This window comes from Flavobacterium psychrotrophum (genome assembly GCF_003403075.1).
In the GTDB taxonomy this organism is placed as follows: domain Bacteria; phylum Bacteroidota; class Bacteroidia; order Flavobacteriales; family Flavobacteriaceae; genus Flavobacterium; species Flavobacterium psychrotrophum.
In genome coordinates, this window is record NZ_CP031557.1 from 57672 (window position 1) to 173014 (window position 115343).

The following is a 115343-nucleotide window of genomic DNA, read 5'->3' on the forward strand; positions in this document are numbered from 1 at the left end:
CTGCCGAAACTAAAATCAAAAATACATTTTTTATGCTTAGTAAAAACCAAATTAAAACAATAACAGGACTGCAACAGAAAAAATACCGAAAGCAGTACAAATTGTTTTTTGCCGAAGGCATAAAAGTGGTCGAAGAACTATTGTCTTCAAGCTTTACACTGAGTCATTTATATACTGAGCCAGGTTATTTTACAGGAATACCACACAATAAATATACCGAAGTTAACGAAGCCGAATTAAAAAAAATAACGGCACTAACCACACCACAGCACTGCCTGGCACTTTTTGAAATTCCTGATGAAGTGGCAGTTAGTCAATCTGGGCTTGTTGTAGCGCTTGATGATGTTAGAGATCCCGGTAATCTTGGTACTATCATTCGCTTGTGCGATTGGTTTGGTATAGAAAACCTTGTGTGCTCTGACGAATGTGTAGATGTATATAACCCTAAAGTGGTACAGGCTACTATGGGCAGTATATCGCGTGTAAATGTTGTGTATACAAACCTTGAAGCTTTTCTTGCACAAACATCATTACCTGTATATGGTACATTTATGGATGGTGCTAATATCTATAAAGAAACGCTAAAGCCTGAAGGGATTATTGTTTTAGGTAATGAGGCTAACGGAATATCGGTAGGGGTAGAGGTGTTGTGTAATGAGCGTATTGCCATACCACGTTTTGGGAATACCCAACAAACCGAAAGTCTTAATGTGGCTACGGCAGGCGCTATTATATTAAGCGAGTTTTGCCGTAAATTGTAAAAATCTACTGGAACGTAAAGTTGATAAATACCCCTCGTGTCCTCATGGCAGAAATATTGCCTGTGTAAGGGCTGTTAGGGTCGTTATCGCGAACAAGTTCATCTTCAAGGCCAAATACACCACGAATAGAGGGCGAGAATTTAAAGTACTCAAGGTAGATATCTATACCGGCGCCAAACTCCCAGTTGCTGGTCCAGTTTTTCATCCTGAAACGGTTACCGGTTATGTTATCGTCTTTTACTTTTTCGTTAGCATCAAAATTTAACGTACGAGATACGCCACCTACTAAGAACGGACGAATATTTCCTGTTCTTACCGATGAAAACTTAAGCAATAGCGGGAAATTGATGTAAGTAGATTTTACCTCACGCAGTTTGTCATAAGATTCTATGAGGCGGGCATCCTGAAATGTAAGGTCACGCTGGGTGTACGACAATCCCGGTTCAAAGCGAAGGTCAAGGTATTCAAAAAGGCGCAGGTTGCCCACAAGCCCCACATTAAAGCCTGTAGTACCCTTTACAAAAATATCTACAGCCGGCGGAATTCTATAGTCGATTTTAAAATCATAACTGTTAAAGCCCAGGTAGTAGCCCCAGCTTACACGCTGTTTATCAAAGTTTTCTAAGTGAATAATGGGGTCTTTGCCAAAGATGCGCGTACCTATTTGCGCATTGCTGCAAAAGCCTGTAAACAGGAGTATATATAAAAGAAATCTCTTCATCTTATTGTTTTGAAGCCGAATAAATAGTGGCTACACCCATAGTTTGTGGCAGTGCCTTAACTTCTATAAACCCAATTTTGCGTAAAATATTGTTTAGTTTTTCGCCAAAAGGAAAAACCGATGCCGATTCGCCAAGGTAGGTATAAGCGCTATGTTCTTTGCTGAATAGCCTGCCCATAAATGGCAGTATGTATTTTGTGTATATTTTATAACCCTGTTTAAACGGAAATTTAACGGGCACTGAAGTTTCCAGTATTACAAAAACGCCTCCAGGCTTTAGTACACGCAGTATCTCGGCAAGGCCTTTCTCCAGTGTTTCAAAATTGCGTATGCCAAAGGCTACTGTAATGGCATCAAAATAATTATCTTCAAACGGCAAATTTTCGCTATCGCCATATTGTAGCGTAATGCGGTTGCTCAGGCCTTTGTCGGCTACTTTTTTGCGCCCCACTTCCATCATGCCTTCGCTAATGTCTGCGCCAATAATTTTAGGAGCGTTAGTTTCGGCCATCAGTATGGCGAGGTCGCCGGTGCCGGTAGCAATATCCAGTATGGTTTCCGGATTCCTGGCAGCTACCATTTTAAGCACTTTTTTACGCCATTTTATATCAATACCAAAGGTCATGATACGGTTAAGGCCATCATAGTTACCACTAATGTTATCAAACATCTGGGCTACCTGTTCTTTTTTTCCGAGGCCGGAATCTTTATAGGGGGTTACTTGTTGCGACATTACAGCTATTTACGGCGCAAAGATAAAAATAGTTTTGTTAACCCTGTTGTAATATAATGGGTAATGTATAGTAAGAACTTAAAGAGTGTATTTAGATGTACAGATTAGTAATGATACCATGTTTTTGTGTCTGAAATTTATAAGCACTGATTGTAAAGTACGCATTATCGGGCTTAATATACAGAATCTGCCCAAACTGTAATTAATTGCCATCTGGAAGCTGTTTTCTTATAAATATATTTACCGCTATATCCGCACATCATTCCACAGTCGTAAGATAGAGAGATGATGGCTGTTTTATGGTCTCTTGAGAATAATGGCATTGATATGGTAGTGAATGAACCAAATTGGTTATGAATATTTTCCCAATATTCTTTTTGGTCTTCTCCAAATACATCACAAAGTTCCGGGAGTATGATATTTTTTTTAATCTTAAGTTTTCTTTCATCAATTTTGAATAACGGACCATACCGGGCTTGCTCATAAATAAAATCTACATCTTCTTTTTTAAATATGCTGTCGGCTTTTGAAATTTTCTCTCTGCTTGAGAATATAGGTGAAAACTCAGTACCTATAATTATATCAGACATTTTAAAGTAGGATGTGTCTGTTGCCATGCAGCTATTTATCAGTTCATAAATCATTGCATCGTCAATCAGTTTTTTAGGCGGAGGGGTGCTTGACCAGATTACTTCGGGTTCTTCTTCTGTAATTATGGGGTTCTTATCGGGGATTAAGAAAACTTCGTTTTTAATTGCAATCTGCCTGTCGCATGAATAAAGAAATATACTAAAGAGAAGTAGTGGTGTGAAAAATCGTTTCATAGGACTGAGGTTGGGAGTACTAAGATAACGAAAAATTGCGAAAGAAATTTTGTATAGACTTTCGTGTGATGGTATGGGTTATCGATTTATCGATGGCGCAGATTTGTAATCCGTGTCCTATTTGTATCATGTATTATATGCACGGATTACAAATCCGCGCTATCGGAGCAGACTGTAAATACTCGCTACTACAGTTGTTAAACCTATATTTATTGAATTACTTCCTTACCCACGTCTCAAACACAAATTCATACGCATGCTTCTCGTCCTTCCCATGAAAAACGCTTTCGGTAAGTTTCCACTCGGCGGGATTTATTTCAGGGAAAAAAGCATCTGCTTCGGGGCTAATACCCAGTACTCGGGTTAGCTCTATTTTGTCGGCTTTTGCTAAGCTTTGTTTATAGATTTCTCCGCCGCCTATTATAAAAACTTCTTCGTTTTGCGGGCAGGCAGCTAAGGCAGCATCAAGGCTGTTTACAATACTGCAACCCTCATAAGTGTAATCTTGCTGGCGGGTAATAACAACATTAGTACGGTTAGGCAGCGGGCCGTTCATGCTTTCAAGGGTTTTGCGTCCCATAATAATGTAATGGCCGGTGGTAAGCTGCTTAAAACGCTTAAAATCATCTGGCAGGCGCCATATCATCTGGTTGTCTTTGCCCAGGGCATTGTTTTCTGCCGCAGCAGCTATAAGGGTAATGGTCATTTATAAAGAGGTAGTAGTGTTGTTGTCTTTTTCAAGCTTTTGTTGTAGCTGATCTATGCGACGTTCCTGGCGGGCCACAAGCTTTTCTATTTGCTCGCGCTCCCAGGTTTTGTTTATAAAGCTCTCGATAACAAAAATTTTTATAAAGTGTAATATGAATACGAAAGCCCATGCAGTAATAACCCAGAGGTACCAGTCATATTCTTCGTAAACTTTTAACCAGCGATTAATGATAAACAGGAAAACACTGCCTACAAAAAACAGGATAAAATGCAGGTAAACGCGCTTTTTCTGTTTGACGCGTTTTCGGGCATATTCATATAATTCTTGCTGTGGTTTTTCCATTTTTCTATTTTTTAGACTAAAGATAATAAAAAACATCATAGTTTTTTATCATTGTTCAATCTAATGGTTAATGGTAGCTTATAGCGGGCAGCAACAGGCAAGCCTCTTACAGAAGCCGGTTCAGGCCTGGGAAGTTTCTTTATCAATCGAGTTAATTCATTGTGAAAATAATTATCTTCATCTCCTTCAACATATTCTAAAGTTATTTCACCTGTTCTTGAAAAACTAAGGTCAAGAATAAGCCGGATTATTTTATTTTTTTCATTGCTGTGCGGATACCGCATTTTTTTAGTTAAGAGTTTACTAAAGGTTTTGTGGAAGCAAACTTCATTTTCAACACCTTCATGTTTGCAGTTCTCATAAGCGGGATAAGAGTCCATGGTTAACATTTCCTGCTTAATATGAGAAGTGCTAATTACACTTTGTGGTGCATTGATGTAGCAGTTTTTAGTGGTGCTATACAAAAAAACGTAGTTGATTATGAAAACGCTTCGTCTGTCTTTCATTTTGCTATCTTTTGGGTAAAGAGCAGGCAGGTTATGCAGGTAACGACGTATTTCATTCTTTAATGGGTCATAGTGACAAAGTATGTCTGTTTCTTCCTGAACGACTTTACCATTCTCATCTGTCAATAATATGATTGACAAAGAAAAGTAATCTATGAGTAACCTGTCTTTCAGTTCAGCCGTAAATTGAGGTGTTATCAATGCAGTAATGTCGCTTTCAAATTTTTCCAGTGTACATTTGTAGGGAGATATCTCCTTAACACAATCTGTAAAAACGGCCTGCTCACCTAACTGAATATTGCTGTTTTGCGCACATAGTTGTAGTCCCGTTAAAAGTAACAGGGAAAAAATAAATTTGTTCATGGTTGGTTATTAATAGATTACACCGCTACAGCACCTTTAATGTGTGGGTGTGCATTGTATTCGGTAAGGGTGAAATCTTCAAAGGTAAAGTCGAAGATGTTTTTAACATCCGGGTTTAGTATCATTTTTGGCAGTGGATGCGGCTCGCGGGTAAGTTGTAGTTCTAGCTGCTCCATGTGGTTGTTGTAAATATGGGCATCGCCAAAGGTGTGGATAAAATCGCCGGCTTCAAAACCGCAAACCTGTGCAATCATCATGGTAAGCAATGCATAAGATGCAATATTAAAAGGTACACCAAGAAATATATCAGCACTGCGCTGATATAGCTGACAGCTTAGCTTATTATCTGCTACATAAAACTGGAAGAATGCGTGGCAGGGTGGGAGCGCTACATTGCCTTCGGCTACGTTTTCTGCGAACGATTTACCACCTTCGGGCAATACGCGCGGATTCCAGGCGCTTACCAGCATACGGCGGCTGTTAGGGTTTGTTTTAAGTGTGTCTATAAGCTCTGTTATCTGGTCAATCTCGCGGCTGTCCCAGTTGCGCCACTGTGCGCCGTAAACGGGGCCAAGGTTACCATTTTCATCAGCCCATTCATCCCATATCTTTACGCCATTCTCGTTAAGATAGCTAATGTTTGTATCACCTTTTAAAAACCAAAGCAGTTCATATATAATAGACTTAAGGTGTAGTTTTTTTGTAGTAACAAGCGGGAAGCCTTCGCTAAGGTCAAAACGCATCTGGTAGCCAAAAACACTCTTGGTACCTGTGCCTGTGCGGTCGCCTTTTTGTGTACCGTTCTCTAAAACATGTTTCACTAAGTCTAAATACTGCTTCATGATCTTGATTTGAAAATTTGAAAATAAGACGATTTGAAAATTACTTTGGTAACATGCAAATCTCCCTATTGAATTACTGCTGCAAGGTAAAAAAGTAAGGTATACATTATGTAATATGGCCTGTTTTTTTATTATCAGAGTTATCCACATAAAAAAAGCTGCACATTAAGTACAGCTCTTTTTTCAAATTTTCAAATCGAAGAATTTTCAAATTATGATTCCCTCTTTGATATTTCATCGCGTATTTTGGCTGCTTTTTCGTAGTCTTCGTTTTGTACTGCAGTTTCAAGCTGCTCGTGCAGTTCCTGCAGGTTATATTGAGAATAGCCCTCGCCGGAAACAATATTTTCTGTACCAAAGGTTTCTGTAGGAGCAAGTACATCGTCATGCTGTTCATCTTCCTGATCCGGATTTATCTTAAGATAAATACCGGCCTTATCAAGTATGTTCTTGTAAGTAAAAATAGGGGCGTTGAAACGTAGTGCCAGTGCAATAGCATCGCTGGTGCGGGCATCGATAATTTCTTCAATGCGGTCGCGTTCGCAAATAATGCTGCTAAAAAACACACCATCTACAAGCTTATGTATTATAACCTGCTTAACAACAATGTCAAACCTGTCTGCAAAGTTTTTAAACAGATCGTGTGTTAGCGGCCTTGGCGGTTTTATTTCTTTTTCTAAAGCAATGGCTATAGATTGTGCTTCAAAAGCGCCTATAACAATAGGTAGTTTACGTTCTCCGTCTACTTCATTTAAAATCAGGGCATAGGCGCCATTCTGGGTCTGGCTGTATGAAATTCCCTTTATAGTAAGTTTTACTAAGCTCATGTTGGTTCTTTCCTGTATACAAAAAAAGGCTATCGGGCAAAGATAAAAACTATCCTGTACCTGATAGCCCAATTAGGGGCACAATTTATAATAAAATTATGAGTTTTGCGCCTTGAAAGCTTTTATTTTTTCTGTTAGCTTAGGAAGGATATCAAAGGCATCGCCCACCACGCCATAGTCTGCTACTTTAAAGAAAGGTGCTTCGGGGTCGCTGTTAATAACCACTTTTACCTTACTGCTGTTAATACCTGCAATGTGCTGAATAGCGCCCGAGATACCCACGGCAACATACAGGTTAGCGGCTACCGGCTTACCGGTTTGGCCCACGTGCTCGCTATGAGGCCTCCAGCCAAGGTCTGATACGGGTTTAGAACAGGCCGTTGCAGCGCCAAAGGCAGCGGCAAGGTCTTCTATTAATCCCCAGTTTTCAGGGCCCTTAAGTCCGCGTCCGCCAGACACTACCACTTCAGCATCAGCTATAGTTACCTTTCCGCTAACTTTTTCTGATGATTGTACGGTAACGCTAAAGTCGCCATCATTTAATGATGGGCTAAAATCCTCTTCAACAAGAGAAGCTGCGTTTTCTTTTAAACCATATGAGTTTTTGCCAATAGCAAGTACTTTTACATCTGTTGTTATCTCTGTAATGTTAAATGCCTTATTAGAGAAAGCATTTCTTTTTACCTGAAATGGTGCAAGGCTTTGTGGCAGGGCTACAACATTGCTGGCATAACCGGCCTCAAGTGCTACAGCTACAAGCGGTGCTACATAAAGGCTGTCTGTGTTGCTTGAAAACAATACAAATTTTGAGTCTTCTTTAGCTGCGGCCTGCTTTACTACATCGGCATATGCCTTTGCGTTAAAAGCTTTAAGCTTGTCGCTGTTTACCTTAAGTACTTTATCTACACCATAAGCAGCAAGTGCAGAAGCATCGCTAACGTTAATGGCAACAGCAGTAACGGTTGTTCCGGTTTGTCCGGCTATGTTCTTTGCGTAAGAAGCAAGCTCAAACGCGGTCTTTTTAAATTTTCCTTCGGCCGATTCGGCATATATAAGTATAGACATGTTTTTTAATTTGAAAATTGTACAATTTGAAAATTTGAAAATTCTTTAACGATGCTACTAATTTTCAAATTAGCACATCTTCAAATTTTCAAATTAGATTACTTTCGCCTCAGTGTGCAGTAAATTTACAAGCTCATCAAGGTTGTCCGGGCTTATCAGCTTCACAGCCGATTTTGGTGCAGGTTTTTCAAACTTCACGGCTTTTGTTTTAGCATCTGCGCTTACCGGCTCCAGTATGGTAAGGGCTTTTGTGCGTGCTGCCATAATGCCGCGCATGTTAGGTATACGCAGGTCTTTTTCTTCAACAAGGCCTTTTTGTCCGCCTATAACAAGAGGTAGTTTAGCGCTCAGAGTTTCTTTACCACCGTCTATCTCACGAATTGCGGTAGCGTCATTTCCGGTAACGTCTACTTTAATACAGCCGTTTACAAAATCAGCGCCTGTTAGTGCAGCAAGCATACCGGGTACCATACCACCGTTATAATCTAAAGATTCTTTACCGGCTATAACAAGGTCGTAACCACCATTTTTAACTACTTCGGCAAGTTGTTTTGCAACAAAAAAACCATCGGTAGGGACAGCGTTTACACGAATAGCTTCATCTGCGCCTATGGCCAGGGCTTTGCGAAGTGTAGCCTCGGCATCGGGGCCGCCTACATTTACTACTGTTACGGTAGCGCCTGCCTGTTCTTTAAACCAGATGGCGCGCGTAAGGCCAAATTCATCATTAGGATTTATAACAAACTGAACACCATTGGTATCAAACTCGCTGTCACCATTGGTAAAATTGATTTTTGCGGTAGTATCAGGCACGTGGCTGATGCAGACTAATATTTTCATTATATATAAATTATAACGTTTGATTATTGATATTACGAAGTTAATAAAATATTTCAAATAAAAAACTATGCATGCATATTAAATATGTTTTTAATGAAAAACTCATCAAAAAAATAATATACCCATAAAAATAAAGCCCTATAAAGGGCTTTTGGTGATTTATCGTGAAATAATTGGCTTGTTGCTAAAATATAGTCTTTTTGCAAGCCCACTATGTTTTAGTTGGAGATATTGTTAGTTTTTCTTATAGTCAATATAGGCCTTTACTAATGGTAGCAAGTCCTCGGCCTTAAATTCTTTTTTTTCTATACGTTCAATAAACTTTGTTTCCCCTGTAAAATATGCTGCTGCTGTTTTTCTGAAAAGGCTTTCTTCTCCTATTATTGTTGCACCATTTGTCATTGCAGAAATGCTGGTTGCAGCCTCTTCTCCCGGGCGTTTTAATAGCAGTGCAATTGATGCCCAGGTTCCGCCATTATCTGTTGTCTTAGTTATCATGTTGCCGTCTTTATCTATAATATAGCTTTGGCCTGCATAGTAATATGCAATTTCCGGAGTGGCGTAGCGTACCAGCATCCAGCTTTTATTTTTTGAAGTTTTTTCGCGCACTTTACCAAAAGACTTAATGACCTGGCGAATAGCAAGATTATCAAACATAAATGTATTTCCGTTGTCTGTAGATACTGTTACCTTACTAACGTCTTTAAATTTTAATGACTCAGGCCTGCCTTTTTCATCAGTTTTAAAATTAAATGATCCGTCGAGCAGCCTGTTTGATGGTAGTTCTGAAAATCCTGTGCGGGTTTCGCCATTAGCGAGTAAAATCTCTGCTTTGTAAAACTGGGCGTTTACACTTATAAAAAGTAATAGTGCCAAAAAAGTAAGCTGTTTTTTCATAATGTATTGGTTGGTTTAAAATTTGATTAAAAATAAAGATTATATTTTTAGTTTGAGTTGTACGGCACAAAAAAACAAGCTTAAATTAATTTTGAGGAGTATTATTTGCCTTTGAAAAATAGTTTTAAATAATATAAAATCTTTATTTTTGCCATTCATTTAACCACGCGAAATAATTTTACATGAGAACAATACAATTCAGGGAAGCGGTTTGCGAAGCAATGAGCGAAGAAATGCGTCGTGATGAAGCGATTTACCTAATGGGTGAAGAGGTAGCCGAATATAACGGTGCCTATAAAGCCTCTAAAGGAATGCTTGACGAATTTGGCCCAAAAAGGGTTATCGATACCCCAATTGCTGAGCTGGGCTTTGCCGGTATAGCAGTAGGTTCTGCCATGAACGGCAACAGGCCTATTGTAGAATTCATGACCTTTAACTTTGCCCTTGTGGGTATCGACCAGATAATAAACAACGCAGCTAAAATACGCCAGATGAGTGCCGGCCAGTTTAACTGCCCTATAGTATTCCGTGGGCCTACAGCATCTGCAGGCCAGCTGGGTGCTACACACAGCCAGGCTTTTGAAAACTGGTATGCTAACACACCGGGACTTAAAGTTGTTGTGCCATCTAACGTTTATGACTGTAAAGGTTTACTTAAAGCTGCTATTCGTGATAACGACCCTGTAATCTTTATGGAGTCTGAGCAAATGTATGGAGACAAAGGTGAAGTGCCTGAGGGAGATTACACAATTCCACTGGGTGTTGCCGATGTTAAGCGTGAAGGTACAGATGTTACTGTAGTGTCTTTTGGTAAAATAATCAAAGAAGCCTTTGCTGCTGCTGAAGAACTTCAGAAAGAAGGTATAAGCCTTGAAATTATCGACCTTAGGACTATTCGCCCTATGGATCATGAAACAATACTAACATCTGTTAAGAAAACAAACAGGCTAGTAATACTTGAAGAGGCATGGCCATTTGGCTCTATCGCTTCAGAAATTACTTATATTGTTCAGGAGCGTGCGTTTGATTATCTTGATGCACCTATCCAGAGGATAACAACTGCAGATACCCCTGCACCTTATTCTCCTGTACTGCTAAAAGAATGGTTACCTAATGCAGGCGACCTTATAAAAGCGGTTAAGAAAGTTATGTACAAATAAGATTTTTTGATGCGTTGATTTGTCAATTTTGAAAACTGTTGCATGGGCAGCTAATTTTCAAATCAGGACACTCAGCGTTTCTCAAATTATTACTATATATTTGAAACTTCATCATACTAAATGATGAAGTTTTTTGTTATATGCCTATATGAAAAGAAAGTTACTGTTTGCCTTTTGGGCCATATTTTTATTTGCAATAAATGCTTTGGCTCAAACCAAGGTTAGCGGTGTTGTATCTGACGATAAAAACCTCCCACTACCTTATGTTAATGTTTATTTTTTAGGAACAAATGAAGGTGTTATAACCGATGAGAATGGTAAGTTTTACCTGGAGTCTAAAAATACATATACTGATTTACAAATATCTTTTGTAGGGTTTGCTACAAAAGAATTTCACCTGGATAACCCGGTAAGCTACAATCTTAAGATAAAGCTTGCCGAAGGTAATGAACTTAAGGAGGTTGTGCTCTACAGCGGCAAGATGCCAAAGAAAGGCAACCCCGCGATAGATATACTGCGTAAAATATGGGAGCGCCGCCGCAAAAATGGCCTGCATATGTTTAAACAGTATGAGTACGATAAATATGAAAAGGTAGAATTTGACCTTAACAATATAGACAGTGCCATGACTAAGAGCAAACTCTTTAAAGGCATGGAGTTTATATTTGAAAAAGTAGATACCAGCAATATTACCGGAAAAAGCTACCTGCCTATATTTATAAATGAGCAGCTAAGCCAGGTGTATGGCGATAATACCACAAAAAAGAAGAAGGAAAAAGTATCTGCTAACAAAAATTCAGGTTTTAGTAACAACCAGCAAATAATTGCTTTTGTAAAAGACCTGTATGCTGATTATGACATCTATAACAACTACTTAAAGTTTTTTGATAAAGACTTTGTGAGTCCGCTATCGCGCACGGGTATCAATGTATACAACTATGTGCTTGCAGACAGCTCTTTTGTAGATAAAAAATGGTGCTACAATATAGTGTTTTACCCACGCCGTAAGGGCGAGCTTACCTTTAAGGGTAATTTTTGGGTAAATGATACTACATATGCTATTAAAAAAATAGCCATGAGTGCCAGCAAAAGTGCTAACATTAACTGGGTAAAAGATATTTACATTGAGCAGGAGTTTGATGTGTTAAACGACTCTGTATTTTTGCTGAAACGCGACCATATGATGAGCGATTTTGCCCTGCGCAAAAAAGAAGAATCTAAAGGCGTGTATGGCAAACGTACAACGCTATACCGTGATTATGTTTTTGACCGAAAGAAGCCGGATGATTTTTATGCTGCCGACGTGAATTTTAACGATGAAACCATACTCAATAAGAGTGATGAGTTTTGGGATGAAAACCGCTTCGAATCGCTCAATAAAGATGAGAAGGGCGTTTATAAAATGCTCGATACCCTAAAAACCGTACCAAGGTTTAAGCACATGTACGACCTTGTAGCCACATTGGGCAGCGGTTATTACCAGATGGGGAATTTTGATTACGGCCCTATTTTTTCTACGTTTGGGTTTAATGACGTAGAGGGTATAAGGCTGCGAACGGGTGGGCGTACCTATTTTGGGCAAAACGACCCGTGGCGAATTGAGGGCTATACAGCTTATGGGTTTAAAGATAACCAGTTTAAATATGGTATAAGCGGCAAGTGGATGATTAATAAGCGTAAGCGTATTATATTACAGGCCGGTAACCGCCGCGATATAGAACAAATAGGGGTAAGCCTAACGGCAACTAACGATGTGCTGGGGCGTAGTTTTGCCTCATCATCTTTATTCTCCAGCGGAAATAATAACAGGCTTACATCTATTAATTTTACAACCTTTAGCGCAGAGATAGAGCCGGTAAAAAACCTGGTATTGCGTACCAGTCTTAACTACCGCACATTAAAATCGGCAGACAGGGATGCCTTTAGCCTGGATTACTGGAAAGATGTTAACGACCATAGTAAAGGGACAGAAGGTTTTGTTAATCAATATGAATTTGGGTTCTTTATAGATTATACCCCTAAACGCCGCACTGTAGGCTATGGTGTAGAGCGTAGCGACGTAGATTATAACTACTCGCACCTGTTTCTTAACTTTAACCAGGGCGTGAAAGGAATACTAAACAGCGATTTTGAATACCAAAAGCTACAATTTTATTATCGCCAGCCTGTTCTTGTAGGTGGTTTTGGCCGCCTGTTTACTACGTTCGAAGCCGGTAAAATATTTGGTACTGTGCCGCTAAGCCTTATGGGGGTTATACCCGGTAACCAGAGCTGGTTTAGCATAGAAAATACATATAACCTGCTGGATTACTATGAATTTGTGGCAGATGAATATGTGTCGCTGCACCTGGAACACAATTTTAACGGGAGGCTGTTTAGCCGCATACCGGGACTTCGGGATCTTAACCTTCGCGAAATTATTGGTATTAAAGGTGTTTACGGAACGGTATCGGATAAAAATATTGCGCTTAATGCCAGTAATCTTACATATCGGGCTCCTGAAGACGTTTATTGGGAATACCATGCCGGGGTAGGAAATATCTTTAAGGTTTTTCGTATCGATTTTGCCTGGAGGGGTAGCTATCTTAGCATTCCCGATGCTAATAAATTTGCTGTAAAAGGATCTTTTGGGTTTTATTTTTAAATGCTAAAATCTGATAAAAAATTGTATTTTCGTGGCAATACAATTTCAGACCCCCAGCTATGAAAATTTTTTGTACATCCCTTGTACTGTTGCTTGTTTTTGTTTCCTGCAAAAAAGATGTGGCACCTTTAAGCGGGGTTTCATATCCTGCTATAAGTGTAGGTGTTGAAAAAAATGGTGCCCTTGAAGTGGTAAACCAAGATGTTATTAAGCAGGAGTGGGAAGCACAGCTCCTTGCTGAGGGAGCTACCCGTCAAATTTCAGGGTTTCAGATTATAAAAGGTATGTCTAAAGGAGGTAGTCCTATAAGTTATTATATGCTTATGGCTACCTGCACAGACCATAAAACAACTATGGCTGCCCTGCTGGAGCGTAAAGGTAATGACTTGTTTTTTATACCGGACATTGCTTCTGTCATCTGCTCTGGAGGTTGTGAACATGGTTGTGCGCCTGCCGTTTCGTCTAAAAACGATGCTCTGTATATTATTTGTTCTGAGTGTGCAGATTGTGTGAAAACCGATTTTTTTTTAAATTTCCCGTAATGTAGAATATTAACATTTTCTTGGCGAATCAGATTTAAGGAAAGTTCTACATTCGTAGCACATTCAACTAAACAATCAATCGACATGAAAAACACTTTACTAAAAATTACGGCAGTGCTGGCTATTATATTTTTGATAGGCGCCTGTAGTACAGATGAAACGTCTGTTAAAAATGATGCGCAGCAAAATGGTACATTACTTGCAAAAGGTAGCATTTGGGAAGGAGCTTTGGGAACTGTAAACAGCGTTGGACAAACAAAATTTGCGGTAAATAAGAATCTTCTTCTTGCAGATTTTGAATCGATACTGGCAGACCAGGGAGAGCCAACAGATCTTACCGACATTTTTTTTGAACTTAAAAAGAACGAAACAGATCCTGATGACCAGACTTATGTGCTTATAGGTACTAATGGTGGAGGTACAAGTATTGGAGTAATGTTAAAAGCAGTTGGCGCATCTAGCCTGTACCTTGATGATGCTAATTTTAGTAGTGTTAGCGAAGGTTTTACGAGTACTACCTGTCGTGGTTGTGCTACAGGCTGTAACATGGCATTTATAAGGCTACAGGGAAAAAAAGTATTTTACTGCAATGAGAACGGATGTGGTGAGTTTTGTACTAAAAACGAATCTAACTAAGTATTCATTTTGCACATATATAAAGGTTAAGAAGGTTCCCGATTGGGAACCTTTTTTTGTATATCGTTTAAAATGTTGGTTTTTATATTATTGAATTGTAAAATTGCTAACTGCAATGGCAGTTTTTTAGGCGGTGGCGGTTGTTACTTTGATTTTTATGCTATTTTTGCGCAGCGTTAACAAAAATCCAAAATTTAAAATGTCAGCAACAAAAACATTTGATGTACTTATAGAGATACCAAGGGGTAGCAGGAACAAATATGAATATGATTTTGATATCAAAAGAATCCGTTTTGACAGGATGCTTTACTCATCAATGATGTACCCTGCAGATTATGGTTTTATACCTGAAACCCTTGCGCTTGACAACGATCCTCTTGACGTGCTTGTATGGTTTACAGAGCCTTCGTTTCCTGGATGTGTTGTAGAGGTTAAGCCTATAGGTGTATTTTATATGTCTGATGATAAAGGCGACGACGAAAAAATAATCTGTGTGCCGGTTTCAGACCCTATTGCATGCAAAATGAACGACCTGTCTGACCTTAACGAACACTTTACGAAAGAGGTTGAGCACTTCTTTAAAGTGTACAAAGATCTTGAGAACAAAACTGTAGATGTAAGAGGCTGGGGCGACCGCGCTGCTGCTGAAACGCTTATAGCAGAATGCACAGAGCGTTTTAATAATATCGAAAACAAGCCGGAAGGCCTTTTCAGCATAAAATAATTTTAGGATTATCTCTAAAGCAAAAAGCAGCACTAAATTTAGTGCTGCTTTTTTATTTTATATGGTTCATATCATTAAACTGCGAACAAAAAACTATAAACAATTAAAATAGTCCGTTTAGTTCGGCATTAATACGGTTAATAATGTCGCCCAGATCTTCGGGGTTATCTACAAAATTAGTTTTGTCTACGTCTATAATTAACAGCTTGCCCTTATCATAGCCCTGTATCCAGGCTTCGTAGCGCTCATTTAGCCGGCTAAGGTATTCTATGCTAATAGAGTTTTCATAATCGCGGCCACGCTTGTGTATGTGGCTAACCAGGTTGGGTATGCTGCTGCGCAGGTATATTAACAGGTCTGGTGCTCCTACAAAGCCTTCCATAAGCTCAAACAGCGATTTGTAGTTACCAAAGTCGCGGTTGCTCATAAGGCCCATGGCATGAAGGTTTGGCGCAAATATGTGCGAGTCTTCATAAATGGTACGATCCTGTATAATGTTTTTGCCGCTTTCCCTAAACTGGAGGATTTGGCTAAAACGTGAGTTTAAGAAATAGATCTGTAAATTAAACGACCAGCGTTCCATCTGGTGGTAAAAATCGTCGAGATATGGGTTGTCTACAACATCTTCATAATGGGGTTCCCATTTAAAGTGTTTGGCCAATAGGCCTGTAAGTGTGGTTTTTCCGGCGCCGATGTTGCCTGCTACAGCTATATGCATTATCTGGGTAAACTAATTTTGTACTGTATAAATTCGATTGGGGTAAAAATACTTAAAATTCCGTCCTTATAATAGAAAGCGGTAAACGTTTTTTCAGTTATTGTTAAAGGTGTTTGCTTTTGAGACGCTAAATCATACTGGTATAGGTTGTTGTCTTTTTTTAATAATAACATAGATGGCGATAATAGCTGTGCATCATCAAATGCGGGAGCAGTACCTAAAGCAGTAACGGTGCCAAACAGGTTGAGGGCAAAACATTTGCCACTATGGTCTGCCCAGTAAAAATAATTGTAATCGCTCTGGTACCAGGCTATGCCATCGTTAAAGGGAGGTGTAAGTGTGCGAAACGCATTGCGCACAGGGTCATACAAACCCAGTTGCTGTGTGGTAATATCAAACAGCCATAGCCGGTTTTGGCTCGCAAGTCCTGCTGCTTCGGCTATAATAGGTTTCGGAATTTCATTAAAACTTATTACGCTTGTGGCATTAAGCTGGTTGTCCAGCAATACTACGGTATTGAATTTTCGGTAAAAGAGTACAATTTTCAGAGGATTTTGAAGGTCGGCTTTGTAAATGTCACCCAATGCAAGGTTTTTGTATTTTAGCACACGTCCATCTTTCTGTTTACGAAATTCGTTATCTGCAATAACATACTCCCATCCAAAGGCATCAGTGCCCACAAAACGCTCGGGGCGTTCTTTAGCGGTTGCCATTATGCGCACAGGCAGCAAGGCTTCCTGAGAGAAAGTGGTTACTGTAAAACAAAGTACAAACAGCGTGAGCAGTTTTTTCATAGAGGTAGGCTAAAGCTGTAAATGTAATGAAATAAATGAGCGGTATATTGTAAGATTTATTAAGGTAGTACAGAGAAAAATTCATTTACTAAGGTTTTTTGGCCTTCTTTAAAGATGTTGTTGCAGTTGAAATTTATTAATATGCCTTTCGGACATTTTAAAAGCTTCATATAAGTAAGTAGCTGGGCATCAAATACACTTGTCATTTCATTAACTGATTTTAATTCTACAACAATACATTGCTCAATTAAAAGGTCACATCTAAAATCAATATTTAGCAATTTTCCCTTGTAGACGACCGGAATTTGCATTTCGGTCATAAAGTTGATATTACGTTGTAACAACTCCTCTTTTAAGCATTGATGATAAACATTTTCAAGTAAACCTTTTCCCATTATTTTATGAACTTCAATGGCGGCTCCAACGATTTGATAGGTAAGTTCGTCAAGATATTTTTTATTGATCATCTGTTGTTCTTTGTAGGCTAAACATGCAAATTAAACAATAATAATTTAACCACATAGAAACATAGCCAACAGACGTTTGAAAGAGTATCTAGGCAATATTTTTACACATAGGGACTGACCGCAGGCATTACTATGTGAATTATACTTTAAGTATAACTTATGCCCACTAGATATTGTAAATTTCTATGTTTCTATGTGGTTAAATTCTAGTGGGTAATGAATTTTGAAAATTCATTACAGTCCCAGCCTTTCAAAAAAAGATTTCTTATAAGATTCGCTTACGGGTATGCGCAGTGTATCTATAACAATGCGGTTGCGCTGTACAGAGTCTACATAGCTAAGATTTACAATATAAGAGTTGTGCACGCGAATAAACATTTTTTCCGGTAGTTTATCCATAAGGCCTTTAAAATTGCTCAGGGTAAGTACATACTTGCCGTTGTTCAGGTTTATCTTCAGGTAATCTTTAAGTCCTTGAATATATGTTATTTCAGATACAAATATTTTTACGCTGCCATATTCTGCTTTTACAAACACAAAGTTATCTTCTGCAGGTAGCTGTACAACCGCGGGCGCGGGCACAGGAGCAAATTCTTCTTTTACGGGATTTACCTTATTAAAGGCTTTAAGAAAACGCTTATATGATATGGGTTTTACAAGATAGTCTATGGCCTCCAGCTCAAAGCCCTCTACAGCATACTGTGGGTAAGCTGTTGTAAAAATAACCATAGGCTTATAGGCCAGGGTATCTATAAACTCCAGTCCTGTAAGTTGTGGCATCTGTATATCAAGAAATACAAGGTCTACGCTATTTTTATGTATAAAACCCAGTGCTTCCACCGGGTTGTTAAAACATTTAAGCACGCTAATTTCAGGCAGGGTACTACAGTAGTTTTGTATTACCTCTATGGCCAGCGGTTCGTCATCTATTATAACGGTTTTAATTTCCATTAAGGTCTATTGCCAGGTCTGCATAAAATTTGTTATTCTTACTAAAGGTTTCCAGTTTATAACTTTCAGGATAATATAACTTTATCCTTCTGAGGGTATTATCTATCCCAAGGCCGGATTTATCATCCTTTGTGGCCTGTGGGTTTATATCATTAACGGCAAGCATCCGTACCTGATTGTTTGTAATGGTAAATTTTATTGATATTTCGCTGCCGCGAGACGTGGTAACGCCATGTTTAAAAGCATTTTCTATAAAACAGATAAATAAAAGCGGGGGCAGGCTTATGCCGTGAGGATTACCTTCTACCTCATAATACACCTTATTGTTTTCGGTAAGGCGTAGCTTTTGCAGTTCTATATAACTTTCTATGTACGAAAGTTCATCGGTAAGGCGCACCATTTCTTTATTGGTTTCATAAAGCATATATCGCATCAGGTCGGCCAGGTTAAGCACTGCAACGGGTGTAGTATCAGACTTTTTTATTGAAAGCGAATAAATGGTATTAAGGGAGTTAAAAAAGAAATGTGGATTTAGCTGTGCCTTTAAAAAATTAAGTTCAGATGTTTTCTGCTCCGTTTCTGTCTCTTTTTGTTTTTTGTAGCTGGCATTCCATTCTACATACATTTTTAGTACGCTACTTAGCAGTATGTGCAGGCTAAACATTATAATATTAGGAAATACGTGCATACCCTTTTTAAACTGCATGGGGGGCTTGGGTATACCTTGCTGGTTATGGCGAAAAGGCGCTGGCCCCTCAAACTTAGAAAAGATATAAGAAAATGTGCCAATGAGTAAAACAATGGCCAGGGCATAGAGTAGCGGTTTGTTTTTTAGCAACAGTTGAGGTACCACTACAAAATAGTTAAAATAAAATATGGCAATACAAAATAGTATCTTTATGAAAAAAGAGATGGGCACGGTATCGTGCATGCGCATAAAATCGCCTACAGGCAAAAACAGGAACAGCGCCCAGAACACCAGGTGTATGGTAAAAAACCGGAGCCTGAAGGGTAGGCCATTATATGTTTTGTCTAGCATTTTGTTTTTATTTTTAGTGCGGTAAGTTCTTCTTTAGAAACGTATGGCGATTTATGTGCCTGAAGTTTTTGCAGCACCAAGTCGCATATTTTTTGTGCATCTGCTGTATCGCAAAATACATGGTTGCCATTAATGGCCGGTATTACGGTTTGCTTAATGAGCAGTTTTTTCCCTGCTGATATGGTATAGCCAAAGCCGGCGCCTACAGGGTAAACGTTACCCTGCAGGTGTGGCTCTGTACCAGTACCGCAGCCGGAGAAAAAAGCCGCGGCCAAAAAGCATATGAAATACAATTTAAAAAAACGCTTAGTCATCTTCGTCTAATTTTTCAAACGGTTCAAATTCAAACATGTCATCGTAGTAAGTATTGCCATATTTACCTAAAAGTATGAATGCTTTAGAACCGTTGTACAAAGAAAGTGCATCCTGGCGTGTAGATCCTTCAAAATCGGTCTTCCGCTTCCATTTGTCGGTAGACGGGTCATATTCCCATACCGAATTGATGTCGCCACCACATACATAGCCGTAATTTCCTACAGAAAAACCGGTTGCATTGGTGCGTTTTACATTATAGTCGCTATCATCATCAAGATCAGTAAGGCGTTTCCAGGTTTCACTTGTGGTATCAAATTCCCAAAAGTCATCCTGATTAGTACCATTAGATGATCCTGTGCCAAAATATACTTTTGTGCCTATTGTAAAAGTAAGTCCTTCGCGCCTTTTATTTCCGCCAAAGCCAAACTGCTCTTCCCAGGCATCAATAGCAGGGTTATAACGCCAAAAATCTTTTTTATCATTATCTCCGTCAAAGCCAGAACCTACATAGCCATAAGTATCAGAGCTAAATGCTACGGCAGCCCTGCGCGCGGTGCCTGTAAAACTGGCTACAGCTGTCCATGTATCAGTATTTGTGTCATACTTATAAAAATCGCCAAGTTCATCAGTACCGTCATAGCCGGTGCCTATATATCCGTTGCTGCCTATGGCAAAAGCTACTGCAGAACTGCGTGCCTTACCCGGAAGGTCAGCTTTCTGCTCCCAGTAGCCACCATCAATATTATATCTCCAAAAATCTTTCAGGTAGTTGTCGCCATCATAACCGGTGCCTGCATAGCCATAATTGCCAATGGTAAAGCCCGATACGCTGCTGCGTGGCGATCCGTCAAAAACAGTACTGGTTACCCAGTTGCCTATAGTACTATCGCCATCATCGCTGCCGCATGATACAGCCAGGGCACCCGCAAGTAGGAGCATCGCGATCCTGCCATTTAGGGTAAAAAAAGGTTTTCTCATCATTATTTAAAATTTAAATTGTATTTAAAGCCTGCAGATATGTAAATGTTTTTATTAAACCCCAGGTCGTATCCGCCCGATCCGGGTATGGTAAGTTTGTTGTAAACGCTGGAGCCTGTGCGAAATGTGCCCACCCATTCTTTACCTGCATTGTAATTATACTCCAGCCCGGTATTAATGGTAACCATTTCAAGCCCACTTATTTTTATAGTCGTAGGCGTTTCATATTGTGTAGCACTGCCTGTTTCTATACGGCTATAAAAACTATCGGCATAAGCAACAGCTTTAAGTACATGCGCATCATTAAATTTATAGGCCAGCCATGTAGCCGGTATGCCCACGTTAAAGGCCAGTTTTGTACTAAGCTGCCCGCTATAGTTAATGATGGGCATAAACCTGAATTTGCCAAAATATCCCTGGTAGCCCACACCCATGGTTAGTGCTGTAGTTCCGGTTTCATTCTTATATTTTATACCTGCAAAAAAGCCAGGGTATATATCTTTTATTTCGGTGTTTTTAAGGGTAGCGGTAAGCTGTGGTGTAAAGTTTGCAACCGCACTCCATCTTGTGTTAATGGCATTAGTGTAAGCCACTCCCAGTTTTATAGTAGTAATGTCTTTTATCCTATTGGTACTAAAATTGGTATCTGCCATATCATAATCAAAAGTGTATGCTGCTATGCCGGCGGTATATGTAAAGCTACCTGCTTGTAGGTTGTAGCCTGCCTCATGCCGAGTGAGCGATGTAGCACCGGCATTGTAGAGTGATGTGTAATCATAATTAAGGCTGTTTACTGTTTCCTGCGCAAAGCCGTTAAGGGCAACAAGAAGCAGGCTAAGTGTATATCGCAGCATAGGGCTAAAAAGTTTTGGGCAAACATATCCTGATTTTAATCCCGCAAAAACATTAATATATAGCCCGGGCACTTTAACCTATGGATGCTGCTTTTTTATCTATAGTAGCAGGCAGGGGTAAAGCGTCGTAAAATAGTTGTAATGTGTAGTTAAAATGAGCTGTGTTATCTATATGTTTTTTTTAAAGTGGAGACGTGGCTTTATTTAGCCGTATAATTAAAAAAACATGCAAAGGCTTTATAGTATTGTTCTTATTGTAGCCGTGGTAAGCACGGCGCTTTTTACATCTTGTACACATGATGGTTTGTACGACAGTTTTGAAACCGGCGGTAATTTTACCCAGAGCAATGTTAAAATTGTGCAGATAGATACCTTTGCGGTAAACATGTCTAGCTTTAGGTACGACAGCATAAGCAGTACCGGTAGCCGGCTACTTGTAGGACGCTATGATGATCCTGTTTTTGGCGAAATAAAATCTAGCGCTTTTATAGATTTTGTTCCGGCTTCATATTATTTTGATAGTAATGCCGTGTTTGACAGTATTGTACTTAACCTGCCTTACGACGGTTATTATTATAATGATACACTGGCACAGAAGACTATTAATGTACAGCAGCTTACTAAAGAGATACGCCTGCGTAATAACCAGACAGATTTTTATAATACGGGCAATGTTGCCACCGCTTCAGAAATTATAGGCAGCAAAACATTTTATCCGCGTATCAGTAAAGACTCTCTTACCATAAAGCTGGCTAACAACTTTGGTCAGAACCTGTTCGACAAGATACAGCACAACCAGATAAATGACGTAGATCAGCTTACTGATTATTTTAAAGGACTTAAAATATCTGCTGCTGATACTGAAGATGCTTCAATAATAGGTTTTGAAAGATCTGGCGCTTATATGCGCGTTTATTATTCTATTCCGGACGATGTAAGTACCGAAAGCGAATACCAGGATTTTACTTACTACAGCACTTCAGATCCTAAAGCGTTTAATAAGATAGAGGGTAACCGCAGCAATACATTACTGCGTAACCTGAACGGTCAGGAGAATGAAGGCACTTCATCATCTCTTAATAATCTTGCATTTATACAATCTGGCATTGGTATAACCACGCGTGTCGATTTTCCGTCGATACGAAACATCTATCAGGTAAATAATAACAATGGGCAGATATTTAAGGCAAACCTTAAGATTAGGCTTAACAATGCCTATTACAGCAAAAAACTGGCTACACCAGATTCTGTAGCAGTTTACGTAGCAGACCAGAATAACGACCTTGTGGGTCCGCTTACTACATCTGGCGGAGATGCTGTAATGGGGCATATAGATAAGAGCGATAACGAGAATAACGAGGTATACCTCATTATACCGGTAGATCCATTTTTAGATAAAATACTTAATAGCGCCACATATCTTAAATACGGGCTTGTGTTTTTTCCGCTAAACTATACCCAGTCAGTAAACAGGCTTGTACTTAACGGAGAAAACAACAGCCAGTATAAAACACGTTTAGAACTTACCTACACTATTTATGATAAATAAAACAGCACTGGCATTATTATTTCTTACAGTTACAGGCGCAATATTTGGGCAAAGCAATAACCAGACAAGCTCGCCTTATTCGTTATTTGGTATTGGCCGTTTTAATGAGGTAAATACCGGTATTACAAATGCACTGGGAAAAAGCGGCATTGCCCTCTCGGGAGAAAACAGCATTAATAACCTTAACCCGGCAGCATATGCAGACCTGCCTAAAAATTCATTTATGTTTGACATTGGTATAAAAGGAGAGCAAAACAGCTATACTAATAACCAGGACAATAATGTAAACATTAATACAAACTTTAGTAATATAAGCCTTGCGCTGGCCTTTTCAGAAAAATCTGGTCTGGGTATTTCGCTGTCGCCATACTCAGATGTAGGATATGTGTTACAAGGCGTAACCAGTACCATTGAAGGCTCGCAGGATACCTATAGTTCCTATATTACAGGGTCTGGTGGTTTAAATAATATAGCTGCTAATTACGGTTATAAGCTAACCCCAAAGCTTAATTTGGGCATTTTAGGTAACTATTTTTTTGGAAAGATAGCAGAGCAGGAAGAGCTTGCCCTGGAGTATGACTACCTTTCGGTAACAGAGAATAGTTACTATTCAGGCGTGCGCTTTGGGATAGGTATGCAGTATAAGTTTGATAAAGATTTTACAGTAGGGTCTGTAATAAACCTGCCTACTACACTTAGTGGTACCCAGGATAGGGATATTAAAAAAATAGTAAATAGTGTAACTACTAACGAAACCCAGGCATCCCGGGATATTGCCGGGTTTAAACTGCCGCTTGAGGTGGGTGCCGGCATTAAGTACAGTTATAAGTCATTTACTTTTAATGCCGATTATAAGCACCTTTTTTGGAATGCCACGGGTATGGAAGACAACATAGGTAAATTTACCGATTCTGACTTTTTTGGCATAGGGGCACAGTACGTAAACAATAAACTGCGTACATCCTATTTCGAAAAATTTCAGTACCGCATAGGCTGTAATATGGATAATGGCTATCTGGATGTAGACGGCGTGCGCATAAAAAATCTTGCGTTAACCAGTGGTATTGGTATTCCGCTGGGCGGGCGAAAATCGTTTCTTAATATATCCTATAGCTATGGGCAGCGCGGTGTTGTTTCTACCCGCTTGCTACAGGAAAAATACCATGCCTTTACCATTAACATCTGCCTGGAAGACCTATGGTTCCTAAAACGTAAGTATGAGTAGGCCTAACAGGCTATTGCTAAAGTTTGGGCTGCCAAAGATAACAGTTCATTCACACCATAAAACTACAGGTTAGCCTATATTTTGTAAGCGATTCTTATAAAATACACACATTTGCAAAATATTAGCGGTATCGTTGTAACCATTTGGGGTTTCAATAGTCTAACAAACAACAAAAGCAATCAATAGCAATGAAAAAATTTAGTGTGTTTCTAATAAGCCTGTTAGGTTTTGTGGCTACGGCGCAGGATTTTCAGGGTGTAGCTACATATGAATCTAAAACGGCCCTGCCGGATATGAGTGGCATGCGCCGCCCAAATGATATTACTCCCGAGATGGAAAAACAGATGCAGGAGCGTATGAAAAAAGCACTGGAAAAAACCTTTATCCTTACCTTTAACCGTACCGAGAGCACGTATCTTGAAGAAGAAAAACTGGATGCGCCGGGCGAAAATGGTGGCTTTAGGATGATGGCTAATTTTATGGGCGGTGGCGGAAAACATTATAAAAATGTAAAGGACAAACGTTTTTTAATGGAGAAGGAAGTGTTTGGTAAAGAGTTCCTGATTGATGATACCCTGCCGAAGATAAAATGGAAGATGGAGGCCGAAACCAGGAAGATAGGCCAGTACACCTGCTATAAAGCTACGGCAACTGTACCTACAGATAAAACTGATTTCAGGAATATGCGCCCTAAAAAACAGGAAGCTGCTGCCAAGACTGATGAGGCTAAAAAAGCAGAGGCCAAACCTACCAATTTTATGGACAGCATGGAGATGGCTAAAGAGGTAAATATCGTAGCGTGGTATACGCCCGATATACCTGTAAGCACAGGCCCGTCTAACTACTGGGGGCTACCCGGCCTGATACTGGAAGTTAGCGATGGCAAAACTACGCTGCTGTGCAGTAAAGTGGTTATGAACCCTAAAGAAAAAGCAGAGATCAAAAAACCTTCTAAAGGAAAAAAGGTTACCCAGGCCGAATATGAAGACACGGTAACTAAAAAAATGGAAGAGATGCGCCAGATGGGCGGTCCCGGTGGCCCTGGTGGCGGCAGGCCTCCACGCATGAACTAATCTGTTACCCTTACATACATCACCACACATTCCCTTTATCCCATGAACAAAATAGTACTGGGGCTTATGCTGCTATGCACGGCAGTGGGCTTTTCGCAAAATATAAAAATAGAAGGTACCATAAAAGATTCTACAGGCGTAGCATTGGAGATGGCAAATATTATGGCAGTTAATAAAACTACCAATGCCATGGAATCTTATGCCATTACTGATGAGAAAGGCCATTACCAGCTAAACCTTACCGCTAATACTGCCTATGGCATTAAGGCCAGTTATATAGGTTACACCACTTTTGAAGAGAATCTTACCACAGGTAGCGGCACTATAACAAAAAACATAGTGCTTAAAGCCGGGGTAGAGCTTCAGGAACTGGAAATTGTACATGAGATGCCGGTTACCATAAAGGGAGATACCATTGTATATAACTCTGATTCGTTTACGAATGGTACCGAACGTAAGCTGGGCGATGTGCTTAAAAAACTACCGGGTGTTGAGGTAGATAGCGATGGTAATGTAACCGTAGAGGGGAAAACCGTTACTAAACTAATGGTGGAGGGTAAAGATTTTTTTGATGGTGATACCAAGCTGGGCGTAAAAAACATTCCTGCAGATGCTCTAGATAAAGTTGAGGTATTGCGCAATTACAATGAAGTGGGCCAGCTTAAGGGACTTGAAAATAATGAGGAGAATGTAGCCATGAACATTAAGCTGAAAGAGGGTAAAAAGAACTTTTGGTTTGGCGATATTACCGCAGGGGCAGGTACCGGAGATGGCGCACGTTATGTAGTGAATCCGAAACTGTTTTTTTATAGCCCATTGTACAGCATAAACCTGATTGCTAATTTTAATAATAATGGCGAGATGCCGCTTACCATGCAGGATTATTTTAAAATGACCGGCGGTTTCAGGAACATGATGAAAAAAGGCGGCACTACTTTTAACGTAGGCAGTAACGACCTGGGTATTTCTACCCTGCGCAATAACAGGGCAAAAAATATCGAAACAAAATTTGGTGCGGCAAACTTTAGCTATAACCCTACAAAGGCGTGGAGCCTGAGTGGTTTTGCTATTATTAATTCTGGCCGTACAGAGATGCAAACGCACAGCCGCAATACGGTACTTGATCCGCAAACCGGTGAAGCGCAAACTGTACAGACTACAGATGAAAAATCATTACAGCGTACTGATTTCAGCCTTATAAAAGTGAGTTCGAGCTATAAGCCCAGTAGCCGTTTTCAGTTTGATTATGATGCTTTTGTAAAAACATCAAAACAAGGCGAGGATACTGATTTAATGAGTGTAGTAACACCTGAAACAGAGCAGAGCCAGAATATTTATACCAATAAAAAGCAACATCCTTTCTCGTTCAACCAAAATGCAAACCTGTATTATACCATGGATGATAAAAATGTATTTGCTTTTGAAGCGCAACACCTTTATCAGGAGGAAGATCCGTTTTACAACGCAACGCTCGATAATAACCCGTTTCCTGATGCCACCACCGGAGATGGTGCACTAAACCTTGGCCTTGCCGATGCCATTCAGTATAACATCAACCAAAAGCGTTTTGTAACAACGAATAAGATAGATGCCAAAGCAGACTGGTATTATATGCTTACGCCAAAGGCTAACATCAATATTACGCTGGGTAACACATACAGCTACCAGAATTTTGATTCTAATGTCTTCCAGATACTAGATACCGGAGAGGTTGATAACCTGAGCAGCAATACCCGCAATGATGTAAACTATATTTTTAACGATGCATTTTTAGGGTTGCACTATAAGTTTATACTGGGTAAGTTTACTTTTAACCCGGGTATAAGCGCCCATAGTTATACATCGCACAACGAGCAGCTGGGCACAACAGTAGCTAATGATTTTACCCGTGTATTACCAGATGTATATGCTGTTTACCAAATCAAAAAATCTGAAAGGCTACAGTATACTTACAATATGACAACGCAGTTTACGGATATCGCTAAGTTTGCGCGTGGGCTGGTACTTAATAATTACAACTCGCTTTTTCGCGGTAACCGTAATCTTGAGGGAGCATTGTACCAGGCGCATAACCTGAATTACTTTAAGTATAATATGTTTAACTTTACCCAGATATTTGCGAACCTGAATTACAGCCATAAGGCAAACGATATCAAATCGCTTGCTGCTTACAGCGGTATCAACCAGGTAGGCACGGTTGAGAACTCTAATTTTGCCGATGAAATTCTGTCGGGTGCAGTAGGGTATAACCGCACCTTTGCCCGTTATTATAAAGCATCGGCAAATGCCAGTGTAGCGTGGAATAAGTACAACAACTTCAGGGCAGATAACAGCATAGATGATGAGGTAACCATGGCAAATGCCATTCGTCAGGTAAGCGAGCAGGTAACACAATCGTATACCGCAAGCCTTGGTACGATATACAAAACCTGGCCAAATCTTGAAGTAGGCTATTCGGTAAACATAAATGCTTATGCAGGTAACAAATTCTATACGCACAGCCCTTTTGCCCGCCTCGATTACTTGTTGTTAAAGAATATTACCATTACAGCAGATTATACCTATAATCATTATTATAATGATACACACACCAGCGATAACGAGTACGACTTTTTAAATGCCAGTGTAATGTACCTTACCAATAACAAAAAATGGGAGTTTAAAGTAAGCGGTACCAACCTGCTAAACACCACATCGCTAAATGACGACAGCTTTAACCAGTTCAGTACCCGTACGTCTAAGTATACCGTGCAGCCCCGCTATTTATTCTTTACCATGAAGTATAATATAATGTAGCATTTAGAGTTTTCTTAGTACTTTTGTAAAAACGTTAGGACATGTCTATAGAGGTTAAGGAAATTTCAAAGAGTTATGGCGAACAGAAAGCGCTTGATGCGGTTTCGTTTTCAATAAACAAGGGAGAGATCGTAGGATTTTTGGGGCCTAACGGTGCCGGTAAATCCACCCTCATGAAAATACTTACCACTTATCTTGCTGCTGATAATGGTACGGCCAGCGTTAATGGCAGCGATGTTACGACAGCACAAAAAGCCGTGCAAAAATCGGTAGGCTACCTGCCGGAGCATAATCCGCTATACCTTGACCTGTATGTGCGCGAATACCTGGCCTTTAATGCAGATGTATATCATGTGAGCAAAAACCGTATTGAGGAAGTAATACAGCTTACAGGCCTTACGCCAGAAGCGCATAAAAAAATTAGCGCACTTAGTAAAGGCTACCGCCAGCGTGTGGGTCTTGCAAGTGCACTGCTGCATGATCCTGAAGTTTTAATACTGGATGAACCTACCACAGGACTCGACCCTAACCAACTGGTTGAAATTCGCGGACTGATACGTAACATTGGGAAAAATAAGACCGTATTTTTAAGTACGCACATTATGCAGGAGGTAGAAGCCATTTGTGACCGTGTTATTATTATCAACCAAGGTAAGATAGTTACAGATAAGAAGCTTAATAATCTTGTAAAGGATGATAAGCAACTACAGGTTATTGAGGTGGAATTTGACCAGCCGGTAACTGCCGAAGCCCTGCAAACCATTCCTGAACTTACCGATAGTACAAACCTGAAGGATAATATTTGGGTACTTACCTTTACTGCCGATAAAGACATGCGCCCTGCCGTGTTTGACTTTGCACACGACAACAACCTTAAGACTCTGCAGCTTACTCTTAAAGGCAAAAATCTGGAAACTGTTTTCAGGGAAATGACAAAAAAGAAGTAACCATGTGTGGCGTACCATTACCCTGGTGGGTTGAAGAAATAGACAAAGATAAAGAACAAGGAGAAGCTGTGCCTGATACTAACCTGCCTGAAAAGGATAGCGATGAGAAGTGTTAGAAGATATTACAAATAAGATTTTGTATATTTGAGATAGTAATTAAAAGCGAAAAGTTATGGGAGTTGAATTGCAGATAGAGAAAAAAAAACTTGAGCTCATACAATGGCTTTCTACCGTTGAAGATATGACTGTTATTGACCAGATAGCAGCGTTGCGTAACCGTCAGAAAGACTGGTGGGAAGATATTTCTTTGGATGAAAGAAAAGCGGTAGAGCAGGGAATTGCTGAAGCAGATGCAGGTAAATTAAACCCAAACAGCGAAGCAAGGAAGTTATATGCAAAATGGTTATAAAATTTTATGGACTGATTTGGCACTTGCGGAATTAGAAACGACTATTATTTACCTAGAGGAATATTGGACAGAAAGAGAGCTTAGAAATCTGGCTGCCGCCTTAGACCAAACATTGATGCTAATATCCTCAAATCCATTTCTCTTTCAGGTTTCAGATATTAAAAAAGATATCAGAAGGGTTGTAATCGTAACGTTTAATACACTTTATTACAAGATTAACGGCGATACAGTTGAGGTGCTTTCTTTTTTTTCTAACCGAAAGAATCCTAAAAAGAGAAAATTATAGGGTTTCTCATTCAGATTTTCAGAAGGAGCAATCTCTATAAAGTTTTTTACGAGATTCCTCAACTGCGCTGCACTGCGTTCGGAATGGAACATACACAATCCATCACCCCAAACTACTTATATACAACTTTCCCGGTATATACCCGACCCACATCCACAACTGGCGGTTGGTTGAGCAATACTAAATTTCCGGTAGAATATATCTCACCGCTTATTTTCTGGTTTGCTTTTACCATAATATCGTTACTACTGCGGTGAAAAATGCTTACATTTTCTACTGCTAAGTTAGTGCCGTCAAATCGGGCATCGCCCGCATAAAAATTTACCGAAAGGTTATTTACCCGACCGTTAATTATACAGTATAAGTTTTGGTTGTCCTCCACGGTAAAATTCTCACAATCTAGGTCAAGGGTTACTGTGCCCGATGCGGTTTCGCTTATAAGCCCGGACTGCACATATAAGGATGGAAATTTAAGCACACCAGCAGACCGCACGGCAAACTGTGTAGCCGTAAAGATCTTTTCGAGATGCGGAGTGGTAACCGTTATGGTTGTGGTTTTATATGCATTTACCCAGTTACAGTTATTAGCATTGGTAAGCATCAGCGTACTATCTGTAACTGTTGCGGTAATATATTCTTTAAGGTGTTCCCCTGTTTGTACAATTACGCTTTGGGTATCACCCTGTACAATAACCAACTCAATACCTGCCGAAACGTGTATGGCTGTAAAATCTGGCACTGCAAGTTCATAGGCTACAGTAGTACCCATTTTCCTGAAACATTCAGGCGCATTATCACCATTACAGGATGTAACCGTAACAAAAACGAGTATTAAGATAACTATCCGAAACAGGTAATTCATAATTCAAAATAATTAAAGACGGTACCCTATACCAAATTCCATTACTTCTGCCTTGGCACCATGCGTTTTTAAGCCAACTGACCCAAAGATGTTTTTAGAGAAATAATATTTCATACCTACGCGTTGGTACAGGCTGCCTGTACTTTTATAAGGCTCATATACATAATAGCCTACCTGGCCTTCTAGAGACATACGGTTGATGTATAGCTCATAGCCACCAAAAACGCCCACTTTATGATAATCGGTATTAGGGTTAGTTGGTGTTTCGGGATAAGCGACAGACATATAGCGAATATAATCCTTAAGGTATTTCGGGATAAAAAATTCTGCTCCAAATTGAAACCCGCTTTTACGGCTTATGCGCTTGTCTATGTAACCGCCAATGGTATAGTAGGGGTATTGTTTGCTGCCTATAACATCGCTTTGGTTTACGCCGCCGCGAAATACAATGTTATAATGTAGTGGTTGTTTGTAATCATAAACGGTATCATGCATAATAGTATGATATACGTTTTCAGGCTTTCTGCCAAAGGTATAGTTAACCCCTGCGTTTACAGCAAGTGTATTAGTACTGGTATTGGGTGACTTCATGCTGGCATTACTGTGGTGCACAAAAATAAGTCCGGCCTGTATGCCTAACCCTTTTATAATATCGTGTTTTGTGTAGTTCAGCATAAAATAAGTAGACGGCATTAAATGCTCTCCATAAGCATAGTTGCGAAAATTAGTCTCCTTATTGTAAGGGTTGGTATTATAGGCCACACCCTGCCCCAGGCGGAACATAAGGCAGCGGTTAAAAAAGTAAAAATTGTAATGCCCATAAAGCCCAAACATTTCGCCAAGCGCCTGGTTCTTCATATCCTGGTAATGAAAACTTGCACCATAATCAGGATAGTTAAAGGTACTTTCCCACTCGTGGTTGCCAAAGGTTTTGCGGTTAAAGCTGATAATAATACCTTCAGGATGTGCCGTAATGAGGTGCTGTATGCTTTTGCGATGCGGAATAATGTTGCCATAAAAATAATTGGCATCAACAGTGTAACTGCCTTCAGGGGTTTGCTGAGCAGATAACAGGTACGAAAAAAACAGCAGAAACAGGGTTACTTGCCTCATTTTATTGGTTAAGCGGCAAATATATGAGAAATGAAAGGGAATTTAAGAAAAATGTAGGTAAATATGGGTTATTTAAATGTTAATCCTGTTTTTCTAATGGGCCGGCAACAATTTTGGGTTTTTTACCCGATGTAAGTTTTTTTAGTAATTTCCTTAAGTCCTTAGGTTTGTCTTTTAAGCCCATAAACTCTCCGGTGTATTGTATTTTTCCCTCCTTATCAATAACAAGGGTAGTAGGATAAAATTTTATTCCAAAACGATCGCACAGTTTTTTTGCATCAGCTACAATAGTGTAGTCATATTTTACCTTACCCAAAAATGTCTCTACTTTGGTCTTTTCATCAAAAGTTACTCCAAAATACGCTACTTCATCGGTGCCAAATTCTTCGCGTATTTTATTCAAGTCAGGCATCTCCTGTATACAGGGAGCACAGGTTGTAAACCAAAAATCGAGTATTATTATTTTATCACTAAGACTTTTAGATGTATAAAGGTTACCGTGTATATCTGTCATTACAAGATCATCAATCGTAGAGCGCATTAATTTTTTACGGTTCTTGTCATCCTCTTTAAAGTATTTGTTCCAGTGTTTATTATCTGCCTTTACTTCTTCATCTGTACGTTTATGCAGTATTTCGTAAAACAGGTTGCTTACAGTGTCGCGGTATGATTTTATGGTATAATATGAGGCATCTTTGGTTCTGGCTTTAAAAATAGAATCGGCATAAGCGCGTGTGTAAGTGGTACCATCATCTTTAAGTCGCTTTATTGCATAAAAGAGACTATCGTATTTACTTTGCGGAAAAGTATTAAGATATTCTGTAAACTCGTGTTTTTTTTGCTTTCTTGTAGAAGAAGTAAGAAAAGGATAATCCTGTGCAAAGGTTGCAATGCTGCACAGCAATAGCATCATTAAAAAGACATCTTTTTTCATTTTGATTGGTATAGGTTTCTTTTAAAAACAAAAAAAGGCACCGTTTATTGTGCCTTTGATGTCATTGTTGAACTATCTGTAATTCTGACAATCTAATATACCAAAAATTCTAAATTAAAATATCTCCTTAGCAATTGCCTTAACGCTTTCAGCCTTACCCATGCTGTAGTAATGCAGTACCGGTATACCGGCTTTAACAAGCTCTTTGCTTTGCGCAATGCACCATTCAATACCTACCTGTTTTACAGCATCATTGTCTTTAGCTTTTACCACCGCCATAATAAGGTCGTCCGGCAGGTCCACACTAAAACGATGCGGAATGGTATTTAGCTGTTTTTTAGTGGCAATGGGCTTAAGTCCCGGAATTATAGGCACGGTAATACCCTCTTTACGACACTTGGCTACAAAGTCAAAAAACTTTTTGTTGTCAAAAAACATCTGGGTGATGATGTATTGGGCACCGTTTTTTATTTTCTGTTTCAGGTAATGCATGTCGCTGTCTAAACTGGGAGCCTCCATGTGCTTTTCAGGGTAACCGGCTACGCCAATGCAAAAGTTGGTCTTTGCCGAGTTTTGCAGGTTATCATCAAGATATATACCGTCGTTAAGGCTGGAGATCTGGCTTACCAGTTCAGTGGCATAATTGTGCCCGTCTTTTTCTGCCCGAAAGTATATTTCGCTCTTAACCGCGTCGCCACGCAGGGCAACTACATTCTGTATACCAAGGAAATCGAGGTCGATCAAAAAGTTCTCAGTATCTTCTTTAGAAAACCCACCACACAATATATGCGGAATGGCATCTACCTGGTATTTGTTTTGTATGGCAGAACATATACCCACAGTGCCGGGGCGTTTTTTAACTACGCGCCTTTCTAGCAGGCCACTGGGTAGTTCCTTATATTCATATTCCTCCCGATGGTAGGTAACATCTATAAAAGGAGGTTTAAATTCCATTAACGGGTCTATACCATCAAAAATAGACTGTATGTTTTGCCCCTTAAGCGGTGGCAATATCTCAAAAGAAAATTGTGTTTTGCCCTGGGCATTCTCTATATGTTCGGTTACTTTCATTCTTTTCTTGGTTGTTAGTTGCCGGTTGTTGGTTGTTGGATGATCATGAGTAAGCCCTGACAACCAATAACTATCAACCATTAACCAATTAATCTGCTATATTAGGGTTAAGCCATTTAAAGGCAGTTGTTTCTGGTACGCCACGGCGTTTTGCGTAATCTATAACCTGGTCCTCTTTTATTTTACCAAGGCCAAAATACTTACTCTGCGGATTTGCAAAATAATATCCTGATACCGATGCGGCAGGCCACATGGCCAGGCTTTCGGTTAAGGTAACGCCTATCTGTTTCTCTACATCAAGCACCTGCCAAATCGTGTTTTTTTCTAAATGATCCGGGCAGGCAGGATAGCCTGGTGCAGGCCTAATGCCTTGATATTCTTCCTTTATAAGATCGGTATTTGTTAGATGTTCATCGGCAGCATAGCCCCAAATCTCAGTACGTACTTTTTTGTGGAGGTATTCGGCAAAAGCTTCTGCAAAACGGTCGCCGAGTGCCTTAGCCATGATTGAGTTGTAGTCATCGTGCTCCTTTTCAAACTCAGCGGCTTTTTCATCTACACCAAATCCGGTGGTCACAGCAAATGCGCCCATGTAATCCTGTTTGTTCAGGTTTTTTGGGGCGATAAAATCTGCTAACGCAATGTTTGGCGCACCCTTGGTTTTTTGAGATTGTTGACGAAGTGTCAAGAAAAGCCCCCCAACCCCTGCTTCGGACGTATTTAGCAGTTCTATATCATCATCGTTAACCGTATTCGCAGGGAATATTCCGTAAATACCACGGGCTTCAAACCAGTTTTCGTCTACAATTTGTTTCAGCATTTTTTGTGCATCCTCAAAAAGCGATTGTGCCTGTTCGCCCACTACATTATCAGTTAATATGGCGGGATATTTACCGTGCAAATCCCACGTCTGGAAAAATGGTGTCCAGTCGATAAACTCCACCAGTTCATCCAGCTTAGGATAAATGGTATGTACGCCTAGTTGCTTTGGTACAAAAGCAGTGAAATTTTCCCAGTCCAGTTGAAGTTTGTTTTTTCGGGCATCCTCAATACTAAGGAAATCTTTATCGCGGCTGCGGTTAAGGTAGCCTTCACGCAGTTTATCATATTCTTCGCGTATGCCCTGTGCATATTCTGTTTTTGCGCTGTTAAGCAGGTTACCGGCAACAGTTACGGCACGGCTGGCATCATTAACATGCACCACTGTTTCGCGGTATTGCGGCGCTATTTTTACAGCGGTATGCGCACGGCTGGTGGTGGCACCGCCTATCATTATAGGGATGCTTATATTTAGCCTGTCCATTTCTTTGGCCAGATATACCATTTCGTCCAGCGAAGGCGTTATAAGTCCACTAAGCCCTATGATATCTACCTGCTCTTTAACGGCGGTTTCTATAATACGCTCAGGCGGAACCATTACCCCAAGATCAATGATCTCAAAATTATTACACCCCAATACTACGGCTACGATGTTCTTACCAATGTCGTGTACATCGCCCTTAACAGTTGCCATAAGCACTTTACCGGCGCTTGATGATTTTCCATCTTTCTGAGCTTCGATATATGGAAGTAGGTAAGCCACGGCTTTTTTCATTACCCGTGCCGATTTTACTACCTGCGGCAGAAACATTTTTCCGCTGCCAAAGAGGTCGCCCACCACGTTCATGCCACTCATCAGGTTAATTTCAATAACCTGTATGGGCTTCTCAGCAAGTTGACGTGCTTCTTCTACATCAATTTCTATAAATTCGTCAAGGCCTTTTACAAGGGCATGGGTTAGCCTTTCCTGCACGGGCAGGCTGCGCCACTCCTGTATTTGTTTTTCGGTGGTTTTTACGTCACCTTTCACATTTTCGGCGAAGGCCAAGAGGCGTTCTGTAGCATCATCGCGGCGGTCGAGCAGTACATCTTCCACATGCTCCATCAAATCTTTATCTACGTTGTCGTAGACTTCGATAAGTTCAGGGTTTACAATACCCATATCCATACCATGCTGAATAGCGTGGTACAAAAATGCAGAGTGCATGGCCTCCCTTACGCGGTCATTACCTCTAAAGGAGAACGATACGTTACTTACACCACCGCTTACGTGAGCATGGGGCAGGTTAGTACGTATCCATTTTGTGGCATTAAAAAAGTCGATTGCATTGCGGCGATGTTCTTCCATACCCGTTGCCACGGGAAATATGTTTGGGTCAAAAATTATATCTTCCGCAGGAAAGCCAACTTTCTCAACCAGTATATCATAACTGCGTTTACATATCTCGATACGGCGTTCGTAAGTATCGGCCTGTCCGGCTTCGTCAAACGCCATTATGATGGCCGCCGCGCCGTAACGTTTTATCTTTTTAGCATGATGGATAAAGTTTTCCTCGCCCTCTTTAAGACTGATGGAGTTTACCACACTCTTGCCTTGAGCTACTTTAAGCCCTGCTTCGATGATCTCCCATTTAGAACTGTCAATCATCAGGGGTACGCGGGCAATATCCGGCTCAGAGGCAATAAGGTTCAGGAATTTGGTCATGGCATACACGCCATCAAGCATTCCCTCATCCATATTTACGTCGATAATCTGCGCGCCACCATCTACCTGAGCACGGGCAATATCAAGAGCCTCCTCGTATTTTTCTTCTTTTATAAGTCTTAAAAACTTTCTTGACCCAGTAACATTCGTCCGCTCCCCCACATTAATGAAGTTGCTTTCGGGTGTTACGATCAATGGCTCTAAGCCTGATAATTTAAGATATCTCTGTTCTGCCATTATGCGGTTACCTCAGTTTTTCGGGGCTGATATTGCGAGGCAACGGCAGCAATTAATTTTATGTGTTCAGGCGTAGTGCCGCAGCAGCCGCCTATTATATTGATAAGGTTGTCGTCAAGGTATTCCTTGATTAATACCTGCATTTCTTCGGGAGTCTGGTCGTACTGACCAAAGGCGTTTGGTAAGCCCGCATTAGGGTGTGCCGAAACGCTAAACTGCGTGTTATGTGCCAGCCTTTTTAGGTAGGGCTTTAGCTGGTCTGCACCCAGGGCACAGTTAAAGCCTACGCTTAATAGCGGAATGTGCGATATGGATATAAGGAATGCCTCTACGGTTTGCCCACTTAATGTGCGCCCGGAAGCATCGGTAATGGTTCCGCTTACCATGATTGGGATGTCAATACCCAGTTCATCTTTAACTTCTTCGATGGCGAAAAGGGCAGCCTTGGCATTAAGCGTATCAAAAATGGTTTCAACCAAAAGTATGTCTGAACCGCCGGCAATAAGCGCTTTTACCTGTTCTTTATACGCAATAAGCAAATCATCAAACGTTACGGCACGATAACCGGGATCGTTTACATCGGGACTCATGCTGGCAGTACGGTTAGTGGGGCCTATAGAACCAGCTACAAAACGCGGCCTCTCCGGGTTGGCTGTTGTAAATTCATCGGCCACCTCGCGTGCCAGGCGCGCCGACTCATAATTAAGTTCATAAACCAAATCTTCCATGTGGTAATCGGCCATGCCTATAGTAGTACCGCTAAAGGTATTGGTTTCTACAATATCGGCACCGGCGGCAAAGTACTGTCGGTGTACGTCTTTTATTGCCTCGGGTTGTGTAAGCGTTAAAAGGTCATTATTGCCCTTAAGCGGGTGAGGGAAGTCCTTAAAGCGGCTACCCCTAAAGTCGTCTTCGGTAAAATTATAGCGCTGCAGCATGGTACCCATGGCTCCGTCGAGCACGAGTATCCTTTCATTGATAGCTTTGTATACTGACATAAAATTTGTTTCAAGTTTAAAGTTTCAGGTTGCCAATCGGTACCTGAAATTTGTTTCTTAAAATCATGTCATCAGTAGGGGGAGAAGGAGAAAATTCCTTTTGTGTTATCTATCTGCGCCTAAGCGAAGTAGAATGTAGCACCTTCTTTATAGTAAAGGGTTGCTAAGGCTTCATTGGGTCTAATCCCTCTGCCTTTCGTGATAACATAACAATTGTGTTAAAGAACAGTGCAAAAGTAAGATATAGATTTGTAGAATGCAAATAATAGTTTAGGTACAAATATTTGCTTATTTTATAGTGCATCTACCTTTGCCAAAATCACCCCTCTTGATTATCCATTAATATTAGCGTAAATTCGCAACGGTACGAATACTGATTATTCGTTCTTTAACTTATATAAGAAATGAAAACATTTAAATCGCACCTTAACGCATCTCAGGCGGATGAAAGAAACCACTTTCATATTATAATAGTACGTAATACAGCTGAAACAGAAAATGGAGATGAAGGCGTATGGACTGACAGCGGTGTGATGGACTACTGGAAAAGATTAGAAAAACCAGGTTCTGATAATAGTAAGCAGCACCTCCATATAGCGCGTAAAAAGAATGTGAATACTATATTGCGAAAGATATCATGGCATTCAAACGGACCAAAGAGCGATAAAGTAGCGTTTAATAATAACCTTAATGGGGTGGACAGCGCAAAAAATATAGCCAAAGCAGTTATAAACCTGCCCGAAGATAAAGTGCTGAACGTTGTGCCTAATGAAAATGCTGCTGAACTGTTAGGCGGAATTGATTATTTGCCTACTAAAGCCAGGATTTTCGTGTTTTCAATTGCAGATAAGGCGTAGCAATACTATAGATTGAGCCGTATAGAGTAGAGTACAGCTATTTAAAAATTAAAGAGGCAACTATACAGTTGCCTCTTTAATTTTTCCTGCTACTTCCAGTACACCTTTATATAAGGCATCTCCGGCGGCGGTTGCATCTCCCGGTACGCTGTTGATAAACTTATAGCCCAACCCACGTGTGGCAGTTAAAAAGTTAATGCCTTTTTCAAAATTTTCGGGCAGATATTGCAGGCTCTCGTTTATAGATACGATGCTAAAGCCTGTACGAACCAAGTCCGGATATTCTGCTGCAAGGGCTGCACTGGGTGTGGCATCTACCGCTATAAGGTTATGCAGGTCGTGCTCCAGTACATACTCTACCACATCGTCTATTTTAAAAGGAATGGCAAAGCGTATAAAATTGGCTTCCCATGCATAGCCATCTTCGTCTTTTTCAAAAAAGGCTACATTACTATTTGTTATTACCGGAAAACGGATATCCGGAATGTTTTGCACCAGGTTATCCCGGTCTTTGGTTACTTTATTTATGAGGGCACTGCCGGCATTACCTATGCCAAACAATACGATATTTATTTTATGTGCCATAATGGTCTTTACTTTTAGAAATTAATAAAGAAACTGCCTTTGGTGCCGAATCAAAGGCAGCTCTTAAACAAACAAAAAACAACTTAAAACAAACTTATGTTTTCAACCTGCAAGGTTTTAAAACCTTGTAGGTTTGAATTTATTTATAGCTACAATATAGCAAGTGCTGCATAGCAATTTTCTTATTTCTTTGCCAGTCCCCGATGCTCATGTCCGACGGTAGGAGGAATCTCAAAAAAAATGAGATTCTTCACTCTGCTATCGCGCCGTTCAGAATGACAGGTCAGCAATATTAAATTTATACTACCGCAGCATCCTCATAGAGGCTAAGGCTTACGGGTGTGTTATTTACTAAATTTTCATAAACCGGGCTGCGAAACTGCACTTCTTTCATCCATTTTTGAAGTGTGGCAAGCGGTGCCGCAGCCGCCGGTTTCAGGGTAATCTCGATACTATCAAAGCCGGGGCGTTCTTTTTGGGAGCCGGTAAGGTTGCCCGTAATTTCTATCTGTAACGACTTTAAGGCAATACCCAGCTCTACAGCCACAATTTGCCCCAGTGCGTTAATACAGCCTGCAAAACCTGCCAGTATATATTCATACGGGTTAGGTGTTTGCGGTACATATTGTGTGCTCTGGTTAATGCGCAAATCGGCGTTTGATGTTTTTACTACAAACTGGCTGTTTTGGCCTGTGTAGCCCAGTACGTTGATAGATGGTGCTTTCATAATGATCGGGTTGTTGAGATTGATGAACTGAACTTTTACAAATAAAAAAAAGGCTCTTTCGGGTTGTTATTACCAAAAGAGCCTTCGCACATAAATTATAAACTACGTTTATACTGACGACCGTTTTGGTAGGGGTATAGGCTGCACTGCCTGCATCATACACGATGACGACTGGCAAATTAGCTGTTTACAATAATTATTAACGGTTACGGTATTCATATCTTTTTTACTTTGTAATAGTATTCTTATCTTATAAACAAAAAGCCCCTGCTTTTATTGTGCAGGGGCTTTGTAATTTTTATGTTCTTTTAGAAACTTAAAAGGAATACAACGGCGCCTCTGCCGGAAGCTGTTTCCACATAATGTACACGGATGGACAAATATTAAGTTTCATGACGATTTCTTTGTTGTTTGTCAAAAATGCAATATATTTTTCGATTATCAAAATTTAATTTTAATATTTAACATATTTGTTTCGCGAAGTTTTGGAAAGGAACTCGAAATCCCGCAAAGTTTTATTAATCACAGGTGTTCGGAAGACTTGCCAGTTGAAGAGCCCCGGAGGGGCGACATATTTATAGTAATTGTAACGTCAGAGTGAATATAGCTCCGGAGGAGCGGCATATTTTTGTAACTATGTGCCGTTCCTCCGGAACTCCTGACCATGCCCTCCACTCATTTTCTATAGACATGCCGCTTCTCCGAAGCTGAACAGGGTTATTTGGATAGTCAACTAACTCTTTAAACTCTTCCGAGCACCTGTGTTTGCAAATCTTTGTGCAACATATCAAAGGACTCGTAAAATCAAACTTTGTGTTCCTTTGCGCTTTCTTCGTGAAACTTTGTGTAATTCTCTTCAAACACAGGCTTGAATATTCGTCCAAGCTGCAGGTGTTCTATTAAAAAAGCATCATGCCCGTGTACTGATCGTATTTCGTTATAGGTAACGCTTACTCCTGCAGCTTTAAGCGAAACATAGGTAATCTGGGTTTCATCGGCCGTAAAAAGCAAATCGGTATCTACAGCTATCAGGTGCACTTTTGCCTTTATCCTTTTGGCCGCAGCCAGAAAATTCTTTTTGCGTGTAATATCTATAGTGCGTAACAGTTGGTTCATAAGCTTGTAGCTGGGAAGCGTAAAACGGTTTTCGAGTTTTTTACCATGCTTGTCGAGCCAAAGTTCTATATCATAAATGCCATCCAGGTTTTTCCTGTTAAAGCGTTGTTGCAGCGACTGTGGTGTGCGGTACAGCAGCATGGCATGCAGGCGTGCATCTGCAATGGGGTTGGTACTATTGTTTAATATCCGCTCCTGTACAAGTGTGTTGGCAACAACCCAGTCGGTGGCTTTCCAGTCTGTAGCAATCGGGATAAGGTGCTCGGTACGTTCAGGCTCAAGTGCGGCCATGTGCCAGGCAATACCACCACCCAAGCTTCCGCCGATGAGCGCAAAGAGCTTGCCTACACCCAAAATGTTAAGTCCCTGCCAGAATAACTTAGCAACATCTTCAGCCGTCACATCCATATAATCATGGATGAGGTTTTGTGCAATGCCATCATAACCGTTTCCCGGAGTGTTAAAGGCAATGACTGTAAAATGGCGTGTGTCAATAGTTTTTGCATTGCCAATAAGGTCATTCCACCAGCCATTAGTGCCGCTAACATTACTGTTTCCGGTAAGTGCATGGTTTACCACAATTATGGGGGCAGTGCCAATTTTCGGGCCAAAGGCCTGATATGACAGCGTAACCAATTGCAGTTCCTTGCCGCTTTCCAGTTGCCAGTAGGGGAGTATTATATTTTTTACGTCAGGCATTTCTTTTCTTTTTTAAATAAAACTGTCCCCGCAATTGAGCGGACGGGGAACAGTTTACAACAAACCAAATAACAAACATTATGTTTTTCTTCCTTCTCCTGATGATTTGGTGAGGGTAAGGATTTCTTCTAAAAATCTGCGGATATCCGCTAAATCCGTGTCATCCGCGTTCCATTTTTAAACCCCAACAGGTATACCAATCTTCTCAAACACCGCCTGCAAATCTGCTTTAAGGTCTTCGATATCTTCAATACCTACAGATAGCCGGATAAGGTCTTTTGTAACGCCCGTTGCTTCCTGTTGCTCATCATTAAGCTGTTGGTGCGTGGTGCTGGCCGGGTGAATTATGAGCGACTTGGTATCGCCTATGTTTGCCAGTAATGAGAACAGCCTAGTTTCGTCGGCTACTTTTTTAGCGGCTTCAAAGCCGGCTTTCAGGCCAAAGGTTACCAGTCCGCTTTTGCCGTTAGGCAAGTATTCGTTAGCCAGGTCATTATACTTGCTCGATTTTAGCCCTGGGTAATTTACCCATGCTACTTCGTCGCGGGTTTCGAGCCATTCGGCCAATGCCTGTGCATTTTTGCTGTGTTTTTCAATACGTACCTGTAGTGTTTCAAGTCCCTGTATGGTTTGGAATGCATTGAACGGACTCAATGCTGCGCCAAAATCGCGCAGGCCTTCTATGCGTACTTTTGCAATAAAGGCTGCAGGGCCTAAAGCTTCATGGTAAACAAGACCGTGGTATCCGGCAGAAGGCTCAGTAAATTCAGGAAACTTACCGCTGCTCCAGTCAAAGTTTCCGGCATCTACAATAGCACCACCCAGCGATGTGCCATTTCCGGTAATATATTTTGTAAGGGAGTGTATTACGATGTCTGCACCGTGGGCAATAGGGTTAAGCAGGTAGGGGGTAGGTACTGTATTGTCTACAATAAATGGTACTTTGAATGCTTTGGCTTCTGCCGAAATGGCTTTCAGGTCGAGTACATCGAGTTTAGGGTTGCCTAATGACTCTGCAAAGAACACGCGGGTGTTTTCCTGTGCGGCATTGGTAAAATTCTTGGCATCTGCCGGATCTACAAAAGTTGTGGTAATACCAAGGCGGGGCAGGGTTACATTAAACAGATTGTAAGTGCCGCCATACAGGCTGTTGCTGGCTACAATATGATCGCCTGCCTTAAGCAATACAAGCAGGGCTGTGGTAAGCGCGGCAGTGCCCGATGCTGTTACTACTGCGCCAATACCACCTTCAAGCGCTGCAAGGCGCTGCTCCAGTATATCGTTAGTAGGGTTATTAAGCCGGGTATAGATAAAGCCGGGTTCTGCAAGGCCAAAAAGGTTAGCTGCGTGCTCAGCATTATTAAAAACGTATGATGTGGTCTGGTAGATAGGCACAGCGCGGGTTCCGCCATTTTTAGTTACATCGTGACCTGCGTGTAGTGCTGCTGTAGAAAATTTTTGTGTGCTCATGACTTTGAATTTTTTAATGATTTTATTGAATTTGAACGGACTAAGATTCGGTGAAAATAAAAAAGCCCCTTTGGTGGGTTACCAAAGGGGCGGATAGTTTGAACGAACTATACTAAAGATTAACTCTTTCGCTTATGGCAACGGGGCTGCGGTGTGCACATGCACATCATACAACAACACATTACCATATTTTTAGCGAATTTTTTCATTTGTTCTTTTCTTAACCTCACCTCCATTCCCCTCCGGTTAAAGAGGGGGAGAAGCTCGGGAATTTGAGTTAGTTAAACGGTTATACCTTTTGGAGCCAATATTATAAAACAAAAAAGCCTCCCGGGGTGCGGAAGGCTTTGCGTATATTTTTAAGAAACTTAAAATTAGGCAATAGTGCGATCCGCGGAAGTCTTCCACATCATACAACACATTTGACAGCTAATAAATTTCATTTCTATTCGATTTTTGTTTAGCAAACTTCTAAACTATTTTTCAATCTGCCAAATAAAATTTAAAACTTTAACATTTAGATGTTTGTGCTGCTATATATTAAATACTTTGTATTTAAAGCAGTTTAAATTGACGTTAAAAATAAAATATCTTTTAGTGCTTTTTTTATTCCGTTTAGGTTTTATACCTTTGCCACCAAATTAATTAGAGGACAGATTTGAACTGATTGCAACCTCGTTTAAAAAATGCTAAAGCAGGAATCCTCCTCCTTTGGCACGTTGCACTTTCATTTCCCTACTAAAATTATAGACTAATATGGCATATTTATTTACGTCAGAGTCCGTGAGTGAAGGGCATCCTGACAAAGTTGCTGACCAGATCTCAGACGCACTTATTGATAACTTCTTAGCATTCGACCCCGAAAGTAAAGTAGCCTGCGAAACCCTTGTAACAACAGGACAGGTAATACTTGCCGGTGAGGTAAAGAGCAAAACATACCTTGATGTGCAAAGCATTGCACGTGAGGTAATACGCAAAATTGGCTACACAAAAAGCGAATATATGTTTGAGGCCAACTCATGTGGGGTGCTTAGCGCAATACATGAGCAAAGCCAGGATATTAACCAGGGTGTAGACCGCGCAAGCAAAGAAGAGCAGGGTGCGGGCGACCAGGGTATGATGTTTGGTTACGCAACAAACGAAACCGACGATTATATGCCGCTGGCACTAAACCTGAGCCATAAATTGCTACAGGAACTTGCTGTGCTTCGTCGTGAAAATAGCGAGATTACATACCTGCGTCCTGATGCTAAAAGCCAGGTAACGCTGGAGTATGATGATGATAACAAGCCGGTGCGCATTGATGCTATTGTAATATCTACACAGCACGATGATTTTGATGAAGAGCCTGCTATGCTTGCCAAGATCAAAAAAGACATCGTAGAAATTCTTATACCACGCATTATTAAAAACAATCCGCAGTATGCGCATTTATTTAATGATGCTATACAATACCACATTAACCCTACAGGTAAGTTTGTAATAGGCGGACCTCACGGCGATACAGGCCTTACGGGCCGTAAGATCATTGTAGATACTTATGGTGGTAAAGGTGCTCATGGTGGTGGCGCTTTCTCGGGTAAAGACCCAAGTAAGGTAGACCGTAGTGCGGCTTATGCTACACGCCATATTGCTAAAAACCTAGTAGCGGGGGGTGTTGCAGATGAGATACTTGTACAGGTGTCTTACGCTATTGGTGTGGCTAAGCCTATGGGTATTTACATCAATACTTACGGTACTGCAAAGGTAAATCTTACCGATGGTGAGATTGCCAAAAAAGTAGAGGCTATATTTGATATGCGCCCTTATTTTATAGAGCAACGCCTTAAATTACGTAACCCTATTTACAGCGAAACGGCTGCTTACGGGCACATGGGCCGCACGCCAGAGGTGGTTACTAAAACCTTTACATCGCCGGGTGGTGAAGTAAAAACGCTGGAAGTTGAGTTGTTTACATGGGAAAAGCTTGACTATGCTGATAAAGTAAAAGAAGCCTTTGCGCTTTAATATATTGCAAATTCTTAGTTTATATAAAACAGCTCCACGAAAGTGGGGCTGTTTTGGTTTTTGGCCATTCCGCAAAGTTGCGGAAAGAATGTGTAAAGTACTCAAAGTCGAAGACTGAGATCACTCGCGCTACTTTATATCTTCTTTCTGGTTTCTTCAAAAAATAAAAAAATTAGTTGCACATATTAAAATAATCCCTACTTTAGCAAAAACATAGAAACACAGAAATGTATACAACATCATTTTATAACACCTATTTTTATTTCTTCTGGAAAGAGGACGGGGGTTGTATGGCTGTGTAACAAATAAAGATTTAAACAAACACCAGATATAATCCCGATGCAAATCGGGATTTTTTTTTGCCCAAAATGAAAATAACAGCAACAGAAACCGCTACCACGGTAGCGACAAAAATAGCCATACAAGGCATAAAAGGGAGTTTTCACCACCAGGTGGCAGGCGCATGGTTTGGAGCCGATGCACCGCTGGATGAGTGCATGTCATTCCCTGCGCTGGTGCAGAGCCTGGTAACAAAAGCGTCTGGGTTGGGCATTATGGCGCTGGAAAATTCCATAGCCGGTAGTATCATCCCTAACTATGCGCTTATTGATAACAACAACCTGCACATTATTGGCGAACATTACCTCAATATCAGCATGAACCTTATGGCATTACCGGGGCAAACGCTGGCTGATATTACAGAGATACATTCGCACCCTATGGCGTTGTTGCAATGCACTAATTTCTTTGCGCAGCACCCACACATTAAGCTGGTAGAAAGTGCTGATACTGCCGAAAGTGCCCGCTACATCCGTGAGAATAATATAGGTGGTATAGCCGCGATAGGAAGTGCTATGGCAGCAGAAATGTTTGGTCTTGCGGTATTGGCAGAAGCCATACATAATATTAAAAATAACCAGACGCGCTTTGTTATTGTTAAGACGCAAAACAATGTATTGCCGATAGAAGAAATTGATAAGGCATCGGTAAAATTTGTGCTTGATGATACGCCCGGCAGCCTTGCTACGGTGCTTAATGTAATGAATAACTGCAAGCTGAACCTTACCAAGATACAAAGCATGCCCATAGCCGAAACACCTTTTAAATATTCATTTTTTGTAGATGTGGTTTTTGAAAAGTATAAACATTACCAAAAGGCAAAAGCGATTATAGAACTGATGACAACCGAGTTTAAAGTACTTGGCGAATATAAAAAAGGACAACAATGATAGTACCTGCAAAACGCCTTGATGAGGTAAAAGAATACTACTTCTCAGGCAAATTAAGGGAAGTGCGCCAAATGGTTGCCGAAGGTAAAAAGGTAATAAATATGGGGATAGGTAGTCCTGATTTACCGCCGTCGCAAACGGTACTTGATGCCATTTCAGGTTCATTTACTGATGCTAAAGCCCATGAATACCAAAGCTATCAGGGGCTGCCGGAGTTGCGGGAAGCCATTGCGGCGTTTTATCAAAACCATTTTAGTGTAAACCTAAATCCGGCGAATGAGATACTGCCGCTTATGGGCAGCAAAGAGGGAATTATGCACATTAGCATGGCTTTTTTAAACGAAGGTGATAAGGTGCTCATTCCTAATCCGGGCTATCCCACTTATACTTCAGCAACAAAGCTGGTAGGCGCAGTACCGGTATTTTATACTCTGAGCGAAGCCAATAATTGGGAGCCTGATTTTGAGGCGTTGGAACAGCAGGATTTAAGCGACGTAAAACTAATGTGGGTCAACTACCCACACATGCCCACAGGTGCTAAAGGCAGTAAGGCGATGTTTCAAAAGCTGGTTGATTTTGCTAAAAAGCACAACATACTTTTGATAAACGACAATCCGTACAGTTTTGTACTGAATACAGATCAGTTCTCGATTTTTCAGGCAAACGGTTCGAGGGATGTGGCTTTAGAACTTAATTCGCTAAGCAAAACCTTTAATATGGCCGGCTGGCGTGTGGGTATGGTACTTGGTAACCCCGAACTTATTGATGCTGTGCTTAAAGTAAAAAGCAATATGGATAGCGGTATGTTCTATGGCATACAAAAAGGAGCCATTGCTGCACTAAACAGTGGTGTAGCATGGTTTGAAAAACTGAATGAAACCTACAGTAAAAGGCGCGAGCTTATTTTTAAACTTGCCGATAACCTTGGCTGTACATATGATAAAAATACAGCCGGATTGTTTGTTTGGGCAAAACTACCCGCAGGCATAGCAAACGCCGAGGCTTATGTAGACAGCATACTGTATGATAAACACATCTTTCTTACGCCGGGCACGGTGTTTGGCAGCGCAGGAGAAGGCTATGTGCGTTTTTCGCTATGCGCGCCGGAGGAAACGATTAAGGAAGCAATTGATAGGTTTTAAACAAGTTGAAAGTTATAATGTTGAAAGTTGTAAAGTTGTGATTTAGCAACAAACAACGGACAGCCAACAACTAAAATAATGAACGTACTCATAATAGGACTAGGATTAATAGGCGGTTCACTGGCACTGGACATTAAAAAGGCATTTCCGGAGGCTAAGATTTCGGGTATTGATGCGAATGAAAAACATGTGGAGGAAGCGCTTTTGCTGGGCGTAATACAGCATGCCGCCACAATGGATGATGTGCCACAGGCTGACTGGGTTATTGTAGCCATTCCTGTAAACCATATTGTAACAGTACTGCCGCAGGTATTAGACAGGGTTAAAGAAGATGCCATTGTTTTTGATGCAGGTTCTACTAAGGCAGCTATTTGCAAGGCGGTAGAGAACCATCTGCGCAGGCGGAATTTTATTGCTACGCATCCCATTGCAGGAACAGAGTTTAGTGGTCCGTCGGCAGCAATACACGGTTTGTTTGACGGGAAAACGAACATCATTTGCGAGGTAGAACGCACAGCTTTTAAGCTTCAGGAAAAAGCTTTGGAGCTGTTTAAGGTTCTTGGTATGCGCATCCGTTATATGGATCCCGTTTCGCACGATACGCACATAGCTTATGTCTCACACCTTTCGCACATCAGTGCGTTTATGCTTGGCAAAACCGTAATTGAGAAAGAAAAAGACGAACGCGATATTTTTGATATGGCGGGCAGTGGTTTTGCCAGTACGGTAAGGCTTGCCAAGAGTTCGCCCACTACATGGGCCAGTATCTTTAGCGAGAATAAAGAGAATGTATCTGAAGCCTTGAGATTGTACATTGCCAACTTGCAAAATTTTCAGCAATTGCTGGAAAAAGAAGACTTTGAAGGGATATTTCTGGAGATGGAAAACACCAATAAAATAAAAGACATACTGAACGGCATTAAATAGTGTTCAGTTAGCAATTTTGATTTAACCACATTGGTACATAGTTTTTGGACCTCTAAAAAGAATAGATAGAAATAAATTTTACACATAGCTATGTAAAGCGTAGCTTTTACTATGTAAACTGAATAAGTTTCTAGGTTAATTAATAGCTATGAAATCTATGTGGTTAGAAAAATACGAAAAAGGTTTGTCCACAATAGACCCTGAAAAGGGTCACATATAATAACCCCGGGTGCCGCCCGGGACAATAAAAAAATATAAAATACACACATTATGGAAAATAGCACCGCGCTTCGCACCTGGTTAGACGATTTTAAATTAGACCACCCACTGGTAATAGCCGGCCCATGCAGCGCCGAGACTGAAGACCAGGTTTTAAAAATAGCCCATGAGCTTAAAGATAGCGATGTAAGCATTTACCGCGCCGGTATCTGGAAGCCCCGTACCCGTCCGGGTGGTTTTGAGGGCGTAGGTGCCATTGGGCTTAAGTGGCTGCAAAAAGCAAAAGCTGAAACCGGACTGCTTATGGCAACCGAAGTAGCTAATGCTACCCACGTAAAACTTGCTTTAGAACATGATATCGATGTGCTGTGGATAGGTGCGCGTACTACCGTAAACCCATTTGCGGTGCAGGAAATTGCCGATGCACTGGCAGGGACCGATAAAATAGTATTGGTTAAAAACCCGGTTAACCCAGACCTTGCCCTGTGGCTGGGTGGCGTAGAACGCCTTTATAACGCAGGCATCAAAAAGCTTGGGGTTATTCACCGTGGGTTTTCTACTTACGAAAAAACTAAATACAGGAATATACCGGAATGGCAACTGGCTATTGAACTTCAGAATAAGTTTCCGGACCTGCCGCTTATTTGCGACCCAAGCCATATTACCGGCCGTCGCGATATGATTCAGGAAGTGAGCCAGCAGGCGCTTGATCTTAACTACGATGGACTTATCATCGAAACCCATACCGATCCGGATAATGCATGGAGTGATGCGGCACAGCAGGTAACGCCTACAAAACTTAAACAAATTTTTGAAGATCTGCGCGTGCGTAAAGAAATAGGCACCGATGCCGATTATGATAAGCGCATGGCGGCACTACGTGTTAATATTGATGAGTATGATGCAAAGCTGCTGGAAATACTGGGTAAGAGGATGCAGGTTGCAGGCCAGATAGGAGCCCTTAAAAAAGAGTTTAACGTAGCTGTTTTACAAAACAAACGCTGGAATGAAATACTGGATAAGATGACGGCACAGGGTATAGATAAAGGCCTGGGCAAAGAATTTATTGTAGATATTTTTAAGGCAATACACCAGGAAAGTATAAGCCAGCAGGAGAAAGTGATTAATTGTTAAAATTTTCCTTAACGTTTCATTAAGAAACTACAGCTTTTTTTGTATTATCGCGGCTCAATAAGTAATAAAACCAATCAATGAAGAAATTTGTTACAGCAGCCGCGTTGCTGTTTATGGGCATTGCACCCCTAATGGCTCAAAACAAGATTGATAAGATCAATGTATCTTATGGACAGGAGCTTCCGGACGATAAGCAAAAACTGGTAGACATTACCGGCGAAGCGAACGGAAAAATTTATGGTCTTGCCATTAAAGGGAAAGACACTTATATGCTCAAAATTTTTGACAGTAGTACTATGGGGCAATTGTCTTCACATGAAATTCTTATTCCGGATCTTAACGATAGGGAAGTAGAGTTTGAAAACTTGTACCTGCTAAATGGTAAGCTGTATGTTGTAGGCAGTGTATATAATAAGAAAGACAAGATATTTAATCTTGTGGCTACACCTCTTTCTGAAGAAGGTAAGTTAAGCAAAGACGGCGTGGTGCTGTTTAAGTCTGAGGTAGAAAAGAAAAGTGAGCGTGGAGGTTTCTATTTCAGGAAAACTCAGGATGAAAACGGCCTTTTAGTAATGCACGCCTCGCGTTTTAAAAAAGAAGATGTTATAAAGTATGATATCAAGCTGTTTGATGATAATCTTCAGGCTATATTCAGTACTACCGAGAAAGTGAAGTTTGATGACAATCATAAAGATTATGAATTTTATATTCCTGATTTTCAGGCAGGCTTAAATGATGATGTTTATGTGGTTATTAATGAAGGTTATCGCGATAACAAGAAGAAAGAGCGCGTAGAGCGCTTTGAAATACATGCTTACAAAGGCAACAACAACTATGCAAAAGAGGTTATTAACATAGATGTGAAAGATCAGGCGCCTATAAACTGTAAAATTGTACCATCGGGAGATATATTACACCTTATGGGCTTTTACTCAAGCGTTCGCGAAAGTGGCAGGAGCAATAAAGAGCTTAAAGGGGTATATGCAGCCACGGTAAACATGAAGGATAATAAGGTTACAAGCACAAAATTTAACGACCTTGACCATCCTACCCGCGTAAAGCTTATAGGCGAGCGCAGGGCTAAAAAAGGTAAAGATGTTCCGCCGTTGTATAACATTATACATATTATAGGCCGGGAAGATGGCGGTATGATCATGGTGTCTGAATACCAGTTAGTGGTAATAGGGCAGTCTGCCGGTATAGGCCCTTTAGCCTTTACCCCGGTAACTTACGTTAAAAATGAAATTATAGTAACATCGCTGGCGCCAGACGGTAGCCACGAGTGGAGCAATGTATTGCCAAAAGCGCAGACGGCATCAATAACTACAATGTCGCTGGGGCTTAGTTTTAGCGGTACAGGCAATGGTTTTGCTGTAGGTGGTACTATAATGATCCCGTTATTGCAAATGGGTAAGGGGCCGGAATATCTTGGCGCATTGCCTATCTATAAAAATGGGCAGCTTAGCATACTTATTAATGATAATGTTAAAAATAAAGGCATTACCGATATTGAAGAAATAAAATCAATGGGTAACTACAACAATGCCGTTCCTTCGTTATTCATATTCAGTAAAGACGGAAAGATTGTTCGTAAAGATCCGGAGGAAGTAATCAAGAATGAGCTTGTTATTCGTCCCGGCGTTAACTATGCTAAAACAAACAATGAATATATTATTTATTCATCGAGGAAAAAAAGCGATAAACTGGGCAGGATGATCCTGGAAGATTAACGTTAATCATAACGGGTTAAAAAGGCTTTCTGATAGCGGAAAGCCTTTTTAGTTTTAAGCCCCAAAGCGTTATTTACGGTGAGATTACTATCTTTGCCCCATAACAAGACTTGTGTATAAATCTAAATCTACGGGCGGCTATTATTTGGTAAACCCAAAATAATGTATGATAAAATCCAATACTCAAAAAAATTACTTATTCTTGGCACTTGGTGCGCTTGCTGCCGGTCTGGTAATCCGACTGAGCCAGCTAAACCCAAGAGGTTTGTGGCTTGATGAGATATGGAGTATGATTCACTCAGCTCCCGGAATATCGCCGAGGGAAGTAATTTCAAATGCTGCTCATGACAGCCATCCGCCACTATTTGATTTGTTGCTGCACTACTGGCTCACAATATTCGGAACTTCTGAAGTAGTAGCTAAAATATTACCGTTCCTATTCGCATTGGTTTCTATATATGTAACATGGCTGGCAGCCTATAAAATAACAGGGAGTAAGGTTAAGGCATATTTTGCACTTGGGTTGGTGTCATTAAATTTTTTTCATCTGTATTATAGTACTGAGGTTAGGTTCTACAGTCTTATGTATTTGCTAAGTGCTCTAACTTTATTGCAGTTCTGGAACATCGTTAACCATAGTGCTCTTAAAAGCTATGTGTGGTTTGCACTATGGGGTGTATTGCTTTTGTATACCCATTATTATGGCGCAATACTGTTGTTTGTATACGGTATCATAGCACTGACATTGGCACTGATGAAGGAAATCTCCTGGCAAAACTTTGGTAGGTTTGTTATAGCCTGTATTGTAATGTTACTTTCCTTTTCGCCTTGGTTGCCGTATATGTTTGCCAAGAGCAATTCCGTTTCCTGGATAGAAATACCTACTGTAGCCTCCTTTTTTAAGTTTATGTATGACTATACGGGTAAAAACCCAGTGGAGTTGGCATTGTATTTCTTTGCGCTCTTTATCGGAATTCGTTGTTTTAAAACCGATAAAAAATTGGCGGTTATTGCATATGGAGTTGTGTTGTTAACGTTTATTGTTCCTTTAATAATATCCTTAACAGGTAAATCTATACTATACAATCGTTACCTTATTATAACACTGCCTGTGTTGTTTATATTTGCTTCGCACGTATTTACAGAGCGTACAGAGAAATTTCCGAAACTAAATTTATATCTGCCATTATTGCTATGGGTAACCATGGCTGGAAACATCTTATTCCTTAATAAAATATTTAAAGAAGGTAAAGAGCCATGGAAAGAAGTTGCTGTGTTTTATAAGCAGCAGGTTTCTCAGAAACAATTGCCTTTGGTTTCTGAACAAAATGAATACATAGATTATTACCTTGTGAAATCCGGTGCAGAAAAGAGCGTGCCCTATACTGTAATGAGCGGTCTAAGCGAATTTTGGTACCTCAAACATAAGCGTTATACTTCTCAAAACAGTCCTGATATTATGGGGAATATTTATGTTATAGAGCAAACTCAGCAGTTTTCGCACGATTTTGAGTTGCTTAAAGTGAAGAGGATTGTAAAATGATTGTTTTAAACTGTCTATCTTTGCCCCATGACAGGACTTGTGTATAAATCTACGGGCAGCTGGTATTCGGTAAAAACCGAAGAAGGCACTGCGTATGAATGCCGTATTAAAGGCAAATTCCGGATGAAGGGTATTAAAAGTACCAACCCCGTTGCAGTGGGCGATGTAGTAGATTTTGACCTTGATGAAGCTTCGGATGCTGTAACAGGTGTGATTACAAAGATACACGAACGTAAAAATTACATTATCCGTAAGTCGGTTAACCTTAGCCACCAGGTACACATCATTGCCTCAAACATTGATAAGCTGTTTTTGCTGGTTACCATAAACAACCCTCCTACCACTACAAGCTTTATAGACCGTTTCCTGGTTACTGCCGAAGCGTATGACATTGAGGCAATACTTGTTTTTAATAAAGTTGATACTTTTGATGAAGCCACACTTGATGAACAGCTATACCTTCAGTTTATTTATAGCCGCATTGGTTATAAATGCTTGAGAGTATCATCAGTAAATGAAAAGGGTATAGATGAGCTTCGTGCAGAAATGACGGGTAACGTGAGCATGTTTTCGGGTCATTCGGGTGTAGGCAAAAGTACTTTGGTAAACACTTTACAGCCTGGTATGGACTTAAAGACCAAAGCTATTAGCGAGCAACACAGCCAGGGGCAGCACACCACTACTTTTGCAGAGATGTTTGATCTTGACTTTGGCGCTAAAATTATAGATACCCCCGGTATTCGTGGTTTTGGAGTAGTAGATATGGAGAAGGATGAGTTGGGCGATTATTTCCCGGAATTTTTTGCTCTTAAAGACCAATGCAAGTTTAATAACTGCCTGCATAAAGATGAACCACATTGTGCTGTAAAAGAAGCATTAGATAATGATGAAATAGCCTGGAGCCGCTACCGCAGTTACCTGCAACTGTTGGAAGGTGAAGACGAACATTACCGTACCGATATTTATGGCGATGGTAAAAATAACGATGCCAAAGAATAATGAAAGCCGTACTACAACGCGTAACCGAAGCATCTGTAACGATAGAAGGAGAAAGAGTTGCCGATATAAAAACCGGTCTTCTAATACTTGTGGGTATTGAAGATGCCGATACTGCCGAAGATATCAATTGGTTGACAGGCAAAATTGTTAAGCTCCGCATTTTTGCCGATGATGCCGGTGTTATGAACTGTTCTGTACAGGATATTGCCGGCGATATCATAGTTGTAAGCCAGTTTACATTGCATGCCAATACTAAAAAAGGTAACCGCCCCAGTTATATAAAGGCGGCCCGGCCAGAAGTTGCCATACCTCTTTATGAAGCTTTTGTAATGCAGCTCGAATCAGATTTAGGAAAACCCGTACAAACCGGAAAATTTGGTGCAGACATGAAAGTTTCATTATTAAATGATGGTCCTGTAACCATATTAATTGATACAAAAAACAAAGAATAAATCTTTACAAATCAGTTGAAATAAATTACTTTTGGCGCACCAACTGATTTTAACATGATTTTAAGAATTGCTTTGTTTTTACTGGCTCTTATAGGGTTACAGTCTCACGCGCAACAAAATTACAACTACGCCTTAATTCCCGAAAGCCTTACCGAAAATGCCAATGCTGTAGTAAGGCAGGAGCGTTATGATATTGTAATTGCATCGAGACGCAGCATGAAAACTACTTTTTTAAGAGCCGTAACCATACTTAATGAGCATGGCCAGCGCTATATGGGCACCGGTGTTTATTATGACAAATCGACTGCTATAAAATCTGTTGAGGCCATTATTTATGATAAAAATGGTACACAGATAAAAAAGATAAAGCGCAAAGAATTTCTGGATCACTCGGTTTCATCGGGTACAGAAATTACAGATGGACGTACGCTTAGCCTAGATTATACCCCGGTAGCATATCCGTTTACGGTAGTGTTTTCTTATGAAACAGAAACAAGCAATACCGCTTTTATTCCGCAATGGTCGCCGGTAGAGGGAGCGTTTTGCAGCACAGAAAAAGAAGAAATTAATATTACTTCAGATCCGTCATTAGGGCTTAAATATAAAGAATACAACTTTGGCGAAGTTATACTTAATAAACAGCAGCAGGCTACTACCTCAAGCTTTAGTGCGGCTAACATTCCGGCATATCGTTCAGAAGACTATGCGCCGTCTTTAGACAGGACAAAACCAAAAATTCTTTTTGCGCTTGAGAAGTTCCACCTGGAAGGTGTAGATGGCGAAGCGGCTTCATGGGAAGCCTTTGGTTCGTGGATGTACAATAGTCTTCTACAGGGAACAGATGAGCTTCCGGAAGCAACAGTAGCTAAAATACGGAGCCTTGTAGGCGCTGAGACAGATGCTCTTAAAAAAGCTAAGATAGTGTATAAGTATATGCAGGGTAAAACCCGTTATGTAAGTATTCAGCTTGGTATAGGCGGCTGGAAGCCCATGCCTGCAAAAGATGTGGATCGGCTGGGGTATGGCGATTGTAAAGCGCTGAGCAATTACACCCGTGCCTTGCTAAAGGCTGTAGATGTACCCGCTTATTATACCATAATTTATGCCGGTAACGGGCACAGGAGCCTTACATCCGATTTTGTGAGCATGCAGGGTAACCATGCCATACTTGCTATACCATATAATAATCAGCTTGTTTGGCTGGAGTGTACCAGCCAGAGTATGCCATTTGGGTTTCAGGGCGATTTTACTGATAACCGTATGGCACTGCTTGTAAAACCGGACAAAGGCGAACTGGTGCGTACCCATGTTTATGATACTAAGGGTAATACACAGCTAACTACAGCCAGTTATAATGTTTTACCAGATGGTGCCTTAAATGGTAGCCTTAAGCGTGTAAGCAACGGTTTACAGTATGATGATAAATTTAGTTGGGCAGCACTTGCTCCAGATGAGCTTTCTAAAATGTATAAAGAGAATACGTTTGCTAACATCAATAATCTTAAGCTAAAGAAAACTACACTTACTAATGACGATGATGTACAGCAGTTTACAGAAGATATTGCTCTAGAAGCCGCCGGATATTGTAACAGCAGCGGTGGCCGTATGATTTTTGCAGTGAATGCCTTTAATCAAAATACTGCTATACCGCAGCGTTACCGCACACGACGGTTGCCACTTAATATTAACACCGGTTTTTATGACCACGATGAGGTAACCATAAACCTGCCTGATGGTTACACTATGGAGGCCATGCCACAAAATGTTACCCTTACAGATAAGTTTGGTGAATACAAGGCAGAATTTTCTCTGCTTAATCCTACACAATTGCTTTACAAGCGTTCGCTTACCATAAATAATGGCGAATATGCAAAAGAAGACTACGATAAGTATCGTGAATTTCGTGAAAAAATAGCGCGCAATGATAATGCTAAGGTAGTACTCGTTAAAAAATAAGACCAACAATGCCTAAAAATTTCTTTTTAATATGCCTGTTTTTTACAGGCTCTCTGTCCTTTGCCCAGCTTACCGCTATAGCAAAAGCTCCTGCCGTAACTGTGGCAGACCTTAAAGAAGCGGCACATCCTGCAGATACCAGCGCGGTTGCAGCTGTGCAGCATCAGTACGGCAATATCTGGTTTGACATTATTGATAATAAATGGGTAATGAACACCGAAGTTTTTACACGTATTAAGATCTATAAAAAAGAAGGCTACAATTGGGCTAACTGGAAAAAGGAGTATTATGCTAAAGATAATCTGGTTAAGCTAACAATAACCGATGGAGCAACCTATAATCTTGTGGGTACAAATATTGAGAAGACTTTTTTAAAGACAGACGGTATATTTGAAGATGCACCCGCAGAGAACTGGAAACGTACCAGTGTTAAGATGCCTAATGTAAAAGAGGGCAGTATTATAGAATTTAAATATACGCTGCGCAGCAGGAGGCTTACCCCTGATGATTTTTATTTTCAACATGCCATACCCGTTAACCATGTGCGGCTTGATGTAGCAGCGCCTACTTATTTCTACTTTAATGTTTTTACGTTAGGATATGTTGATGTTAAGCATAACGAACCTTTTTCGCGTCTAAATACAGAAATTGTAAATAAAATAGAGCGTGTAAATGAAGTTCGTGAAAATATATCTACTTATTATGCTGATAATTTAAAGGCTATAAGTGGTGATGAGCCCTATGTAAATAATATAGAAAATTATACCGGCCTTATACGCCATGAGTTAGCGGCATTTGCACAGCCCTTTAGTCCGGCAGAAAATTATGCGGTAAACTGGGAAACGGTAGCCAAAACGGTTTATGACAACGATAATTTTGGACGAGAGCTAAGATATGACTCCTATTTTAAAGCAGACCTTGCTGTAGTTTTAGCGGGTGCCAAGACAAATGGCGAAAAAATGAACAGCATTTTTAGTTATGTAAAATCCAGGATGAACTGGAACGGGTACAACAGGCTGCTTTGTAAAGATGGTGTAAAAAAGGCCTATGAAAATAAAGCAGGCAATGCTGCCGAAATAAACCTCATGCTAACTGCTATGCTTCGGGAAGCCGGCCTGGAAGCTAACCCGGTATTAGTAAGCACAAGAGATAATGGTGTGGCAGTTTACCCTAGCGTAGATGCTTATAATTATGTTATCTGTGCCGTAAAAGAAGGTGACAAAAATATATTGCTGGATGCCACAAGTAAATTTTCTGTACCAAACCTGCTTCCTGTAAGGGCAATTAATTGGGATGGCCGCATGATAAAAAAGAATGGTAACAACGAAGAGATAAACCTAATGCCGGATTTGTATAGCAAAGAAGTTATAAATGTAATGGCAGATGTTTCTAAAGAAGGTAAAGTTACAGGTAAACTGCGCCACCAGCATATAGATTATAATGCTTATACATTTAGGGAGCGCTATGTGGACCTTACGCCAGAAAGCTATCTGGATAAACTGGAAGAAAAGTACAAGGGGCTTGAGGTAACTGACTATAAAGTAACCAATGAAAAAGACCTGACAAAGCCGGTAAGCGAGGATTATTCATTTACCCACAATGGCCTTGTTGATGTAATAGGAGACATGATCTATATCAACCCGATGTTGTTTTTTGCACAGCATACTAATCCCTTTAAACAGGATAAGCGTGCCTTTCCTATAGATTTTGTATTTGCACAGCAGGAAAAATATCTCATGAACATTAAAGTGCCCGATGGCTATAGTATAGCATCGTTACCTGTACAGTTAAAGCTTGCGATGGAAGATGGCCTGGGGAGTTTTCAATATACAGTACAGCCATCGCCTGCCGGTAATGTAGTACAGCTGTCTGCAACATTCCAGCTAAATTCTCCGGTTATATCAGCCAGTTATTATACTACCCTTAAAGACTTTTTTCAGAAAATGATTGAAAAGCAAAACGAAAAAATAGTACTGAAAAAATCATAAAACCAAAAATAAACTAACCAATATGAAACAACTGTTTACAATGTTGCTGTTTTGCATGGCAACGCTTTGCGCAATATCACAAGAATATAAACTGGGCAATGTTACAAAGGCAGAGCTTGAAGAAAAAACATACCTTAAAGATCCGTCTGCCCCTGCGGCCGTGCTGTACAGCAAATCTGAAAATTATATGGTATATTCAGAATCTAAGGGTTTCTTGCTTTATACCGATGTTGAAATGAAGATCAAAATATATACTAAAGAGGGGTATGCCTATGCTAACAAGGTAGTGTCATACTATAATTCGCCTACGCAAAATGAAGTAGTCAATTTTAGTAAGGCATACACATATAACCTTTTAAACGGAAAAATAGAAAAGACCAAACTTAAAAGTGAAGGAGAGTTTGACGAGGTGGTTAATAAAAGCTGGAAGAGCAAAAAAATAATGATGCCCGATGTAAAAGAGGGAAGCATAGTAGAATTTAAATATACCATTATGTCGCCGTTCATTTCTACATTGCCCGACTGGAAATTTCAGCAGGATATACCGGTAGCACACAGCGAACTTACGACAAGAATGCCCGAATATTTTGTTTTTAATCCTAACTTCAGGGGATATTTTGCACCACAGGTTAAAACATCAAGGATAGCAAGGAGCATTACTTTTAATAACAAACAGCGTAGCACAGGACTTGTAACTACAACTAGTTTTAGTAGTGATAAGATTGACTATATGGAAACTACAAATAGTTATGTACTTAATGACCTTCCTGCTCTTAAGGATGAGAGCTATGTGAGTAATATGGAAAATTATGCTGCTGGTGTTGAGCATGAAATAAACATGATACACTATCCGGGAGAAACGGTAAAAAGCTTTGCCAATTCCTGGGAAGATGTTGCAAAAACTATTTATAAATACGACGATTTTGGCCCTGAGCTTAAAAAGACAGGGTATTTTGAAGACGATATAAAACCACTTACTGCCGCCCTTACCACACCCGAAGAAAAAGCTGCGACAATATTCAGCTATGTAAAAACCGGCATGAACTGGAACGGCTCATACGGTTATGGTTGTGACCTGGGCGTTAAAAAAGCCTATAAAGAAAAAGTAGGCAACGTAGCAGATATTAACCTGATGCTTACTGCAATGCTACGCTTTTCGGGCCTTGATGCAAACCCGGTACTGGTTAGTACGCGCTCTCATAAAATAGCACTTTTTCCTAGCCATAGTGCTTTTAACTATGTTATATGCGGTGTAAAACTGGGTGGTAAAATGGTATTGCTTGATGCTAATGAAAAATCGGCGATGCCAAATGTACTACCGGTACGCGCCATAAACTGGGCTGGCAGGCTTATAAAGGATGATGGTACAAGCGAATCTATAGACCTTACTCCAAAAAGTATTTCTAAAGAAGTGGTAAGCGTATCAGTAAAATTAGACAATGCGGGCAAGTGCACCGGTAAATTACGCAACCAGTATTTTGATCATAACGCCTATATTTTCAGGGAGAATTATTTGGGACTGAGTAAAGAAAGTTACCTTGAAAAACTGGAAGGCAGGCATAAAGGGCTTGAAGTAGGAGAATATAAGGTTGCTAACGAAAAAGATCTTACAAAACCTGTGGCAGAAGAGTACGACTTTGCTTACAGTAATGCATCTGAGATAATAGGTGATAAAATATATGTAAACCCTATGTTCTTTTTTACTACTACAGAAAATCCATTTAAGCAGGAAAAACGCGAGTACCCTGTAGATTTTGTATTTCCGCATGAAGATAAATACATGATAAGCATTGCTCTTCCTGAAGGTTTTGTAGTTGAATCGCTGCCAGCACCTATTGCTGTAACGATGGAAGAAGGTGTAGGTAACTTTAAGTATACTTTGCAACAGCAGGGAAATAATATACAGCTTATGATTATTGACAACATAAGCTATGGTGTAGTACCGGCTGACTATTATGAAACACTAAAAGGCTATTTCCAGAAAATTATAGATAAGCAAAACGAAAAGATAGTGCTTAAAAAAGCCTAGCTAATTGATATATTTAGAAAACCCTGCCCGTGATAAGGCAGGGTTTTTCTGTAACTAAAAATAGCGTAACTACTTTTTCTTTTTTGGCAGGTTGAAGTTATATTGTATGCCTATACGCAGGCTAAAACTTATGGGTTTTGCAGCGGTAAAGGTATTGACATAATATTTTACAAAGGGTTCTGCATTTATTTGTAATGATGGTGATAGTTTATAATAAAGCCCTGCACCAAGCCCTGCGCTAAAGCTAGTTGCACTTGTGTTTTTAAGGCTTCCCAAAAATACACCATTCAAATTGTCATGTGCCATTAATTCGTTTTTAGAGATATGTATAATGCTTAGGCCGGCAATGACTTTTATACCCCATTGTTCTCCTGTTAAACGATATGCTACTTCCACGGGAATTTCTGTAAACTGCGTTTTTTGTGTTATTGTAAAAGGTTGTGCGTCAAAGCGTGTTGCAAGTGTTTCATTACTTACTCCGTTGTCATATTCGATACCTGTATAAGGAGGTATAATGCTACCTGTTGTATCGCTCGCAACTCCCGATGTTTCCTGTTCGGTGCGGGTTATGGCTATACCAGCGCGTATTTCAAAGCGATCTGAAACTTTATAGCCCAGGAATGCTCCGTAATTAAAGGTAACCTTACTGCTGGTTTTGTTGCCGTTAAGCTTTGGGTCAAGTAATGATTTACCCGATGGGTATCTAAAAGCAGTTGGCGCAGCATAAGCGTACGCATAAAACTGCTTATAACCATCATTAGTGTTATTATCGTTCTTTTTCTCGTCAGTAAGATTTTTGTCTGTTTTTTTAAGGCTGTCATTTACTTTTGCAATAGCGAGGCTGTCAATCACAGCCGGCTCAGTTTTTTCGCTGCTTGTGGTTGCTGTTGCATTCTCCTTTACAATAGTCAGTTCCTCATTATTGGTACTAATTTCGGTTGTGGATGCTTGTTTTGAAACATTTTTGTTAATTGCATCTGCCGATGCGTTGCTTTCAGAAGCCGTACTCACATTCTTTTTAATATAAGAACCTGCTACACTTTGCTGATGGTTAGTGCTACTTTTACTGTTTCTTTTGCTATGTTTTTGTTTGCTTACGCCTTGGATATTATTATCATTACGTGTGCGGGAACTATCATTACGGCCTGCTTTTGCAAGGGCATTATTTACTTTTTTTCCTGATTTATTCTCTTTCAATGTTTTTCCAGATCCGGCAGTATTTATCTCTCCCGTAGTATCATCTTTATTTGTGCCGATAGCATCTTTACCGGCAAGAGCACTACTGTCATTGCGTTTATTCGCAGAATTTATGCTTTTCTGTTTTCGTGCAGTAGTTTCATCAGGATTAATAATTCCATTTGTTTCATTCTCAGTATTGTTTGTTCCGCCGTTTTCATTTTCAGATGCTGAGTTTCCTGTTTCTTGTGATTTATCATCTCCTAAATGCACGATGCTAGTGTTAACCGACTCATCGTTTTTGTCATTGCCAGCGTTAGTGTTTTCTACATTCTGCTCCCGTACATTTAGTGGGTTATCCGGGTAAGGTATTAGCCCGAAAACGTAACCTAAAGTAATAAATACAGCAAGTACTCCAACAACAGTTACAACGCTTAACCATAAAGGGAAATGCCTTGGTTGCTTCCGACTGTCGAGGTCGGTTCTTATACTTTCCCAAACGGCAGGAGCCGGCTGACTTTGCAAACCGTCAAGTTTGCTGCGTACGGCCTGGCCTATGTCTTTCTTATTTTCCATTGCTTACGTTATAGTTTGGGAACGAGTGTTTTACAGTAAGTTGCTGTTTTAATATTGCCTTGGCGCGGTGCAGGTTGCTCTTGCTCGTGCTTTCGCTAATGCCCAGCAGTTGTGCTATTTCCCTATGCGGATAATCATCGAGTTCATACAGGCTAAAAACAAGTCTGTACTGGTCAGGCAGTTGCTGTACAAGCTTTAGTATATATTCTGCCGGTACATTCATTTCCTCATCGGTAACAAGGGTATCATCGGGCAGGTCATCTTTAACGGGGAGCAGTTGTATGGTTTTTTTATAGCTGTCTATGGATTTATTAATGGTAATGCGTTTCATCCATCCTTCAAAAGAACCATTGTTTTTGTACTTGCTAATGCTTGTAAAGATCTCTATAAAAGCATTGTGCAGATTATCTTCGGCCTCAGCTTCATTACGGCAATATTTAAGGCACAGGGCAAAGAGCACATTGCGGTAGCCCAGATAGAGCGCCTCCTGTGCCTTTGCACTGTTTTTTATACAGCCTGCTATTATCTTTTCAATGGTCAAGTGTGGTAGTTTGTATAGGTGCTTAAATTTACTAAATATTTGTACTATGCACAGCGCTTTTTAAAAGTATCGTACCGCCCTTATTTTTACATTGGCCTGTGCCTTTGGTATATCTGCCGGCTGTCCTGTAGCAAAATCTATTACTGTAGCTGTAGCAGCATCTGCTTCGGTAGCCGTCCAGTACGGTGCAGCAGCCATATTACCCTGGTTGTTTGCCGTAAGGTTTTGGTACACTAAAAGCAATTCGTCTTTAGAAGGAAGGAACCACTGCTGGTAGCTGTTGTTTACCCACAATGATGCCGCTGCAGCCACAGTACCATCTGCCGTTGTACTGCACGATGCCGGATTGGTGTAATAATCAGGCAGGGTATTAAAGAAGGCTTTTATAAGTCCGCTATTGGTAAGTCCGCGCCCTATAGCTGCATTTTGAGTACCGGGAATGCTTACGGCATCACAGCCCCATTGTGCAAGGGTATCAATATCTGTGGTAGCTACCTCCATATAGCGCCATCCTTCAGAATATGTGCCCTTATCATAAAATACAGTACCCCCGGCAGGACCCTGCTGACCAATATTATAAGTTTGGCTCACCTCACATTGCAGGGTTAAAAAACGCATTCCACTTTCATCTTCAAGGCTGATATTATCCGGATTTAGTGTAACAGGGTAGCTGTGGTTCCAGTATTGGGCAACTTCGCTTGTACCTTCGAGGTTAATGTTTAACTGAAGCTGAGTGCCTGTAAACAGATATACCCATGTACCGGTGTAACTCTCGCCATTGTAATGAAAGGTTATGGTACCATCAGGATTTGGAGAAAAATATCCACCTACATATTTCGCATTGAGTCCCTGCCAATTGGTAGAGGCAACCTGCCATACACAGTTACGTGTCGACGGGCAAAAAAGGCTTCCTGCCCATGCTATATATTCTTCCTGTTGGCAGGATAACAACGAAGCCATTAATTCGTCATTATTATTTATAGTTGTACTGTCTCCGTTACCTGAAAGTACAGCTATAGGATAACTAATGCTCAACGACTGCCCAGCGTCGAGGTTTTGTATCAGGCTGGTAAAAGAAGCATCATCTGCAACGGTTTGCACAGACAGCGGTTGTAGCGCTGTATTGTAAACTTGTAAAGTAACGGGGTAAGAAAAGTTTACACAATCAATACTTATGCTATCAGTAGCGGTATTTACTGTGCGCTCTATGAGGCTGTACAACTGGTCTTGTCTGTCTATGCTGTTTTGTACATGCGCGTTGTTGATAAGGTTATCATCTGCATCGTTGCAACTGTATACCAAAAGCCCTGTAAGGGCAATTGCTAAATAGAGAATCTTTTTCATGGCGATCTATTTGTTGATTTATACCTTATAGTCTGCCATAAATTAAAAAGGTTGCGCCAGATTCAAAAAAAAATTAAAAACCCATCTCGTTTTCGTTTTGCATCCGTTGGCGGTAAAGGGCTATTTTTTGGGCCGCGCGGTTAAAAAATATCTTGCGGTCGCGGGTGCCACTGCTGTTTAGTGTCATGGAGTTTTTTACCTGCTGCTTAAAAAATGAAAGTGCATTAGCACAGGTAGCATCGTCATTGGTTATAAAATAGCCCAGCATGGTGTAGGGAACAAATAGTGCCTGTTGCTTTTCGGCAGTAATAAGAACGTTGTTGTTAAGGATAAGGAGTTCATTATAATATAAGTGATATGAACCTGTGCCATTACAACAACGGTCTTCGGCTGTGTGCAATATGGCATCAAGGTCATTGAGCAATAGCATTGCATTTTGCAGGCTGAGCAAACCGGCTTTAAAATAGTAGTGTACCTGTTGCAGGCTGCTGTTAATGGTAGTGTCGTTCCATATTTCATGCACCTCAAGGGCATGATATACATTATGCAAAGCCTCGCCATACTCTGCCAGCGAACGGGTAACCGTAAATTGCTCGAATGCTTCCTGTTGTTGCGATCCGGATAAAAGATTTAGCCATACATACAATTTAAACTTGCTTATAAGCGTGCCGCCTACGGTATAAAATAAGGGTAGGTCTTTAGCAGAGTAATACATCTTAGCACCTTCCATAGCTGCAAAACCACTAATGTTTTTGGCAGATTGTTTCAGGTAGGTTTCCATGTCTTCGAGCGAACGTATCTCGGCAGTCTTTTCTACAATAACTTTTCCGCTGGCGGTAAACAGCCTATCCATGCTTAGCCCGTAATGGTTGCAAAGTATAATGGCTTCCTCCATAGAAAACTTACTTTTTTGAGAGATACGCCTGTGGGCTGCGTCATAACTGATATTAAGGATACCGGCTATTTCGTCAATAAGCGATGTACCCGATAGCTGCTGCCGTATGGCTTTTAGTAATTTATCGTGGCTTTCCATATATAAGTTGATTTTGCGATTATCACAAATGTATTGTTTTTATTAATTCATAAACGCAATTTAAGTTGCTGTAATCACAATAGCTTTGGGTAAGAAATCATCTCATACCATGAAACTAAAAACCTTACTTATGATTGCATCCTTACTCATTGTGCTTACTGCGCGGTCGCAGGACGTACAGAAACGTAAAACGCGGTTTCCCGTAGGATTATACACTACAGAGAACAGTAATATCTACGGGCTATCGGTAGGTATTGGGTCTGATATCCGCGAAGCTAAATATAGTGTTAGCGTCGTACGATCTAACGGGCTGCGCATAGAACCCATATCACAATCATTGTTGTTTTTTACGCTTATCTTTCCAATAGATATGGTAAACTACCCTTCAGAAGAAGCAGATTATGCAACTTTTGACAAAAAAATGCCTAATGAAATAATAAACGGCATCAACCTTAGTTGTGGTACCAACGCCTTTGCTAATGTTAATGGCATTACGCTATCTGCCATTACGCAGTCGCTAAAAAATACAAACGGTATTGCAATAGCGGGGTTAGGTACCTGTGCCAACAGAAGTAACGGTGTACAGATATCTTTCTTTAATACATCGGCACTGTATAGTAATGGCCTTATGTTGGGCGGTTTTCAGACTAATGTGTATAAGGGTAGGGGAGTAAACCTTGCTTTTTGGTATAACGAATATAAATATTATGACGGCCTTATGATAAGCGTTTGCAATGGTGTGATGACCAAGCCTGAAGCATTCAGCGGATTGCAGATAGGCATTGTAAACCGGACTAAAAAACTTAGGGGAATACAAATAGGACTTTGGAATGTTAATGAAAAACGCTCATTGCCATTCATAAACTGGAATTTTAGTAATAAGCCACCAAAATCGCCCAAGACGGAAAGCGAAAGAACTAAATGGATTAACCAGTCTAATATAAACAAACCTTCAACCAACAATTAAACACGATGAAACATATTCCTTACCTTCTTATTGGCTTTCGCCTGCTGTTAGGGCCAGTAATGATAGCCATAACGTATAACTATGGCAGCACGGCCCGAATTTTTTTAATGGTATTGCTACTGCTGGGGATACTATCTGATATTTTTGATGGTATTATAGCACGTGCCCAAAATGTGTCTACCGCTACCATGCGTCGCATAGACAGCCAGGTAGATGTAGTATTTTGGCTATGTTCAGGGTGGTGTGCATGGCTGCTGAGTCCAGAGGTCATCACCGCTAATAAATATGCCATTACCACTATATTTGTAATGGAAGGGCTTACCTATGTTTTTAGTATCCTGAAATTTGGTAAAGAAACCTGTACGCACGCCATATTAAGTAAACTCTGGGGTATAACCTTGTTCATAGCGCTAAGCTCTGTAATTGGCTTTAATTATGGAGGTATCCCTTTAATGCTGGCAATTATCTTTGGCGTTATTTCGCATATCGATGTGTACCTTATTATACTTTTCTTACCCCGATGGACGCATGATGTAGCCAGCGCCTGGCATGCCTGGCAAATAAGGCAGGGTAGGGATATTAAGCGCAATAAACTGTTTAATGGGTAGACTTAAATTTAGCTTTTGGGATATTTTGATGGGTTAAGATGCGTATTAAATACAGCATATATCAAAACGGTCTCTTCAAGTTCATCTATGGTATAAAGAAGCAGGTATGGGAATTTTTTGAGAGGAAATCCAACTACATTTTTATACTTAATTTTATAATGCGGATTATGGCTGATAATATTGTAGGCAGTATCAATTTCCTTATCCAGATTTTTTAATGCCTGTAAGCTTTTAGAGGCATAATATTCAAAAGCATCTTCAATGTCTGATGTAGCTTTAAGCGATAATATAACTTTATAAGCCATACTTTTCCCTTAAACGTTTTTGCATTTCCTCAACAGGTATAAAGTCTGATATATTTTCGGTAGCTAAACGTTCATCAAGTATGGCTTTTGCGCTTTCAGATAATTCATAATCATTTTCTGCTTCAGCAATATCAGAGTGGCGTGCCTTAATTTCATTCCATTCTTCTATTGGGATGACTACTGCTGTAGTATTGCCTTCGTTGTCTGATATATATTGAAGTTTCATAGCTCAAAAGTATTTACCCAAATATAATAAATATATGTTTTCAATTTATTCAAATCAATTCTTAACGGGTATTGGTACTCAATATCTTTTTATCAATATAAAAAGTGCCGAACGGAATTACACAAGCCAATAATACTTTCCAGGTAGTTTCTTTAAATTTCCAGCCTTCAGAGATGCCAACACTAAGGGTGTTTACTATAAAGAGTAGGAAAAGTGAGCCATGTATGGGCCCGAGAGATTTTACCATAGTGGCATCGTTTAAAATGTATTTAAGCGGCATGGCAATAAAAAACAATGCCAGTAGCGATATTCCTTCTAAAAAGCCAATGATGCGAAGACGGCCAATATTTGTTGTAAATAGTTTTTTCATGATTAAAAGCGTATTAATGGGCGGTGGGCAAGAGGGGAGAAAGGCCACGGAATAGCTATAAATATTACTATGGCAGCAATGCTGAAATATGTCAGCATGGTTTTAAACTTTTCACTATCTGTAGTTTTTCGTTTTGCCTTTGCAGAACCAATGGTTAGTATTACTATTGAGGCTAACATAAGCAGGATGTGAATGAGTCCAAAGAAAACAGGTTCTCCCTGCATATCTCCTACACCTGAATTAAAGTATTTTACCATTGGGCTTTGAGAATACAGCACTATGCCTATGAGTAATTGTGTATGGGCAATGGTAGCCGTCCAGTGACGCAGGGCATTATCTGTTTTTGTAAAAGAAAGCAGCTTGCGGTAACCCTGCCATGCCCTATAAATACTGTAAGCCAAGCTTAATACCACAGCCCAACGTAAAAAAGAATGGACAATTAAAAGCGATTGATACATAATAAAATTCGTTATTGATTTGATGATGGGTCAAAGATAAATCAAAAACATACTAATTAGTATGTTTTTGATGAAAAAAATATTAAAGCGTGTTGAGGTGTATTTTAAACTGCTCTAAAAAAGGCGTATAGCAAGAGCTTCCATAAATTTTACCAAGGTTACGAATGCCACCATAGCCGCTCATAATGTAAAGTGCTGCATTTTCGGGGTTGGTTTCCGGTTTTATGAGGCCTATTGCTTTACCTTTTTCAATGCAACTTATAATGGCCTTTTTCCAATTATCGCTTAGGTGCAGGAGTGCTTTAGCAAAAGCAGCATCCTGTCCGGCCATTTCTTCAATAAGATTAATAGCAGGGCAGCCATATTTTACCACAAAAAAAGTATTTTCCAGCAGTAAGCCATGCATCATTTTATAAAGTTCGGCAGCAGGGTCTTCGGCGGCGGCAAGAGGTTGGGTAAGTGCTTCGATCATGCCGGGGTACATTACCTCGTTAATCATAGCCAGGCCCATTTCGTCCTTATTTTTAAAATGGTAAAAAAAAGCGCCTTTAGTTACCTGGGTGGTAGCAATAATCTCATCTACGCTGGTATTACGGTATCCGTTTTGGTACACCAGGGTAAAAGCTTTTTGTAGAATGTTAAGGCGGGTAGCGGCAGCTTTAGATGACATAAACTCTTTTTACAAAGATAAGGATATCATCGGATTTTACATGTCTGAGGTTTTGCACGCCGATATAAAATGAATAGGCTATAATTTCTTAATGTCTGCTTCGAGTGCTTTAAGATCAGACGGTGCTGCGGCATACTTTACTGCCATTTCGCCTTTATCGTTCACTAAAAAGTACCACGGCAAAGCCAACCCACCACTATCGCTGAATGTATTTGATAAGTTTTTATACAAAGTTTTGTTTACACGAATATGGTAACCTATAAGTCCATAATGGCCAATCATTTTTTTCCATCCTTCATTGCGAGATTCGTCATCAACTGAAATGTATAATACGGCTATGTCATTTTTAGCCAGTAATTTATAAAGATCATCTTTGTATTTAAATTCTTCACGGCATGAATGGCACCAGGTAGCCCAAACATCTACGTATAATTTTTTGCCGGATGTTTTTTTAAACATCTCCTCTAACGAATTTATTTTTTCATAACCATTTACGTAAGAAGCACCGTTTGGTAATGCCTCATTTCTTGCGAAAAAAGAAATAAGGGGTTGCATTTCAGGCTCAAGATATTTAGTGTAAGTGCTTTTTGGATAATATTTCTTAAACTCATAATAATCATCAAGGGCATATTTTTCTAAGCGTCCTTCATTTACATTATAATGTTGTACAAGGGCAAGATAGTACTCTGCTTTTTGCGCGGGAATATAAAGCAGGCGCCTATTTCTTCTTTGTTCTGTGGTTTCTGTATCGTTTACTGCAATTTTTTTACCGTCAAATCCTGCTGCCTGGTATGTGTTGAAAAATTCATACTGTATAAGAAACCAATAGCTAAACGGAAGTTTTTTGATAAAAGCTTTATCTGCCGGGTTTTTATCGAACAATTCTTTCCATAGAGTGTTGAACGTTTCGGGTACAGATGAAGTAATGTCATATTGTGCATTGACGTATTTTGAATAAAGAGCTATGCCCATTGAAGTAGCATAAAAATATTCACGTTCCCGTACTAATGTTTCAAAGTCGCTTTCTGACAAGTTTTTGGGCTTAGCCGCTTTCAGTTCAACTATATCAGCTTTCAATTTGGTATCAAAAAAAGCTTTCAATGCTTCAGGAGATTCAATTTTCGAGCCATTATTTCCTATTTCATGTATCAAATCTACTCTGTAGCCAGGTACAAGTCCGTCATATAATTTTGTGAAAGCTGTATCTGAACCATCTATTTCATGGGTTAACTTTCCTTCGTTTTAGTTATGGTAATATTATACACGCCTCCCGGTACAACCACAAGGTTGCCTGCATTAAAGTAGTTATAGTGTATATCAATAAAAGTTATCTCATTTATATCGGTTTTTATCTCGAAATTACCCAGCTTGTCAACTTTTGCAGAATAATAAATGTCAAACCCCGAAGCACCGTTTACAGGTGCAGTATAACGTAGTACTTCCGGTAATTTGCCCTTTATCTTTCCTTTAATGATGGTAATTTTGGCTGTTGCGCTAAGTGCTGAAAGAAACAACAGTAAGAACTTGAGTTTTGTTTTCATAGATTGGTTGGCAGTAAAGATTGTGATTTTATAAATATAATCAAAAAACAACTTGCCTTAAACTAAAAAAACCTGCCACTTTTCAGCAGCAGGTTTTTCCTGGAATTAACCTTATATAATTAAGATTCTTGTGAGTCCTGATTATCTTCTTTAGGAGCATCATTTCTGCGCTCTTCCCTAGGGCCACGATCGCGAGAGTTTCTGTCATCACGTCCTGGTCCGCGGTTGTCGCGTCCACGATCATCACGTCCACGGTTGTCGCGTCCACGGTCATCACGAGGGCGGTCTTCCCTTGGAGGGCGCTCTTTATAACCTTCAGGTTTTGGCATCAGCGCTTTGCGAGATACTTTTTCCTTACGTGTTTTAGGGTCAATGCCTATGTATTTTACGTCAAATACATCGCCCATGTTCACTACATCGGTTACATTTTCAGTACGTGCCCAGTCAAGTTCGCTTACGTGAAGCAGTACTTCGTTACCCGGTGCGTCAAGATATTCTACAACTGCACCAAAGTCAAGCAGTTTTATAACTTTTACAGAATAGCTTTCGCCTATCTGTGGCTTGAATATGATAGAGTCAATTTTCTTAAGTACCATATCAATACCTTCTGGGCTTGTACCAAGGATCTCAACTTCACCCTGCTCATCTACCTCGTTGATAACGATAGTAGTACCAGATAGTTTTTGAAGCTCCTGGATAACTTTTCCACCCGGGCCAATAAGGGCTCCGATGAATGCACCCGGAATAGTAACTTTAATGATTTTTGGAGAGTGGCGTTTAACCTCAGGCCTTGGCGTATCGATAACTTCGATTAGTTTACCAAGGATATGAAGGCGGCCATCGCGAGCCTGCTCAAGGGCTTTCTCCATGATCTCATATTTAAGGCCTTTAATTTTAATGTCCATCTGGCAGGCAGTAATACCATCAGCCGTTCCGGTTACTTTAAAGTCCATGTCGCCAAGGTGGTCTTCATCTCCAAGGATATCAGAAAGTACAGCCCAACGGCCGGTTTCTTCATCAGAGATAAGGCCCATTGCAATACCAGATACCGGTTTGATCATTTGTATACCGGCATCCATTAGTGCAAGTGTACCCGCACATACGGTAGCCATAGAAGATGAACCGTTAGATTCAAGTACTTCAGATACTACACGCACAGTATAAGGGTTTTCTGCAGGGATCATGTTTTTAAGGGCACGTTGCGCAAGGTTACCGTGTCCTACTTCGCGCCTTGATGTACCACGTAGCGGTTTAGCTTCGCCGGTAGAGAAAGGAGGGAAGTTATAGTGCAGGTAGAATTTCTCTTCACCCTGCTCTGTAGGCCTGTCTATAATGTTAGCCTCACGGGATGTACCAAGGGTTACTGTAGCTAATGCCTGAGTTTCTCCCCTTGTAAACAAAGCCGAGCCGTGTGTAGAAGGAAGGTAATCTACCTCACACCAGATAGGGCGTATCTCGTTAGTTTTACGGCCATCAAGACGGCTGCCTTTATCAAGGATAACGTTACGAACAGCTTCTTTATTTACTTTAGAAAGGTACTTGCTTACAAGGTCGCCGTTTTCAAGCAGCTCTTCATCGCTAAAAAGTGCTTTAACTTCTTCCTTAACAGCAGCAAATTTCTCAGTACGCTCGTGTTTTGCAGAGCCTTCGCTCGCTATTGCAAAATACTTATCATAAGCAAGTTCTTTTACTTTTGCAAGTATAGTTTCGTCCTTACGCTCTTCTTCATAAGTACGAACCTCTTTTTTACCTACAGCAGCCTGAAGCCTTTCCTGAGCCTGAATCTGTACTTTAATGGCTTCGTGTGCAAATTTAATTGCAGAGATCATTTCAAGTTCAGATATCTCTTTCATTTCGCCTTCAACCATAGCAATAGAGTCCATAGAAGCGCCTATCATCATATCGATGTCAGACAGGTCCAGCTGGGCTTTGCTTGGGTTGATGATGAATTGTCCATCTATCCTTGCTACACGTACTTCAGAAATAAGTGTTTCAAAAGGAATGTCAGAAATAGAAAGTGCAGCAGATGCAGCAAGTCCGGCAAGTGCATCCGGCATTACTTCGTCATCATGGCTCATAAGCTGTATCATTACCTGCGTTTCTGCATGGTAATCTTTAGGGAAAAGCGGGCGTAGTACACGGTCTACTAACCTCATGGTTAGTACTTCACCGTCGCTTGGCCTTGCTTCACGCTTAAAAAAGCCACCAGGAAAACGTCCTGCGGCAGCAAATTTTTCGCGGTAATCTAATGTTAGGGGCAAAAAGTCGATGCCCGGGCTTGCACTGCGTGCAGATACCACTGTAGCAAGCAACATGGCATTGCCCATTTGTACCACTACGGCGCCATCTGCCTGTTTGGCCAGCTTACCGGTTTCTATGGTAATGGTGCGTCCATCTCCTAAGTCGATGGTCTCTTTAATAACGTTTGGAATCATACGTTTTTAATTCTTTGATTAAACAATGGGTGTTTGTTGTGTTGTTGTTGTGTGCGTAGTTGTTTAGTACCCAATGAAAAACCAAAACTTTTATGCAATTTATATAAAAACAAAAAGAGGCGCGCGGGCACCTCTTCTCATCTTGATTATTTCCTGATGTTTAGTTCTTTGATAATCTCACGATATCTGTTGATCTCAGTTTTCTTAAGGTAATCAAGAAGACTTCTTCTTTTACCTACCAGTTTTACAAGAGAACGCTCAGTGTTAAAATCGTGACGATTTTTCTTAAGGTGCTCAGTAAGGTGGTTAATCCTGAAAGTGAACAGGGCGATTTGGCCTTCAGACGTACCTGTATCGGTTGCTGATTTACCGTGCTTTGCGAAAATTTCCGCTTTTACTTCTTTAGTTAAGTACATGCTAATATTATTAAAATGATTATTATGTAGTCAGGTTTCCCTGATTTGGGTGCAAAGGTAAACAAATTTTCTATTTCTGCAAGTGGCAAAGTTTCAAAGTTGCAGAGTTTTAAAGTTTTTAATAATAAGTGAGTTACACTGTATTTATAGAAGCGGCTTACGCTTAAAATCTATTCAATATTGAAGTTGTTAGTTCTCAACTTTGATACTTTGTAACTCTGTAGCTTTGCGACTTCTTAAAACAGTTTCGCCACCTCTTCGTTTACAAACTCTAAAAAGCGCTCATCAAGTTCTGTAAACGCATCAAGAACTTCAGAGTCGATGTCTATCTGGCCTATGTTTTCGCCGTTTACAAAAAGGGGTACTACAATTTCAGATTTTACGGTTAGGCTGCAGGCAATGTAGTTGTCTTGCGCAGCAACGTCTGGCACAACAAAGTTTTTATTGCTTACCGCTACCTGGCCGCAAATACCCTTGCCAAACGGAATAACGGTATGGTCTGTAGGTTCGCCTACATATGGCCCCAATATAAGTTCTTCTTTATCGCCGTTGCGAAAATAAAAGCCTACCCAGTCGTAGTAGTCAATGTTTTCTTCTAACAGGCGGCAAATTTGTAGTAATTTTTCATCACGTAGCTTTTCTTCGTGGTGTAATATGTCGATAACCTTAGGTTTTAATTCTTCGAATGTCATAACGTTAAATCAAATTTTAACGCAAAAGTAGTTAGTAAAAATCTTGTAATTTGTATATTTTTGTTAAAAAATAAAGCTATGGGTATACTGTCTGCCAATAAGGCCTTCTTTATGTTTTTGGGTAAATTTGTTGCCAGTTACCTTATACTTACCGGGCTTTATATGTGGTATCTTTCTCCATATGATACAGATGTAAGCGTTACAGATCCTGTTACACATATGGTAGCAGGCCAGGCAAGGGATGTGGTACACATCTTTGGGCAGGAATCGCATATAGAACAGCATCCAAGAGAAGCGTCAGATAAGTTTTATGTAAACGGGCAATCTGTTTCCCGTATTGTTGAGGGGTGTAACGCCGTTAGTGTCATGATACTTTTTACTGCTTTTATTGTAGCGTTTTCTACCTCTTTTAAAAAGACATCTTTATACATCATTGCAGGTGTAGCCATAATTTATGTGCTTAACATACTCAGGATAGCCCTTATTACCACCGCTGCATACTTCTACCCGCAGTACAGTGTTTTTATACACGATGTTTTTTTTCCTTTATTTATTTATGGGGTAGTGTTTTTATTGTGGGTAGTATGGGTTACTAAATTTTATAAAAATGAAAAACAAGCTAAAGCTTAAACCGGCAGATTGGCTGGGCATTACCGTGCTCCTTATCCTTATAATATGTGTTCGCTTGTTTGAAAGCCGCTTGTTTTATGACCCTTTCCTGCAATTTTTTAAAACACAACTAACTAAAGATTTTCCGGGATATGATTTAGGCAGGTTGTTTTTAAATTATGTATTTCGTTATCTCTTAAATACAGTTTTCTCTTTGGGTATATTGTGGCTTTTGTTTAAAGACAGGGATGTCATAAAACTTACATCAATACTATATATCGCAGTTTTTGTGGTATTAGGAACATTACTTTTTATAGTGCTAAGTACATCTGAACCATCGCAAACCCTTATTTTTTACCTTCGCAGGTTTTTAATACAGCCTTTATTGTTATTACTGTTTGTGCCTGCATTTTACTATCAGAGGTATATGAAGTAATTCCTGACTTAAAAAGGCTGTTGTAAAAATAATTGTATAATTTTGCACTAATGAAACTTAAAAGGTACATAAGTATAATTTTAACGGCGCTTATACTATTCAGTAGTATTGGCCTGTCGTTTAGTGTGCATTATTGTCATGGTAGTGTTTCGGGTATTGCCCTTTCTTATAAAACAGATCATTGCGGTGCTGTTAAGGTAAAAGAAGTTAAGTCGTGCTGCGCGAAAGCGAAAGCTGCATCGCAAAAAAAATGCTGTAAAAACCATATTGTAAAGCTGCAGGACAATACCGATAAAACATTGGTAAAGTCGTTACAGCTCGATCTGGCTGTGTTTTATATGCCTGTGGCTTATGGAAACCCATTACAACTTTTAAGCCTACCTGTAGTAAGGCTAAAAAAAGAGAATCCGTCTTTTTATGCAGAGGGTAATGCGCCACCGCTCTACAAATTATACTGTCAATACATCCTCTACGCCTAATTTTAATATTTCTGATCCTGGTTTACCCTGCTTTGGGGTAATCATACTATCATTAATGTTAAAATTTTTTTATGCGTAAAATACTCTTAATTTTATTGCTGTTGCCTGCATTTTTTGCACAGGCGCAGGATACTATAAGCGGTAAAGTGCTGGACGAAAAAAGTCAGCCATTACCGGGAGCCAATGTACTTTGGCTCGATACTACAATTGCAACATCTACAAATGCAGATGGTACATTTACGATACCATATTCTCCTCAAAACATGATGTTGGTAATAAGCTACCTTGGCTATGTTACCGATACTATTCATGTTCATACACCGCAGTATATATCGCACCAGCTAAAAGCTGATAAAGCAAATGAGCTTACCGGCGTTACGGTAGATAAAACCCTTTCCAGCCTTAGGCGTAGCCAGGTTAGCGCTACGAATATGAGTACAATGGGCAGTAAAGAACTGCTAAAAGCGGCGTGCTGCAACATAGCCGAGAGCTTTGAAACCAATCCTTCTATCGATGTGAATTTTAGTGATGCGCTTACCGGTACCCGTCAGATAAAAATGCTGGGGCTTACCAGTCCGTACCTGCTTATTGCCGAAGAAAATATACCATCTGTGCGGGGCGCAAGCCAGGCTTATGGCCTAACATTTGTTCCGGGTACCTGGGTAGAAAGCATCCAGGTAACTAAGGGTGCAGGGCCTGTTATAAACGGTTATGAAAGCGTTTCCGGCCAGATAAATTATGAACTGATAAAGCCTGTAAATGGCGATCCGTTTTTTTTGAATGCTTATGCCGGTATGGGCGGACGTTATGAACTGAATACCCATTTTACAAAAAAGGTTTCTGATAAATGGAGTACATCATTATTTGTGCATGGCAATATCCGTGTGGGTAAGTATGACATGAACGACGATGGTTTTCTGGACAATCCGCTGGCTAAGCAAATAAACGTAATGAACCGCTGGCAGTATATAGATGCCGAGAAAGGCTGGGTAAGCTTTATTAACCTGCGCTATATGCACGACGAAAAACAGGCAGGGCAGGTAGACTTTGATCCGGATAGGGATAAGTTTACTACAAACTACTGGGGCAGTGAGATAAATACTGATAAGGTAGATGCATCTGCCAAGCTGGGTTATGTATGGCCGGATATGCCGTACCAGAGCATAGGGTTACAAACATCGTTTAACTATCATAACCAGGAATCTTATTTTGGGTTCAATCAATATGATATTGCGCAAAAAAGTGGCTATGCAAACCTTATATTCAGTTCGATTATAGATAATACCATGAACAAATTCTCGGTAGGGGCAAATGCAACTTATGATAATTACAATGAGTTTGCTTACATCTACACCGGTAATAATGGGCGTGATTATGACAGGATAGACAATTCTGCCGGGGTGTTTGCCGAATATACTTACGATAATGCCGATAACTTTAGCCTGGTGCTGGGTGGCCGCTTTGACTACCATAACCGCCTGGGGGCTTTTGCTACACCACGTGTGCACATGCGTTACAACCCATGGGAGAAAGGTACGCTAAGAATCTCTGCCGGAAGAGGCAAGAGAGCGGCTAACATTTTTGCCGAGAACCAGCAGTACTTTGGTTCGTCGAGGGCGTTTAATATCACGCCTGAAGGAGGGAAGCTTTATGGGCTTAATCCTGAAATTGCATGGAACTACGGCCTTAGCTTCTCGCAAAACTTTACCGTATTTGGAAAAACGGCAGAATTAGGCGTAGACTTTTACCGTACCGATTTTCAAAACCAGGTAGTGGTAGATGTATTTAGTTCGCCGCAGGCGGTAAGCTTTTATAACCTTGATGGCAAGAGCTATGCAAACAGCCTGCAGGTAGATCTTAATTATGAAATTACGCGCCATTTTAATATCCGTACGGCATATAAGTATTATGATATTAAAACCGATTATACATCTGGCACATATCAAAAGCCGCTACAGGCAAAGCACCGCTTTTTTGCGAATGTTTCTTATGAAACACACGTACACGAAGGTGGTAAGCAATGGAAGTTTGATTTTACCTATAACTGGCTGGGTAAACAATTACTGCCCAATACAGCAACTAACCCTGCCGAATACCAGATGGGTGACTACTCACCGGCATTTGCTACCATGAATGCGCAGGTAACGCATAGTTTTAGCAGTGTTTTTGAAATGTATGTGGGTGGAGAGAACATAGGTAATTACAGGCAAAAGAATGCCATTGTAGCAGCTAATGACCCTTTTGGTGCATATTTTGATACATCACTGGTATATGGTCCCGTGTTTGGGCAAATGTATTATGCCGGGTTGCGTTTTAAAATAAAATAAATAAATTAGCGAAACGCCACAAGGCCTTACAGTATCATAAGTTATAGGAACAAAAAAATGTCGTGTTTTGCATAGTAGAGATTTCTCCTTCGTCGAAATGGGGAAGCGTTGTGTTCCATTTCGACCGTAGCGCAGCGAAGTGGAGAAATCTCAGAGTTGCTGTGACAATAAATTATTCCTATTATTTATCTTGAGGTATTTTGGTTCGTAATAAAAATTTTGTAGAACAATAAGAAAAAAAAAATGAAAAAAATAGTTTTAGTACTGCTTATCATGCTTGCGGGTTTTACGATGCAGGCACAGGATAAAAAAAATAAAAATGCTAAACAGGATATTGAAGTTAAAGGTAACTGCGACCAGTGTAAAAAGCGTATAGAAAAAGCTGCATATGGTGTAAAAGGCGTAAAATCTGCACAGTGGGATGCCGATGACCAAAAGCTGCATGTAATTGTTGATGAGGCAAAATGCAATGCCGATGATGTTAGAAAAGCAGTTGCAAAGGCCGGACATGATACTGATAAGGTTAAAGCAACAGAAGAGGACTACAACAACCTGCACCACTGCTGCCAGTACGATCGCGGATAAAAATCGATATAGTTGCCCCTGAAAAATCAGGGGCAATTTTTTTGAAAAAAAGTGACTATGGAATGAATTTTGTAAACTAAAATTCATCTAACTTTGTATTACTTTAATAAAACAAATGAACACAATAAGAAAAATAGTAGACAGCAACAAAGGTTTTGTAACCTTTGGCCTGGTACTGTTTTTTCTTTTTACAGGAGTTGTAAAGGGCTTCTCTCTAACACTCCCGGTTCATAAGGTAAAAGCGATTAAAGAAACTTCAAAGCAGTTTATAGCTGCCGAAGATGATAAAGAAGCATCATACAGTGCAACTCAGCAATTGTTGGATGGTGATGCAGATGATGTCGACATTATATTTTTTCAAAATTATAATTCCACTAAATTTTTATTTACCGATACAGCTAAGAAGCAAAATGCTTATGTATCTGCCGTACTCGCGCAGGGCTATGACATTCCGCTTTATGACCTGTACTGTAACTGGAAATTTGATCTTCTTACAAAATAATTACTATCCGGTTATGTATCCCGGAGTGCCAGATGCGGCTGTGTAATTAAATTATCCTACACCTTTTCTGTTATAGTTTTAGCCTGATTGTTTAAACGCTTTATTGTACCTGCGTTGTGCAACTTTGTTAAAGCCTATTGGTTTTATCACTCCTGATATTAACTGCCAGAATGTTATCGCATCTAATTGCCTCCTGTTTATCTAATACCGGTAAAACGATAAGTTGTTAATTGCCCGGAATACCGGTATTGGCATTTGCCTGTTTGCCGTCCGGTATTCCTTTTTTAACCTTTAAAAAAGGCTAAGGTGCAATTGCAAAAAAAATCAAATATAATTTTATTGTCGCTCATAGGGCGATCCATAATATATGGTGAGTTGCTGTCAGCAGCCATGCCATAGTGTTTTTTAAATTAGTTGGTCATTAAAGATTCTCCCTTACTGAGGAGGGAGAGTCTTTTTAATAAAATATGTGTATGGTATAAATGTACCTTATTATGCAACCTGTTAAAGGGTTGTCAAAAGTTGATACTAGCTTAGTATCAGGTGTTTTTTAAATTGGTTGGTCACCAAAATCCTCCCTTGTCAGGAGGGAGGATTTTTTAAAATTGCCTAAAAGTATATTGTCTGTGTCATCTTTAAAAAATGAACAGCTAAAATTTGATACTAGCTTAGTATCAGGTGTTTTTTAATTGGTTGGTTGATAAATCCCCGTCCTGGCGGGATGGGGATTTTCTCTTTTGGAAACGAATATGTATAGTTGACGATATGGTGCCGTAATAGTAGCACAGCACCAGGTGTTTTTTAATTAGTTGGTTTTGAAAATCCTTGTTTTAAATAAAAACAGGGATTTTCTATTTATAGTATTATAATGTCAAAAGAAAGTCAGCTTCATTCTGCTTATTGCAGATTAAGCGTCTTAATTTCAGATATCAGTTTGCCATCGGCACTAAAACCTTCAATTAAAACCTTAACTGTTTTTTGACCTGTAGTTGGTATTTTAAGTGTAAATACTCCATTTTCATCTGCCATCAGGCTTGGTTCCCAGCTAATAACCCCAAAGTTTTCAAACCCTTTGCTGGTGGTAGAATTGTAACGTGCGTTTTCAAATGCTTCTATACGTGCATATCCACCTTTAACCATAATATCTGGTGTGCCATTTTTCCTGGGAGCAGAATAATCGTGCTTAAGGTACAATTTTATGATACCGCTATAATTACGCAAAGATGGCACTATGGCGGTAGGGTTCATGTATATTTCATCCACCTCATTCATAGTTATAACATTAAGTTGGTTATGATCCAGTTGTTGAATATTGTCTATGTAAATAATAGGTTCCTGCTGTGCCCCGTTTAAACTGGTGCGGCCGCTGCGGCTATAAAGGTGTACATTGCCTCCTATGCTGCCGTCTGTATCTATCTTAAAACTTCCCCTTGCTGTAATGTATTGTAGTGCGGTATGATAAAGGTTAGCATCCTGTACGCTTATTTTACGTCCGTTAAGATTACTATTGCCAAAGCTTTTTTCATATTTCAACCTTGTTTTTTCTATAACCGTTTCTTCTAATGTTATCGTGTTTGGAGTAAAGTTAGGAAACTCAGGCGCCGGTATTTCTGTTTGTGTTTCGGCCTGTATTACACAACGTGGCAATGGCTTAAATGTTTTGTTGAACTTTTTATTGCCATTTTGTAATATTGGCTTTATGTTTAGCTCTTTTGGTTGTGCACCTTTGGTAAGTAGTGTGAAATTTATGTGGGTAGAATCTGCAATTATAAAATTATTAAAATAAAAGTCGCCCTTCTCATCCATTTCAGTTACCTCGTCTATTCGGGGTGCAAGAGAGTAAAGCCTTACTTTAGCATATTTATTTATGAGTTTTGCAGGCACTGTTCCTTTAAGAATAAGCCCCATGTCAAAAAGGTTAGTACTTTTAGGAGGATTTTGGGTTATGTTTTGCCATGTGTATTTACTTTTTTGATTGAGTAAATATATATCAAGCTCATATGCTTTTGCCTTAGATAAGGTTGTAAAATAATACTTTCCGTTAGCTTTTCGTACAGTATCTATATATGGAAGCAGCCAAAGTGAACTGTAAATGTCGTTTGCTTCATCTATAGAAATAGTATTTTCAGGAAGTACAGATATGCTTACTTCCATATTAGGATAAGTAAGCCTGGTGTTAAAGTCTGTTGTTTGCGATGCCACATTACTGCCGTTACGGGTAAATGTAGCATCCTCTGTCGATGTAGGGTATTTATATATAAGGCGCTGGGCAACTTCATTAAGGTCTTTATCAAGTAGGCGTGTAGTGTTTAAACCATCAGAGAGGTCGTTCTTGGAGATGGCGAACTTTACTTCGGTTTTACCTTTAAAATCAATTTCATAAACGCTGTTTACATCATCTTTATGTATTAATAGAGTAAACGGATCAGTATAATTTTTTGCCCCATCGGCATTTGTGCGTACGGTTATTATCGTTTTATCTGCAGTTGTATAGTTGTTTATTTCGAGTGCAAGCCCCGTATTCTGAACCTGCGGTAATGCCTGTTCGTGTTTTTTATCTTCAACTGTAAGGATGGCTTTATAGGTTTCTCCGGCCTTTGGAAAAAGATCAAAACGCCCGTAACCAAGCTTGTTTATCTGTACCTTTTTAATGAGCTGCCCTTTGCTGTCTACGATGTCTATGACAGAAACGTCCATGGGCTCTTTATTACAATTTGAAACTGTAATGCCAATGTTGTTTGAAACTCCTGATAAAAATGTTCCACCTTCAGGATTTATGCCAATATTTACAGTAGAAGTGTCGGCAGGAGAAAGTGCATTACCGGGGCCGAACTTTTCATTTATGATAGTTACTTCAGTTACTGCCGATTCGTCTTCGGTAAAATTGTTCATCCAGCTGGTGTAAAACTGAAGGTAATACCTACCCGATTTTATTTTACTGTTTAGTTTAAAACTGCCAGAGAAGCTCCCTATATTGGCATATAGCAGCTTTGATTCATAAATCTGACCTGTCTCATCTGTAAGCGTAGCAAACACGTTAATGGTGGTAAAGAAAGGCATATTCTTTTTCCGGTGAAATACATATCCTTTAAACCAAATCTGTTCATTAGTAACATAAATACTTTTGTTGCACTGCACGTGTATGTTTTCCCTATCAAGAAAAAAATACTCAGCAACAGCCTTTGAAGCTGTTTCCTTATTGTCTTGTGCATATAAAAAAAAAGAACATAGCAGGCATAACGCAGCCAGGGCGCGGTTGGCAATTTTAATCATTTTTATTAATAATTGGTTTGTTGTGGTATGCGATAAAGGTAAGGTTTTAGCTATAACCCGTACAAAATTTTCATATGATTTAACAGATATTAACAAAAAATGGGAACGCATATTGCGTTCCCATTAATTTATAATCTAAAATAGATGTTATCTATTACATCATGCCCGGCATACCGCCGCCCATTGGCATACCGCCGGCGGCACCTTCTTCTTTAATATCTATAAGAGCACACTCAGTAGTAAGTATCATACCCGCAACAGATGCAGCATTTTCAAGCGCTACACGTGTCACTTTTTTAGGGTCTATAATACCCGCTGCAAGCATATCTACATACTCATCTGTTTTAGCGTTGTAACCAAAGTCACCTTCGCCCTCTGCTACTTTAGCAACAACAACACTGCCCTCAAGGCCTGCGTTCTCAACTATAGTGCGAAGCGGTGCCTCAATAGCACGTGCTATGATTTGTACACCTGTAGCCTCGTCAGCATTTTCAGCAGTAATGTTAGCAAGTGCTTTTTTAGCACGAAGCAGTGCAACACCACCACCGGCTACAATACCTTCTTCTACCGCTGCGCGTGTAGCGTGAAGTGCATCGTCTACACGGTCTTTTTTCTCTTTCATTTCAACTTCAGAAGCTGCGCCTACATAAAGTACGGCAACACCACCTGCAAGTTTAGCAAGGCGCTCCTGTAGTTTTTCCCTGTCATAGTCAGATGTAGTTGATTCTATCTGCGCTTTGATCTGGTTAACACGGTTTTTGATAAGGTCTTCTGTGCCTGCACCGTTTACAAGAGTGGTATTGTCTTTGTCAATAGTTACTTTTTCGGCAGTACCCAGCATATCAAGAGTAGCGTTTTCAAGTGTATATCCTTGCTCTTCGGCAATTACAGTACCACCTGTAAGGATAGCAATATCTTCAAGAAGTGCTTTTCTTCTGTCGCCAAAGCCCGGAGCTTTAACAGCAGCAATTTTAAGCGCGCCACGTAGTTTGTTAACCACAAGTGTAGCAAGAGCTTCGCCATCTACATCTTCAGCAATGATAAGTAGTGGTTTTCCAGACTGTGCTACCGGTTCAAGTATTGGCAGCAGGTCTTTCATAGAAGATACTTTTTTGTCGTATAGTAAAATGTATGGCCTGTCTAATTCAGCCTCCATTTTCTCAGAGTTTGTTACAAAATAAGCCGATAGGTAACCACGGTCAAACTGCATACCTTCAACTACATCTACATACGTATCAGTACCTTTAGCTTCTTCTACAGTAATAACACCTTCTTTACCTACTTTTTCAAAAGCAGTAGCAATAAGTTCGCCTACGCTTTCGTCATTATTAGCAGAGATAGAAGCTACCTGCTTAATTTTTTCAGATGTGCTGCCTACTTCAGTACTTTGGGTAGCAAGGTCTGCAACTATAGCACTAACTGCTTTGTCTATACCACGCTTAAGATCCATAGGGTTAGCGCCGGCAGCTACATTTTTAAGGCCTTCTTTTACAATAGCCTGTGCAAGCACGGTAGCCGTTGTAGTACCGTCTCCGGCAAGGTCATTCGTTTTAGAAGCAACTTCTTTAACCATTTGTGCACCCATGTTTTCAAGGGTGTCTTTAAGCTCTATTTCTTTAGCTACGCTTACACCATCTTTAGTTACAGTAGGGCCGCCAAATGCTTTACTAATGATAACGTTACGGCCTTTAGGGCCCAGGGTTACTTTTACGGCATTAGCCAGTGCATCTACACCGCGCTTTAAACCGTCGCGAGCTTCAATATCAAATTTTATTTCTTTTGCCATTTTGTTTGTGCTTTAATAAGGGTTTGTACAATTAAACTTCTTAGATAACTGCAAATATTTCTTCTTCTTTCATGATAAGGTAATCCTTACCTTCAAATTTTAGTTCGGTACCGGCATATTTGCCATACAACACGGTATCGCCCACTTTTACAGTCATGTCATGGTCTTTAGTACCGTTACCTACGGCTACCACAATGCCTTTTTGTGGTTTTTCTTTTGCAGTGTCAGGAATAAAGATACCCGAAGCCGTTTGTGTTTCTGCAGCTACCGGTTCTACCAGTACACGGTCTAAAAGTGGTTTAATGTTTAAAGCCATATTATATACTTTTTGTTGTTATTAAAATTGATGTTTTCTGTTTTTCAGAAATTGTGCCATTTTGAAAATCTGACAAATTTGCAGCAATAAAAAATGCCAGCTTTGACAGGCTGGCATTTTTTAACTGTATCTTATAATATATTATTCAGGTTTTGCAGCAGGAGCCGGTTGAGTGGCAGTGCCTGCAGGCGTAGTACCGTTAGCAGCAGGAGCAGCATTAGGTGTTGCAGCCGGAGCAGCAGGTACAGCGCTTTCGTCTGTAAGACTCTCGCCAGATGTACCGTTGTTAAAGCTAACGCTCGAAAATATAATTAGCGCTACCAGTATAGAGGCCAGCGTCCATGTACTTTTGTCTAAAAAGTCAGAAGTTTTTTGTACACCTCCAACTACCTGAGAACCTCCTAATGAAGAAGAAAGGCCACCGCCTTTAGGGTTTTGAACCATCACGACTACCACAAGCAAAAAGCTTACTATTGTGATAAGTACCAGAAAAATTGAAAAATTGATCATTGCTCTTTAATTGTTATTTTATTGTAAATCTTTAATTTCTGAAATACGGTCTGCAAAGAAAGCACTTTTTTCCGGATATTTCAAAATTAAAATTTCATAAGCTTGTATAGCTTTTGTATATTTTTTTTGTTCAAGGTACACGCGCGCCAAGGTTTCGGTCATCAGGCCGGGAGAGTCTGCTGTGTTTTTGCTAAGATTTTCCCATGCAGAGGTATCGCTTTTAACCGGTTTTATTTTTGGATTGATCTCAATAAAACGGTCTATTAGTTCCAGTTTACGGTTAAGTTCGCCTGGCTGTACTATTGTTTCCGGCTCATCTTTACCTGTTTCAATGGGTTGATCTATTGGGGCTGAAACTTGTGGCGCAGGTTTCTGCGGTTCTTCGCGCTTAACGGGCGCAATCCTCGAAAGTTGCAGCCATTCGGCAAATGAATGTGTTTCTGCTACATCAAATTTTAGCGGACTGCCAATAGTTGCGCTATTTTGGTTATTAATGGCAACGTCTGTTTCAGAGATTGTTATATCGTTTTGATTAATAACAGTATCTTCAGCCGCAGGTGTTGCTATTTCGGTATCATTTACGGTAGTTTCTTCCTCCGGTTCCGCTTCAATTATAGAAAGCTTTATAGATTCTTCCAGTTTGGTAGCATCTTGGATAGTAATGGCAGGTTCGGGGATTGAAATTTCTTCTTCCGGTTCTGCTTCAATGATAGACAGTTTAATAGATTCTTCCAGCTTATCTATGGTAGGCACCGCTTCGATTACAGGCAGCGTTGGTGTGCTTTCAATCACTTCTATACCGGCAAGCGCAGTTTCCTCTTCTTCGAGCTGTTTTAGTCCAATGCTCCTGAATGCCTCAGTAGTAATAAATTCAAAAAGGACAGACCTGTCTGTAGTGTAGGCAGCTGTTTTTTTTAGCTCAGTATTGTATCTAAAGCTGTCTTTATTATATAGCTCTTTAAGATAGATGGCGCGGGCACTTTGCAGGTACGGAAACTCCGTAAGGATACTTTCCAGTTCCGCACCCTGCCTGTTCGTTACCGAATAAGGCTTATTAAGCAAATATGTATAGTCTTTTGTAGTCAATTTTTAGTTGTTGATTGTCGGTTGTTGGTAACTTCACTCAGCCTGTTATGACTGACAACCAACAACTAACAACTAATTACCATTTAGCCAGCGATTCGTTAAATACGTCTTGCGTTATACGTTCAAATATTTCTTCCAGTGCATTAGTAAGCACGGGGCCTGTAAGCAGGTCATTGGCAGAATAATCGTAATAGAAACTAAAACGCTTTTCAAAATTATCGGCTTCTTTGTTCTTATTTGTAAAGCGCACCATTACAGATATAGTTACTCTGTTTTGTGCTGCCCTTTGGTCTGCGGTGGCAGTCATTGGTGTTACACGGTATTCTACAATCTCTCCTTCATATACAAGGTCGCCGCCTGTATTTGTAAGGCTCAGGTTAGTCTGGTTTTGTATAAGGTTTTGTAGTCTTCGTGTAAAGGTAAGCTCTATACCGGGCTCTACTACATCGGCATTGTTTTGGAAATAGTTTACCTGAAATGTTTTTGCATCAATCTTTCCGGTTCCGGTAAAGTTGTATTTAATAGAGCAACCCATTAAAATGAGCATTACTGTAAACAGGGCAACTGTTTTTAATCTTTTAAACATGGGCCTAGAGGTCATATTGTTTTATTTTTCGGTAAAGCGTCCTTTCAGAAATGCCAAGTTCATCGGCAGCCGCTTTGCGCTTGCCTTTATTCTTTTCAAGAGCCTTTTTTATCAGTTCTATTTCTTTTTCATCAAGCCGAAGTATCTCATCTTCTTCTACGGCATCAGCATAGAGGTAATGGTCATCATCGTCTTCATCTTCGTGGTGGTCAACAATGGGCTCTGCACGTGGTACCGGTTGTGGTGCATAGCCATCATTACGTGGTGGCAACTCTTCATAATCACGGTGATTGTTACCATCTTGGCCATAAATGCGCTGAATAAGACCTTTGTTGTTTTCCTGTACCTTACTGCCGTTTCCATTTTGCATCAGTTCCATGGTCAGCTTCTTAAGGTCGTTAATATCTGCACGCATATCAAACAACACCTTATATAATATTTCGCGTTCGTTGCTAAAATCGCTTTCTGCTTTCTTGTCAGGAACCAGGGCCGGAAGATTACTTCCTGTATCCGGCAGGTAAGCGCGAAGCGAGTTTCCTGTAATATTGCGGTTTGTTTCTAAAACGGAAATTTGCTCTGCCACATTGCGCAGCTGCCTGATATTTCCGCCCCAGCGGTATTTTAGAAGTAAAACTACGGCATCGTCTTCCAGTTTTATAGGAGGCATTTTGTACTTATGTGCAAAATCTGAAGAGAACTTGCGAAACAACAGGTGAATGTCATCTTTACGATCGCGCAGTGGGGGCAGGGTAATTTCTACGGTGCTTAGCCTGTAATATAAATCTTCACGGAATTTGCCTTTTTGTATAGCGTCAAACATGTTAACGTTTGTAGCCGCTACAATGCGTACATTGGTTTTTTGTACCTGGCTCGATCCCACTTTTATAAATTCTCCATTTTCAAGCACGCGTAGTAGGCGCACTTGTGTGGTAAGTGGCAGTTCACCTACCTCGTCTAAAAAGATAGTACCACCATCTGCCACTTCAAAGTAACCCTCGCGGGTATTTGTAGCGCCGGTAAAGGCACCCTTTTCGTGACCAAAGAGTTCGCTGTCTATAGTGCCCTCTGGTATTGCGCCACAGTTTACAGCTATGTATTTGCCGTGCTTGCGGTGCGATAGGGCGTGTATTATTTTCGGAATACTTTCTTTACCTACACCACTCTCGCCGGTAACCAGTACAGATATATCGGTAGGGGCAACCTGTATGGCTTTCTCTACTGCGCGGTTTAGTTTAGGGTCGTTCCCTATAATTTCAAATCGTTGTTTTATGGCTTGTACGCTTTCCATTTTCTTTTGTTTAAAGTTTCAGGTTTAAAGTTTCAAGTTGCCACTCGAATCCTTAACCGTACTTATTTAAGCGATACTTTTACTTTTGATTTTAATGAATCAAATATTTCTTTAATATCCTCAGTTTGCCAAGGATCTAGTTGTGCTTTGTCAATAACATGAGCCTGCATTTTCTCAGAGAATATCAAATAGAACTTGGGTGTTTCCTTTACTCTATGGATTTCTTCCCATTGGTAAGTGTTCTCAAAACCTTCACCTTGTTTTTTGAAGAAAGCATTATTTATTGTATAAGTTACATTCGTAAAATATCGAGCTCTTGTTTTAATTAATTCTTTTGAGTTCATTTTTCTGAACACACGCATCAGGACAATGAAGATAACTACAAAAGCTATTACCGGTATTAACGCAATAATCACATCAACCCAAATGTCCGGGTCGGTTTCAGTGTACGTATCTGTGTTGTTGTCTTCGTAAAACGGTTGCTCATTATCGGACGACGTATAAATATTAATAACAGCCACCAAAGAGATGATGCCAATGTATAACATCCATAATTTTGGTTTTACAGAAAATAACACTGCTTTTTTTGCCTTTTTTAATGTTTCGACATCAATAGTTTGTGTTGTTAAAACTTCTTTTTGCATTTCGGTTTGTTGGTTGGTGTGTGCTAAAAAACTATTGCATTTCGCTATATCCCACAGCTTCACCTATTAATGTAGATGTAGTACAGTGCGATGTAAGTACATTTACAAAATCGCCCGGCTTGTAATCGCCTTTCGGGAATACTACAGTCGTATTTTGAGACGTGCGGCCACTCCAGTGTTCGTCAGAGCGTTTAGAGCTTTTTTCAACAAGCACTTCTACCACCTGGCCTATAAAACGCTCAGTGCGCTCAAGGGCAATTCTTTGTTGTACCGCAATAATTTCGGTAAGGCGTCGGTTTTTTATTTCGTCCGGTACATCATCGGCCATTTTACGGGCGGCAAGGGTGCCAGGACGTTCAGAGTAAGCAAACATAAACCCGAAGTCGTATCGCACGTGCTCCATAAGGCTAAGTGTATCCTGGTGGTCTTCTTCTGTTTCTGTGGGGAATCCGGTAATCATATCCTGCGAAAGCGAGATATCCGGTATTATGCGGTATATGTTATCTACCAGCGCTATATACTCTTCGCGGGTATGCTGGCGGTTCATTTCTTTAAGTATGCGTGTGCTGCCGCTTTGTACCGGCAGGTGAATGTATTTGCAAATGTTGTGGTGCTTAGCCATAACTTCAATAACTTCAAGGTGCATATCCTGCGGGTTTGAAGTACTGAAACGGAAACGCATTTTAGGAAACACGGTAGCCACCCTGTCCAGTAATTGTGCAAAATCTACCGCAGTAGCCTTTTGCATTTCGCTGGCTTTATCATAATCTTTTTTAAGTCCGCCGCCATACCACAGGTAGCTGTCTACGTTCTGGCCAAGCAGTGTAACTTCTTTAAAACCCTTGTCCCAAAGCTGCTGTATCTCTTCCATAATACTTTCCGGCTCGCGGCTACGTTCACGGCCACGGGTAAAGGGTACTACGCAAAAAGTACACATGTTATCGCAACCGCGGGTTATAGATACAAATGCGGTAACACCGTTGCTGTTTAGCCTTACCGGTGCTACATCGCCATAAGTCTCATCCTTGCTCAGGATAACGTTAATGGCATCGCGCCCTTCTTCTACTTCCTTAAGCAGGTTAGGCAGGTCTTTGTAGGCGTCGGGGCCTACCACCATGTCTACTATCTTTTCTTCTTCCAGGAACTGGCTCTTAAGGCGCTCAGCCATACAGCCCAGCACGCCCACCTTCATTCCGGGATTTATTTTTTTTACGGCATTGTATTTTTCCAGCCTTTTGCGCACGGTTTGCTCTGCCTTATCACGAATAGAGCAGGTGTTAACCAGTACCAGGTCGGCATCCTCAAGGTTTTGTGTGGTGTTATAGCCCTCGTTAGCAAGTATAGACGCAACGATTTCGCTATCAGAAAAATTCATCTGGCAGCCGTAGCTTTCTATAAAAAGTTTTTTGGTATTACCTTCCTTTTGCTCTAAAACAAGGCTTTGCCCTTGTTTAATCTCTTCAATTATCTTTTCCATACTACACTACTGCACATACTTTTTTGAATGGGCAAAGATATAGATAAAAATCTATATACTGTCAAGTTGACAGCCCGCTATCTGTTATTTTTTTTAGTGCTTATACCTTAATATATATAGGTGTTAAACCGAAAAAGCACGGGAAAGCACTTAAAAAACGTGCTTTTTAAAGTGTTATAAAGCCGATATTTAAAAAAATCACATACTTTTGCGACCAAAGAAATGTTGTATGGCAAAGAATTTAGTGATCGTTGAGTCACCTGCGAAGGCAAAAACCATTGAAAAGTTTTTAGGGAAAGATTATCAGGTAGAGAGTAGCTACGGGCACATTGCCGACCTGCCAAGCAGGGAGATAGGTGTGGATGTAGAGAATGGCTTTAAACCAAAATATGAAGTTTCTCCTGATAAAAAAGCATTGGTTAAAAAACTCAGGGATTTATCTAAATCGGCCGAAACCGTTTGGCTGGCTTCCGATGAGGACCGCGAGGGTGAGGCGATTGCCTGGCACCTGGCGGAAGAACTGAAACTGGATAAAGCAAAGACAAAACGTATTGTCTTTCATGAAATTACAAAGTCGGCCATATTAAAAGCCATTGACAACCCAAGGGGTATAAATTATGATCTTGTAAATGCCCAGCAGGCACGTCGCGTATTAGACAGGCTGGTGGGGTATGAACTTTCTCCAGTGCTTTGGAAGAAGGTAAAAAGCGGACTTTCTGCGGGTAGGGTACAGTCAGTGTCTGTACGTCTTATTGTAGAACGCGAACGCGAGATTCAGAATTTTAAAGCTGAAGGTTCTTACAGTATAACAGCTGAATTTACAAATGAAGCCGGAAAAACACTAAAGGCAAAACTGCCTAAAAACTTTGCAACAAAACAGGAAGCACAAGATTTTCTGAATAAAAATATAGGTTCGCAATATAAAGTAGCCGACCTTGAAACTAAGCCTGCCAAGAAGTCTCCGGCAGCGCCTTTTACCACATCTACACTACAGCAGGAAGCGGCTCGAAAGCTGTACTTTCCTGTAGGTGTTACCATGATGCTGGCACAAAGGCTTTATGAGGCGGGACTTATAACTTATATGAGGACTGATAGTGTAAACCTTTCTAACGATGCTATGGGAGCTGCCGAGGCAGAAATTATCCGCTCGTATGGTAAAGAGTTTAGCAAGCCACGAAATTATAATACAAAAAGTAAAGGTGCTCAGGAGGCTCACGAAGCCATTCGCCCTACAGATATGACACAGCACACGGTAAACATAGACCGTGACCAGGCCAGATTGTATGACCTGATTTGGAAACGTACCCTGGCTTCGCAAATGAGCGATGCCCAACTGGAGCGTACCAATGTTAAGATACAGGCTAACAATCATAACGAAATATTTACAGCATCGGGCGAAGTACTGATGTTTGAAGGATTTCTTAAGGTATATCTTGAGGGGCACGATGACGACGACGAAGAACAGGAAGGTATGCTGCCGGCACTTCGTGTAAACGAGAGGCTTTCTAATAACTATATTACCGCTACCGAGCGCTTTAGCCGTCCTGCTGCCCGCTATACAGAGGCTGCGCTGGTTAAAAAGCTGGAAGAGCTGGGTATAGGCCGTCCGTCTACATATGCGCCTACTATCAGTACCATTATCAGCAGAAATTATGTTGAGAAAGGTAACTTTGAGGGGCAGCAGCGTAACTATGCACAGCTTATCCTAAGAGGAAGCGATATTAAAGAACAGGAGCTTAAAGAAAATGTAGGGTCTGATAAAGGGAAGCTTGTGCCTACCGATATTGGTACTATTGTAAACGACTTTTTAGTAAATCATTTTGATACCATTCTTGATTATAACTTTACCGCTAAGGTAGAGGAAGATTTTGATGAGATAGCGTCTGGTAATGAAGACTGGACAAAAATGATGGAAAATTTCTACGGGCATTTTCATCCGAAAGTAAAAGACGTAGAACAAAATGCTGAGCGCGAGTCTGGCGAGCGTATTTTGGGCACAGATCCAAAAACAGGCAAGCCTGTAAGTGTCCGTTTGGGTAAATTTGGTCCAATGGCACAAATAGGTGATGCCGAAGATGAAGAAAAGCAATTTGCAAGCCTGCTGCCAGAGCAGAATATAGGTACTATTTCGCTTGACGAAGCCCTTGGGCTTTTTGCCCTGCCTAAAGTCTTAGGTGTGCATGATGGCGAAGAGGTAGAGGTAAGTAACGGTCGTTTTGGTCCGTATGTGCGTTTTGGTAAAACGTTTATTTCGCTTCCAAAAGGCGAAGATCCGCTGGATGTGACTCTTGAAAGGGCTAAAGAGCTAATAGGAGAGAAGCAACAGGCTGATGCGCCTATAGGCGAATATGAAGGGCTGCCTGTGCAAAAAGGCGTTGGCCGTTTTGGTCCGTTTATTAAATGGAATGGTACGTTCATTAATGTGAACAAAAAATATAACTTTGATAACCTTTCTCAGGCAGATCTTGTAGCGCTTATTGAAGAGAAGATGCGAAAGGATATTGATAAGGTTATACATAACTGGGAAGCAGAAGGTATTAAAGTTGAGAAAGCCCGCTGGGGAAGGTCTGTGCTAACAAAAGGCAAGATAAAGATAGAGTTGAGCAAAGATTTTGATGCAGTAGGTTTAACGCTGGATAAGGCTCAGGCTATGATAGCAGAGAAAACCCCGGCTAAGAAAACTGCAGCCAAAAAACCTGCAGCAGCAAAGAAAACAGTAGCAAAAAAGAAATAATACCGTATGGGATTTGAATTTTTACAGCCGGTAAGCCAGATTGTTGAAGAGTATCTTGAGGATATTGCACTACAGTCTTTTGGTAAAAAGGTTATAGTGCATACTAAAGATAATTTTCCTGAGCTTGATGCAGTCAAGATTGCCATTATAGGGGTTTTAGATAACAGGGGGCAGATGGATGGTAAAGACCATGTGCATCTTAATTATATCCGAAAGGAGTTGTATGGGCTTTATCCTGGTAACTGGCATCTTAACGTAGCCGACCTGGGAGATATTCATGCGGGCGAAACCATACAGGATACCTATTATGCGGTAAAAACAATTACAGAGCAGCTGCTTAAGCAAAATATAATACCGTTAGTTATAGGTGGCTCGCAGGATATAGCTTATGCTGTATACCGAGGCTACGATAAGCTGGAGCAAATGGTGAATTATGTAAATGTAGATGCACGCTTTGATTTTGGTAAAGAAGACGAAGATATGTCTGCCCGCTCTTTTGTTACAAGAATGATTATTGAAGAGCCGCATAATCTTTTTAATTACAGTAATGTAGGGTATCAAACGTATTTTAATTCTCAGGAAGAGATAGATCTTATTGAGAAATTGTATTTTGACGCCTACCGCCTTGGAGAGGTTTGTAAAGATATAACCGTTGCAGAACCGGTGTTTAGGGATGCTGATTTTGTTGCCTTTGATATGGGGGCTGTAAAGTCTGGCGATTCAGGAAATATTGTTAAATTTATGCCAAATGGTTTTGATGGCAAAGAAATTTGTACTTTAGCACGCTATTCAGGTATAAGTGACAAGGTTAGCGCTTTTGGATTGTTTAATCATAACGATACAAAGCAGGAAGCAGCCCTGATTGCCCAGGTTGTATGGTATTTTGTTGAAGGTGTGCAGTATAGGAGCTATGAGTTCCCGTTTGGCAGCCGCGATAATTATATCAAATATATAGTAGCTTTTGAAGACGAAGAACTCGTTTTTTACAAGAGTGATAAGACAGATAGGTGGTGGATTGATGTTTTTAGTAACGAAATTGGCAATAATAAAGTTAAAAATGTTGCGTTATTACCATGTAGTTACCAGGATTACCTCTCTGCCTGTAATAATGAGTATCCTCAGAGATTGTGGAAAGCTCAAAGAAAAAACATAATTTAACGCTTTTGTTACAAATAAACCCTGTTTTTATTCAACTTATCAAATGTTTCGGTAAGGATGGGTTTTTTTATTAAAAAAATTGTTTTTCTGAAAATTTATAAATAGGTTTACGCCCTTAAAAATAGAATACTTAATAACCCGAATTTATGAAGAAGTTCATTGCATTAACAGCAACTTTATCATTACTAATCAGCTGTGGCTCCAGTGACCGTGGAGAACTGGTAGGTGTTAGAGGAAAAAAGTGGAGGCCTGAAAAGCCTTATGGTATGACTTTAGTTCCCGGCGGCGCTTACATTATGGGTAAGTCTGACGACGATTTGGCTAACGTTCAGGATGCTCCTACTAAAACAGTAACTGTTCGCTCATTTTATATGGATGAAACAGAGATTACAAACAGCGAGTATCGCCAGTTTGTAGAGTGGGTTAAGGATTCTACTATGAGAACAAGGCTTGCTATACTTGCTGATGAGCAAGGCCAGACCCCGGGAAGTGGTGGTATTGGAGAATTTGCATTTAAAGATCAGGCAGCCGAAGGTGAAGAGCAGTCAGCGTATGATAAATACATGAATGAAAATTACTGGAGCCTTGGTACGGATGATGATCCGTATGCGGGTAGAAAGCTTAATCATAAAGCAAAACTTATAAAAGATCCGCAAAAATATCCGGATGAGTTTTATGTGGAGGTAATGGATTCAATGTACCTTCCTGAATCAGAGTCTTACAACGGGTTAAGGACTGTTGATGTTTCAAAACTTGTCTTTGGTTATAAGTGGCTGGATATTCAGGCTGCGGCAAAAGATAAATCTACGGGTAACAGCAGGACTAAGAGAAGTAAATACCTTAGGACTGAGAAAGTTTCTGTATATCCTGATACAACAGTTTGGATTAAAGACTTTGCTTATTCTTATAATGAGCCAATGCACAATGACTATTTTTGGCATGATGCATATGGTGAGTATCCTGTAGTTGGTGTTAGCTGGGGTCAGGCTAAGGCATTCTGCGCATGGAGAACGCTTAATAAGAATGTTTATCAAAAAGAAAAGAAAAGACAGCAGGTAAACTCGTTCCGTCTTCCTACAGAAGCTGAGTGGGAATATGCAGCAAGGGGTGGCAGGCAGTCAGGAACATTCCCTTGGGGTGGTCCGTATGCTAAAAATGATACAGGATGTTTCCTTGCAAACTTTAAGCCAAACAGGGGTGACTATGCTGCTGACGGTGCTTTGTATACTGTAGAGGCGCAGTCATTCGATCCTAATGATTTTAACCTGTACAATATGGCAGGTAACGTTTCTGAGTGGACAGACGCTTCTTATGATGCTAATGCTTATGAGTATGTTTCTACAATGAACCCTACGGTATCAGATCTTAAAAATAACCGTAAAGTTATTCGTGGAGGTTCTTGGAAAGATGTTGCTTATTTCCTTCAGAATGGTACAAGGGATTGGGAATATGCAGACTCTGCTAGGAGCTACATAGGTTTCAGGACTGTTCAGGATTTCATGGGTACTCAAAACACATCGAACCAATAAATTTGTTTAACCAGCACTTTTTTATATTTTTTAAAATTAATTAACTTAACTAAAAACTAAAATTATTTTATTATGGCACTACCACAAAGAGTTATGAACATGGCCTATGGTCTTGGAGCGGCGGTTGTAATCATCGGAGCACTATTTAAACTTATGCACTGGCCAGGTGCGAGCGGAATGCTTATTGCAGGTCTTGGTGTTGAAGCTTTGATCTTTGCTCTTTCTGCTTTCGAACCAATTCACAAAGATCTTGACTGGTCTTTAGTTTACCCTGAACTTGCAGGTGGTGAGGCTAAAGAGAAAAAAGTTACTGTTAAAAAAGAAGATCCTACTGCAGCGCAAGGCCTTCTTTCTCAAAAACTTGATACACTTCTAAAAGAAGCTAAAATTGATGGCGAGCTTATGTCTAGCCTTGGTAATAGCATCAAAAACTTTGAATCTGCTGCTAAAGGTATCGCTCCAACTGTAGATGCAGTTGCTTCTACTAAAAAATACAGCGAAGAAATGACTTCTGCTGCTGCACAAATGGAAGCTCTTAACGGTCTTTACAAAGTACAGTTAGACAGCGCTGAGCGTAATGCTGCTGCTAACAAAGATATCGCTGAGAACGCTGCTAAACTTCAGCAGGAAATGGCAAACATGACTAAAAACATTGCTTCACTAAACAGTGTTTATGGCGGTATGCTATCTGCAATGGGTAACAGGGGCTAATTAGCACTAATTAGTAAAATCAACTACATTTAAAAACAAAAAGAAAGACTAATTAGAAATGGCAGGAGGAAAACAAACCCCAAGGCAAAAGATGGTTAACCTGATGTATCTGGTTTTCATCGCCATGATGGCCCTTAATATGTCAAAAGAGGTACTATCCGCTTTTGGCCTTATGAACGAACAGTTTGAATCTTCAAACGTAGAAGCGAACAAGAATAATGAGTTAATGTATGGGGCTTTAGCTGCTAAGGCTTCTGAGTCTCCATCATTTAAACCGGCACTTGCTATTGCTGATAAAGTAAAAGGTGTGTCTGCAGGTTTCTTTAAGTATATTGAAACTCTTAAGGGTGATATTACTAAGGAGATTGAAAAAGAAAATGGTAAATTACCATACGAGCAGATGGATAAAGGTGACAAAATCGACGAGGCTTGGTTCTCTGGAGATGGTTACTCTAAAAAAGGTCAGGAAGTTGTTGATGCAATCAACAAGTACAAGGCTGATATGAAAGCTGCTATTGGTAATGATGTTAAATTTAAGTCTCTAATTGCTGAGATCGATAATAAATTCAGCACAGCAGACGTTAAAGATGGTGAAGGCGTTACTAAGAAATTCCTTGATTATCACTATAAAGGTTTTCCTGCAATTGCTTCTCTAACTAAGCTTTCTGCTATGCAGAACAACGTTGAAGTTCTTGAGGCTAACGTATACAACATTGCTTTGGGTAAAGCAGCTCTTGAACAAAGTTCAATGAAGAATTATACAGCTCTTGTTGTTCTTGATAAAAATGCTTATTTCGAAGGCGAAAAAGTAACCGGTAAAGTTGTATTAGGACGTTATGACGAAAATACCGTTCCTACAAGTTTTGATGGTCCTGGTAAAATCGAAAATGGTCAGGCTGTTCTTGGTTTTAACGCTGCTGGTGTGGGTGAACATGATATTAACGGTAAATTTGTATTTACTGAAGATGGTAAATCTGTTCCACTTCCATTTAAAGGTAACTATGTTGTAGTTCCTCAGCCAAAAGAAGCTACTATCTCTGCAGATAAAATGAACGTTGTTTACCGTGGTGTAGACAACCCTATTTCAGTATCTGTTGCAGGTGTTGGTGCAGATAAAGTTAAAGCTTCTGCTCCGGGTATGCGTTCAGGTGGTGGTGCGGGTAAATTTTTACTTAATCCAGGCAGTGGTACTGAGGTTGTAGTAAATGTTAATGCTGAGCTTCCTGGTGGAAAATCATTTAGCTCTAAAAAAGTGTTCCGTATCAAGGGTATTCCGGCTCCAACAGGTAAAGTACGTAGCGAAACTGCTGCTAAAGGTCCTAAAGGTAGCCTTCAGAACTCAACAGTTACTGCGGCTCTTGAAGATTTCGATTTCCCTGTAGATGTTAATGTAACACAGTTTAACATTAAAGTTCCTGGCCAGCCTACTATTGTAGTTTCTGGTAACAAACTTGACTCTAGGGCTAAAGCTGCTGTTGAAAAAGCAAGCCGTGGAGATGTAATTGTAATCTCTGAAATCAAAGCTAAATTCTCTGGTATAGAGCAAGCAGCTAAGAGTGTTTCTACATGTACTTATGAAGTACAATAATAATAATTTGAAAGTATAGACAAATGAGTAGGAAGTTTTTTTCATTAGCTATTTTATTTAGCCTTTTTGCTACGGCAGGTTTTGCGCAGTCAAATCTTTTGAATGCCAAAACGCCAAGCGAAATTGGTAAAAAGACGGCAGCACAGGACTCGTTAGATAATGATAATCCGCTTCCTTACGGTTATGTAGGCGACAGGGATATACTATTAGGCAGGAAAGTATGGGAAGTTATTGACCTTAATCAAAGGATTAACTACCCAATGTATTTTCCGGTTGACCAGAATATTGGTCCTGACAGGAGGCCTCTTTATGATGTTCTAGTAAGTGCTATACGTGAAGGTAAAATAACTGAAGTATATGATGACAGTTATTTCATTACGAAGAAAAGTCTTAAAGATATTGAATCTTCATTAGCTAAAATAGATACTACTAATGCAGGTATTGATGAGATGAACTCTGATATTAAGGCTTATAAAAGTGGTAAAAAGAAAATTAGTGAGGAATTCGTAGTAAGAACTGATATTAAAGCTATTGATGTTTCAGGATACGAAGTATTAGGTTACTGGTATTTTGATAAGCGTCAGGGAGAACTTAAATATAGGATGCTTGGCATAGCTCCAATTGTTCCGGATGTGTTTACCATGGGTAAATCTGAGGAAGAAAAAGAGTATATCAGGATATTCTGGGTTTATTTCCCGGCTGCACGTCAGGTACTTCACAAAGCAAAAGCATTTAATGAAAAGAATTCTGCGATGCCTATTACTTTTGATCACCTTCTTAATTCAAGACGTTTTACTGGTAATATTATCAGGGAAGAGAACGTTTACGGAGACAGAGATATTGAAAAATACCTGAAAGAGAAGTCGCAAATGCAGCTTCTTGAGGCCGAAAGGATTAAAGAAAAAATACGTAATTTTGAGCAGGATATGTGGAATTACTAATTCCATTCTGTAAAGGATATAGAGAGCTAACTGAAAAGTTAGCTCTTTTTTTATATAAAAGTTTTTAATTTACTGATATATATAAATTTTTTTGACAACTTTGCAAATGTTTTCCGCCACCAAATATAATGCTCATTTTATCGTTTTATTTGAAATGCTTATCATTAATTAATTGGTAGTGAAAACATTATCGTTTTTTTTTCGTGTTTCGTTTGTTCGGTTAGCGCTGCTTTTATCAACTGCGCTGTTGCCTTTTACTGTGCGTGCCCAGTTGGCAGATTTTACTTTGGCGGTAAATATTACCGATGAAACCTGTGCGGGGAATGGTACCATGACTTTTTCTGTAAACAATACCACACCAGGGTCACGTGTAGAATACAATGTTTATCTTCATCCTGATCTTACTACTCCGGTAGTTTCTACAACAAATACTTTTGTAGACGGGCGTGCTGCAGGGCATTATACGGTTATTGCACTACAAACCCTGGGGAGTGAAAGCAATACGGCTACAGCTGAATTTGATATAAATTTTAGTGAAGGCCCTCCACTGGATTATACTATAATTAAAGAGTCGGAAAATTGTAGTGCAGGTAACAGGATTACCATAGTTACTACAAATGGTACAGCTACTTTGTATGAAATTATTTCGGGGCCTGTAACCGCGGCACCACAAACATCTAATGTATTTACCGGCCTTGTAGACGGTATTTATCTAATACGCGTTTACGACCTGTGTAATCAGGGCATATCAAGAACCTATACGGCAGAGTTTGATCCAGATCCACCTGTATTTTCTGCTCCGGTGGTTCAGGAGCAGCTTACGGGAAATTGCAATAGTGTTACTCTTGAAAATACAATGTCCTATCCGCCGGGAACTATTATTAGCTACCCGATTACGGTAACTTATACAATTCATCCTTCAGACGGTTCGCCCGATATTGTGAGCACACAGGTTTTTAATGACGGCCAGCCCGCTTTGGCAACATTTAGCCATACATTTAATGCCCCTCCGGGTGTTACTTACACCTACACTATCAATATTGTTAATACGTGCGGTAATACGTTTACAACTTCTGCCGCTACATTTAACCCTGTTCCGCAAGTGAGCCTTACAAGACAGGATATTCCTTGCGGGGAGTTTTATTTAAATCTTAATGCTTCGGGTTACCATCCTCCCTATACAATTAACTTTTCTGCTCCACCGGCAGGATTTGACCCTGTAAGATTTAATGCCGGATACCCTGGCCCATTTACAGTGCCTACTGTGCCTTTTGGAGGTAACGTACAACCGGTGCCCGAAGGTACTTATACGGTAACTATTACAGATGATTGTAACCGTACGAGCGAACCCTTTACCCTTAAGCTTGAGCATGAGGAGATAGTGCCTGTTGCTGCCGGCTTTAATGATGGCTGTTTTGCAAATACGGGCCGTATTATTGTAAGTGTGCCAAAACGCAAAATTGTTTCTGCTATAATTACTGTTGCCCCGGCGGGCTATGTGCCGGCACTTCCACATAATGTTTCATCAATGATAAACAGCGCTGGCATATTGGTTGTTAACAATGTGCCGCTGGGCGATTATGTAATAACCATAACGGATGAATGTGGTGCCGTATATCCAAATGTTGCTGTTAACGTCCCGGCTTTTACACCTAAGGGCTTCGAGGCAAATGCTCTTGCAGACTGTACCATCGGTGTAGGTTCTGTTACGGTAAGCAGTGGCAATGGCAAGTTGGCTACTATGTCGCTCGTTGCAGCACCTTCTGGCTATTCTGGCGTATTGCCGCAGGATGTTAGTGCCAGAATTGATGCCACATCAGGAAAATTGTTTATGGATGGGCTTCCGCAGGGCGATTACACTTTTTCCGGTACTGATATTTGCGGAGTGTCCGGGCAGGTAAATGTTACCATTACGGGTTATACACCTTCGGCGGGATTGTCATTTACCTATGTTGCGCAATGCAATTCTTTTGATATAGACCTTAGGGATACTGATACATCAGCAGCAATACCCACATATTGGCTGCAAAAACAAAATCCTGATGTTCCCGGAGAATGGGGGCATCCGGAAACGGGTATTGCCTATACAGAAGGTAGCCAGCCAAATGACACAAACGCTGTTGCATTACTAAATGATGCCGTAAATTATAATTTCCACTATTTCGGAGTATTCAGGGTGCTTAAAGTTTTTACCAGTGTTGGGGCAGGGCAGGCTGCAAAAATATGCGCCATACCCATGGATGATACCTTTGAATATTATTATGATGTAACAATTAATAACGCCTATAAGTTGGGGTGCAGCAATAATCCTAATGACGTGTATATAGATGCAACCGGCCTGGCGCCACTTCATTACTTTATAGTAGATCAGGTAACAGATGCTGTTGTGTTTGATAACGGCAATAATCCCATTTTTAGCAACCTGGCTCCGGGAGTATACAAGTTTAAGGTAGAAAATACCTGTAGGGAATTTAAAACATTAGTTAGAGATATTTCTATGCTGCCAGATCTTGTAGATTCTGGTACACCGTCTAATTTGCCATTTTGTGTGCAGCCTGCAGATTCATTATATAAAGAAATTGATCTTAGACAGCAGGATGCTTCGATACTAAATGGAGCTAGCCCAAGGGTATATAGCATAACTTATTTTCTTACAGCTACAGATGCTGAAGCTAATAGTAATGCTATAGATGACCCTGAGCATTTTGTTAATACATCAAATCCGCAAACCATATATGTCCGTATGGAGCATATGCTAATAAATGTTTGTCATGATATACAATCTTTTTTAGTAGAGGTGGGGCACAGGCCATCTCTAAATGTAGCGCAACAACAGTTTTTATGCGAAGAAGAAGGTTCGCTTACTCTTACTGCCGGTTCTGGCTTTGATGGCTATCTATGGCTTCCGGGGGAGAAGTTACAGAAAGTATTACGGTTACTAAACCGGGAGCTTATACATTGATTGTAACTTCAAATACAACTATAGCATCGTGTCCTGCCCAGGTAGAGATAATTGTAAGGCCCGTAGGACCTCCGGAAATTATTTCGATTGATACTTTTGACTGGACAGAAGACAATAACGGATTTACCGTTAATATTAATAATCCGGAGATGTATGAATATTCTATAGATAATATTCTTTTTCAGGAAAGTAACACATTTACGGGCCTTCCTACTGGTATTTATACCGTTTATGTGCGCGACAGGCAACAATGCAGTACAGTAGATGCAAGAGTTGCATTGCTTTACTATCCTAAATATTTTACCCCAAACGGTGACGGTTATAATGAAACATGGCGCATAGAATATTCCTGGTTTGAAATTGGCATGATGACCTATATTTATGACCGTTATGGCAAACTAATAACAAGCCTTGCACCAAATAGCCCCGGATGGGATGGTACTCTTAATGGGCATAGGTTGCCGGCCACAGATTACTGGTTTGTTGTAAACCGTCAGGATGGGCGCATTTACAGGGGACACTTCTCATTACTTCGATAAATTTCAATAACAGATTTCATTATAATGTGGAATTCTACAATTAAAAGTGTGGAATTCTACATTCTGTGTATTATTGTTTGCATGGCGTCTGTTTGTTTAAATGCTTGATTTATAGTGGTTTTTCACCTTTTTAACTTGTGGTTTTGTTTTTGGCTCGATTTTGTATCTATACTTATCAAATCGACTAATAAAATACAACATGAAAAAATTAATTATAGCAGCACTATTACTTGGAGGTTTATCATCAGTAAGTGCATCTGTAGTAAGAAATAATGAAAATCCTGTAACTATAGAAAAACAGGAAAAGGTATATTCTAAGATTGCAACTGATAAAGTACCTGTTGCAGTGCTAAAAGAAATTAGTGAAAAGTATGAAGGATACAATGTATCTGCCGCTTACGCATCTGAAGATAGTGATTATAAACTGGAGCTTGCTAAAGAAAGTACTGTTGTAACAGTTTATTATAATGCCAAAGGCGAATTTATAAAAGAGAAGAAATAGCGATTAAGAATATAGTAAGGTGATTTGAAGAATTTAATTCTTCGACATAAGGAGACGGGAGCGTCTCCTTTTGTTTTTTATTAACATTTTAAAATAAGCTTTTCACTTACATTTGCATATATTATCTTATATCCCCTGATGAATCCGAAAATCCTTGTTGTTGATGATGATACCGCTTTTTGCGTAATGCTTAAAACTTTTTTACAAAAAAAAGGTTTTGATGTGGTAAATGCATTTAGTGGGGCACAGGCTATTGAGCAGCTCAAAGAGGCAGCATTTGATGTAATGCTTACCGATATACGCCTGCCGGACAGCGACGGACTGCAACTTCTTAAATATATCAGGGAAAATTCGCTAAATGCAAGTGTTATCCTCATGACGGGATATACTGATATAAAAGCGGCAGTTAATGCGATGAAACTCGGCGCTTTTGATTATGTAGGAAAACCTATAAATCCTGATGAAATACTGCACATAGTAGGACTCGCGTTAGCTAAAAAACAGGAAAAAGATAGTAATGGTACAGCAGTACCGGTTACAACAACTAAAGCACAGGTTAAGGCACCGGCAAAATCTACGGTTAAATCATCTTTTGTAAAAGGTGCCAGCCCTATATCTACAGAGCTGCATGAGCATATTGCCCTTGTGGCGCCCACAAACATGTCTGTGCTTATTATAGGCGACAGCGGTACAGGAAAAGAACACATAGCAAAATCTATACACGACTTAAGCAAGCGTGCATCTAAGCCTTACATAGCTGTAGATTGTGGCGCTATACCAAAAGAGCTTGCCTCCAGCGAATTCTTTGGTCATATTAAAGGTTCTTTTACAGGAGCTGTTAATGATAAGACAGGGCACTTTGAAGCTGCAAATGGCGGTACATTGTTTCTGGATGAAGTAGGGAATCTTTCTTACGAAGTGCAGGTGCAATTGCTTCGTGCACTACAGGAGCGAAAAATAAAACCTGTAGGCAGTAACCATGAGGTTAATGTAGATATACGTGTAGTGGCTGCTACTAATGAAGATCTTGCTGAAGCTGTAAAACGCGGCGATTTTAGAGAGGACCTTTACCACAGGCTTAATGAGTTTTGCATACGTGTACCACGCCTTGCAGAGCGCAGGCAGGATATTATGATGTTTGCAAATCATTTTCTTGAAACCGCAAATAATGACCTTGAAAAAGAGATTTCTGGTTTTAGCAGTGATGTAGTACAGCTTTTTAAAAGCTATGACTGGCCCGGTAACCTGCGCGAAATGAAGAATACCATTAAACGTGCCGTACTTTTAGAACGCTCAGATATTATAACTATTGAAGTACTCCCTCAGGAAATGCGTGAACCCGCACAACCGGTAACCCAGGCAGATGAGTTTGGCTACATAAGAGGCAATGAGGAAGAGGCTATAAAAAAAGCACTTGAAAAAGCAAACTATAATAAATCTAAGGCGGCAAAGCTGTTAGATATAGATCGTAAAACGCTTTATAATAAGCTTAAGTTGTACAATATAGACCTTTAATCAGGCAATTTCTTTTTGTAATAAATTACAAAGTTCACTCATTTTTTCGCAAATCTTTTTGCAATAGTCCAGCAGGACAGTAGAGGTAAGGTTTAGTGTTCCTTCTTCCAGTGGCAAAAGCAGTTCGGCAATGCTGCACACTTCCATCTGCCGCAGCATGGGTATCATTTTGTGTGCTATGCGTGCCAGCCTGTCATCGTCATTATCCCTGGCTGCCTGTAGTAATTCTTCGCAATTTTCCACTGCACTTTCTGTAAAGGTTTCGATAATGATGCGCAAAGATTCAGGATCATTTTGTGTAAACTGCGAAAGGCTTTGTAAGTCATAAAGTCTGCTATCAATCTCCTCACTAGCCATATCTGTTAAAAAATCATCTTTTCTGTTAGCAATAATTGCAGATAAGGCTGCCATGTTTACAGGCTTTGGCTGGTGGGCAGTAAATCCTTTTTCAATATAATAACTATCATCAAGATCGCGCCTGCCAGATAAGGCTATAACGGTCATCTCTGCTATACGGTTATTTTTATGACTGCGTATGTTTTGCACTAAGGTAAAACCATTCATTACCGGCATCTGGATATCGGTTAGCAATACATCAAAATCTGCCAGTTCTAAAAGGCTTATAACATTTGGTGCATGTGCTTCGATGGTAACTACAGCACCATTGTTTCGTAATAATTCTTTCATGAGTAGGGCATGGGTGGTATCATCATCAACTACCAGGATTTTTTTACCTTTGATAGATGCAGCAACCTTTGGCTGTGTAACATCTTCTGCGAGCTCTCTTGCTGCAATGCACGGTATTGTAATGGTAAAGATAGATCCCTGCCCTTCCTGGCTTTCAAGTATAATGGTGCCACCAAGCATCCCCATAATACCTTTGCTTATAGTAAGGCCCAGGCCGGTACCTCCAAATCTTTTTTCAATGCCACTGTGCGCTTGTGTAAACTCTTTAAAAACATTTTCGTGCTTATCTGGCGCAATACCTATACCGGTATCCAGTACAGATATACTTATGTCGAATCCATCTATTTTTGCCGTAACTTCTACAGATCCTTCTCCGGTAAACTTTATGGCATTACTTATCAGGTTAGTTAATACCTGCTTAATACGGTAAGGGTCAGAAATGTAGTTTCGGTCTAAAACTTCTTCTACATCCCAGTTTAGTTCTATGCCTTTATTCTCTGCCATGGGCTGTAATGCGCTACAGGCGGTTTCAATGGTATGCTTTACATTAAAAGGTATTTGTTCTATAGTAATCCTGTTGTTTTCGAGACGCGAAAAATCAAGCAGGTCATTAACCAGTTTCATGATATAATCTGCAGATTCGCGAATGTTTGCCAGATAATGCTTTTGGTTTTCAGATACCCCCGATTCTTTTAGCAGGTCATGAAACCCAAAGATACTGCCCAGTGGGGTTTGCAGGTCGTGCGTTACGGTAGCCATAAGCATACTGCGGGTGCGCAGCAGCTGTTCGTTTTCTTTATTAAGCACTTCGAGCCTGCGGCGGTAGTTCTGGTTTATGCCCAGGTCGCGTATAATAATAGTTGCAAGTATAATGAGGCATATAAGGGTAATTGCGCCTACCCAGGCTACTTTGCTAACGGTATTGTTTAGCGTATTTTGTGTTTTTGCAACCTCGTTATATGATTTTTGTATAAAATCGTTTTCTATAGAGGTAAGTATGGTGCGTAATTTATCTGATATGATCTGGTTTTCCTGTAGCAGTTTTTGCTCTTTGTGGTATAGTTCTATTGCCAGTCGCTTGTTTTTATAACTTACGCCTTTTAGTGCACTTTTAAAGGCTTGGGTAAGCGAATCGTTGCTTACAGGCAGCTTACTCAGGGAGTCCATTTGTTTTGGTGTAAGGATTGATTTTACATCCTCATTCCAGTCATATTTTTTTGTAATCTTTACAGGCTTGGTTTTTTGCCAAACCTCCTCACGTGTACCATTTACAGAGGTTACGGCATCTGTAAAAAAGTCTTTTTTGTTATAGGCTTTATGAAAAGCACTTATCTCTGCAATACTATTCTTTTTTCGCTTTAAAAGTAGTTGTATGCTGTCAAACTTTTTTCTTTGTGATGGTTCTGTTTCAGATTTTATAGTGTCTAGCTGTGCCGCAATGCTGTCAGTAAGTTTATTGTACTGCCTTAGTTTTTTTTTATCTAAGGTAAGTATTGCTGTACGCCCCAGTGCTTCGGATGAATATAGCGCAGCAATGGTGTTGCTTACCCTTATTATTTTTGCGTTGTCTTCGGCAAGCTTATTTGGCCGGGATGCTTTAATTATCTCTGTATAAACAAACCAGGCAGAGAGTACCGCTGCGCAAATAATTAAGAGGTAACCTGTAATAACCTTGTATTTTACTGCCTTGTGTGTTTGTGCCATAGTATATAAAAGTAAGCATTTTGCTTAATATTTATAACGGTTGTTGCTATGGTTAAGTATAAAAAATGGGGCAATTGCCCCATTCTTAACTTCTAACTATAACCCTCAGGAAGTTAACTTCTTCTTTTAGGTGTTGTATCTCTGATCTGAGGCTTTCTACGAGTATATCGTATACCTCTTTGTTTGTCTGGCTAAGGCCGGCGTCAGAACCCTGTGCGCTTGTTTGCTCAATTACACCATTAAACAGGTACATAAGGTTTACATCAAGTATTCTAACGATTTTTAGAAGTTTAACAACGTTAAGCCTTCTGTCGTCTTTTTCAAGGCGTCCGTAGTTGCTCTGGGTAACATCTAACTGGATTGCCATGTTTTCCTGGGTAATTCCTTTTTCCTCCCGTAATTTCTTAATTCTTTGGCCGATTACATTCATAATATAATTTGTTTAGTTGTAGGATGCAGATTTAATATTTTATTATATCGTAATAATATTCATAACTCTTTTTTAAGAAATTTCGCTCTAACTTTATCATGACCGTAAAAAAATCACCCTTACTCAAAAATTATTGCCTTTTCTGTTACTAAAACTTTTGCCGCGACATATTGCGTAATGCTTCGCTTAATGCCGCTTTTCTTAAAAAAAAGTATTGAAGATTGTTATCTTTTGTAAAAATAGAAAACAATAAAAAGATTGATGATCTTTTCTATATTTTTCGATGAGTTGCGTTGTTTAATCGTTGAGATACAGGCGAAATGTAGATAAATAGTTAAGAATTGACAATTAAAAATTGATTACATTAAATAAATAGCAAAACACATGATGAAAGAAGTGCTTGTTTATGATAGCCAGCTTGGTTATTATGAAATGCTCAAGAGCAGGTTAAAGGAGGGTTTTAACTTTGTGCTCTTTACACGGGGAATGACAAAAATAGCAGAAGAGTTTGATGCTGTTTTATTTTTTCTTCACGAAGATATTGAACTTATAGACCTTTCAAGGCTATATAACGCTAAAGTACCTATTATAATAGGGTTGTCTAAAGACGTAGCCGAAGAAACCACACAAGGAAATATTTATACCTTAAACCTGCAGCAAACAAAAAAAGGGCTGATTAAAAGAGTTAGGATGTTACTCAAAAAACTGCGCGATATAGCTGCATAAAAACTAAAATTCCCGCTCTGTGGCGGGAATTTTTTTATTCTGAAAGGATAGCTCTTGATATTACAATTTTTTGTATTTCAGAGGTGCCCTCGTATATCTGTGTAATCTTGGCATCGCGCATAAGCCGCTCTACATGGTATTCTTTTACATAGCCATTACCGCCATGTACCTGTACCGCTTCTATGGTTACATCCATAGCAGTCTTACTTGCATATAGTTTTGCCATAGCGCCGCTTATATCATAGTTGTGGTGGTTGTCTTTATCCCAGGCTGCTTTAAGGCACAGGTGGCGCGATGCCTCTATGCTTACGGCCATATCTGCAAGTTTAAAGGCAATAGCCTGGTGTTCGCAAATTGGTTTGCCAAATGCTTTACGCTCTTTACTGTATTTAAGTGCCAGTTCATAAGCACCTGCTGCTATGCCCAGTGCCTGCGATGCAATACCTATGCGTCCGCCGGCAAGTGTTTTCATTGCAAACTTAAAGCCAAATCCATCTTCGCCTATACGGTTTTCTTTGGGTACTTTTACATCTGTAAACATTAAAGAGTGTGTGTCGCTGCCACGTATGCCCAGCTTTTGCTCTTTAGCGCCTATTTCAAAGCCCGGCATGCCTTTTTCTACAATAAGCGCATTGATGCCTTTATGGCGCAGTTCGGTATGTGTTTGTGCTATTACAAGATACACATCGGCAGTGCTGCCGTTTGTAATCCAGTTTTTAGTGCCGTTAAGCAGGTAATGGTCACCCATATCTACGGCTGTGGTTTTTTGAGATGTAGCATCAGAACCCGCTTCAGGCTCGCTAAGGCAAAATGCGCCTATAACTTCGCCGGTTGCAAGGCGTGTAAGATATTTTTGCTTTTGCTCTTCAGTACCAAACGTTTGAAGGCCCCAGCATACAAGAGAATTGTTTACAGACATTACTACAGATGCCGATGCGTCTATCTTACTTATTTCTTCCATAGCCAGTACATAAGAAATAGTGTCTAGGCCGCTGCCTCCATATTTGGGATCTACCATCATGCCGAGAAAGCCCAGCTCGCCCATTTTTTTTATCTGCTCATGCGGAAATTGCTGTTTTTCGTCACGCTCTATAACGCCGGGCAGTAATTCCTGCTGTGCAAAATCACGCGCGGCTTGTTGTATCATCAGATGCTCTTCGGTTAGTTGAAAATCCATAATTTTTAAATTACTTTTTTGTTTTATTCTGCCCAAATGTAATTATTTAATGGTAATAATTCAAAACTAAATGGTAATTTTAGCCCATGACAGAGAAAAACTATAACGTTTTAGGTGTTATGTCGGGCACGTCGCTTGATGGGGTAGATGTGGCATACGTTTCATTATCAGAAAATCAGGGGGTGTGGGCTTATGAAATTCATGAAGCCGAAACCATACCCTACAGCGATGAATGGGTAGCAGAACTAAAAATTGCGGTTACTTACAGTAATGCCCAACTCCAAAATCTTAATCAGCGTTACACTGTATTGCTGGCAGATATTATAAATAAGTTTATAAAAAAGTACGATATACAGGATCTTGATGCGGTTTGCTCTCACGGGCATACAATACTGCACCAGCCTCATAATGGTATTACATTACAAATAGGTAACTTGCCAAAAATTGCACAGCTTACCGGCCAAAGGGTGGTATGCGATTTTAGGGTAGAAGATGTAAAAATGGGGGGCAGGGCGCACCACTTGTACCCATAGGCGACCGCATGTTGTTTGCAGGCTATAAATTTTGCCTCAACCTTGGGGCTTTAGTAATATTTCTTTTGAAGATAATGATACTAGAATCGCCTTTGATATTTGTGCTGTAAACACGGTACTTAATTTTTATGCAAACAGGCTTGGCTATCCGTATGATGATGGAGGTAAGATAGCGCAGGGGGGGAGCATAAACCCCATGCTGCTTGAAAAGCTAGATGATTTACAATATTACAAACAACCGTGGCCAAAGTCGTTAGGGTTTGAATATGTAAAACAAACATTACTGCCATTAATTGAAGAGTATAATATACAAACGGAAGATAAGCTGCGCACCTTTACCCGGCACGTTGCACGCCAGATAGCTAATGTTGTAAAACAGGCAGGACAAAACGGCCAGCTTTTAGTTACGGGCGGCGGTGCTTATAACAACTATCTCATAAAAAGTATGTCAAATTTATTACCGGACACAACTATTGTTGTGCCCGATGATAATACCATACAATATAAGGAAGCTCTTATTTTTGCTTTACTAGGGGTTTTAAAACTGCGCGGTAATGATAATGTGCTGGGCAGCGTTACCGGAGCACCACATAATCATAGCGCAGGCCTGGTTTATACACCGCTATAATATACCCATTTTTTTTACTGCTTCAATAAGGTCGTTGTCATCGGCATTTTTTTTGCCGTCGAGTATAAGTGTTTTTATGTGGGCTATGCGTTTTTCTATAGCATTTATAGATAGCGGTACATAGTTAGGTATGTTTTGTGTAGGTATACCTTCATGAAGGCGCATCAGTATCTGTCGGTCATAATTGTCCAGCTTGTAATTATCAAGCGTACGGTCTTTTAGCGACTTGAGTATTTTGTGGCTGTAATGCATTTTGCCAGAGAAGATGATCTTGAAAGCCTTTAAAAACTCGTCAATGTCAATGTCGCTTTTGCATAATATGCCCTGCGGGTCTGTGGCTTCTATAAGTCTTTCTATCAGTGATGCCTCGCTGTGCATGGTTAGAAATATAATAGTGCACGAAGGAGATGTCTTTCTTAATAGCATACCCAGATCCAGACCGGAAAATATTTTTTGGTCAGGATACGGCGGCAGGCTAAGATCCAGATATGCAATATCAGGAGTAGTTACGGGGTTAGTAATAATGTTGTAAGCTTCTTCACAGCTTAAGGCTTTGTTGAACTGAAGGTCATATCCTTCAAAACTTTCTTCCGAAAGTACGTTTATATAGCCGTTCACGGTCATTGGATGATCGTCAACTATTAGTATTTTTAAGGTCTTATCCATTTTTGGGGAAACAAATAATAATCGCAATGCTTTAAAAAAAATGCGTTACCGTAAAATTACTAAATTTTAATTATTTAATTTGCTAATTCTTACCACTAAATAGTAGATCGCCGTATTTGTGCAATATTCTTACGTAATTATCAGTGACGATACATCAATTTCCAGGGAATTGCTTCAGCAAGTTGAAGATTTTCCGGAGTATTATTGTATTGGTACTGCTGAAACCAGGGAGAAGGCTATAGATACTATTCTTTCGAACCAACCTGAACTTGTTTTTTTAATGCTGGGAAAAAGCTCAAAGAGCGATATAACACTTAGTATTATAACAGAGCTTTACCGTTTTATAAATGAGCTACCGTATTTTGTAATAATTTCAGAGACAGATAAATATGCTTATGAAGCATTGAAGACCGGAGTGTTTGATTATATAATAAGCCCGGTAGCCCTTACAGAACTGCGGCGTACACTGCTAAAATTTCAAAAGGTAATACCGCTTAGCGGGGGCATAGTGCCCCAAATTGTTGAGAATGTGCAGGAGTTACAGGAAAAACCAGAATCTGAGCGTCCGGCGGCCGATGTGTCAAAATCTGATGTGGATATACAAATTTGTATTAAATCTTATGGCGATTACCAGTTTATAGCTTTAAAAGACGTTGTATATTTGCAGGCAGATAATAATACAACAGATTTTCATCTATATAATGGTAAGAAGCTTACAGCATATAAGACGCTGAAGCATTATGAAAATAATTTACCCTCTTTTTTTTACCGCATACACAACAGTTATATAGTAAACAGTAATTACGTGTCGCGCATTAATACAGGTAAGTCCTTATGTTACCTTAATAATAATGATGTTTCTGTGTCTTTTTCAAAAACATTCAAGGATAACATAGATACTATTATCCGGAAAATAGCTCCGGAATATATTTAATAATTAATTTTTTGAAAGGGTTTTTTAAGATACCCTTTACATCGGTCGAGTTACTCGTATGCGGGGGTATTTCACTAAAACCCGTATAAATCATGGTGTCCGGAATGTTTTTGTGTAGTAGTTTTGCTTCAGAAACAAACGGTAAACGTCTGGTTCTGACAACTAAAAATTAAATATAAAATTACATTCAACAATTTTCTAAAGAATTACTACCATGAAAAAAATTATCCTTACACTTGCCCTTCTTGCTACAGTTTCAACAACTCTTGTTTCTTGTACAGCAGATGATATTCAGACTAACGAAACAGCAGGAAATTTTCAGCTTGAAGATGGCGGCATCAAAACTCCACCAGTTACACCAAGACCGTAATTAGTTACATATAAAATTATTATTTTTGAGGGCAATAGTACAAATACTATTGCCCTCAAAAATTTTGAAATATATCCAACCATATTGTTTTATCATTTTGGCTATTTTATTTCTTGTCTCCTGTAATAAGGAAAAAGCAACAGGAACGCCGGGAGATAAACTTATAGAGCGGGCAGAAAATAAAGATCTGGACGGGCAAACGCGCACCGTTTATCTTGATTCTGCCTTTAGCCAGTTCAGGCTACAAAAAAATGATTCGATACTACGATATTCACTCCGCAGGCTTGCAGTAAGTTATTTTGATATTGGTAATTATGATAAATCTATCGAGGTAAGTAATGAGGTATTGCGGCTTGCAACACTTGCAGGCGATTCATTAAGTATGGGAAAGGCAAATTATTTTGCAGGCCTTTCATATTATCAGGAAGGTACTGTAGATAAGGCGCTACGTCATTTTAGAGACGCAGAGAAGGTGCTGAGGCCGTTAAACAATCGCGATCTTGGTTCTTTACTACTTTATAAGGCTTATGTTTTTCATGATGTAGGCGAGTATGTTTTGTGTGAGTCTGAAGCGTTTATGGCACTCGCCGTACTAGAAAAACATAACGATAACTACCAGGTGTTTCAATGCCTGGTAGTTATAGCGCTTGCACTAAATGAGCAGGATAATACAGTAGAGGCTATTAAATATTACCAGGAAGCGCTAAAGCAAATAGAAAAATTAAAGGGAGATGGCTATGCTCCTGAATTTATAGAGTCTTTAAGTATTTCATGTTATAGTAATATTGGCCTTGTGTATGCAAAGGAGCGGGAGTATGATAAGGCTATAGAGCAATACAATATTGCCCTTAAGAGCGATGTTGTGCGCGAAAATCATTACTGGAAAAGTAAAATACTAAATAATCTTGCTCTTGCTAAGTTTAAAAAAGGTGATGATAATGGTGTAAAAGGGATGTTTTTTGAAGCGCTAAAACTAAGCGATAGTCTTGATAATAAACAGGAACTGGTAGCCAGCAACCTTAATATAGGTGTGTATTATGCAAGTAAAAAAGATACCGCCAGTGCTATTAATTATCTTGGAAAGGCTTATAAAAAAGCTAAAGAAATAAATAGCAATTCAGACAAACTGAACGCCCTGAAAGAATTAATATCAATAGATAGTAAAAATAGTACTGCTTATTCTAAACAATACATAAAGCTAAATGACAGCCTGGAAAAGGCAACGCTCCAAAACCGGAATAAATTTGCCCGTATAGAGTATGAAACAAACCAGTTGCGTGATGAAAAAGATGCGCTGGCCAAAAAAAATAGTTTTATAATAGGTATATCTGTACTGGTGCTGCTTTTTGTGGCGGCAATTTTTATAATCTATTATCTTAACTCCCGAAATAAAGAGCTGTTGCATGTTCAGGAACAGCAAAAAGCGAGTGAAGAAATTTATCAGCTCATGTTTGAGCAGCAAAGCCGTATAGAAAGTGCCCGTTCTGAAGAAAAGAACCGTATTGCGATGGAGCTTCATGATGGCATATTAAATAACATTTATGCGGTAAGGCTCAACCTTGAATTTAGTAACCGTAAGACGGATGAAGAATCTGTAGTAAAGCGAAAAGGTTTTATAAAAGAACTGCAGGTGGTAGAGTCAGAAATACGTTCTGTATCACACGACCTTAGCCGAAGCGCACAGTTTGTGCAAGGTAAAGACTTTACGGCAATGCTTGAATTTATGGTTAATACCCAGAAAAATAACTTTGATACAGAGTTTGAAATTTCGATAGATCCAAATTTAGACTGGGATGAAATTCCTAATACATATAAAGTAAACATTTACCGTATTGTACAAGAAGCATTACAAAACGTAAATAAATACTCTAAGGCCAGCCATGCTCATGTAAATGTATATGTAGAGGGCAGGCAGCTTGTGGTAACAGTTCGCGACAATGGGGTAGGATTTGATATTAAAAAGGCTGCCGGAGGCATAGGTCTTAAAAATCTCAGGAAGCGTTCTGAAGCATTAAACGGGTTGCTGGAAATAGACTCTGAAGAAGGAAAAGGCGCATTAGTAAAAGTACAGTTTGCTTTGCGTTGAAAAATAAAAATACTCTGAGTATGTTTACTATATTTGTGCCCTCAAACAAAAACAACGAAATGAAAGAACTGCTTAAAAAATTTGAAGATAAGCAGCCTGAAATAGTGTTTAACTGGAAAGACAGTGAAACAGAAGCTGAAGGCTGGGCGGTAATAAATTCTTTAAGAGGCGGGGCTGCAGGAGGTGGTACCCGTATGCGCAAAGGTCTTGATATGAATGAAGTTTTGTCATTGGCAAAAACCATGGAAGTAAAATTTACTGTTTCTGGTCCTGCCATTGGCGGTGCTAAATCCGGTATAAACTTTGATCCTAACGACCCTCGTAAAAAAGGCGTGCTACAGCGCTGGTACAAAGCCGTTTCTCCTTTGCTTAAAAGTTATTATGGAACGGGTGGCGACCTTAATGTAGACGAGATACATGAGGTAATACCAATGACTGAAGAGTGTGGTGTATGGCACCCGCAGGAAGGTGTGTTTACCGGACACTTTAAGCCAACAGAGGCTGATAAAATAAACCGTATAGGGCAATTGCGTCAAGGTGTTGTTAAGGTAATAGAAAATCCCGCTTTTTCGCCGGATGTAAATAAAAAATATACGGTTGCAGATATGATTACCGGTTATGGTGTTGCAGAAGCTGTAGGCCATTATTACAATATTTACGGAGGTAGTATAAAAGGCAAGAGGGCTATAATACAAGGTTTTGGAAACGTAGGTTCTGCGGCGGCATATTACCTTGCAGGTATGGGCGCTAAAATTGTAGGGATCATAGACCGTGAAGGTGGGCTTTTAAATAAAGACGGCTTTAGCTTTGAAGAAATAAAACAATTTTTTCTTGATAAAGAAGGTAATCAGCTAATAGCAAAAAACATGATACCTTTTGCTGAACTTGATGCACAGGTATGGAGTGTAGGGGCAGAAATTTTTGCACCCTGCGCGGCATCAAGACTGGTTAAAAAAGATCAGGTAGAAAGTATGGTAGCTGCCGGGCTTGAGGTTATAAGCTGTGGTGCAAACGTGCCTTTTGCAGATAAAGAAATATTCTTTGGCCCGATTATGGAAGCAACAGACGAAAAAGTAAGCCTTATACCAGACTTTATTTCTAACTGTGGTATGGCAAGGGTTTTTGCTTACTTTATGGAGAAAAAGGTTTCTATGACTGATGAGGCTGTGTTTAAAGATGCCAGCGATATTATAAAAAATGCACTGCAAAATGTATACAATACAAACAGCAGTAAAACCGGAATAAGCAATACTGCTTTTGAAATTGCACTAAGGCAGCTGGTTTAAAAAAAATATAGTAGTATTGGGGCTGTTTTATACAGCCCCTTTTTTTATTTTATATGGATTATAAGCAAACAACAGAGTGGATGTTTAACCAGTTACCCATGTATCAGCTACAGGGTGCATCTGCTTATAAAAAAGACCTTACAAATACACTTTTACTCGCAAGGCATTTGGGCAACCCGGAGCGTAAAATAAAGGCTATACACATAGCAGGTACTAATGGTAAAGGTAGTACAAGCAGTATGCTGGCAAGTATACTGCAAGAGGCAGGTTATAAAACAGGTTTGTATACATCTCCACACCTTAAAGATTTTAGGGAACGTATAAAAATTAACGGTGAAGATATCTCTGAAGATTTTGTTGTACGATTTGTAAACAGTAATAAGGCTTTTTTTGAGGCGAATGACCTTAGTTTTTTTGAAATGACCGTAGGGCTTGCATTCGATTATTTTGTGCAGGAAGGCGTAGATATTGCGGTTATAGAAACCGGTATGGGCGGCAGACTTGACAGTACAAATATTATAACGCCGTTACTTTCGGTTATTACAAATATAGGCCTGGACCATACAGCTTTTTTGGGTAACACCCTTGCG

Annotated in this window: 106 protein-coding genes, 1 pseudogene and 1 riboswitch (1 of these 108 only partly in view); of the genes and pseudogenes, 51 read left to right on the top strand and 56 right to left on the bottom strand. The window is 40.0% G+C overall.

Annotated features, from left to right (window positions below):
• The first annotated feature begins 32 nt into the window (after positions 1 to 32).
• Positions 33 to 761, top strand: coding sequence for a TrmH family RNA methyltransferase (locus DYH63_RS00240; RefSeq protein ID WP_116786882.1), 729 nt, complete (start codon positions 33 to 35; stop codon positions 759 to 761).
• 4 nt (positions 762 to 765) lie between these two features.
• On the opposite strand, the gene porT is transcribed toward DYH63_RS00240, so the two are convergent.
• The 11 genes from porT to DYH63_RS00295 form a co-directional block, all read right to left on the bottom strand.
• On the bottom strand, positions 766 to 1482 hold the full coding sequence (gene porT, locus DYH63_RS00245; protein ID WP_116786883.1) for a type IX secretion/gliding motility protein PorT/SprT: 717 nt from the start codon (positions 1480 to 1482) through the stop codon (positions 766 to 768).
• Position 1483: 1 nt separating this feature from the next.
• Positions 1484 to 2215: a bifunctional demethylmenaquinone methyltransferase/2-methoxy-6-polyprenyl-1,4-benzoquinol methylase UbiE gene (gene ubiE, locus DYH63_RS00250; RefSeq protein ID WP_116786884.1), complete on the bottom strand. Its 732-nt coding sequence runs from the start codon at positions 2213 to 2215 to the stop codon at positions 1484 to 1486.
• 173 nt (positions 2216 to 2388) lie between these two features.
• A complete protein-coding gene (locus DYH63_RS00255) occupies positions 2389 to 3039 on the bottom strand; it encodes a hypothetical protein (RefSeq protein WP_116786885.1) in 651 nt (216 codons plus the stop codon).
• 217 nt (positions 3040 to 3256) lie between these two features.
• Positions 3257 to 3745, bottom strand: coding sequence for a dihydrofolate reductase (locus tag DYH63_RS00260; RefSeq protein WP_116786886.1), 489 nt, complete (start codon positions 3743 to 3745; stop codon positions 3257 to 3259).
• Positions 3746 to 4090 (bottom strand): 2TM domain-containing protein, encoded by a 345-nt coding sequence (locus DYH63_RS00265; protein ID WP_116786887.1) that lies wholly within the window; start codon positions 4088 to 4090, stop codon positions 3746 to 3748.
• 35 nt (positions 4091 to 4125) lie between these two features.
• Positions 4126 to 4959, bottom strand: a complete 834-nt coding sequence (locus DYH63_RS00270; RefSeq protein ID WP_116786888.1) for a hypothetical protein — start codon at positions 4957 to 4959, stop codon at positions 4126 to 4128.
• Positions 4960 to 4976: 17 nt separating this feature from the next.
• Positions 4977 to 5801, bottom strand: a complete 825-nt coding sequence (locus DYH63_RS00275; protein WP_116786889.1) for a thymidylate synthase — start codon at positions 5799 to 5801, stop codon at positions 4977 to 4979.
• A 212-nt stretch (positions 5802 to 6013) separates the two neighbouring features.
• Positions 6014 to 6628, bottom strand: a complete 615-nt coding sequence (locus tag DYH63_RS00280; RefSeq protein WP_116786890.1) for a bifunctional nuclease family protein — start codon at positions 6626 to 6628, stop codon at positions 6014 to 6016.
• 96 nt (positions 6629 to 6724) lie between these two features.
• A complete protein-coding gene (locus DYH63_RS00285; protein WP_116786891.1) occupies positions 6725 to 7693 on the bottom strand; it encodes an electron transfer flavoprotein subunit alpha/FixB family protein in 969 nt (322 codons plus the stop codon).
• A gap of 93 nt (positions 7694 to 7786) precedes the next feature.
• Positions 7787 to 8533, bottom strand: coding sequence for an electron transfer flavoprotein subunit beta/FixA family protein (locus tag DYH63_RS00290; protein WP_116786892.1), 747 nt, complete (start codon positions 8531 to 8533; stop codon positions 7787 to 7789).
• Between the two features lie 234 nt (positions 8534 to 8767).
• The gene (locus tag DYH63_RS00295; protein ID WP_116786893.1) at positions 8768 to 9430 is read right to left on the bottom strand and encodes a hypothetical protein; all 663 of its coding nucleotides are present in this window, start codon (positions 9428 to 9430) and stop codon (positions 8768 to 8770) included.
• 182 nt (positions 9431 to 9612) lie between these two features.
• On the opposite strand from DYH63_RS00295, the gene DYH63_RS00300 reads away from it, so the two are divergent.
• The 5 genes from DYH63_RS00300 to DYH63_RS00320 all read left to right on the top strand — a co-directional run bounded on the left by DYH63_RS00300 (position 9613) and on the right by DYH63_RS00320 (position 15136).
• Positions 9613 to 10590: a pyruvate dehydrogenase complex E1 component subunit beta gene (locus DYH63_RS00300; RefSeq protein WP_116786894.1), complete on the top strand. Its 978-nt coding sequence runs from the start codon at positions 9613 to 9615 to the stop codon at positions 10588 to 10590.
• A 148-nt stretch (positions 10591 to 10738) separates the two neighbouring features.
• Positions 10739 to 13234: a DUF5686 and carboxypeptidase-like regulatory domain-containing protein gene (locus DYH63_RS00305; RefSeq protein ID WP_116786895.1), complete on the top strand. Its 2496-nt coding sequence runs from the start codon at positions 10739 to 10741 to the stop codon at positions 13232 to 13234.
• Positions 13235 to 13293: 59 nt separating this feature from the next.
• Positions 13294 to 13776: a hypothetical protein gene (locus tag DYH63_RS00310; protein WP_116786896.1), complete on the top strand. Its 483-nt coding sequence runs from the start codon at positions 13294 to 13296 to the stop codon at positions 13774 to 13776.
• 84 nt (positions 13777 to 13860) lie between these two features.
• Complete coding sequence (locus DYH63_RS00315) at positions 13861 to 14412, top strand: hypothetical protein (protein WP_116786897.1); 552 nt, start codon at positions 13861 to 13863, stop codon at positions 14410 to 14412.
• Between the two features lie 199 nt (positions 14413 to 14611).
• On the top strand, positions 14612 to 15136 hold the full coding sequence (locus tag DYH63_RS00320; RefSeq protein WP_116786898.1) for an inorganic diphosphatase: 525 nt from the start codon (positions 14612 to 14614) through the stop codon (positions 15134 to 15136).
• Positions 15137 to 15239: 103 nt separating this feature from the next.
• Here DYH63_RS00320 and DYH63_RS00325 read toward each other — a convergent pair whose 3' ends face one another.
• From DYH63_RS00325 to DYH63_RS00360, 8 genes are all read right to left on the bottom strand, one after another.
• Entirely contained in the window at positions 15240 to 15854 is a 615-nt protein-coding gene (locus DYH63_RS00325; protein ID WP_116786899.1) for a deoxynucleoside kinase, read from the bottom strand.
• The gene (locus DYH63_RS00330; RefSeq protein WP_116786900.1) at positions 15854 to 16648 is read right to left on the bottom strand and encodes a hypothetical protein; all 795 of its coding nucleotides are present in this window, start codon (positions 16646 to 16648) and stop codon (positions 15854 to 15856) included. The genes DYH63_RS00325 and DYH63_RS00330 overlap by 1 nt, the downstream gene beginning before the upstream one ends.
• 59 nt (positions 16649 to 16707) lie before the next feature.
• Positions 16708 to 17115, bottom strand: a complete 408-nt coding sequence (locus tag DYH63_RS00335; protein ID WP_116786901.1) for a GxxExxY protein — start codon at positions 17113 to 17115, stop codon at positions 16708 to 16710.
• A gap of 234 nt (positions 17116 to 17349) precedes the next feature.
• Positions 17350 to 18066 carry a LytR/AlgR family response regulator transcription factor gene (locus DYH63_RS00340; RefSeq protein ID WP_240409042.1) on the bottom strand — a complete coding sequence of 239 codons (717 nt, stop codon included), beginning with the start codon at positions 18064 to 18066 and terminating at the stop codon, positions 17350 to 17352.
• Complete coding sequence (locus tag DYH63_RS00345) at positions 18056 to 19105, bottom strand: sensor histidine kinase (protein WP_116786902.1); 1050 nt, start codon at positions 19103 to 19105, stop codon at positions 18056 to 18058. The genes DYH63_RS00340 and DYH63_RS00345 overlap by 11 nt, the downstream gene beginning before the upstream one ends.
• Complete coding sequence (locus DYH63_RS00350) at positions 19099 to 19419, bottom strand: DUF4907 domain-containing protein (RefSeq protein WP_116786903.1); 321 nt, start codon at positions 19417 to 19419, stop codon at positions 19099 to 19101. Before DYH63_RS00350 ends, DYH63_RS00345 begins: the two co-directional genes overlap by 7 nt.
• Entirely contained in the window at positions 19412 to 20401 is a 990-nt protein-coding gene (locus tag DYH63_RS00355; RefSeq protein ID WP_240409043.1) for a Kelch repeat-containing protein, read from the bottom strand. The genes DYH63_RS00350 and DYH63_RS00355 overlap by 8 nt, the downstream gene beginning before the upstream one ends.
• Positions 20401 to 21252 carry a DUF6268 family outer membrane beta-barrel protein gene (locus DYH63_RS00360; RefSeq protein WP_116786905.1) on the bottom strand — a complete coding sequence of 284 codons (852 nt, stop codon included), beginning with the start codon at positions 21250 to 21252 and terminating at the stop codon, positions 20401 to 20403. Before DYH63_RS00360 ends, DYH63_RS00355 begins: the two co-directional genes overlap by 1 nt.
• 226 nt (positions 21253 to 21478) lie before the next feature.
• On the opposite strand from DYH63_RS00360, the gene DYH63_RS00365 reads away from it, so the two are divergent.
• From DYH63_RS00365 to DYH63_RS00395, 7 genes are all read left to right on the top strand, one after another.
• Positions 21479 to 22801, top strand: coding sequence for a DUF4270 family protein (locus DYH63_RS00365; protein WP_116786906.1), 1323 nt, complete (start codon positions 21479 to 21481; stop codon positions 22799 to 22801).
• Positions 22791 to 24026: a BamG family beta-barrel-assembly machinery protein gene (bamG, locus tag DYH63_RS00370; protein WP_116786907.1), complete on the top strand. Its 1236-nt coding sequence runs from the start codon at positions 22791 to 22793 to the stop codon at positions 24024 to 24026. The genes DYH63_RS00365 and bamG overlap by 11 nt, the downstream gene beginning before the upstream one ends.
• A 188-nt stretch (positions 24027 to 24214) precedes the next feature.
• Positions 24215 to 25099 carry a GLPGLI family protein gene (locus DYH63_RS00375; protein WP_116786908.1) on the top strand — a complete coding sequence of 295 codons (885 nt, stop codon included), beginning with the start codon at positions 24215 to 24217 and terminating at the stop codon, positions 25097 to 25099.
• A 42-nt stretch (positions 25100 to 25141) separates the two neighbouring features.
• Positions 25142 to 27895, top strand: a complete 2754-nt coding sequence (locus DYH63_RS00380; protein ID WP_116786909.1) for a TonB-dependent receptor — start codon at positions 25142 to 25144, stop codon at positions 27893 to 27895.
• Positions 27896 to 27936: 41 nt separating this feature from the next.
• On the top strand, positions 27937 to 28842 hold the full coding sequence (gene gldA / locus DYH63_RS00385; RefSeq protein WP_116786910.1) for a gliding motility-associated ABC transporter ATP-binding subunit GldA: 906 nt from the start codon (positions 27937 to 27939) through the stop codon (positions 28840 to 28842).
• 172 nt (positions 28843 to 29014) lie between these two features.
• A complete protein-coding gene (locus DYH63_RS00390) occupies positions 29015 to 29251 on the top strand; it encodes a hypothetical protein (protein ID WP_116786911.1) in 237 nt (78 codons plus the stop codon).
• On the top strand, positions 29235 to 29537 hold the full coding sequence (locus DYH63_RS00395; protein ID WP_116786912.1) for a type II toxin-antitoxin system RelE/ParE family toxin: 303 nt from the start codon (positions 29235 to 29237) through the stop codon (positions 29535 to 29537). The genes DYH63_RS00390 and DYH63_RS00395 overlap by 17 nt, the downstream gene beginning before the upstream one ends.
• Positions 29538 to 29649: 112 nt before the next feature.
• Here the strand turns inward: DYH63_RS00395 and DYH63_RS00400 are convergent, their stop codons facing one another.
• The 6 genes from DYH63_RS00400 to DYH63_RS00425 form a co-directional block, all read right to left on the bottom strand.
• Positions 29650 to 30399, bottom strand: a complete 750-nt coding sequence (locus DYH63_RS00400) for a head GIN domain-containing protein (RefSeq protein ID WP_116786913.1) — start codon at positions 30397 to 30399, stop codon at positions 29650 to 29652.
• A 12-nt stretch (positions 30400 to 30411) separates the two neighbouring features.
• On the bottom strand, positions 30412 to 31512 hold the full coding sequence (locus DYH63_RS00405; RefSeq protein WP_116786914.1) for an acyloxyacyl hydrolase: 1101 nt from the start codon (positions 31510 to 31512) through the stop codon (positions 30412 to 30414).
• Between the two features lie 79 nt (positions 31513 to 31591).
• Complete coding sequence (locus DYH63_RS00410; protein WP_116786915.1) at positions 31592 to 32446, bottom strand: TlpA family protein disulfide reductase; 855 nt, start codon at positions 32444 to 32446, stop codon at positions 31592 to 31594.
• A gap of 114 nt (positions 32447 to 32560) precedes the next feature.
• Positions 32561 to 33517, bottom strand: coding sequence for a methylenetetrahydrofolate reductase [NAD(P)H] (gene metF, locus DYH63_RS00415; protein WP_116786916.1), 957 nt, complete (start codon positions 33515 to 33517; stop codon positions 32561 to 32563).
• Positions 33518 to 33605: 88 nt separating this feature from the next.
• Positions 33606 to 36278: a methionine synthase gene (gene metH, locus DYH63_RS00420; RefSeq protein ID WP_116786917.1), complete on the bottom strand. Its 2673-nt coding sequence runs from the start codon at positions 36276 to 36278 to the stop codon at positions 33606 to 33608.
• Positions 36278 to 37276, bottom strand: a complete 999-nt coding sequence (locus DYH63_RS00425; RefSeq protein ID WP_116786918.1) for a homocysteine S-methyltransferase family protein — start codon at positions 37274 to 37276, stop codon at positions 36278 to 36280. Before DYH63_RS00425 ends, metH begins: the two co-directional genes overlap by 1 nt.
• A 102-nt stretch (positions 37277 to 37378) precedes the next feature.
• Positions 37379 to 37484: riboswitch (SAM riboswitch) on the bottom strand.
• Positions 37485 to 37680: 196 nt separating this feature from the next.
• On the opposite strand from DYH63_RS00425, the gene DYH63_RS00430 reads away from it, so the two are divergent.
• Positions 37681 to 38133: a DUF6367 family protein gene (locus DYH63_RS00430; RefSeq protein ID WP_116786919.1), complete on the top strand. Its 453-nt coding sequence runs from the start codon at positions 37681 to 37683 to the stop codon at positions 38131 to 38133.
• Between the two features lie 60 nt (positions 38134 to 38193).
• On the opposite strand, the gene DYH63_RS00435 is transcribed toward DYH63_RS00430, so the two are convergent.
• The 4 genes from DYH63_RS00435 to DYH63_RS00450 all read right to left on the bottom strand — a co-directional run bounded on the left by DYH63_RS00435 (position 38194) and on the right by DYH63_RS00450 (position 42730).
• On the bottom strand, positions 38194 to 38718 hold the full coding sequence (locus DYH63_RS00435) for a hypothetical protein (protein ID WP_116786920.1): 525 nt from the start codon (positions 38716 to 38718) through the stop codon (positions 38194 to 38196).
• A gap of 298 nt (positions 38719 to 39016) precedes the next feature.
• Positions 39017 to 39445 carry an OsmC family protein gene (locus DYH63_RS00440; protein WP_116786921.1) on the bottom strand — a complete coding sequence of 143 codons (429 nt, stop codon included), beginning with the start codon at positions 39443 to 39445 and terminating at the stop codon, positions 39017 to 39019.
• 804 nt (positions 39446 to 40249) lie between these two features.
• Positions 40250 to 41260, bottom strand: a complete 1011-nt coding sequence (locus DYH63_RS00445; protein ID WP_116786922.1) for an alpha/beta fold hydrolase — start codon at positions 41258 to 41260, stop codon at positions 40250 to 40252.
• 177 nt (positions 41261 to 41437) lie between these two features.
• Complete coding sequence (locus DYH63_RS00450) at positions 41438 to 42730, bottom strand: O-acetylhomoserine aminocarboxypropyltransferase/cysteine synthase family protein (RefSeq protein WP_116786923.1); 1293 nt, start codon at positions 42728 to 42730, stop codon at positions 41438 to 41440.
• Between the two features lie 756 nt (positions 42731 to 43486).
• Here DYH63_RS00450 and metK point away from each other — a divergent pair.
• The 12 genes from metK (at position 43487) to DYH63_RS00510 (ending at position 60085) form a co-directional block, all read left to right on the top strand.
• Positions 43487 to 44737, top strand: coding sequence for a methionine adenosyltransferase (gene metK, locus DYH63_RS00455; protein WP_116786924.1), 1251 nt, complete (start codon positions 43487 to 43489; stop codon positions 44735 to 44737).
• A gap of 368 nt (positions 44738 to 45105) precedes the next feature.
• Positions 45106 to 45966 (top strand): prephenate dehydratase, encoded by an 861-nt coding sequence (locus tag DYH63_RS00460; RefSeq protein ID WP_116786925.1) that lies wholly within the window; start codon positions 45106 to 45108, stop codon positions 45964 to 45966.
• A complete protein-coding gene (locus DYH63_RS00465; protein WP_116786926.1) occupies positions 45963 to 47108 on the top strand; it encodes a pyridoxal phosphate-dependent aminotransferase in 1146 nt (381 codons plus the stop codon). The genes DYH63_RS00460 and DYH63_RS00465 overlap by 4 nt, the downstream gene beginning before the upstream one ends.
• 78 nt (positions 47109 to 47186) lie before the next feature.
• Positions 47187 to 48035 carry a prephenate dehydrogenase gene (locus DYH63_RS00470; RefSeq protein WP_116786927.1) on the top strand — a complete coding sequence of 283 codons (849 nt, stop codon included), beginning with the start codon at positions 47187 to 47189 and terminating at the stop codon, positions 48033 to 48035.
• A gap of 270 nt (positions 48036 to 48305) precedes the next feature.
• Positions 48306 to 49388: a bifunctional 3-deoxy-7-phosphoheptulonate synthase/chorismate mutase type II gene (locus DYH63_RS00475; RefSeq protein ID WP_116786928.1), complete on the top strand. Its 1083-nt coding sequence runs from the start codon at positions 48306 to 48308 to the stop codon at positions 49386 to 49388.
• A 77-nt stretch (positions 49389 to 49465) separates the two neighbouring features.
• Positions 49466 to 51118, top strand: coding sequence for a hypothetical protein (locus DYH63_RS00480; protein ID WP_116786929.1), 1653 nt, complete (start codon positions 49466 to 49468; stop codon positions 51116 to 51118).
• 166 nt (positions 51119 to 51284) lie between these two features.
• The gene (locus DYH63_RS00485; protein ID WP_116786930.1) at positions 51285 to 52661 is read left to right on the top strand and encodes a glycosyltransferase family 39 protein; all 1377 of its coding nucleotides are present in this window, start codon (positions 51285 to 51287) and stop codon (positions 52659 to 52661) included.
• 27 nt (positions 52662 to 52688) lie between these two features.
• Positions 52689 to 53660 (top strand): ribosome small subunit-dependent GTPase A, encoded by a 972-nt coding sequence (rsgA, locus tag DYH63_RS00490; RefSeq protein ID WP_116786931.1) that lies wholly within the window; start codon positions 52689 to 52691, stop codon positions 53658 to 53660.
• On the top strand, positions 53660 to 54112 hold the full coding sequence (gene dtd / locus DYH63_RS00495) for a D-aminoacyl-tRNA deacylase (protein WP_116786932.1): 453 nt from the start codon (positions 53660 to 53662) through the stop codon (positions 54110 to 54112). Before rsgA ends, dtd begins: the two co-directional genes overlap by 1 nt.
• Before the next feature lie 54 nt (positions 54113 to 54166).
• Positions 54167 to 56068, top strand: coding sequence for a DUF3858 domain-containing protein (locus DYH63_RS00500; protein ID WP_116786933.1), 1902 nt, complete (start codon positions 54167 to 54169; stop codon positions 56066 to 56068).
• Between the two features lie 8 nt (positions 56069 to 56076).
• Complete coding sequence (locus DYH63_RS00505; protein ID WP_116786934.1) at positions 56077 to 58056, top strand: DUF3858 domain-containing protein; 1980 nt, start codon at positions 56077 to 56079, stop codon at positions 58054 to 58056.
• A 22-nt stretch (positions 58057 to 58078) separates the two neighbouring features.
• Positions 58079 to 60085: a transglutaminase family protein gene (locus DYH63_RS00510; RefSeq protein ID WP_116786935.1), complete on the top strand. Its 2007-nt coding sequence runs from the start codon at positions 58079 to 58081 to the stop codon at positions 60083 to 60085.
• 69 nt (positions 60086 to 60154) lie between these two features.
• Here DYH63_RS00510 and DYH63_RS00515 read toward each other — a convergent pair whose 3' ends face one another.
• The 4 genes from DYH63_RS00515 to DYH63_RS00530 form a co-directional block, all read right to left on the bottom strand.
• Positions 60155 to 61837 carry an outer membrane beta-barrel protein gene (locus tag DYH63_RS00515; protein ID WP_116786936.1) on the bottom strand — a complete coding sequence of 561 codons (1683 nt, stop codon included), beginning with the start codon at positions 61835 to 61837 and terminating at the stop codon, positions 60155 to 60157.
• Positions 61827 to 62378 (bottom strand): RNA polymerase sigma factor, encoded by a 552-nt coding sequence (locus DYH63_RS00520; protein WP_116786937.1) that lies wholly within the window; start codon positions 62376 to 62378, stop codon positions 61827 to 61829. Before DYH63_RS00520 ends, DYH63_RS00515 begins: the two co-directional genes overlap by 11 nt.
• 60 nt (positions 62379 to 62438) lie before the next feature.
• On the bottom strand, positions 62439 to 63722 hold the full coding sequence (locus tag DYH63_RS00525) for a hypothetical protein (RefSeq protein ID WP_116786938.1): 1284 nt from the start codon (positions 63720 to 63722) through the stop codon (positions 62439 to 62441).
• Positions 63723 to 63795: 73 nt separating this feature from the next.
• Positions 63796 to 64755, bottom strand: a complete 960-nt coding sequence (locus tag DYH63_RS00530; RefSeq protein WP_116786939.1) for a hypothetical protein — start codon at positions 64753 to 64755, stop codon at positions 63796 to 63798.
• Positions 64756 to 64864: 109 nt separating this feature from the next.
• Between DYH63_RS00530 and DYH63_RS00535 the strand changes: the two genes are divergently transcribed.
• Together DYH63_RS00535 and DYH63_RS00540 are read left to right on the top strand one after the other, a co-directional pair.
• The gene (locus tag DYH63_RS00535; RefSeq protein ID WP_116786940.1) at positions 64865 to 65722 is read left to right on the top strand and encodes an LA_2272 family surface repeat-containing protein; all 858 of its coding nucleotides are present in this window, start codon (positions 64865 to 64867) and stop codon (positions 65720 to 65722) included.
• A 5-nt stretch (positions 65723 to 65727) separates the two neighbouring features.
• On the top strand, positions 65728 to 66330 hold the full coding sequence (locus DYH63_RS00540; RefSeq protein ID WP_116786941.1) for a CDP-alcohol phosphatidyltransferase family protein: 603 nt from the start codon (positions 65728 to 65730) through the stop codon (positions 66328 to 66330).
• A gap of 8 nt (positions 66331 to 66338) precedes the next feature.
• On the opposite strand, the gene DYH63_RS00545 is transcribed toward DYH63_RS00540, so the two are convergent.
• The 10 genes from DYH63_RS00545 to DYH63_RS00590 form a co-directional block, all read right to left on the bottom strand.
• Positions 66339 to 66635, bottom strand: coding sequence for a type II toxin-antitoxin system RelE/ParE family toxin (locus tag DYH63_RS00545; protein ID WP_116786942.1), 297 nt, complete (start codon positions 66633 to 66635; stop codon positions 66339 to 66341).
• On the bottom strand, positions 66625 to 66861 hold the full coding sequence (locus tag DYH63_RS00550; protein WP_116786943.1) for an addiction module component CHP02574 family protein: 237 nt from the start codon (positions 66859 to 66861) through the stop codon (positions 66625 to 66627). The genes DYH63_RS00545 and DYH63_RS00550 overlap by 11 nt, the downstream gene beginning before the upstream one ends.
• A gap of 61 nt (positions 66862 to 66922) precedes the next feature.
• On the bottom strand, positions 66923 to 67231 hold the full coding sequence (locus DYH63_RS00555; protein WP_116786944.1) for a DUF3817 domain-containing protein: 309 nt from the start codon (positions 67229 to 67231) through the stop codon (positions 66923 to 66925).
• Positions 67232 to 67233: 2 nt separating this feature from the next.
• Positions 67234 to 67632, bottom strand: coding sequence for a hypothetical protein (locus DYH63_RS00560; protein WP_240409044.1), 399 nt, complete (start codon positions 67630 to 67632; stop codon positions 67234 to 67236).
• Between the two features lie 139 nt (positions 67633 to 67771).
• Positions 67772 to 68359, bottom strand: coding sequence for a TetR/AcrR family transcriptional regulator (locus DYH63_RS00565; protein WP_116786946.1), 588 nt, complete (start codon positions 68357 to 68359; stop codon positions 67772 to 67774).
• Between the two features lie 78 nt (positions 68360 to 68437).
• Positions 68438 to 69436 (bottom strand): TlpA family protein disulfide reductase, encoded by a 999-nt coding sequence (locus DYH63_RS00570; RefSeq protein ID WP_162926871.1) that lies wholly within the window; start codon positions 69434 to 69436, stop codon positions 68438 to 68440.
• Between the two features lie 149 nt (positions 69437 to 69585).
• Positions 69586 to 69900, bottom strand: a complete 315-nt coding sequence (locus tag DYH63_RS00575) for a hypothetical protein (RefSeq protein WP_116786948.1) — start codon at positions 69898 to 69900, stop codon at positions 69586 to 69588.
• A gap of 119 nt (positions 69901 to 70019) precedes the next feature.
• On the bottom strand, positions 70020 to 72335 hold the full coding sequence (locus DYH63_RS00580) for a polyribonucleotide nucleotidyltransferase (RefSeq protein ID WP_116786949.1): 2316 nt from the start codon (positions 72333 to 72335) through the stop codon (positions 70020 to 70022).
• A gap of 146 nt (positions 72336 to 72481) precedes the next feature.
• Entirely contained in the window at positions 72482 to 72751 is a 270-nt protein-coding gene (gene rpsO / locus DYH63_RS00585) for a 30S ribosomal protein S15 (protein ID WP_116786950.1), read from the bottom strand.
• 236 nt (positions 72752 to 72987) lie between these two features.
• Positions 72988 to 73443, bottom strand: coding sequence for an XrtF-associated fRMsr-like GAF protein (locus DYH63_RS00590; RefSeq protein WP_116786951.1), 456 nt, complete (start codon positions 73441 to 73443; stop codon positions 72988 to 72990).
• A gap of 78 nt (positions 73444 to 73521) precedes the next feature.
• Between DYH63_RS00590 and xrtF the strand changes: the two genes are divergently transcribed.
• From xrtF to DYH63_RS00620, 6 genes are all read left to right on the top strand, one after another.
• Positions 73522 to 74073: an exosortase family protein XrtF gene (gene xrtF, locus DYH63_RS00595; RefSeq protein WP_116786952.1), complete on the top strand. Its 552-nt coding sequence runs from the start codon at positions 73522 to 73524 to the stop codon at positions 74071 to 74073.
• Positions 74051 to 74488 carry an exosortase F system-associated membrane protein gene (locus DYH63_RS00600; RefSeq protein ID WP_116786953.1) on the top strand — a complete coding sequence of 146 codons (438 nt, stop codon included), beginning with the start codon at positions 74051 to 74053 and terminating at the stop codon, positions 74486 to 74488. The genes xrtF and DYH63_RS00600 overlap by 23 nt, the downstream gene beginning before the upstream one ends.
• 50 nt (positions 74489 to 74538) lie before the next feature.
• Positions 74539 to 74967: an HYC_CC_PP family protein gene (locus DYH63_RS00605; RefSeq protein WP_116786954.1), complete on the top strand. Its 429-nt coding sequence runs from the start codon at positions 74539 to 74541 to the stop codon at positions 74965 to 74967.
• 71 nt (positions 74968 to 75038) lie between these two features.
• Positions 75039 to 77294, top strand: coding sequence for a TonB-dependent receptor (locus DYH63_RS00610; RefSeq protein ID WP_116786955.1), 2256 nt, complete (start codon positions 75039 to 75041; stop codon positions 77292 to 77294).
• A gap of 243 nt (positions 77295 to 77537) precedes the next feature.
• Positions 77538 to 77879 (top strand): heavy-metal-associated domain-containing protein, encoded by a 342-nt coding sequence (locus DYH63_RS00615; RefSeq protein ID WP_116786956.1) that lies wholly within the window; start codon positions 77538 to 77540, stop codon positions 77877 to 77879.
• Between the two features lie 115 nt (positions 77880 to 77994).
• Positions 77995 to 78381, top strand: a complete 387-nt coding sequence (locus DYH63_RS00620) for a hypothetical protein (RefSeq protein WP_116786957.1) — start codon at positions 77995 to 77997, stop codon at positions 78379 to 78381.
• Between the two features lie 897 nt (positions 78382 to 79278).
• Here DYH63_RS00620 and DYH63_RS00625 read toward each other — a convergent pair.
• The 9 genes from DYH63_RS00625 to miaB form a co-directional block, all read right to left on the bottom strand.
• Positions 79279 to 81654, bottom strand: coding sequence for a hypothetical protein (locus DYH63_RS00625; RefSeq protein ID WP_162926872.1), 2376 nt, complete (start codon positions 81652 to 81654; stop codon positions 79279 to 79281).
• A gap of 154 nt (positions 81655 to 81808) precedes the next feature.
• A complete protein-coding gene (gene groL / locus DYH63_RS00630) occupies positions 81809 to 83440 on the bottom strand; it encodes a chaperonin GroEL (protein WP_116786959.1) in 1632 nt (543 codons plus the stop codon).
• Between the two features lie 40 nt (positions 83441 to 83480).
• Positions 83481 to 83756: a co-chaperone GroES gene (locus DYH63_RS00635; RefSeq protein ID WP_116786960.1), complete on the bottom strand. Its 276-nt coding sequence runs from the start codon at positions 83754 to 83756 to the stop codon at positions 83481 to 83483.
• Positions 83757 to 83897: 141 nt separating this feature from the next.
• Entirely contained in the window at positions 83898 to 84266 is a 369-nt protein-coding gene (secG, locus tag DYH63_RS00640) for a preprotein translocase subunit SecG (protein WP_116786961.1), read from the bottom strand.
• Positions 84267 to 84284: 18 nt separating this feature from the next.
• Positions 84285 to 85352, bottom strand: a complete 1068-nt coding sequence (locus tag DYH63_RS00645; RefSeq protein WP_116786962.1) for a tetratricopeptide repeat protein — start codon at positions 85350 to 85352, stop codon at positions 84285 to 84287.
• A 76-nt stretch (positions 85353 to 85428) separates the two neighbouring features.
• Positions 85429 to 85899 carry an LptE family protein gene (locus DYH63_RS00650; RefSeq protein ID WP_240409098.1) on the bottom strand — a complete coding sequence of 157 codons (471 nt, stop codon included), beginning with the start codon at positions 85897 to 85899 and terminating at the stop codon, positions 85429 to 85431.
• A gap of 43 nt (positions 85900 to 85942) precedes the next feature.
• Positions 85943 to 87226, bottom strand: coding sequence for a sigma-54 interaction domain-containing protein (locus tag DYH63_RS00655; RefSeq protein ID WP_116786963.1), 1284 nt, complete (start codon positions 87224 to 87226; stop codon positions 85943 to 85945).
• A gap of 62 nt (positions 87227 to 87288) precedes the next feature.
• Positions 87289 to 87870, bottom strand: coding sequence for a YcxB family protein (locus tag DYH63_RS00660; protein ID WP_116786964.1), 582 nt, complete (start codon positions 87868 to 87870; stop codon positions 87289 to 87291).
• Between the two features lie 31 nt (positions 87871 to 87901).
• Complete coding sequence (gene miaB, locus DYH63_RS00665; RefSeq protein ID WP_116786965.1) at positions 87902 to 89347, bottom strand: tRNA (N6-isopentenyl adenosine(37)-C2)-methylthiotransferase MiaB; 1446 nt, start codon at positions 89345 to 89347, stop codon at positions 87902 to 87904.
• Positions 89348 to 89576: 229 nt separating this feature from the next.
• On the opposite strand from miaB, the gene topA reads away from it, so the two are divergent.
• From topA to DYH63_RS00715, 10 genes are all read left to right on the top strand, one after another.
• Entirely contained in the window at positions 89577 to 92081 is a 2505-nt protein-coding gene (gene topA / locus DYH63_RS00670) for a type I DNA topoisomerase (protein ID WP_116786966.1), read from the top strand.
• Between the two features lie 6 nt (positions 92082 to 92087).
• Complete coding sequence (locus DYH63_RS00675; RefSeq protein WP_116786967.1) at positions 92088 to 93239, top strand: formimidoylglutamase; 1152 nt, start codon at positions 92088 to 92090, stop codon at positions 93237 to 93239.
• Positions 93240 to 93385: 146 nt separating this feature from the next.
• Positions 93386 to 94768 carry a T9SS ring complex lipoprotein PorK/GldK gene (gene porK / locus DYH63_RS00680; RefSeq protein ID WP_116786968.1) on the top strand — a complete coding sequence of 461 codons (1383 nt, stop codon included), beginning with the start codon at positions 93386 to 93388 and terminating at the stop codon, positions 94766 to 94768.
• A 72-nt stretch (positions 94769 to 94840) separates the two neighbouring features.
• Positions 94841 to 95479: a type IX secretion system motor protein PorL/GldL gene (gene porL / locus DYH63_RS00685; protein WP_439952028.1), complete on the top strand. Its 639-nt coding sequence runs from the start codon at positions 94841 to 94843 to the stop codon at positions 95477 to 95479.
• A 58-nt stretch (positions 95480 to 95537) separates the two neighbouring features.
• Positions 95538 to 97067 (top strand): type IX secretion system motor protein PorM/GldM, encoded by a 1530-nt coding sequence (porM, locus tag DYH63_RS00690; protein WP_116786970.1) that lies wholly within the window; start codon positions 95538 to 95540, stop codon positions 97065 to 97067.
• Positions 97068 to 97090: 23 nt separating this feature from the next.
• Positions 97091 to 98008: a type IX secretion system ring subunit PorN/GldN gene (porN, locus tag DYH63_RS00695; protein ID WP_116786971.1), complete on the top strand. Its 918-nt coding sequence runs from the start codon at positions 97091 to 97093 to the stop codon at positions 98006 to 98008.
• Positions 98009 to 98186: 178 nt separating this feature from the next.
• Positions 98187 to 100970, top strand: a complete 2784-nt coding sequence (locus DYH63_RS00700; RefSeq protein WP_162926873.1) for an FIDD domain-containing protein — start codon at positions 98187 to 98189, stop codon at positions 100968 to 100970.
• On the top strand, positions 100907 to 101509 hold the full coding sequence (locus DYH63_RS00705; RefSeq protein ID WP_116786973.1) for a T9SS type B sorting domain-containing protein: 603 nt from the start codon (positions 100907 to 100909) through the stop codon (positions 101507 to 101509). Before DYH63_RS00700 ends, DYH63_RS00705 begins: the two co-directional genes overlap by 64 nt.
• A 199-nt stretch (positions 101510 to 101708) precedes the next feature.
• A complete protein-coding gene (locus DYH63_RS00710) occupies positions 101709 to 102011 on the top strand; it encodes a hypothetical protein (protein ID WP_116786974.1) in 303 nt (100 codons plus the stop codon).
• Between the two features lie 138 nt (positions 102012 to 102149).
• The gene (locus DYH63_RS00715; protein WP_116786975.1) at positions 102150 to 103526 is read left to right on the top strand and encodes a sigma-54-dependent transcriptional regulator; all 1377 of its coding nucleotides are present in this window, start codon (positions 102150 to 102152) and stop codon (positions 103524 to 103526) included.
• On the opposite strand, the gene DYH63_RS00720 is transcribed toward DYH63_RS00715, so the two are convergent.
• Complete coding sequence (locus tag DYH63_RS00720) at positions 103527 to 105917, bottom strand: hybrid sensor histidine kinase/response regulator (RefSeq protein WP_116786976.1); 2391 nt, start codon at positions 105915 to 105917, stop codon at positions 103527 to 103529.
• Between the two features lie 85 nt (positions 105918 to 106002).
• On the bottom strand, positions 106003 to 106347 hold the full coding sequence (locus DYH63_RS00725; protein WP_116786977.1) for a helix-turn-helix domain-containing protein: 345 nt from the start codon (positions 106345 to 106347) through the stop codon (positions 106003 to 106005).
• Between the two features lie 384 nt (positions 106348 to 106731).
• Here DYH63_RS00725 and DYH63_RS00730 point away from each other — a divergent pair, with 384 nt between their 5' ends.
• The gene (locus DYH63_RS00730; RefSeq protein ID WP_162926874.1) at positions 106732 to 107073 is read left to right on the top strand and encodes a hypothetical protein; all 342 of its coding nucleotides are present in this window, start codon (positions 106732 to 106734) and stop codon (positions 107071 to 107073) included.
• A 34-nt stretch (positions 107074 to 107107) separates the two neighbouring features.
• On the opposite strand, the gene DYH63_RS00735 is transcribed toward DYH63_RS00730, so the two are convergent.
• Positions 107108 to 108250 (bottom strand): acyl-CoA dehydrogenase, encoded by a 1143-nt coding sequence (locus DYH63_RS00735; RefSeq protein ID WP_116790704.1) that lies wholly within the window; start codon positions 108248 to 108250, stop codon positions 107108 to 107110.
• Between the two features lie 86 nt (positions 108251 to 108336).
• On the opposite strand from DYH63_RS00735, the pseudogene DYH63_RS00740 reads away from it, so the two are divergent.
• Positions 108337 to 109411: pseudogene (locus tag DYH63_RS00740) on the top strand (anhydro-N-acetylmuramic acid kinase).
• On the opposite strand, the gene DYH63_RS00745 reads toward DYH63_RS00740, so the two are convergent.
• Positions 109406 to 110077, bottom strand: coding sequence for a response regulator (locus DYH63_RS00745; protein WP_116786979.1), 672 nt, complete (start codon positions 110075 to 110077; stop codon positions 109406 to 109408). The pseudogene DYH63_RS00740 and the gene DYH63_RS00745 overlap by 6 nt on opposite strands.
• Before the next feature lie 169 nt (positions 110078 to 110246).
• Here DYH63_RS00745 and DYH63_RS00750 point away from each other — a divergent pair, with 169 nt between their 5' ends.
• The 5 genes from DYH63_RS00750 to DYH63_RS00765 form a co-directional block, all read left to right on the top strand.
• A complete protein-coding gene (locus tag DYH63_RS00750) occupies positions 110247 to 111011 on the top strand; it encodes a LytR/AlgR family response regulator transcription factor (RefSeq protein WP_162926875.1) in 765 nt (254 codons plus the stop codon).
• Between the two features lie 214 nt (positions 111012 to 111225).
• Positions 111226 to 111381, top strand: a complete 156-nt coding sequence (locus tag DYH63_RS21195) for a hypothetical protein (protein WP_162926876.1) — start codon at positions 111226 to 111228, stop codon at positions 111379 to 111381.
• A 97-nt stretch (positions 111382 to 111478) separates the two neighbouring features.
• Complete coding sequence (locus tag DYH63_RS00755; protein WP_116786981.1) at positions 111479 to 113467, top strand: ATP-binding protein; 1989 nt, start codon at positions 111479 to 111481, stop codon at positions 113465 to 113467.
• Positions 113468 to 113526: 59 nt separating this feature from the next.
• A complete protein-coding gene (locus DYH63_RS00760; RefSeq protein WP_116790705.1) occupies positions 113527 to 114753 on the top strand; it encodes a Glu/Leu/Phe/Val dehydrogenase dimerization domain-containing protein in 1227 nt (408 codons plus the stop codon).
• Positions 114754 to 114806: 53 nt separating this feature from the next.
• Positions 114807 to 115343, top strand: partial view of a bifunctional folylpolyglutamate synthase/dihydrofolate synthase gene (locus tag DYH63_RS00765; RefSeq protein WP_116786982.1) — the start only. Its footprint extends 678 nt past the window's final position; only the first 537 of its 1215 coding nucleotides appear in the window; it begins with the start codon at positions 114807 to 114809; its stop codon lies beyond the right edge, outside the window.

Coding starts and splice junctions, on each gene's coding strand:
- DYH63_RS00240 (WP_116786882.1), top strand. CDS start 33: ATGCTTAGTAAAAACCAAATTAAAACAATAACAGGACTGCAACAGAAA.
- porT (WP_116786883.1), bottom strand. CDS start 1,482: ATGAAGAGATTTCTTTTATATATACTCCTGTTTACAGGCTTTTGCAGC.
- ubiE (WP_116786884.1), bottom strand. CDS start 2,215: ATGTCGCAACAAGTAACCCCCTATAAAGATTCCGGCCTCGGAAAAAAA.
- DYH63_RS00255 (WP_116786885.1), bottom strand. CDS start 3,039: ATGAAACGATTTTTCACACCACTACTTCTCTTTAGTATATTTCTTTAT.
- DYH63_RS00260 (WP_116786886.1), bottom strand. CDS start 3,745: ATGACCATTACCCTTATAGCTGCTGCGGCAGAAAACAATGCCCTGGGC.
- DYH63_RS00265 (WP_116786887.1), bottom strand. CDS start 4,090: ATGGAAAAACCACAGCAAGAATTATATGAATATGCCCGAAAACGCGTC.
- DYH63_RS00270 (WP_116786888.1), bottom strand. CDS start 4,959: ATGAACAAATTTATTTTTTCCCTGTTACTTTTAACGGGACTACAACTA.
- DYH63_RS00275 (WP_116786889.1), bottom strand. CDS start 5,801: ATGAAGCAGTATTTAGACTTAGTGAAACATGTTTTAGAGAACGGTACA.
- DYH63_RS00280 (WP_116786890.1), bottom strand. CDS start 6,628: ATGAGCTTAGTAAAACTTACTATAAAGGGAATTTCATACAGCCAGACC.
- DYH63_RS00285 (WP_116786891.1), bottom strand. CDS start 7,693: ATGTCTATACTTATATATGCCGAATCGGCCGAAGGAAAATTTAAAAAG.
- DYH63_RS00290 (WP_116786892.1), bottom strand. CDS start 8,533: ATGAAAATATTAGTCTGCATCAGCCACGTGCCTGATACTACCGCAAAA.
- DYH63_RS00295 (WP_116786893.1), bottom strand. CDS start 9,430: ATGAAAAAACAGCTTACTTTTTTGGCACTATTACTTTTTATAAGTGTA.
- DYH63_RS00300 (WP_116786894.1), top strand. CDS start 9,613: ATGAGAACAATACAATTCAGGGAAGCGGTTTGCGAAGCAATGAGCGAA.
- DYH63_RS00305 (WP_116786895.1), top strand. CDS start 10,739: ATGAAAAGAAAGTTACTGTTTGCCTTTTGGGCCATATTTTTATTTGCA.
- DYH63_RS00310 (WP_116786896.1), top strand. CDS start 13,294: ATGAAAATTTTTTGTACATCCCTTGTACTGTTGCTTGTTTTTGTTTCC.
- DYH63_RS00315 (WP_116786897.1), top strand. CDS start 13,861: ATGAAAAACACTTTACTAAAAATTACGGCAGTGCTGGCTATTATATTT.
- DYH63_RS00320 (WP_116786898.1), top strand. CDS start 14,612: ATGTCAGCAACAAAAACATTTGATGTACTTATAGAGATACCAAGGGGT.
- DYH63_RS00325 (WP_116786899.1), bottom strand. CDS start 15,854: ATGCATATAGCTGTAGCAGGCAACATCGGCGCCGGAAAAACCACACTT.
- DYH63_RS00330 (WP_116786900.1), bottom strand. CDS start 16,648: ATGAAAAAACTGCTCACGCTGTTTGTACTTTGTTTTACAGTAACCACT.
- DYH63_RS00335 (WP_116786901.1), bottom strand. CDS start 17,115: ATGATCAATAAAAAATATCTTGACGAACTTACCTATCAAATCGTTGGA.
- DYH63_RS00340 (WP_240409042.1), bottom strand. CDS start 18,066: ATGGAAATTAAAACCGTTATAATAGATGACGAACCGCTGGCCATAGAG.
- DYH63_RS00345 (WP_116786902.1), bottom strand. CDS start 19,105: ATGCTAGACAAAACATATAATGGCCTACCCTTCAGGCTCCGGTTTTTT.
- DYH63_RS00350 (WP_116786903.1), bottom strand. CDS start 19,419: ATGACTAAGCGTTTTTTTAAATTGTATTTCATATGCTTTTTGGCCGCG.
- DYH63_RS00355 (WP_240409043.1), bottom strand. CDS start 20,401: ATGATGAGAAAACCTTTTTTTACCCTAAATGGCAGGATCGCGATGCTC.
- DYH63_RS00360 (WP_116786905.1), bottom strand. CDS start 21,252: ATGCTGCGATATACACTTAGCCTGCTTCTTGTTGCCCTTAACGGCTTT.
- DYH63_RS00365 (WP_116786906.1), top strand. CDS start 21,479: ATGCAAAGGCTTTATAGTATTGTTCTTATTGTAGCCGTGGTAAGCACG.
- bamG (WP_116786907.1), top strand. CDS start 22,791: ATGATAAATAAAACAGCACTGGCATTATTATTTCTTACAGTTACAGGC.
- DYH63_RS00375 (WP_116786908.1), top strand. CDS start 24,215: ATGAAAAAATTTAGTGTGTTTCTAATAAGCCTGTTAGGTTTTGTGGCT.
- DYH63_RS00380 (WP_116786909.1), top strand. CDS start 25,142: ATGAACAAAATAGTACTGGGGCTTATGCTGCTATGCACGGCAGTGGGC.
- gldA (WP_116786910.1), top strand. CDS start 27,937: ATGTCTATAGAGGTTAAGGAAATTTCAAAGAGTTATGGCGAACAGAAA.
- DYH63_RS00390 (WP_116786911.1), top strand. CDS start 29,015: ATGGGAGTTGAATTGCAGATAGAGAAAAAAAAACTTGAGCTCATACAA.
- DYH63_RS00395 (WP_116786912.1), top strand. CDS start 29,235: ATGCAAAATGGTTATAAAATTTTATGGACTGATTTGGCACTTGCGGAA.
- DYH63_RS00400 (WP_116786913.1), bottom strand. CDS start 30,399: ATGAATTACCTGTTTCGGATAGTTATCTTAATACTCGTTTTTGTTACG.
- DYH63_RS00405 (WP_116786914.1), bottom strand. CDS start 31,512: ATGAGGCAAGTAACCCTGTTTCTGCTGTTTTTTTCGTACCTGTTATCT.
- DYH63_RS00410 (WP_116786915.1), bottom strand. CDS start 32,446: ATGAAAAAAGATGTCTTTTTAATGATGCTATTGCTGTGCAGCATTGCA.
- metF (WP_116786916.1), bottom strand. CDS start 33,517: ATGAAAGTAACCGAACATATAGAGAATGCCCAGGGCAAAACACAATTT.
- metH (WP_116786917.1), bottom strand. CDS start 36,278: ATGGCAGAACAGAGATATCTTAAATTATCAGGCTTAGAGCCATTGATC.
- DYH63_RS00425 (WP_116786918.1), bottom strand. CDS start 37,276: ATGTCAGTATACAAAGCTATCAATGAAAGGATACTCGTGCTCGACGGA.
- DYH63_RS00430 (WP_116786919.1), top strand. CDS start 37,681: ATGAAAACATTTAAATCGCACCTTAACGCATCTCAGGCGGATGAAAGA.
- DYH63_RS00435 (WP_116786920.1), bottom strand. CDS start 38,718: ATGGCACATAAAATAAATATCGTATTGTTTGGCATAGGTAATGCCGGC.
- DYH63_RS00440 (WP_116786921.1), bottom strand. CDS start 39,445: ATGAAAGCACCATCTATCAACGTACTGGGCTACACAGGCCAAAACAGC.
- DYH63_RS00445 (WP_116786922.1), bottom strand. CDS start 41,260: ATGCCTGACGTAAAAAATATAATACTCCCCTACTGGCAACTGGAAAGC.
- DYH63_RS00450 (WP_116786923.1), bottom strand. CDS start 42,730: ATGAGCACACAAAAATTTTCTACAGCAGCACTACACGCAGGTCACGAT.
- metK (WP_116786924.1), top strand. CDS start 43,487: ATGGCATATTTATTTACGTCAGAGTCCGTGAGTGAAGGGCATCCTGAC.
- DYH63_RS00460 (WP_116786925.1), top strand. CDS start 45,106: ATGAAAATAACAGCAACAGAAACCGCTACCACGGTAGCGACAAAAATA.
- DYH63_RS00465 (WP_116786926.1), top strand. CDS start 45,963: ATGATAGTACCTGCAAAACGCCTTGATGAGGTAAAAGAATACTACTTC.
- DYH63_RS00470 (WP_116786927.1), top strand. CDS start 47,187: ATGAACGTACTCATAATAGGACTAGGATTAATAGGCGGTTCACTGGCA.
- DYH63_RS00475 (WP_116786928.1), top strand. CDS start 48,306: ATGGAAAATAGCACCGCGCTTCGCACCTGGTTAGACGATTTTAAATTA.
- DYH63_RS00480 (WP_116786929.1), top strand. CDS start 49,466: ATGAAGAAATTTGTTACAGCAGCCGCGTTGCTGTTTATGGGCATTGCA.
- DYH63_RS00485 (WP_116786930.1), top strand. CDS start 51,285: ATGATAAAATCCAATACTCAAAAAAATTACTTATTCTTGGCACTTGGT.
- rsgA (WP_116786931.1), top strand. CDS start 52,689: ATGACAGGACTTGTGTATAAATCTACGGGCAGCTGGTATTCGGTAAAA.
- dtd (WP_116786932.1), top strand. CDS start 53,660: ATGAAAGCCGTACTACAACGCGTAACCGAAGCATCTGTAACGATAGAA.
- DYH63_RS00500 (WP_116786933.1), top strand. CDS start 54,167: ATGATTTTAAGAATTGCTTTGTTTTTACTGGCTCTTATAGGGTTACAG.
- DYH63_RS00505 (WP_116786934.1), top strand. CDS start 56,077: ATGCCTAAAAATTTCTTTTTAATATGCCTGTTTTTTACAGGCTCTCTG.
- DYH63_RS00510 (WP_116786935.1), top strand. CDS start 58,079: ATGAAACAACTGTTTACAATGTTGCTGTTTTGCATGGCAACGCTTTGC.
- DYH63_RS00515 (WP_116786936.1), bottom strand. CDS start 61,837: ATGGAAAATAAGAAAGACATAGGCCAGGCCGTACGCAGCAAACTTGAC.
- DYH63_RS00525 (WP_116786938.1), bottom strand. CDS start 63,722: ATGAAAAAGATTCTCTATTTAGCAATTGCCCTTACAGGGCTTTTGGTA.
- DYH63_RS00530 (WP_116786939.1), bottom strand. CDS start 64,755: ATGGAAAGCCACGATAAATTACTAAAAGCCATACGGCAGCAGCTATCG.
- DYH63_RS00535 (WP_116786940.1), top strand. CDS start 64,865: ATGAAACTAAAAACCTTACTTATGATTGCATCCTTACTCATTGTGCTT.
- DYH63_RS00540 (WP_116786941.1), top strand. CDS start 65,728: ATGAAACATATTCCTTACCTTCTTATTGGCTTTCGCCTGCTGTTAGGG.
- DYH63_RS00545 (WP_116786942.1), bottom strand. CDS start 66,635: ATGGCTTATAAAGTTATATTATCGCTTAAAGCTACATCAGACATTGAA.
- DYH63_RS00550 (WP_116786943.1), bottom strand. CDS start 66,861: ATGAAACTTCAATATATATCAGACAACGAAGGCAATACTACAGCAGTA.
- DYH63_RS00555 (WP_116786944.1), bottom strand. CDS start 67,231: ATGAAAAAACTATTTACAACAAATATTGGCCGTCTTCGCATCATTGGC.
- DYH63_RS00565 (WP_116786946.1), bottom strand. CDS start 68,359: ATGTCATCTAAAGCTGCCGCTACCCGCCTTAACATTCTACAAAAAGCT.
- DYH63_RS00575 (WP_116786948.1), bottom strand. CDS start 69,900: ATGAAAACAAAACTCAAGTTCTTACTGTTGTTTCTTTCAGCACTTAGC.
- DYH63_RS00580 (WP_116786949.1), bottom strand. CDS start 72,335: ATGATTCCAAACGTTATTAAAGAGACCATCGACTTAGGAGATGGACGC.
- rpsO (WP_116786950.1), bottom strand. CDS start 72,751: ATGTACTTAACTAAAGAAGTAAAAGCGGAAATTTTCGCAAAGCACGGT.
- DYH63_RS00590 (WP_116786951.1), bottom strand. CDS start 73,443: ATGACATTCGAAGAATTAAAACCTAAGGTTATCGACATATTACACCAC.
- xrtF (WP_116786952.1), top strand. CDS start 73,522: ATGGGTATACTGTCTGCCAATAAGGCCTTCTTTATGTTTTTGGGTAAA.
- DYH63_RS00600 (WP_116786953.1), top strand. CDS start 74,051: ATGAAAAACAAGCTAAAGCTTAAACCGGCAGATTGGCTGGGCATTACC.
- DYH63_RS00605 (WP_116786954.1), top strand. CDS start 74,539: ATGAAACTTAAAAGGTACATAAGTATAATTTTAACGGCGCTTATACTA.
- DYH63_RS00610 (WP_116786955.1), top strand. CDS start 75,039: ATGCGTAAAATACTCTTAATTTTATTGCTGTTGCCTGCATTTTTTGCA.
- DYH63_RS00615 (WP_116786956.1), top strand. CDS start 77,538: ATGAAAAAAATAGTTTTAGTACTGCTTATCATGCTTGCGGGTTTTACG.
- DYH63_RS00620 (WP_116786957.1), top strand. CDS start 77,995: ATGAACACAATAAGAAAAATAGTAGACAGCAACAAAGGTTTTGTAACC.
- DYH63_RS00625 (WP_162926872.1), bottom strand. CDS start 81,654: ATGATTAAAATTGCCAACCGCGCCCTGGCTGCGTTATGCCTGCTATGT.
- groL (WP_116786959.1), bottom strand. CDS start 83,440: ATGGCAAAAGAAATAAAATTTGATATTGAAGCTCGCGACGGTTTAAAG.
- DYH63_RS00635 (WP_116786960.1), bottom strand. CDS start 83,756: ATGGCTTTAAACATTAAACCACTTTTAGACCGTGTACTGGTAGAACCG.
- secG (WP_116786961.1), bottom strand. CDS start 84,266: ATGATCAATTTTTCAATTTTTCTGGTACTTATCACAATAGTAAGCTTT.
- DYH63_RS00650 (WP_240409098.1), bottom strand. CDS start 85,899: ATGCTCATTTTAATGGGTTGCTCTATTAAATACAACTTTACCGGAACC.
- DYH63_RS00655 (WP_116786963.1), bottom strand. CDS start 87,226: ATGGAAAGCGTACAAGCCATAAAACAACGATTTGAAATTATAGGGAAC.
- DYH63_RS00660 (WP_116786964.1), bottom strand. CDS start 87,870: ATGCAAAAAGAAGTTTTAACAACACAAACTATTGATGTCGAAACATTA.
- miaB (WP_116786965.1), bottom strand. CDS start 89,347: ATGGAAAAGATAATTGAAGAGATTAAACAAGGGCAAAGCCTTGTTTTA.
- topA (WP_116786966.1), top strand. CDS start 89,577: ATGGCAAAGAATTTAGTGATCGTTGAGTCACCTGCGAAGGCAAAAACC.
- DYH63_RS00675 (WP_116786967.1), top strand. CDS start 92,088: ATGGGATTTGAATTTTTACAGCCGGTAAGCCAGATTGTTGAAGAGTAT.
- porK (WP_116786968.1), top strand. CDS start 93,386: ATGAAGAAGTTCATTGCATTAACAGCAACTTTATCATTACTAATCAGC.
- porL (WP_439952028.1), top strand. CDS start 94,841: ATGGCACTACCACAAAGAGTTATGAACATGGCCTATGGTCTTGGAGCG.
- porM (WP_116786970.1), top strand. CDS start 95,538: ATGGCAGGAGGAAAACAAACCCCAAGGCAAAAGATGGTTAACCTGATG.
- porN (WP_116786971.1), top strand. CDS start 97,091: ATGAGTAGGAAGTTTTTTTCATTAGCTATTTTATTTAGCCTTTTTGCT.
- DYH63_RS00705 (WP_116786973.1), top strand. CDS start 100,907: ATGGCTTCCGGGGGAGAAGTTACAGAAAGTATTACGGTTACTAAACCG.
- DYH63_RS00710 (WP_116786974.1), top strand. CDS start 101,709: ATGAAAAAATTAATTATAGCAGCACTATTACTTGGAGGTTTATCATCA.
- DYH63_RS00715 (WP_116786975.1), top strand. CDS start 102,150: ATGAATCCGAAAATCCTTGTTGTTGATGATGATACCGCTTTTTGCGTA.
- DYH63_RS00720 (WP_116786976.1), bottom strand. CDS start 105,917: ATGGCACAAACACACAAGGCAGTAAAATACAAGGTTATTACAGGTTAC.
- DYH63_RS00725 (WP_116786977.1), bottom strand. CDS start 106,347: ATGAATGTAATCGGCCAAAGAATTAAGAAATTACGGGAGGAAAAAGGA.
- DYH63_RS00730 (WP_162926874.1), top strand. CDS start 106,732: ATGATGAAAGAAGTGCTTGTTTATGATAGCCAGCTTGGTTATTATGAA.
- DYH63_RS00735 (WP_116790704.1), bottom strand. CDS start 108,250: ATGGATTTTCAACTAACCGAAGAGCATCTGATGATACAACAAGCCGCG.
- DYH63_RS00745 (WP_116786979.1), bottom strand. CDS start 110,077: ATGGATAAGACCTTAAAAATACTAATAGTTGACGATCATCCAATGACC.
- DYH63_RS21195 (WP_162926876.1), top strand. CDS start 111,226: ATGAAAAAAATTATCCTTACACTTGCCCTTCTTGCTACAGTTTCAACA.
- DYH63_RS00760 (WP_116790705.1), top strand. CDS start 113,527: ATGAAAGAACTGCTTAAAAAATTTGAAGATAAGCAGCCTGAAATAGTG.